Genomic DNA, 115,343 nt, shown 5'->3' with positions numbered 1-115,343 from the left:
ATGCTGCATTGCTCTGGAGTTTCTGGAACTCTTACTCTGCAGATGAACTGGTCGATGACTTAGTCATTCGCTGTGGACTGGAAACTACCGTTGAAATCGCTCTTCGTGCTCTTCAACTAAAATATAAACCAGTAAAAACCGACGTCACGACCATAATTCCTCCTGATCTCGAAGCAGAATCGCTACCGAGTTGGCATCAGCGTCTATGCCATTATCTTTCACTCGCTTCAGAAGATGAGTGGCAACGCTGTGTAGATAAAGTACTTACCGCCATTCCCTCACTCTCCCCAGCACGGCAACCTTTTGCGGCGCTACTGATCCCTGAACGACCGGATATCGCCAATGCTATGGCGCTACGTTATGTAGATCAAAACGTTCCGGCAATGACCTGGTTAAGTATGATAGCAAGCGATGACGTTGCCCTGGCTACGCTGGAAAAATATGGTTTCCCTCCACTGTATAATGATTTCCGCAATTATCTGGCTACGTTACTGGCAAATAATGGAGTGCACGGTGTAAGCCGAATTCTTCTCAAGCTACCTGTCGAGTATCCCGTAAAATACACAGACCTTTTCACTCACATACATGCCAACGCTGAAAATCTTGTCAAATGGTTATGGAAAACGAATCACCCGGATGCGATTCAAATTCTGATCCTTGGTGTAATTGGCAAGAAAAAGCACCTGGAATACTTAAGCAAAGCCTGCCAAAAACATCCCGCTGCGGCTATTGCCGCTTATGCAACTTTACTGGCAATACATGAAGATGCACAGTGGCGTAACGCACTTGTCAAACTGATTACCGCCACGCCAGAGTTGGTATGTGACGTTATTCCCTGGGTTAATGCTAAAGCGGCAGGCATATTATCTGAATGTCGTCCGCAACCTGTGACTGATGAATGTGAATATGCCACTGCGGATATGTTGCCGGAGCTGTTTGCCGTTCCACCGTGGGTAATAAATAAGAAAAAGAATGCAATACCCGTATTTGATTTACCGGTGCTTCCAGTTCCTGCCGTCACTGATATCACACCAGGAATTACAGAGTTAATCAGTCATACTGACATATCCAGATTCAGTGAAATCGCGAAATTTCAGGCATCACAGCAAACATTATTTACCGATCTGCCACTAATTGAAAAGGAAAGCTGGGAAACGTCTTTCATCCCTTTAACGCCAGAACAGCAAATCCTTTGGCGACTGGGGTTTAAGGAATGGCGCAGAACCGGAGAAGAACAATACGAAAAAAAATAATGCCACAAAGCGCAGTTGATGCCCTGTTACGTTTCGATTTCCCCGCGCTGAAAGCAGAGTTTGCGCAATACCATAACAAAGGAAGCAGACACTGGCAGTTGTACGCGCTCTGCTTCCTACCCACTCAGCATGCTATTTATTTTCTCAATCAAATAATTAATGAAGAGCAATTCTCCGGCGAGAGAGAAATTCTGGCGATTTTTGGTGACGCGGCCATTCCTGCGTTTATGAAATGTCTGCAACGTAAGCCACAACAGTTGTGGATATTCACCCTTTTCCTGGGCGTCAGCGAATTAGCATTACCGATGGCGCAGCGATTACAGAAAAAAATGTCTGCTGAAGATGCCCGAAAATGGCTGGTTAACTTCCCACGCCATGCCGCCGCCGGGCTACTTCCTGTGGCACTGGGCAAACAAGGAAAAGATCGTGATTGTGCCCGCCAGGCACTCCGCCTGCTGGTGAAATTAAACCAGCGAGAAACGATTGAGGAAATCGCCCAGGGGTATAATCAACCTGATGTTTTAGCTGCGCTGGCAACATTATTTGATAGCGACCCGCTGGAAGAATATCCCGCTAAAATCGCCCCACTGCCCGGCTTTTATCAGTTCAGCTTATGGCGCAGACCACGGCTTAAAAGTAACAACCTGCCTCTGCCAGATGACGCTATGCGCCACCTCGGCACAATGTTGAGCTTTCCTCGCGACATTACCCCCTACGCTGGGCTGGCGATCATCAAAGAAACCTTCACCCGCGAATCACTGGCTGACTTTGGCAGGGATCTCTACACGGCATGGACAGAAGCTGGCGCACCCGCAAAAGAAAACTGGGCATTTACCTCGCTGGGGATTTTAGGCAATGACGACACCGCGCGTAAACTAACCCCGCTCATCCGCGCCTGGCCGGGTGAATCCCAGCATAAAAGAGCTGTTTATGGTTTGGATGTGCTAGCCAATATCGGTAGCGATATTGCGCTGATGTTGCTTAATGGTATTGCGCAAAAGATTAAATTCGTTGCATTACAAGAACATGCCAGCGACAAAATCAACATGGTCGCTGAAAATCGCGGACTGACAATGGCCGAACTGGAAGACCGCCTGGCACCGGATTTAGGGCTTGATATCAACGGCTCGCTGACACTGGATTTCGGCTCACGCCAATTCACCGTTGGTTTTGATGAAACCTTAAAACCCGTCGTGCGCGACGAAAACGACAAAGTTCTGAAAGATTTACCTAAACCCAACCAGAGTGATGATAAAACACTGTCAACTGACGCAGTTATCCTCTTCAAACAGTTGAAAAAAGATGTTCGTGCTATCGCCAGCCAGCAAATTACCCGTCTGGAACAAGCCATGTGCCAGTGCAGACGCTGGACGGCAGAGCAGTTCCGTCTCTTTCTGGTGGAACATCCGCTGATGTGTCACTTAACCCGACGGCTATTATGGGGAGTATATAACGATGAAAACACCCTTATAGCCTGTTTCCGCGTGGCAGAAGACTGCACCTACAGCGATGCACAAGATGAGCTATTCACGCTGCCAGCAGGAAACATCGGTATTCCGCATGTGCTGGAAATTCCCGCTGAATCCGCCGCTGCATTCAGGCAAATTTACGCTGATTACGAACTACTTCCCCCCTTCCAACAGCTCGATCGTGGTAGTTATCGTCTTGCTGATAATGAACGTAGCGCCCACGAACTGACGCGCTGGCAAGGACGTCTTTGCCAGGCCGGTCGCATTGTCGGACTGGAGCGCCGAGGCTGGCAACGTCTGGAAGAAAGCGGCAGCGTTTATGCGATGCGCAAATCTACTCCTTATGGCGATCTCGAACTTGAAACAGAACCTTTTTCATTGATTTACGGCGAAACGGGATATGGCGACCTGCTACCTGTTGAAAGCGTAAAAATGACTTCACCAGGGGAACGCTACAGTACACAGCCCTCGCTCACGTTCTCCGCGCTTGATGCCATCACCGCCAGCGAACTGATTAACGATATTGAATCACTGTTTGATTAAAAGGACTTTGCAATGAAAACCTATATTTATCAGGACGAAAAATCACATAAATTCTGGGCGGTTGAGCAGCAAGGCAACGAGTTGCATATCAGTTGGGGTAAGGTCGGCACCAACGGGCAAAGCCAGGTCAAAAACTTTGCGGACGCGGCGGCGGCGGAAAAGGCAGAGCTGAAACTGATTGCGGAGAAAACAAAAAAGGGATATGTGGAACAAGCGGAGACAAATGCTAAATTGCGGTGTCAGTGAAAAAAGAATCTGTCGCAGCGAAAAAACAGGAAGACACCATAAATGATCATCAGGTAGCGGCGAACAATTTTCCCTGGTTAGCAGACAACGATCCCATTATTCTTCCCCCAAATATTGCTCGCTATGCTCTCAGCCACCGCCTTTGGCCGGGAGATCCGGTAAAAAAACCAACCCAACCTGAGAAACGAAATTTAATTTCTCGGCTGGCAAATCGAACCTACAACTATTATAAGAATCTGACTTTCGATTACAGCTCATGCTCCGATGAATGGAGTAATGCCATCAGTCAGGCAATCAGCTTAATTAATGCACGAAAGCCTGAGATGTCTGCACGTACTATGGCTGTACTTACCTTACTGGAAATTTGTTTTTGTCAAAGCTGGAATGATGAAACCTCATCCGAGTTGTTGGATGAAATTGTAAGCACCTTCGGTATTGAATACGCAACTGAAACTGTCATCTACTGGTGGCAAATTGATTTCGATTTTGATTATAAAAAGGAACATTTGACCTTCTTTATTAATAATTCAGATTACAGCCAGGATAACTATAGAAGGAATAGAGACAACTTTAGTTTACGTCTGCGTAAACATTTATCGCTGGCTGAAGAGGAAGTCTGGCAAAATTGCATTGCCAAATTACTCGTTGCGTTGCCGCATATATCACTCTATCGCCAGCCGTTAATTGCTATTTTAATACCAGAAATACCCGAAGTGGCCCATGATATCGCACGCCAGTTGCATCAAGTGATGAACATTCCACAACTGGAAATGTTAAAACTTGTAGCGACAGATCCACAAATACTGGAAATATTAGAGCCATATCAGGATACTAATGTATTTGGAAGAAGTTGGTCTGCCACTGTACCGCGAGAACAAGGCATCAAGGCTCTTACTCGCCTGCTTCCCTATGCTGGAGAAGATAATTGCGGTGACGTACTGAAATGTATCAATCATCCGCTGGCTGTTACGGGACTCATAGACGCCGCAGATTATAATAAACGTTGTTATGACCGACTGATAAAAAGTGCCGAAAGTTTTCCTTCTGCCACAATAGCGGCATTAGCCGAAGCATTAATAAAAAATGACGATCAACGTAAACATACTTTGCTGGTTTCACTACTTAATGCAAATCCTTTATTGGTCGAAAAATTAGGCCAATGGCTATCGTCACAAGCTGCGAAATTAGTACATCAACGCCAACAATTGCTGAATAGTCGCGATGAAGATTTCGCAAACTCAGAAATTCTGCCAACGGTGTTAGTCTCGCCGCCGTGGGTGGTTCGAAATAAAAATGACGACAACAGTCCTTTGGCTAAATACCCGGCGAAAATTCCCTCTTTACCGCTATTTTATCAACCTTCGTTATGGACACGCCCGGTACTAAAAAATAGTAGCAAGATATTACCAGATAACGCCCTCCTCCACCTCGGTGAAATGCTTCGCTTCCCTCAGGAAGAAGCACTGTATCCGGGATTATTACAGGTGAAAGATGCCTGTACCCCAGACTCACTGGCTGAATTTGCCTGGGATCTGTTTATCGCCTGGCAGACTGCTGGCGCGCCGTCGAAAGAGAGTTGGGCATTCAGTGCGTTAGGTGTTCTCGGTAACGATGACACCGCCCGCAAACTAACGCCGCTTATTCGCGTCTGGCCTGGCGAATCCCAGCATAAACGCGCCACCGTCGGGCTGGATATTCTCGCCGCTATCGGCAGTGACATTGCCCTGATGCAACTTAACGGTATCGCCCAGAAGCTGAAATTCAAAGCATTGCAGGAGCGGGCAAAAGAAAAAATTGCCAGCATTACCGAAAGCCGCGAACTGACGGTAGCAGAACTTGAAGACCGGTTAGCCCCGGATTTGGGGCTGGATGATAACGGCTCCCTGCTGCTGGATTTCGGCTCGCGTCAGTTCACCGTCAGCTTTGATGAAACCCTAAAACCGTTTGTGCGCGATGCGTCCGGCAGTCGCCTGAAAGACCTGCCCAAACCGAACAAAAGCGATGATAAAACGCTGGCTGCCGATGCCGTTAACCGCTTTAAACTGCTGAAAAAAGATGCCCGTACCGTCGCCGCTCAACAGGTAGCAAGGCTGGAATCAGCCATGTGCCTGCGCCGCCGCTGGGCAGCGGAAAACTTTCAACTCTTCCTGGTTGAGCATCCGCTGGTTCGCCACCTAACCCGTCGCCTGATTTGGGGCGCGTATAACACCGACAACCAGTTGCAGGCCTGTTTCCGCGTGGCGGAAGATAACAGCTACAGCACCGCTGACGATGATCTCTTCACTCTCCCAGAAGGTGATATAGCGATTGGTATCCCTCACGTTCTGGAAATATCACCGACGGATGTCGCCGCTTTTAGTCAGCTTTTTGCCGACTACGAACTGTTACCGCCATTCCGCCAGCTTGATCGTAACAGTTACACCCTGACAGAAGCCGAACGCAATGCCAGCGAACTGACCCGCTGGACAGGCAGAAAATGCCCGAGCGGTCGGGTGATGGGGCTGGCAAATAAAGGCTGGTTGCGTGGCGAACCGCAGGATGCAGGCTGGATCGGCTGGATGATCAAACCTCTGGGCCGCTGGTCGTTAATCATGGAAATCGATGAAGGTTTTGCTGTAGGCATGTCGCCAGTCGAACTCAGCGCTGAGCAACTCTTAAGCAAATTATGGTTATGGGATGGAAAAGCAGAGAGTTATGGCTGGGGAAGAAATTCTGCACAGGAAGCACTGTTCTCCGTGCTCGATGCCATCACCGCCAGCGAGTTGATTAACGACATCGAAGCACTGTTTGAATAAGGAAAGAACATGAACAAGGAATTACTGTGGCTGGCGGACGACGCGCAACTGGAACTGAAATTTAAAAAAGGCAAAACGCCGCTAAGCCATCGCCGCTGGCCGGGCGAACCGGTGCCCGCTGTCACTGAAAGTCTCATTCAGACATTAGGAGATGAATTACTACAACAAGCAGGCAAGAAGCAAAATATCACCTGGCATTACGATAAATGTTCACTGGAGTGGCAGTCCGCCATCCAGCAGGCGATCAATTTGATTGGTGAGCATAAACCGTCAATCCCAGCCCGCACAATGGCGGCTCTGATCTGTATCGAGAAAAATGATAGCCAGCAGTTACTTGATGAAATCGTGCAAAAATATGGGCTGGAATATGCGACGGATGTGGTGATAGCGCGTCAGTTCATTGTACAGAGTTATCATGCTGATCCATCAACAGTGTGTTTAATGACACCGAACGAGAATACGGGCTATGGCTATCGCTCAGAGACTTATAGCAATTTCGATTTTCGTCTGCGTAAACATCTTTCACTGGCAGAGGAAAATTGCTGGCAGCGTTGTGCCGACAAACTCATTGCCGCACTGCCAGAGATCCCCATAGTTCGCCGCCTTTTTATTGCGCTGCTGCTTCCGGAAAAACCAGATATAGCGAATGAGCTTGCCAGCCTTGAAAGCCCATCAACGAGTTTTCACTCAAAGGAGTGGTTAAAGGTCGTTGCTACTGATAATACGGCGGTAAAAAAACTCGAACGATACTGGCGCCAGGACGTATTTAGCGATCGTGAAGCCAGTTATATGTCACATGAAAACCACTTCGGTTACGCTGCCTGCGCGGCCCTTTTACGCGAACAGGGAATTGCAGCCGTTCCCCGCCTGGCGATGTATGCTCATAAAGAAGACTGTGGCAGCCTGCTGGTACAAATAAACCACCCGCTGGTCATCCGCATCTTGCTACTGGTGGCTGATAAAAATAAACCCAGCCTGCAGCGTGTTGCCAAATACAGTAAAAATTTCCCCCATGCAACGCTCACTGCACTGGCAGAACTTATCGCGCTGGAAGCACCACCTGCTCGCCCCGGTTATCCGATTATTGAAGACAAAAAACTGCCCGCACAGCAAAAAGCACGTGATCAATACTGGCGTAATCTGTTGCAAACATTGATTACATCGCAGCCACAACTGGCAGATGAAGTGAAGCCCAGGCTAAGTACAAAAGCACAAACCGTGCTGAATAGTTTTTTATCCGTGCCGCCAAAATCTGCCATTGATAGCCCTGATAGCAGTGCTCTGCCTGAAATTTTGGTTTCACCTCCGTGGCGTAGTAAGAAAAAATCGCCGCAACCACGTCTTGATTTGGTTCCGCTCGAATTAACGTCACAAGTCTACTGGCAACCGGGCGAGCAAGAGAGGCTTGCCACCACAGAGTCTGCCCGTTATTTCAGCACGGAATCACTTGCGGAACGCATGGAACGAAAAAGTAGTCGGGTTGTACTACAGGAGCTGGGTTTTGGGGATGATGTATGGCTGTTCCTGAATTATATACTGCCCGGCAAACTGGATGCAGCACGCGAATCATTAGTACTTCAGTGGCATTACTACCAGGGCAGAGTCGAGGAAATCAACAATGGCTGGCATTCTCCGGAAGCAAAATCAGCAGAACAGGCGCTTCGCAGCGGCGACGTTGAAACGTTAATTGACATCTGGGAAAAGGACAATCATTCGCCTTATCATCAGGAAAAGAGTGTCTGGAATCTGTATTTATTGGCACTGCTTCCGCGTGAGATGGCAGTGACTTTCTGGCTGCGTATCAATGAGAAAAAGCATCTGTTCGCGGGTGAAAACTATTTTCTCAGCATCCTCGGTTTGGATGCATTACCCGGCCTGTTGTTGGCTTTTTCACATCGTCCAAAAGAAACATTTCCGTTAATTTTAAATTTCGGCGCTACCGAACTGGCGCTACCCGTTGCTCACGTCTGGCACCGTTTTACCACTCAGCGTAATCTGGCACGCCAGTGGATTTTACAATGGCCAGAACATACGGCTACCGCACTTATTCCTCTCGTCTTCACCAAGCCCGGCGACAACCGCGAAGCCGCATTACTTGCCCTGCGTTTACTGTATGCACAGGGACATGGAGAATTACTGCAAACCGTGGCAAACCGCTGGCAGCGTGCTGATGTGTGGCCTGCCCTGGAGCAATTGCTTATACAGAAGCCACTGGAAATTTACCCACCACGCATTCCGAAAGCCCCTGATTTCTGGCATCCGACAATGTGGCGCAGGCCACGACTTATCAATAATAATCAGCTTGTTACCGATGATGCTCTGGAAATTATTGGCGAAATGCTGCGCTTTACTCAGGGTGGGCGTTTTTATAGCGGACTGAAACAATTGAAAACGTTCTGTCAACCGCAAACGTTGGCCGCTTTTGCCTGGGATCTGTTTACCGCCTGGCAACAGGCTGGAGCCCCCGCAAAAGACAACTGGGCATTTCTGGCGTTAAGTCTCTTTGGCGACGAAAGCACGGCACGGGATCTGGCGACGCAGATCCTCACCTGGCCACAGGAAGGAAAATCTGCCCGTGCTGTCAGTGGCCTGAACATACTTACCCTGATGAATAATGATATGGCGCTGATACAACTACACCATATTTCGCAACGAGCGAAATCGCGCCCTTTACGTGAAAATGCGGTGGAGTATCTCCAGTTGGTCGCGGAAAATCGCGGGTTAAGCGAGGAAGAGTTAGCGGACAGATTAGTCCCAACACTGGGCCTTGATGACCCGCAGGCGTTGATTTTTGATTTTGGTCCACGGTTGTTTACCGTTCGCTTCGATGAAAACCTCAACCCAGTTGTCTACGATCAGCAAAACGTTCGCCAGAAAAGTGTTCCCCGGTTGCGAGCCGATGACGATCAACTGAAAGCGCCCGAGGCACTGGCCCGATTAAAAGGGCTAAAAAAAGATGCCACTCAGGTGAGCAAAAACCTGCTCCCGCGTCTTGAAACTGCCCTGCGCACCACCCGACGCTGGCCGCTGGCAGATTTTCATTCTCTCTTTGTTAATCATCCATTTACTCGCCTGGTTACCCAGCGACTGATATGGGGCGTTTATCTGGCAAATGAACCGCGACATTTACTCAACGCCTTTCGTGTGGCCGCAGAGGGGGAATTCTGCAATGCACAAGATGAGCCAATTGACCTGCCTGCGGACGCTCTGATTGGCATTGCGCATCCGTTAGAAATGTCAGCAGAAATGCGTGGTGAATTTGAACAACTTTTTGCCGACTACGAAATTATGCCGCCTTTTCGCCAGTTGGCGCGGCGCACGGTACTGCTCACTCCTGACGAGTCAACCAGTAACAGCCTGACTCGCTGGGAAGGTAAATCCGCTACCGTTGGGCAACTTATGGGAATGCGCTACAAAGGCTGGGAGTCAGGCTATGAGGACGCATTTGTCTATGACCTGGGCGAGAACCGGCTGGTCCTTAAGTTTTCACCCGGTTTTAACCACTACAATGTTGATAGCAAAGCGCTAATGGGCTTCCGTTCTCTTCGAGTGTATCGTGACAATCAATCTGTCACTTTTGCTGAACTCGATGTGTTTGATTTGAGTGAGGCGTTAAGTACTCCAGACGTCATTTTCCACTAACACACAGCGGGTAGTAACAGAACTGCCCGCTGTCTGACAACTGAGAAAATCCATGATCGTGCAAAGTGAACTGGTCGCTATTTACGACTATCAGATTATTGATCCTGAAGAACCCTTTTCCTTCCGACTTGAAATCCATAAATACGCTAAATTATTTACTGGAACGGTCTATCGACTGGAACGATTCCGGCTACGTCCAATATTTAACCAACGTGAACAAGAAGATGCAGACCCGCTAATAAATGATGCGTTGATTTATATAAGAGATGAGTTTATTGATGAGCGAAAATTACGAGGTAAATCACCAGAAACTATAATGGAAATTTTTAATGGTGAACTATAGAATATATTCAACCAGTAAATAGAATAATAGTTTATTAAAGGAGGAAGCGGTATTCCCCCTTAGATGAGTTTCAATTTTCCCGTTACTTCAACAAATCAATCAACCGTAACAGAACCACTAATAACTCCAGTACGGCAATAAGCACGGTTAACTTTTGTGTCAGCGTGTCCATCCGCTCTCCTTATTAAGGAGCGCAACACCTTACCCTTACCCTTACACTGCCTGTCGATACTGGTTTACGTATGTTGGTACGAAACGTTGCTCTCCGGATCAGGGCACCGCCTGCGGCACCACCCGTTCGGCAGCCAGGACTTAAAATTGGTCCGATCCGGCACAACCTCCCAACGGGCAGGATTATAAATATCATTCACTGAATTGCAATGGAGTGTGATATGATTATAATTTATTCGTTGGTGCGAATATTGCATAATCAGTAACTTAGCGTCAAAGTAGTAAATAAAAGAACCTGCCTCACCAGCAGGTTCTTTTATTTACTGTGTTCTGCTTTCCTGATATTTTCCACTCAATCAATTAATGCATTAAACATTTATTGCGCGTAAAATACCGTTTATTTTATTAATACATTTCAGGGATGAATATATGTCAACGCAGAATAATCTTCTGCAGCGTCCGCCTGCTGCTGTGTTATACGCCGATGAACTGGCAAAATTAAAACAAAATGATAACGCACCTTGCCCGCCCGGTTGGCAGCTAAGTTTGCCTGCAGCGCGTGCTTTTATTCTTGGTGATGAGACGAAAAACATCAGCCGTAAAGTCGTAATAAGCCCTTCTGCTATTGAACGCATGTTAGTGACTCTCGCCACCGGGCGCGGTTTAATGCTGGTCGGGGAACCGGGTACGGCCAAATCTCTCCTTTCTGAATTGCTCGCAACGGCCATTAGCGGCGATGCCGGTTTAACCATTCAGGGCGGCGCATCAACCACCGAAGACCAAATCAAGTACGGCTGGAACTACGCTCTGCTTATCAACCACGGTCCGTCAACAGAAGCGCTTGTCCCGGCTCCGCTTTATCAAGGCATGCGCGATGGCAAAATCGTCCGTTTTGAAGAGATAACGCGTACACCGCTGGAAGTGCAGGACTGTCTGTTAGGCATGCTTTCTGATCGGGTGATGACGGTGCCGGAACTGGCCGGTGAAGAAAGCCAGCTTTATGCTCGCGAAGGCTTTAACATTATTGCCACCGCCAATACCCGCGATCGCGGCGTCAATGAAATGAGCGCCGCGCTCAAGCGTCGCTTCGATTTTGAAACCGTCTTTCCGATTATGGATTTCGCCCAGGAACTGGAACTGGTCGCCAGTGCGTCAGCGCGTTTACTGGCCCATAGTGGCATTCCGCATAGGGTGCCTGACGCAGTACTGGAGCTGCTGGTACGCACGTTCCGCGATCTGCGGGCCAACGGTGAGAAGAAAACGTCAATGGATACCCTGACGGCCATTATGTCCACCGCCGAAGCCGTTAACGTAGCGCACGCCGTGGGCGTCCGCGCCTGGTTTTTAGCAAATCGCGCGGGTGAACCTGCCGATCTGGTGGACTGTATTGCTGGCACCATCGTCAAAGACAACGAAGAAGATCGCGCTCGTCTGCGCCGTTACTTTGAACAGCGCGTTGCCACACACAAAGAAGCTCACTGGCAGGCTTATTACCAGGCTCGCCACCGCCTGCCGTGAGGAAAGATGCATGAGTGAGCCGTTAATTGTCGGCATCCGGCACCATAGTCCGGCCTGCGCCCGTCTGGTGAAATCGCTAATTGAAAGCAAGCAACCGCGATACGTGTTGATTGAAGGACCGGCCGATTTTAATGACCGGGTAGATGAACTGTTTTTAGTCCACCAGCTTCCGGTAGCCATATACAGTTATTGTCAGTATCAGGACGGTGTTGCCCCAGGGCGCGGTGCCTGGACCCCATTTGCCGAGTTTTCACCTGAGTGGCAGGCGCTACATGCTGCCCGCAGCATCCAGGCACAAACCTGGTTTATCGATTTACCTTGCTGGGCACAGAGTGAAGAAGATGAAGATGAACCTGTTGCGGCTAATGACCATCAGGCCTTACTGCTACTCGCTACCAGTATGGATAACAGCGATACCCTGTGGGATCACCTGTTCGAAGATGAAAGCCAGCAGTCCACACTTCAATCCGCTCTGGCGCAATACTTTGTGCAACTTCGTGGTAATGATGCGGGTGATTCGGTAAATCGCCAGCGCGAAGCCTTTATGGCCCGCTGGATTGCCTGGGCGATGCAGCAAAACAACGGCAATGTATTAGTCGTCTGCGGTGGCTGGCATGACCCTGCACTGGAAAAATTGTGGCGCAAATATTCTCAGGAAGAGAGAAAACCCAGGCTACCCTCATTACCGGATGCAGTGACCGGTTGTTATCTGACGCCATACAGTGAAAAGCGCCTTGATGTGCTGGCGGGATACCTTTCAGGAATGCCTGCTCCGGTCTGGCAAAACTGGTGCTGGAAATTTGGTTTGCAACGCGCAGGTGAGCTGTTACTTAAAACGATTCTTACCCGTTTGCGCCAGCACCACTTACCCGCATCTACCGCTGATATGGCTGCCGCGCATCTACATGCGATGGCACTGGCACAATTGCGCGGTCACAGATTGCCGCTACGCAGTGACTGGCTGGATGCATTAGCCGGATCGCTTATTAAAGAGGCATTAAACGCGCCGTTGCCGTGGAGCTATCGCGGGGTCATTCATCCCGATACCGATCCAATTCTGTTAACGTTGATAGACACATTAGCGGGTGCCAGATTCGGTAAACTAGCCCCCTCCACGCCACAACCGCCGCTGCCAAAAGATGTCACGTCTGAACTGGAACGTACCGAAATCACTCTTCCGTCCAACCTGGCGTTAAATCGCTTTACCCCCTGCGGGCTGGTACAAAGTCAGGTGTTGCATCGGCTGGCGATACTGGAGATCCCGGGGATAGTGCGCCAGCAGGGAAGTACACTGACGCTTGCGGGTAACGGTGAAGAACAATGGAAATTAACCCTGCCGCTTAGCCAACATGCGGCATTGATTGAGGCCGCCTGCTTTGGTGCCACACTCCTGGAAGCCGCACGCAATAAATTAGAAGCCGATATGCTGGACACAGGAGGAATCGGCAACATCACCACATGTCTTAGCCAGGCGGCGTTAGCTGGTCTGGAGTCCTTCAGTCAGCAATTACTGGATCAACTCACATTATTAATCGCCCAGGAAAATCAGTTTCCCGAAATGGGTCAGGCGCTGGAAGTGCTTTATGCCTTGTGGCGTCTGGATGAGACTGGCGGTATGCAAGGGGCGCTAATACTGCAAACCACACTGTGTGCGGCGATAGATCGAACGTTGTGGTTATGTGAATCCAACGGCAGGCCGGACGAAAAAGAATTTCACGCCCATTTGCATAGCTGGCAGGCGCTGTGCCATATCCTGCGCGATCTCCATTGTGGCATTCAACTGCCAGGTGTTTCGCTTTCCGCCGCCCTGGCCTTACTGGAGCGCCACAGTCAGGCGATTCATGCCCCGGCGCTGGATCGCGGCGCGGCTCTCGGTGCGCTGATGCGTCTGGAACATCCCAACGCCAGTGCCGAAAGCGCACTGGATATGCTGGCGCAATTATCCCCGACTGAGTCAGGCGAAGCCCTACATGGTTTGCTGGCGCTGGCTCGCCATCAACTGGCTTCTCAGCCTGCATTTATCGCCGGTTTCAGCACTCATTTGAATCAACTTAGCGACGCCGATTTTATTAACGCTCTGCCCGATTTACGTGCAGCGATGGCCTGGCTACCGCCTCGAGAACGCGGGGCGCTGGCGCATCAGGTGCTTGAGCATTACCAACTGCCGCAGCTCCCCGTCCCGGCACTGCAAATGCCGTTACATTGTCCACCGCAAACCATTGCTCATCATCAACAACTGGAACAGCAGGCACTGGCGTCACTGCAACACTGGGGAGTTTTCCATGTCTGAACTGAACGACCTTCTGACTACCCGTGAGCTACAGCGCTGGCGATTGATTCTTGGTGAAGCGGCTGAAACTACCCTTTGCGGTCTTGATGGCAACGCCCGACGGATAGACCACGCCCTGGAGTGGCTATACGGGCGCGATCCTGAGCGCATTCAACGCGGTGAACGGCACGGAGGGCTGGGCAGTTCAACTCTCACAACGCCCGAGTGGATCAATGATATTCACACGCTCTTCCCACAGCAGGTAATTGAGCGACTGGAAAGCGACGCCGTGCTGCGCTACGGCATAGAAGATGTGGTGACAAATATTGAAGTGCTGGAACGTATGCAACCTTCCGAAAGCCTGCTACGCGCCGTATTGCACACTAAACATCTGATGAATCCCGAGGTGCTGGCAGCCGCTCGCAAGATAGTGCACCAGGTTGTTGAAGAAATTATGGCGCGGCTGGCCAAAGAAGTTCGTCAGGCTTTTTCTGGTGTGCGTGACCGCCGTCGCCGCTCGCATATTCCCCTGGCGCGCAATTTCGATTTCAAAAGTACCCTGCGGGCCAACCTGCAGCACTGGGACCCCAAACTCGGCAAGTTGTATATCGAATCACCCCGCTTTAACAGTCGCATTAAGCGCCATAGTGAACAATGGCAACTGGTTTTACTGGTCGATCAAAGCGGATCGATGGTTGATTCAGTGATCCACTCAGCAGTGATGGCGGCCTGTTTATGGCAATTACCCGGCATTCGCACCCATCTGGTGGCATTTGATACCAGCGTCGTAGATCTCACTGCCGACGTTGCCGACCCGGTAGAGTTATTAATGAAAGTGCAACTGGGCGGTGGAACGCATATCGCCAGTGCAGTGGAGTACGCCCGTCAACTTATTGAACAACCAGGTAAAAGCGTGATTGTTCTGGTAAGCGATTTTTATGAAGGCGGAACATCGTCATCACTCATCCACCAGGTGAAGCAGTGTGTTCAAAGCGGCATCAAGGTGCTGGGGCTGGCGGCGCTCGACAGCACAGCAACCCCCTGTTATGACCGGGATATGGCCCAGGCATTGGTCAATGTCGGTGCACAAATAGCTGCCATGACGCCGGGTGAACTGGCTTCCTGGCTGGCGGAGAATCTTCAGTCATGAATTCACTACGCCCGGAATTATTAGAACTGACGCCACAGGCACTGACAGCGTTAAGTAATGCCGGTTTTGTTAAGCGCAGCCTTAAGGAACTGGAAAATGGCAATATCCCAGAAATTAGCCATGAGAGCGGCACACTGATCGCCACTTTCAGTGACGGTACACGCAGCCAACTGGCAAACGGTCAGGCTCTGAAAGAGGCCCAGTGTAGCTGCGGGGCCAGCGGCATGTGCCGCCATCGCGTGATGTTGGTGTTAAGTTATCAGCGACTTTGTGCTACCCCTCAGCCCACGGAAAAAGCAGAGGAATGGCCCCCGGCAATCTGGCTGGAAGAACTGACTACCCTGCCCACTGCCACGCACAAACGCGCACAATCCCTGGTCGCCAAAGGTATAACTATTGAACTGTTCTGCGCGCCAGGCGAAATTCCCTCTGCCCGCTTACCGATGAGCGATGTGCGTTTTTATTCCCGCAGCAGTATTCGTTTCGCCCGTTGTGATTGCATTGAAGGAACGCTGTGCGAACACGTGGTACTGGCAGTGCAGGCATTCGTCCAGGCCAAAGCACAGCAGGCAGAATTTTCTCATTTGCTCTGGCAGATGCGCAGCGAACAAATCGCATCAAATGACGATCCATTTGCCAGCGATGAGGGCAAAGCCTGTCGTAAATATGTCCAGCAATTAAGTTACGCGTTATGGCTGGGGGGGATCAGCCAGCCGTTAATTCATTACGAGGCAGCATTCAGCCGCGCCCGGCAAGCGGCAGAAGCCTGCAACTGGCGATGGGTAAGTGAATCGCTACGGCAACTGCGTGCCAGCGTTGATGCGTTCCACGCCCGCGCCAGCCACTATCACGCAGGAGAATGTTTGCGCCAGCTTGCAGCATTAAACAGTCGGTTAGCCAGTGCACAAGAGATGGTACGACGTGACTGTGTCGGTGAAGTACCGCCCATGCCGTGGCGCACGGTCGTTGGCGCAGGGATTGCCGGAGAAGCAAAACTGGATCATCTGCGGCTGGTGTCATTAGGTATGCGTAGCTGGCAAGACTTCCAACAGTATGGTTTACGGATCTGGTTCACCGACCCCGACACCGGTAGTATTTTACACCTTTCACGCAGTTGGCCGAGAAGTGAACAGGAAAACGCGCCTGCGGCAACGCGTCGGCTATTTACCTTTCAGGCAGGGGCGCTGGCGGGAGGGCAAATCGTCTCACAAGCAGCGAAACGCAGTGCCGAAGGTGAGCTGTTGTTAGGTACGCGCAACCGCTTAAGCAGCGTCGTTCCACTGTCTCCGGATGCGTGGCAAATGCTGAGTGCGCCGCTGCGCCAGCCGGGAATCGTAGCGTTACGGGAATACTTCCGCCAGCGCCCGCCAGTCTCCGTTCGCCCGCTTAATCAGGTGGATAATTTATTTATTCTGCCTGTGGCTGAGTGTATTTCACTTGGCTGGGACAGCAGCCGCCAGACACTGGATGCGCAGGTAATCAGTGGCGAAGGCGAAGATAATGTGCTGACGTTATCACTGCCAGCCTCTGCCAGCTCACCCTTTGCCGTTGAACGCATGGCGTCCCTGTTACGACAGCAAGATGATCCCGTGTGTCTGGTTTCTGGATTCGTCAGTTTTACCGAAGGACAGTTAACGCTGGAGCCACGGGTGATGATGACGCAATCTCGCGCCTGGGCGCTGGATGCAGAAACTGCGTCTGTGGCACCGCTACCTTCCGCCAGCGTTCTTCCTGTGCCGTCCACCGCTCATCAGTTGTTGATGCGCTGCCAGTCATTATTAATTCAGGTGCTACATAACGGCTGGCGCTATCAGGGGCAAGGTGTCATCAGTCAGGTCGGCTTGCTGGTAAATGAGTTGACCGGGGCGGGCTTTTACCGGCTGGCACATTTGTTGAATCAATTGCGTACTACAGAGGGAGAGGCTCTGGGTGAAACATTAAACAACTGCGTTTTACTCTGTGAACAGTTGTTACTGATGCTTGAGCAACAAGGGGGGAAAAATGCTTTTTATTAAGAGTTCTACTCCATTTCCGGACTGCTCAAGACGAGGTATAAAGAATATTCTATAGCGCCCTGGTGAGAGTCACCAGTTTTCTGATCTTGATAAAATGGAGTTTTACATGAAGGCTTTCAACAAGCTGTTTTCCCTCGTTGTTGCATCTGTTCTGGTTTTCTCTCTCGCTGGCTGTGGTGACAAAGAAGAATCAAAGAAATTTAGTGCCAATCTGAACGGTACTGAAATTGCCATTACCTATGTCTACAAAGGCGACAAGGTACTTAAGCAATCTTCAGAAACTAAAATTCAGTTCGCATCCATCGGTGCGGCTAACAAAGAAGATGCAGCTAAAACGCTTGAGCCGTTAAGCGCAAAATATAAAAACATTGCTGGCGTTGAAGAAAAATTAACTTTTACAGATACTTACGCACAGGAAAACGTAACTATCGATATGGAGAAAGTTGATTTTAAAGCCCTGCAGGGTATTTCTGGCATCAACATTTCTGCTGAAGATGCCAAAAAAGGCATCACTATGGCGCAAATGGAACTGGTGATGAAAGCCGCAGGCTTTAAAGAAGTGAAATAATCTGTCGGCGGCCATGTTCTTACATGGCCGCCATATCCGTCTTAGCTTTTCTTCACATGCTGGCGCGCTGCCAGCCCTCGCAGAAAATAACGCAAGAATTGATCACCGCATTCGCGGAAGTTTTTATGATCCGGTGCGCGCATCATTGCAGTAATTTCCGGCATGGAAACACGGAACTGCTGTTCGGTGAGGATCGCCAGAATGTCATCGGTTTTCAGCGAAAACGCGATGCGCAATTTTTTCAGCACAATGTTGTTATTAATACGACGTTCCGGCTCCAGTGCCGGTGCAGACTCATCCCTGCCGCGTTTTTCATAAATCAGGCCATTCAGGAATGAAGACAAAATAATGTCCGGGCAACGTTGAAATCCCTCTTCGTCTTCTTTACGCAGCCAGATAGCGATCTGATCGGCGGTAGCTTCAACATTGCTCAGCGCGAGAATACGCACCAGGTCGTTATTATTGGCTTTTAAAATGTAGCGCACGCTGCGCAGAATATCGTTACTTAGCATGAGGCCTTCAGGTGTTGATGAGGCAAAAAGCCATTTTAGCAGTCTTTTACAGGCCAATCGCCTCTTTTAAACTTTTCAGATAACGACGGCTGACCGGAACGGTTAAGCCATTACGCAAAATCAACTCCGCCTGGCCGTTATCCTCCAGACGAATCTCCTGCAAATGCGCGAGGTTAACCAGATACTGCCGATGACAACGCAGTAGCGGCGTACGACTCTCCAGAGTGCGTAAAGTCAGTTCAGTGAAGCCCTCTTTACCTTCGTGACTGGTGACGTAAACACCGCTCATCCGACTGCTGACAAATGCCACATCTTTCATTTGCAGCAAATAAATACGGCTGTGACCGGTACAAGGGATAAATTTCAGTCCTTGCTGATTCTCCGACAACAAGGAAACATCCTGCTTGCTGCGTTCCTGACGCAGGCGGGTCAGGGATTTCTCCAGCCGCGCTTCATCAATCGGCTTCAGTAGATAATCAAAAGCATGTTCTTCAAAGGCTTTAATGGCGTATTCATCAAACGCAGTCAGAAAAACGATATATGGACGATGTTCCGGGTCGAGCATCCCCACCATTTCCAGACCACTGATGCGCGGCATCTGGATATCGAGAAACAGCACATCCGGGCGCAGTTTATGCACCGCGCCAATCCCTTCCACGGCGTTTGAACACTCACCGACGATTTCAATATCGCTCTGCTCTTGCAAAAATACGCGCAGGTTTTCCCGTGCTAACGGTTCATCATCGACAATTAAGACTCTAATCATGCCTCATCCCTCCATGGCAGTCGTAACGTTATTCGGGTGTAACTATCAGGCTCACAGGCGACGCTGATCCCATAGTCATCGCCAAACCGTTCACGTAAACGCTTATCCACCAGATTCATCCCCAGCCCGCTGGCATTGGTTACCGGTTGATACAAACCGGCATTATCTTCGATCTCCAGCATTAAATGTTGCCCTTCACGGCGCGCGCTAATTGCCACTCTCCCGGTATCCAGTAGTTGCGATGTCCCATGTTTAATGGCGTTTTCGACTATCGGTTGTAGGGTAAACGCGGGCAACTGCTGCTGGGATAATTCCTCCGGAATAGAAATATTGACCTGCAAGCGCGACTGAAAACGCGCCTTTTCAATTTGCAGATAAGCGTTCACATGTTCAATCTCGTCAGCGAGAGTAACAAACTCCGAAGGCCGCTTTAAGTTTTTGCGGAAAAAAGTAGAAAGATACTGCACCAGTTGACTGGCCTGCTCACTGTCGCGGCGGATCACCGCTTTAATGGTATTAAGCGCATTGAACAGGAAATGGGGATTCACCTGGGCGTGTAACAGCTTGATTTCCGACTGCGTAAGCATCGCTTTTTGCCGCTCATACTGCCCGGCGAGGATCTGCGCCGAAAGGAGTTGTGCGATCCCCTCACCCAGCGTGCGGTTGATCGAACTGAACAGGCGGTTTTTCGCTTCATACAATTTGATGGTTCCCACCACCCGCTGATTTTCGCCACGCAATGGAATAACCAGCGTTGAACCTAACTTGCACTGCGGGTGCAGAGAACAACGGTAAGGCACTTCGTTGCCGTCGGCGTACACCACTTCGCCGGTTTCTATCGCTTTTAAGGTGTACGTAGAAGAGATTGGCTTACCGGGCAGATGGTGATCATCGCCAATTCCGGTAAACGCCAGCAGTTTCTCACGATCGGTAATCGCCACCGCCCCAATATCCAGCTCTTTATAGAGCACTTGCGCCACTTTCATGCTGTTCACTTCATTAAAGCCCTGGCGCAAAATCCCTTCTGTCGAGGCTGCCACTTTCAGCGCCGTGGCAGAAAAAGCCGAAGTGTATTTTTCAAACATCGCGCGCTTATCAAGCAAAATGCGCATAAACAGCGCCGCGCCCACGGTGTTGGTTACCATCATCGGCGCAGCGATATTACTCACCAGACGCACGGCGTCTTCATAAGGTCGGGCAATCGCCAGAATAATCAGCATCTGCACCATTTCCGCGACGAATGTAACAGCACCTGCGGTAATCGGATTAAAGACTTTATCGGTGCGCCCGCGACGGATCAGGATGCTGTGTACCAGCCCCCCGAGCAAACCTTCGACGATGGTCGAGATCATGCAACTCAGCGCGGTCATGCCTCCCATCGAGTAACGATGTAACCCGCCGGTCAGACCAACCAGCCCGCCCACCACCGGGCCGCCCAGTAAGCCGCCCATCACCGCGCCAATCGCCCGGGTGTTGGCAATAGAATCGTCAATGTGCAGCCCGAACCAGGTGCCCATGATGCAGAAGATGGAAAAGACGATATAGCAGAGAAATTTATGCGGCAGACGAACCGTGACCTGCATTAATGGTATGAATAATGGCGTTTTACTCATTAACCACGCGATAACCAGAAAAACGCACATCTGCTGAAGCAGCAGCAACACCAGATTAAAATCGTACATACCCGCAAACCACAGATCCCTTAAACATGCGTAACATACATTGCCTGCGTTTAACTTTCTTTGAACTCTTGCAGAAAAATGAGAATTCGTGATTACGATCACTCAAAACAATCTGGCAAAAACAAAATCACCCTGAAGATGAACAAAAAACGGGCAAAACTACCTGGTTCGCAAAACTACGTCTAAAGTTAAACCGGGACCTCGCGAGCAAGGGTGGTAGGATGGATGGCGCTTTACACAATTGGTGAAGTGGCGTTGCTTTGTGATATCAATCCTGTCACGTTACGCGCGTGGCAGAGACGTTACGGATTGCTGAAACCACAGCGGACCGACGGCGGTCATCGCCTGTTCAACGATGCGGATATCGACCGGATCCGGGAGATCAAACGCTGGATCGACAACGGCGTGCAGGTGAGCAAAGTCAAAATGCTACTCAGTAATGAAAATGTTGATGTGCAGAACGGCTGGCGCGATCAGCAAGAAACTCTGCTTAATTACCTGCAAAGCGGCAATCTGCAAAGTCTGCGAATGTGGATCAAAGAGCGCGGTCAGGATTATCCCGCTCAGACCCTCACCACACATCTGTTTATTCCTCTGCGCCGACGGCTTCAGTGTCAGCAGCCAACCCTCCAGACGTTGCTGGCGATCCTTGATGGCGTGTTGATCAACTACATCGCCATTTGTCTGGCCTCGGCACGTAAAAAACAGGGCAAAGATGCGCTGGTCGTCGGCTGGAATATTCAGGACACCACCCGCCTGTGGCTGGAAGGCTGGATCGCCAGCCAACAGGGATGGCGTATTGATGTTCTCGCTCACTCGCTCAATCAGCTACGCCCGGAACTGTTCGGAGGCCGAACATTATTGGTATGGTGCGGTGACAACCAGTCTCCCGCCCAGCAGCAGCAACTTACCCACTGGCAAGAGCAAGGACATGATATTTTCCCGCTTGGCATTTAATGATTCGTTAACAAATGCGCTTTACTGTACAATCCTTTCGTTAACATAAGGAGTGCATTATGCGCATAGCTAAAATTGGGGTTATCACCCTGTTCCTGTTGATGGCGTTAGGCGGTATCGGTGGCGTCATGCTCGCAGGTTATACCTTTATTTTGCGTGCTGGCTAAGTCGCTGCACCAGCCGTTCAAACAGGCGGTCTACGATGATCGCCGCCAGTGCCACCAGCAACGCCCCCTGAATGACATAAGCGGTATTAAATCCGCTAAGTCCGATGATGATCGGCGTTCCCAGCGTGCTGGCCCCGACCGTTGAGGCGATGGTCGCCGTGCCAATGTTGATAATCACCGAAGTCCGCACGCCAGCCAGAATCACTGGTGCGGCCAACGGTAACTCCACTTTACGCAATCGCTGACTCCGGCTCATTCCCATACCTTTGGCAACGTCTGTCACGCTATCATCAATCGCTCCCAGTCCTGCAAGTGTCGCCTGTAAGATGGGCAATACACCATAAAGGATCAGCGCAATAATCGCTGGCTGCAGACCAAACCCCATCACCGGAACGGCAATCGCCAGTACCGCTACGGGTGGAAAAGTCTGCCCAACGGCGGCTATGTTTTCCACCATCGGGCGAAACTCCGCGCCCCACGCGCGAGTGACCGCAATTCCTGCACCGACGCCAATAGCCACGGCAAACAAACTTGAGATCCCCACCAGCCAGAAATGGGCCAGCGCCAGGGAAGCAAAACTTTCTTGCTGATAAACAGGCCGCGGCAGTTGTGGGAATAAGGCACCGAACAGCGGCTGGCTGTATGGCAGCCAGAAAATCAGCGCCACAAACAGGGCAATCAACCAGAAAAGCGGATCGCGCACTATTTTCATGCGATTACGCCTCCATCAGCAGATCCTGAAAATGCAGTGTGCCGCAAGATTGGCCTTGAGCGTTAACCACCGGCAGCACTTCACAGCCACGGGCGACAAACAATGAGAGTGCATCACGTAGCGTCATCTCTTCTGCCAGCGCCTCACCTTCAGCACGTTCGTTGCGGCGCACATAATCGGTCACACTGCGTAACGATAACAGGCGCACGCCCAGCTCGCTGTGACCAAAAAACTGGCGCACAAAATCATTCGCCGGACGGGTAAGCATCGCCAGCGGATTGCCCTGCTGCACCACTTCACCATGATCCATCAGCACCAGATGTTCCGCCAGGCGCAGCGCCTCATCGATATCGTGAGTCACCAGCACAATGGTGCGCCCCAGCAAACGGTGAATGCGCGTCATCTCTTGTTGCAACGCGCCGCGCGTTACCGGATCCAGTGCGCCAAACGGTTCATCCATCAGCAAGACTTGTGGATCGGCAGCCAGTGCACGGGCAACCCCCACGCGCTGCTGCTGACCGCCGGAAAGCTGATGCGGATAACGCTCGCGTAAATTTGCCTCCAGCCCCAGTAGCGCCATTAATTCGTCGATACGATCGTCAATTCGCGCCCGCGACCATTTTTGTAATTGCGGTACGGTGGCGATATTTTGCGCCACGCTCCAGTGGGGAAATAAACCTATCGACTGAATGGCGTAGCCCATTCGGCGGCGCAGCTCCAGCACTGGCAGCGAACGAATCTCTTCTCCGGCAAAACGGATCACGCCACTGTCGTGCTCCACCAGGCGGTTGATCATCTTCAGAGTGGTTGATTTACCGGAGCCTGACGTGCCAATCAGCACCGAAAAGCTCCCCTCCTGAAAATTGAGATTGAGATCGTTAACGGCCTTTTGCGTGCCGAACTGTTTGCTGACATGGCTAAATTCAATCATGACTTTTCACCTTCAGCAGTGCGATAACCAAATCGAACAGCGCGTCGATCAGCACCGCCAGTACAATCACCGGGATCACCCCCAGCAACACTAAATCAATGGCACTGCTTAACAGTCCCTGAAAAACCAGCGCACCAAAACCGCCCGCGCCAATTAACGCCGCAATCACCGCCATACCGACGGTCTGCACCATTACCACCCGCAGACTGCGCAGAAATACCGGCAGCGCCAGAGGTAACTGGACATGAAGGAATCGCTGCCCCCCGCTCATGCCCATTGCTCTGGCGCTTTCCAGCACATCGCGCGGGATCTGGTTCAAGCCCACTACCACGCCGCGCACCAGCGGCAACAAGGCATAGAGCACCAGGGCAATCAATGCTGGCGTCATGCCTGTTCCTGCTATGCCGAGCGTCCCCAGCCACGGAAAGGTAGCGGCCAGCCCGGCAAGCGGTGCGATCAACAAACCAAACAGCGCCACCGAAGGCACGGTCTGAATGACATTGAGTAAAGAAAAAATCGCCCCCTGCCGCGCGGTGGAAAAGTAGCACCAGACGCCCAATGGTACGCCGATAACCAGCGCAGGCAGTACCGAACCAAACAGCAGTGCCAGATGTTGAGCCAGTGCATCATCGAATACATCCTGACGGTTGGCATACTCTTTCATTAACGAAAGATCGTTAAGCGTGCCAGAGAACAGTAACCACAACGGAATAATGGCGATCTGAATATGCAGCAACCAGCGCCATAGCGGATGCGTGGAAATTCGCCGGATAGCATCGCTACAGGCCAGCAGCGCCAACGCCGCAGCCAGCCAGAAGCCACTGCCGAGGCTGGTACGCGCCAGGGCGCTACCACTTTGCGCCAGTTGCGTCGCGGCTTTTCCTGCCCCCCATACCAGCAAAATAAACACCAGTTGCGCGAGGAGAAAAGCAAAAATGCTGCCTTTTCTTCCGGGAACGAAACAAGCAGTCAGCCATGCGCAACCAACGCCCACCAGCATCCAGATGGTTTGCGGCCACAACTGCCAGAGTTGTCGACCTTCACCAGAAACTAATCGGTTAGGTGCGTAACTGATAAACGGCAACGCCGCTGCTATTGCCATCAGTAACAGCAGCAACGCCAGAACAGAGTTAATACGAAGATGCGCCACGGGAAATTACTTCGTCCACCCTTTTTGTTTCAGGTAGTCGGCAGCCACTTTTTTCGCGTCCAGCCCTTCTACAGCAATACCGGCATTCAATTGCTGCAACGTCTTTTCATCGAGGCTGGCGAAGACAGGCTGTAGCCACTGCGTCATTTGCGGATACTCTTTCAACACCGACGCACGCACCACTGGCGCAGGCGCGTAAATTGGCTGGACACCTTTCGGATCGCTTAATGTTTGTAGCCCCAGCGCTGCTACCGGGCCGTCAGTACCGTAGGCCATCGCCGCATTAACGCCGGACGTTTGCTGGGCTGCGGCTTTAATCGTCACTGCCGTGTCGCCACCTGCCAGTGACAGCAACTGCTCCTGATCGAGTTTAAATTCATAGGCTTTTTCAAAAGCGGGCAACGCATCGGCGCGTTCAATAAACTCTGCCGAGGCCGCCAGTTTAAAGGTGCCACCGTCTTTCAGATAACGACTGAGATCGGCAAGCGAAGTGAGTTTGTTTTTTTCTGCCATATCCTGACGCACGGCGATGGTCCAGGTGTTATTCGCAGGTGCGGGCGTCAGCCAGATTAACTGGTTTTGCTCTGCATCGAGTTTTTTGACCTTCTCGTAGCCTTGTTGCGCGTTTTTCCATGCCGCATCGTTTTCATCTTTAAAGAAGAAAGCACCATTGCCGGTGTATTCCGGGTAAATATCCAGTTCGCCCGAAGTAATCGCCCCGCGCACCACTGGCGTGGTGCCAAGCTGGACTTTATTTACCGTGGGAACGCCGTGGTTTTCCAGCACCTGCAAAATGATGTTGCCGAGCAGTGCGCCTTCGGTATCGATTTTCGAACCGACTTTAACGGGGGAAGCCGCCTGTAGCGGCAGGCTCACGGCGGCTATCAAAACCAGTGAACCGGCCTGGAGCTTTGAGAGTGGCATGATGCTTTCCTCATTCTTTTACTGTTGTTTTCAGAGAATTAAGAAAAAAGGATAGTTGATAATGACGGGATTAGCCTGACAGGACGAATTCAGTGGCAGAATCAGATAAATACTGAAGAGGGAAATACTGCCCGCGTTTTTTTGCCGGATGCGGCGCGAGCGCCTTATCCAGTCTACGGGGTGTTTGCAACCTGTAGGCCTGATAAGCGCAGCGCATCAGGCAAAGGGCGCAAACGTCGCGCCCTTCATAAAGAGTTACAGCAACTCAAACTCGCCTTTCTTAACGCGTGCGGAATCAGTGCCGATAAAGACGTTGAACTTGCCGGGTTCGGCGTCATATTTCATCTGCTGATTCCAGAACTTCAACGCCTCAATATCGATCGGGAAGCTGACGGTTTGGGTTTCACCCGGTTTCAGGGTGATTTTCTCAAAGCCTTTCAGTTGTTTCACCGGACGGCTCATGGAAGCCGTCACATCCTGCAAGTACATCTGGACAACCGTCGCCCCTTCGCGTTTGCCGGTATTTGTCACCTGCACGCTGGCGGTCACTTTGCCGTCACGCTTCATGGTCGGCGCAGAAAGTTTCACATCAGAGACGGTGAAAGTAGTATAGCTCAGACCATAACCGAACGGATAAAGCGCCCCGTTTGCTTCATCGAAATAACGTGAAGTGTATTTGTTTGGCTTGTCGGCGTTATACGGACGCCCCGTGTTCAGATGGCTGTAATAAACCGGGATCTGCCCGACAGAACGCGGGAAGGACATCGGCAGCTTGCCAGACGGGTTGTAATCGCCAAACAGCACATCGGCAATCGCATTCCCGCCTTCAGTACCGGCAAACCAGGTTTCCAGAATCGCGTCGGCTTGCTGATCTTCTTTCACCAGCGCCAGCGGGCGACCGTTCATTAACACCAGCACCAGCGGTTTACCAGTGGCTTTCAGGGCAGCAATCAAATCGCGCTGGCTTTGCGGGATGGTGATATCGGTACGGCTGGAGGCTTCGTGCGCCATCCCCTGAGCTTCACCGACCACAGCCACCACCACATCAGCTTGTTTCGCGGTCTGCACCGCTTCATCAATCATCTCTTGCGGCGAGCGCGGATCGACTTTTACCGCTTCTTCATACTGATTCAGGAAGTCTATAATGCCTTTATCACTGGTAACGTTCGCCCCTTTGGCGTACAGCACTTTACCGTTTTCACCAACGGCATTTTTAATCCCGGTTAGCACAGTCACGGATTGATCGACGACACCTGCTGCCGACCAGCTTCCCATTACGTCACGTTTGCTGTCTGCCAGTGGGCTAACCACCGCAATGGTTGCCGATTTTTTCAGCGGTAACGTTTCGAGACGGTTTTTCAGCAACACCAGGCTTTCGCGCGCCACTTCACGTGCTTCTTTGCGGTGCAAACGGCTTTCGGCATTGGTATCCGCCGGGTCAGACTCTTTCGGCCCAAGATGGCTGTACGGATCGTTAAACAACCCCATATCGTATTTAACGTTCAACACGTGACGAGTGGCGTCATCCAGTTCTTCCATCGTCACTTTGCCGGATTTGATCAAACCAGGCAGATACTTCGAGTAATACTCGTCACTCATGCTCATATTGATACCGGACTTAAGCGCCACCCGCACCGCATCTTCCGGGTCTGCCGCCGTGCCGTGTTTGATCAGCTCTTTGATTGCACCATGATCGGAAACCGTGATGCCTTTAAAACCCCACTGATCGCGCAGAACATCTTTCAGCAACCAGGAATCGGAAGTTGCCGGTGTACCATTGAGCGAGTTCAGCGCCACCATCACCGCGCCGCTGCCTGCATCCAGCCCCGCTTTGTACGGCGGCATATAATCATTAAACAGACGCTGCGGACTCATATCGACGGTGTTGTACTCTTTACCGCCTTCTACCGCACCGTAAGCAGCGAAGTGTTTAACGCTGGTCATCACCGAGTAGCGATCTGCCGGACTTTTGCCCTGCATCGCTTCAACCATAGTTTTACCCATAATTGAGGTGAGATACGTATCTTCGCCAAAACCTTCGGAAGCTCGTCCCCAGCGCGGATCGCGCGAGACGTCGACCATCGGCGCCCAGGTCATGTTCAGGCCATCGTCTGCCGCTTCATAAGCTGAAACGCGCCCCACGGTTTTCACTGCATCGAGGTTAAAAGAGGACGCCAGACCAAGGCTAATCGGGAAAACGGTACGCTGACCGTGCAGCACGTCGTAGGCAAAGAAGAGAGGAATTTTCAGGCGGCTTAGTTCCATCACCTGATCCTGCATGGCGCGGATATCCTGGCGAGTCACGGTGTTAAAAATCGCCCCCACCTGCCCATCTTTGATCATCTCGCGGATCGCCTCTTTCGGGTTATCCGGGCCAACGCTGATTAAACGAAGCTGACCAATTTTCTCATCAACCGTCATTTTCTTGAGCAGATCGGTGACGAATGCATCCCGCGCTTCGGGCGTTAATGGATGGTTGCCGAACAAATCATCCGCCAGTGCTGGTTGTAGGGCCAGACTCACCGCGATACCTACTGAACATAGCCATTTCATATGGATTTTTCTTCCTCTGTTGCCCGACGTGGCAGCGAAAATGGTGCAAAAACCGTAGTTTGCCATAAGCATGATGGAGAGAGAAAAAGAATGCTCTGTTTATTGTCTGAATTTTCAAAATATTCACTCGCTGAATTGTCGTGCAAGGCGCTATTCTAGTTTGTGATGTTTTTTCGCCACCACAAGGAGTGGAAAATGTCTTCCATGACAACAACTGATAATAAAGCCTTTTTGAATGAACTTGCCCGCCTGGTGGGTCATTCACACCTGCTCACCGATCCCGCAAAAACGGCCCGCTATCGCAAGGGCTTCCGCTCCGGTCAGGGCGACGCGCTGGCCGTTGTTTTCCCAGGCTCGCTACTGGAGTTGTGGCGGGTACTGAAAGCCTGCGTCACCGCTGACAAAATTATTCTGATGCAAGCCGCCAATACCGGCCTGACCGAAGGCTCCACGCCAAACGGTAACGATTATGATCGCGATATCGTTATCATCAGCACCCTGCGACTCGACAAACTGCACGTTCTCGGCAAGGGTGAGCAAGTGCTGGCATATCCTGGCACCACGCTTTATTCGCTGGAAAAAGCCCTGAAACCATTGGGGCGCGAACCGCACTCGGTGATTGGTTCATCCTGCATTGGCGCATCAGTCATCGGGGGGATCTGTAACAACTCCGGCGGCTCGCTGGTACAGCGTGGTCCGGCGTATACCGAAATGTCGTTGTTCGCGCGCATTGATGAAAACGGCAAACTGACGCTGGTCAACCATCTGGGGATTGATCTGGGCGAAACGCCGGAGCAGATCCTCAGCAAACTGGATGACGATCGCATCAAAGATGACGATGTACGCCACGATGGCCGCCACGCCCACGATTATGATTATGTTCACCGCGTGCGTGACATCGAAGCCGACACCCCCGCACGTTATAACGCTGACCCGGATCGACTGTTTGAAGCCTCCGGCTGCGCCGGTAAGCTGGCGGTATTCGCGGTACGTCTCGACACTTTCGCAGCAGAGAAAAATCAGCAGGTGTTTTATATCGGCACCAATCAGCCGGAAGTCCTGACTGAAATCCGCCGCCATATTCTGGCCAATTTTGAAAATCTGCCGGTTGCCGGGGAATACATGCACCGGGATATCTACGATATCGCGGAAAAATACGGCAAAGACACCTTCCTGATGATCGATAAACTTGGCACCGACAAGATGCCACTCTTCTTTAATATCAAAGGGCGTACCGATGCGATGCTGGAAAAAGTAAAATTCTTCCGCCCGCATTTTACCGACCGTGCGATGCAGAAATTCGGCCATCTGTTCCCCAGCCATTTGCCCCCGCGTATGAAAAGCTGGCGCGATAAATATGAACATCATCTGCTGTTAAAAATGGCGGGCGATGGCATTGGCGAAGCCAAATCCTGGCTGGTGGATTATTTCAAACAGGCGGAAGGTGATTTCTTTGTCTGTACGCCGGAGGAAGGCAGCAAAGCATTTTTGCACCGTTTCGCAGCAGCAGGTGCGGCAATTCGTTATCAGGCGGTGCATTCTGATGAAGTCGAAGACATTCTGGCACTGGATATCGCTCTGCGTCGTAATGACACCGAGTGGTATGAGCATTTGCCGCCGGAGATCGATAGCCAGTTAGTGCATAAACTCTATTACGGCCATTTTATGTGTTACGTCTTCCACCAGGATTACATCGTTAAAAAAGGTGTGGATGTGCATACGTTGAAGGAGCAGATGCTGGAACTATTGCAGCAGCGCGGCGCACAATATCCCGCCGAACATAACGTTGGTCATTTGTATAAGGCACCGGAGACGCTGCAGAAGTTTTATCGCGAGAACGATCCGACCAACAGTATGAACCCGGGGATCGGTAAAACCAGCAAGCGAAAAAACTGGCAGGAAGTAGAGTAAATACGGCTGGATGCCTGATGCAGATGTAGGCCAGATAAGATGCACAGGCATCGCATCAGGCACGGGCACCTAATGCCGGATGCGCCGTGAACGCCTTATCCGGCCTACGGACGCGTCACGTTTGTAGGCCTGATAAGATGCGCAGGCATCGCATCAGGTACGGGCACCTAATGCCGGATGCGCCGTGAACGCCTTATCCTGCCTACGGACGCGTCACGTTTGTAGGCCAGATAAGATGCGCAGGCATCGCATCAGGTACGGGCACCTAATGCCGGATGCGCCGTGAACGCCTTATCCGGCCTACGGACGCGTCACGTTTGTAGGCCTGATAAGATGCGCAGGCATCGCATCAGGTACGGGCACCTAATGCCGGATGCGCCGTGAACGCCTTATCCTGCCTACGGACGCGTCACGTTTGTAGGCCAGATAAGATGCGCAGGCATCGCATCAGGTACGGGCACCTAATGCCGGATGCGCCGTGAACGCCTTATCCGGCCTACGGACGCGTCACGTTTGTAGGCCTGATAAGATGCACAGGCATCGCATCAGGTACGGGCACCTAATACCGGATGCGCCGTGAACGCCTTATCCTGCCTACGGACGCGTCACGTTTGTAGGCCTGATAAGATGCACAGGCATCGCATCAGGCACGGGCATCTAATGCCGGATGCGCCGTGAACGCCTGATCCGGCCTACGGACGCGTCACGCTTGTAGGCCAGATAAGATGCGCAGGCATCGCATCAGGCACGGGCATCTAATGCCGGATGCGCCGTGAACGCCTTATCCTGCCTACGGACGCGTCACGTTTGTAGGCCTGATAAGATGCACAGGCATCGCATCAGGCACGGGCATCTAATGCCGGATGCGCCGTGAACGCCTTATCCTGCCTACGGACGCGTCACGTTTGTAGGCCTGATAAGATGCACAGGCATCGCATCAGGTACGGGCACCTAATGCCGGATGCGCCGTGAACGCCTTATCCGGCCTACGGATGCGTCACGTTTGTAGGCCTGATAAGATGCGCAGGCATCGCATCAAGCACGGGCACCTAATGCCGGATGCGGCGTGAACGCCTTATCCGGCCTACCCTTAATCGTTCTGAGCCGTCTGCCCAGCCGCCATCTGGGCGGCTTTTTGTTTTTTATAGCTCAACGCCGCTGCCGGAACAGGCATCACTTTGCCGGTTTCAATCCACGTGCGTAAACGACTCGCATCGGCAAAATGGGTATATTTGCCAAATGCATCCATCACCACCAACGCCACCGGTTTATTATTGAAGACCGTACGCATTACCAGGCAATGCCCCGCCGCATTAGTAAAACCGGTTTTGGTTAACTGGATATTCCAGTTATCGCGATACACCAGGTGGTTAGTATTACGGAATGGCAAGGTATAAGCCGGGTTTGAGAAGGTCGCCATCTCTTCGCGAGTGGTACTTAACTGACCAATCAACGGATACTGTTTGGTGGCAATCAGCAGTTTGGTTAAATCACGGGCAGTTGAAACGTTATGCACCGACAATCCGGTCGGTTCAACGAAGCGCGTGTTGTTCATTCCGAGAGATTTCGCTTTCGCATTCATCGCATTAATAAATGCGTTATAGCCACCAGGATAATGGTGCGCCAGGCTTGCCGCTGCGCGGTTTTCTGAAGACATCAGCGCCAACAACAGCATCTCTTTGCGGCTGATTTCGCTGTTCAGTCGCACGCGCGAATAAACGCCTTTCATCTCTGGCGTCTGGCTGATATCCACTTTCAGTTTTTCATCCAGCGGCAATCGTGCGTCAAGCACCACCATCGCAGTCATTAATTTGGTAATTGAAGCAATCGGACGCACCAAATCCGGGTGGTTCGAATAGATCACTTTGTTGGTATTGAGATCAACAATCATCGCACTACCGGAGGCAATTTCCGGCTGCGAAGCTGTAGTCGCGGCTGCCGTTTTGGCAACGGCCTGAGGCGCAAAAGGCACAGCCAGCATCAGGGCCAGGCTAAATAAAGAAACTCGAAATTTCGGCATGATGAGCATTCAGATAGTGGTTCACGCGCATGGGTTGCGCACCGCCGGAGTAAGGATTTACTGAGGCTGGCGAGGCCATCATAACGAGCAAAAAGTGCGATCGTCAAAGGAGAATCGTGAGGAAATGCTGCATTGCTGATATTTACGCCAACAATGCAGCACAAAAGAACTTTCTAGAACAGGCGATAACCGTAACCCCACAGAATAACGGTAATGGCGAGCAGCACTTCCAGCACCAGCACGCCAATCGCCAGTGTCGAACTGGAGAAGCTAAGACCTTCCTCTTTGTTGATATTCAGGAAGCTTGGAATACCGAGATAAAGCAGATAGCCGGTGTAAAACAGCGCCACCGTTCCCACCAGCGCACACAGCCAGACCAACGGGTAAAGCGCCACCAGGCCGCTTAAAAACAGCGGTGTTGCAACGTAGCCCGCGAAAACCATACAGTGCGCAAGCGACGGGCGCTGTGGGTAATTGCGTGCCATCCACCAGATGACTCGTCCCATCACTGCCACCCCAGCCAGCATAACGCCATAAAACAAGACAGCCAGCGCCAGTCCGGTAAACCAGGATAACTTCAGGATAGTGCCATCGCCAAAATTCCAGCCGATTTGTGTAGTGCCAATAAAGGCGCAGATCACCGGGATCGCCGCCATCAGCAGAACGTGGTGGGTGTAGTGATGAGAAATCGTTTCGTTTTCACGATTAATCACCTGCATTTCACGATCGGGATGGGAAAACAGTCCCCAGACATGGCTCATACCGCCCCCTTGTTGTGAGTTCATGAACCTGACAGTTCAAGTATAAGTCAGTTTGTGGTTGTTTTTTGTTCTGACGCAAAATTTGCGTCGCGTGATAAAACGCCTTCTCCTGCGTAAACAATTCACAGGGTGTATGCTTACAGACAATCAAACGGAGACAGACCGACCTATGGATCTCAATACACTCATCTCACAATATGGTTATGCCGCGCTGGTGCTCGGTAGTCTGGCAGAGGGTGAAACCGTGACATTGCTGGGGGGCGTTGCGGCACATCAGGGATTATTAAAATTCCCACTGGTGGTTCTTTCTGTGGCGCTTGGCGGCATGATTGGCGACCAGGTGCTTTATCTGTGCGGACGGCGATTTGGCGGCAAACTGTTACGCCGTTTATCAAAACATCAGGACAAAATTGAGCGCGCACAAAAGCTGATCCAGCGCCATCCTTATCTATTTGTCATCGGCACGCGTTTTATGTACGGCTTTCGGGTGATTGGCCCAACGCTAATTGGTGCCAGCCAGCTCCCACCGAAAATCTTTCTGCCACTGAATATTCTCGGCGCGCTGGCCTGGGCGCTGATTTTTACCGCTATTGGTTACGCGGGAGGCCAGGTGATTGCGCCGTGGCTGCACAATCTCGATCAGCATTTGAAACACTGGATTTGGTTGATTCTGGTCGTGGTTCTGGTGGTTGGCGTGCGCTGGTGGCTGAAACGGCGTGGGAAGAAAAACGCTGGATAAACCTAACGCCCCCACAGGCATATTCATCAGCTACGTTTATAACCACCACCCAGCGCACCGGTGAGCTGAATGGACGCATCCAGCCATTGCCCTTGCAAAAGCAGACCGTTCGCCCGTTCACGGAGCGCCGGGATTCGGGCTTCGCTGATGCGAGAACCTGCGATGATACCTGCGTTAAAACGCGCCTGCGCCAGACTAACTACCCGCAGGGCATCGCGCTCAATTTGCGCCTGATGCTGATTTTTCTCCGCCAGTGTCTGAACCTGAGTTGCTGCCCGCGCCACGTCATTCACCGCTTCAACCACCGCTTTGTTGTAACTGGCGATCGACAAATTGCTTTCGGCTTTCACAATATCAAGGTTGGCGTTAAGACGACCACTATCGAAAATAGGTAGCGTCAGACCTGCCGTAACGCCCATTTGCTGCGCAGAATGACGGAACAAATCGCTTAAGTGCAGCGCATCTTGTTGCAGAAAGGCCATCAGGTTGATGTCGGGGTAAAAGGCAGCTTTTGCCGCATCGATGGTGCTTAAGGATGATGCAACGTACCAGTGTGCCGCCTGTAAGTCTGCCCGGCGAGCCAGCAAAGAATAGCCCAGGTCGTCAGGAAGTTTGCTTTCCACTTTGGGCAGCGCAACCGGATGCAGTTTTAAGGCGCTCGTCTGGCTGTTAGTCAGCGCAGTTAGCCGCGCCTCAATAATTTTCATTTTCCCCGCGACATCGTTGAGCTGTTGCCGGGTTTTGCTGGCATTGATATCGGTTTCGACACCTTCAACCGACGAGGTAATGCCGCGCAGATATAACTGGCGGTCGGTCGCGATAATCGTGTTCTGCTCTTTTTCGATTTGCTGCAAGACAGTGTTTAAAGCTGCCAGGGTTTGCCACTCCCAGTACAAACGAGCCACACTGCCTGCCAGCAATTGCCGGGTCTGCTCGCGTTCTGCCGCCTGCGCTTTTACCGTACCGAGGCGCGCAGTCACTTCCGCCCGATTCTTTCCCCAGATATCGAGATGCCAGCCCGCCATTAAACCAAAGGTGCCGTTGGTGTACCAGGGGCCGGTAGTGCCTGCGGCAGGATCGTCCAGGGCAAACGGCCCCATTAACCCTTCTGCCGACATTTTTTGCCGTTCCATATCCGCAGAAAAATCGAGCTGTGGACCATCCTGGGCGGCGACGGCCTTCGCCTGTGCTTCAGCCAGTTGAATGCGCTGTTCAGCAACCTGCATATCCGGCGCGTTCTGTATGGCATTATTAATTAAGGAAGTGAGTTGATTATCGTGATATTCCAGCCACCACTGACTGTCCGGCCAGCCGTTTTTCAGAGATACCGGTAATGCGGTGTCAACATGTGTGGCGGGCGTTTGCTGGCTTAAAGCCTGGCGTGTTTCATGCATAGGCGCACACCCGGCCAGAGTAAGTAACAACGGAAAACAGGCGATTGCCGGATAAAAGGAATCACGATTCATGGGGGAGTAATCAGGTAAGAAAAGGTGCGCGGAGATTACCGTGTGTTGCGATATATTTTTTAGTTTCGCGTGGCAATACATCAGTGGCAATAAAACGACATATTCAGAAAGATATAAAGTAAGTGAATGATATTCTCCGATTTATCTTAATTCTTTATGAATGGCGGCAAAGGGTTTTGTTTTTTCCTATACTTATTTAGCACTCACAAATAAAGGAACGCCAATGAAAATTATACTCTGGGCAGTATTGATTATTTTCCTGATTGGGCTACTGGTGGTGACTGGCGTATTTAAGATGATATTTTAAAATTAATTAATGTCATCAGCTCCGAAAATAACGAGGATATTTCAGTCTCTCATCCTGTTGCGCCCCTGTCATGTACATTGCTTCATATAATCACTGGCGCAAGGAGCACGCAGGGGGTGGATAATCACCTCCTCCCCCTGCCCCCCGGCTTATCCCTTATGGCTATCGGGTCGATGATTTTTAGAGTTTTTCTATATCAATCGCCTGAATAGCCCTTGCAATATCAGGGGAATTATTCAACACCCGAACATGATGAAATAAATCCGTTGCTTCATCATATTCTTTACGCAAATAACTCAACCACTGCTTAATCCGTGCGACGTGATATAACCCGGTATCGCCCTGTTTTTCCAGACGGGTATATTTTTGCAGCAATGCAACGACCTCCGGCCACGGCATCCGCGGTTCGTTATATTTCACCACTCGGCTCAGGTTAGGAATATTAAGCGCCCCACGCCCAATCATCACCGCGTCACAACCGCTGATAGCTATACATTGTTGCGCACTCTGCCAGTCCCAGATTTCTCCGTTGGCAATAACCGGAATGGCCAATCGCTGACGAATATCGCCTATCGCCTGCCAGTCGATATGCTCCGCACGGTAACCCTGCTCCTTTGTCCGCCCATGAACGACCAGTTCCGTAGCCCCAGCCTGCTGGACAGCATCGGCAATTTCAAACTTCTTATCACCGCTGTCCCAACCAAGCCGCACTTTCACACTGACGGGTAAATGCGCCGGTACAGCTTCGCGCATCGCTTTTACCCCCTGATAGATAAGTTCAGGATCTTTGAGTAACGTTGCCCCGCCGCCACTGCCGTTAACCGTTTTCGACGGGCAACCGCAGTTGAGATCCACGCCCCAGGAACCCAACTCCACCGCACGGGCGGCGTTCTCTGCTAACCATTGCGGGAACTGCCCCAGCAGTTGTACCCGCACCAGTGTCCCGGAAGGCGTTCGACTGGCGTTTTGCAGCTCAGGACAAATGCGATGAAAAACTTTTACCGGCAGCAGTTGATCCACCACGCGGACAAATTCGGTGATGCACAGATCGTAGTCATTAACTTCGGTCAGTAATTCACGCACCAGGGAGTCAAGCACACCCTCCATCGGTGCCAGTAACACACGCATATCATCACCCGCAAAAAAATGAGGCGCTATGGTAGCGCCTCCGGTCAACGGATTAAAGGTCTGCAGAGAGGGATTGCTGCAAACTACAATCCCTCTCTATGCTTGATGTATGGCTGGCGCGCTTTCTGATCTGCAAAAGTATGGTATGCCTGAGTTCGCTGCTCACATCGTCATGCCCTGGTGCGAAAAATAAGCGATGTTTTCTTAATGTGATCGGTAGCACATTTTACAGATTAATTGTATGATGAATCCATCTCATCTGGGGTGTTGATTATGAGTAAGACACTGAACATTATCTGGCAATATTTACGCGCTTTTGTCCTGATTTATGCCTGCCTGTATGCAGGCATTTTCATTGCTTCCCTGCTACCGGTAACCATTCCGGGCAGCATCATCGGGATGCTAATCCTGTTTGTCCTGCTGGCCTTGCAAATTCTTCCGGCGAAGTGGGTCAATCCGGGGTGTTACGTACTGATTCGCTATATGGCACTGTTGTTTGTGCCAATTGGCGTAGGCGTAATGCAATATTTTGATTTGCTACGCGCACAGTTTGGCCCGGTGGTGGTTTCCTGTGCCATTAGTACGCTGGTGGTTTTTCTGGTGGTGAGCTGGAGTTCGCACCTGGTACACGGTGAACGTAAAGTCATAGGTCAGAAAGGATCAGAAAAATGATGGCGAATATCTGGTGGTCATTACCGCTGACATTGATTGTCTTTTTTGCCGCCCGCAAACTGGCAACACGGTATAAGTTTCCGTTGCTTAACCCGTTGCTGGTGGCAATGGTGGTGATCATTCCTTTTTTAATGCTGACCGGCATCTCTTACGACAGCTACTTTAAAGGTAGCGAAGTGTTAAACGATCTGTTGCAACCGGCGGTGGTCGCACTGGCCTATCCTTTATATGAACAACTGCACCAGATCCGCGCGCGCTGGAAATCCATCATCACTATCTGTTTTATCGGTAGCGTGGTCGCGATGGTGACGGGGACTTGCGTAGCATTGTTGATGGGCGCTTCACCGGAAATCGCTGCATCAATATTACCGAAATCGGTTACCACACCAATTGCGATGGCCGTTGGTGGCAGTATTGGCGGTATTCCGGCAATCAGCGCGGTTTGTGTGATTTTTGTCGGTATTTTGGGTGCGGTGTTTGGTCATACGCTACTCAATGCGATGCGTATTCGTACCAAAGCAGCGCGTGGCCTGGCGATGGGGACGGCCTCTCACGCCCTCGGAACAGCGCGCTGTGCCGAGCTGGATTATCAGGAAGGCGCATTTAGTTCGCTGGCGTTGGTGTTATGCGGGATTATTACCTCGCTGGTTGCACCATTTCTTTTCCCGATTATTCTGGCAGTAATGGGCTAAAATTTGCGATGCGTCGCGCATTTTTGATGTAAGTTTCACGCGTTGTATAATTAATGAGATTCAGATCACATATAAAGCCATAATGGGTTCGTAAACTGTTATCCCATTACATGATTATGAGGCAACGCCATGCATCCACGTTTTCAAACTGCTTTTGCCCAACTTGCGGATAACTTGCAATCTGCACTGGAACCCATTCTGGCAGATAAGTATTTCCCCGCGTTGTTGACCAGAGAGCAGGTCTCTTCGCTGAAGAGCGCAACGGGGCTGGACGAAGACGCGCTGGCTTTCGCACTGCTACCACTGGCGGCGGCCTGTGCCCGCACGCCATTGTCGAATTTTAATGTTGGTGCCATTGCGCGCGGCGTGAGTGGAACCTGGTATTTTGGTGCCAATATGGAATTTATTGGCGCAACAATGCAGCAAACCGTTCATGCCGAACAAAGCGCAATCAGCCACGCCTGGCTGAGCGGTGAGAAAGCGCTCGCGGCCATCACCGTTAACTACACACCTTGTGGTCACTGCCGTCAGTTTATGAACGAACTGAACAGCGGGCTGGATCTACGCATTCATCTGCCGGGCCGCGAAGCGCATGCGCTGCGTGACTATTTGCCGGATGCCTTTGGGCCGAAAGATCTGGAGATTAAGACACTGCTGATGGACGAGCAGGATCACGGCTATGCGCTGACTGGCGATGCGCTTTCTCAGGCGGCAATTGCCGCGGCCAACCGTTCGCACATGCCTTACAGCAAGTCTCCAAGCGGCGTGGCGCTGGAATGCAAAGACGGTCGTATTTTCAGTGGTAGCTATGCTGAAAACGCCGCATTCAACCCAACTCTACCGCCGTTGCAGGGCGCATTAATTCTGTTAAATCTCAAAGGTTATGATTACCCGGATATTCAGCGGGCGATTCTGGCAGAAAAAGCCGATGCGCCGCTGGTTCAGTGGGATGCAACCTCGGCAACGCTGAAAGCTCTCGGTTGTCACAATATCGACCGCGTGCTTCTCGCTTAAGCCCGGTGCCGGATGCGGCGTGAACGCCTGATCCGGCCTACAGAGTGCAAAATTTCGTAGGCCGGATAAGCGTAGCGCATCCGGCATTTCTACTCACCCTGGTGTCGAAAATCCCGGCAAACAGTTTGCCGTTTCTTGCGCAAAGCCCACAGGTAAAGTAGCCTGATTGAAATTCCCCAAGATCGAGTTTTCAGCATGTTAAAGCGCGTGTTCTACAGCCTGTTAGTCCTGATCGGCTTGCTGCTGTTGACAGTGCTCGGCCTCGATCGCTGGATGAGCTGGAAAACTGCGCCTTATATCTACGATGAATTGCAGGATCTCCCCTACCGCCAGGTCGGCGTGGTACTTGGTACGGCAAAATATTATCGTACTGGGGTGATTAATCAGTATTACCGCTATCGTATTCAGGGTGCAATAAATGCCTATAACAGCGGTAAGGTGAATTATCTATTACTTAGCGGTGATAACGCATTACAGAGTTATAACGAACCGATGACCATGCGCAAAGATTTAATTGCCGCTGGCGTCGATCCGGCTGATATTGTTCTCGACTACGCCGGTTTTCGTACCCTGGATTCCATCGTGCGTACACGCAAGGTGTTCGATACCAACGACTTCATTATTATTACTCAGCGTTTCCACTGTGAGCGGGCATTATTTATCGCTCTGCATATGGGTATTCAGGCGCAGTGCTATGCCGTACCGTCACCAAAAGATATGTGGTCAGTACGTATTCGCGAATTTGCCGCCCGCTTCGGTGCGCTGGCTGACCTTTATATTTTTAAACGTGAACCGCGCTTTTTAGGACCACTGGTCCCTATTCCGGCAATGCACCAGGTGCCCGAAGATGCGCAGGGTTATCCCGCCGTCACGCCAGAACAGTTACTTGAATTACAAAAGAAACAAGGAAAGTAGTTATGGATGTTCAGCAGTTTTTTGTCATTGCCGTTTTTTTCCTTATCCCGGTATTTTGTTTTCGCGAAGCATGGAAAGGCTGGCGTGCTGGCGCAATTGATAAACGGGTTAAAAATGTGCCGGAACCGGTGTATGTCTGGCGTGAAAAAAATCCCGGTCTCTTCTTTGCTTATATAGTGGCGTATAGCGGCTTCGGTATTTTATCCATCGGTATGATTATTTATCTTATTTTTTACCGATAATATTATTTCTCGCCCACTGTTAACTATTGAGAATAATTATTATTTCCCCCGCACGCTTAGCCTTAATATCAGCACGTTATATTTACTATACGTTCGCCTTAATTACCCATAGCATTAAGGAAGATCACATGCCGCAACAAAATTATCTGGATGAACTCGCTCCGGCTTTTACGCCTTTACTGGCGATTAAAGAAGCCTCTCGTTGTTTATTATGCCACGACGCCCCTTGCAGCCAGGCGTGCCCGGCGCAAACCGATCCGGGAAAATTTATTCGCTCAATCTATTTTCGTAATTTTAAAGGCGCTGCCGAGACTATTCGCGAAAATAATGCCCTCGGTGCCGTTTGTGCCAGAGTGTGCCCCACAGAAAAATTATGCCAGAGCGGTTGTACCCGCGCAGGTGTCGATGATCCGATTGATATTGGCCGCTTACAGCGTTTTGTTACTGATTTCGAACAACAAACCGGAATGGAAATTTATCAACCGGGCAGTAAGACGCTTGGTAAAGTAGCGGTTATCGGTGCTGGCCCTGCTGGGCTGCAGGCCAGCGTGACGCTAACCAACCTGGGTTACGACGTCACGGTTTACGAAAAAGAAGTACAACCAGGCGGCTGGTTGCGTAACGGCATTCCACAATTCCGTTTGCCGCAGTCGGTGCTGGATGCGGAAATCACCCGTATCGAAAAAATGGGTGTAACTATTAAGTGCAACTGTGAAATTGGCAAAACGCTCTCGCTGGAGCAACTGAAAGCAGAAAACCGCGCGGTACTGGTAACCGTGGGGTTATCGCGTGGTTCCACCCTGCCGCTGTTTGAGCATAGCGACGTTGAGATTGCCGTCGATTTCCTGCAACGCGCACGCCTGGCACAAGGCGATATCAGCATTCCACAAAGCGCATTAATTATTGGCGGCGGCGATGTCGCGATGGACGTTGCCAGTACGCTGAAAGTTCTCGGTTGTCCGGCGGTGACCTGCGTGGCGCGTGAAGAATTAGATGTGTTTCCGGCAAGCAAGAAAGAGTTCACCGGTGCTCAGAAATTGGGGGTATCGATTATCGATGGCTTTACGCCTGTGGCGGTAGATGGCAATAAAGTGACGTTTAAACATGTTCGTTTACCGGGCGAGCTGACGATGGCGGCAGACAAAATTATTCTCGCCATCGGTCAACATGCCGAACTTACCGCTTTTGCTACACTGGAACCCCAACGTAACACTATCGAAACGAAAAATTACCAGACCCGTGACCCGCAACTGTTTGCCGCTGGCGATATTGTTGAGGGTGATAAAACCGTGGTCTATGCCGTGAAGACCGGGAAAGAAGCCGCCGAGGCGATCCATCACTATTTAGAGGGAGCTTGCTCATGTTAACGAAAGATCTTTCTATTACCTTTTGCGGCGTGAAGTTTCCCAACCCGTTCTGCCTCTCTTCTTCGCCAGTAGGCAATTGCTATGAGATGTGTGCCAAAGCCTACGACACCGGCTGGGGCGGCGTGGTATTCAAAACTATCGGCTTTTTTATCGCTAACGAGGTTTCGCCACGTTTTGATCATCTGGTGAAAGAAGATACCGGTTTTATTGGCTTCAAAAATATGGAGCAGATTGCCGAACATCCGCTGGAAGAGAATCTGACCGCTCTGCGTCGGCTGAAAGAGGATTACCCGGACAAAGTGCTGATCGCCTCGATCATGGGGGAAAATGAGCAACAATGGGAAGATCTGGCGCGTCTGGTGCAAGAAGCTGGCGCGGATATGATCGAATGTAATTTCTCCTGCCCGCAGATGACTTCTCATGCGATGGGTAGCGATGTCGGGCAAAGCCCGGAACTGGTAGAGAAATATTGTCGGGCGGTGAAACGTGGTTCAACGCTGCCGATGCTGGCGAAGATGACGCCGAATATCGGTGATATGTGCGAAGTGGCGCTGGCGGCTAAGCGTGGCGGTGCAGATGGCATTGCAGCGATTAACACCGTTAAATCCATCACCAATATCGATCTGAATCAGAAAATCGGTATGCCGATCGTTAACAGTAAATCGAGTATTTCCGGTTATTCCGGTAAAGCGGTGAAACCGATCGCCCTGCGCTTTATTCAGCAAATGCGCACGCATCCGGAGCTGCGCGATTTCCCGATCAGCGGTATTGGCGGCATTGAAACCTGGGAAGACGCGGCAGAGTTTTTATTGCTCGGCGCGGCTACACTGCAGGTGACCACCGGAATTATGCAGTACGGTTATCGGATTGTGGAAGATATGGCGAGCGGGTTATCGCATTATCTTGCCGATCAGGGATTTGACTCGTTACAGGAGATGGTGGGTCTGGCGAATCACAATATTGTCCCGGCGGAAGATTTAGACCGCAGTTATATCGTCTATCCCCATATCAATCTTGATAAGTGTGTCGGCTGCGGGCGCTGTTATATTTCCTGCTACGACGGTGGTCACCAGGCGATGGAATGGGATGAGAAAACACGCACGCCACATTGTAATACTGAGAAATGCGTCGGTTGTTTGCTTTGCGGTCATGTTTGCCCGGTTAGCTGTATTGATCTCGGGGAAGTGAAGTTTAAGAAGGGAGAGAAAGAACATCCGGTAACGTTGTAGGACGGATAGTAGGACGGATAGTAGGACGGATAAGACGCACCAGCGTCGCATCCGACATTTGACACCAACTGCCGGATGCGGCGTAAACGTCGCATCCGGTAATGCCCAAATTCACATCACTTCTTACGCGCGTACTTCAGGGAATCCAGCGCCACGGCGAAGATAATGATCGCCCCTTTGATGATGTACTGCCAGTACGGGTTGACGCCGATATAGGTCAGACCGTAGTTGATGACCGTAAAGATAATGACCCCGGTCACCACGCCAATGACCGTACCCACGCCGCCGCTAAACGATACACCGCCCACCACGCACGCCGCGATAGCATCCAGTTCATACATAAAGCCGAGGTTGTTGGTGGCGGAGCCGATACGTCCGGCTTCTAACATCCCACCAAAGGCATAGAACACGCCAGACAACGCATAAATCATCAGCAGATTCAGGCCGACGTTAACACCAGAAACTTTCGCCGCTTCCGGGTTGCCGCCAATAGCAAAAATATTCTTGCCGAAACGGGTTTTGTTCCACAGCACCCAGACAAACGCCACGGCAATCAGCGCGTAGAAGGTGATGTAAGATAGCCGGAAACTCCCCAGCGCAATAAACCCCTGGGCAAAGGTGGAGAAGCCGCTATCAAAACCGGAAATCGGTGACGCACCAACAAAGTCGTAATAGAGCGAGTTGATACCGTAGACGATAATCATCGTGCCGAGCGTGGTAATGAACGGCGTCACGTTGAGGTAAGCGATAATCAGACCGTTGATCAAACCGATAACCGCGCCAATGGCACAGACTATCAGAATAACCAGCGCAATCGGCATGGTCGCCATTTCGGGGAATACTTTGTTGGCGTTATCCATCGATTGTAACAAGGTAGCCGCCACCACCGCCGCCAGCCCTACCTGACGACCAGCAGAAAGGTCAGTTCCCTGGGTGACAATTAACCCTGCCACGCCGAGCGCGATAATAATACGCACCGATGATTGGGTAAGAATATTACTTAAGTTCAACAGACTTAAGAATGTTGGGTCCTGGAAAATAATAATAGCCAGCAAAACTAAAAGAACGACGTAAATACCACCTTCTTTCAGGTAAGTAAGAAAACTTTTCTTATTTAACGCACTCATGGGAAGCCCCTAATCTTAAAGGTGCAAAGACGCAAGACGCAGAATTTCGTTTTGCGTTGTTGTTTTTGTATCGACAATGCCGGAAACGAGACCATTGCTCATTACCAGAATACGGTCCGTTATCCCTAACAACTCTGGCATTTCAGAGGAGATAATAATTATCCCCTTGCCTTTTTTCGCCAGCTCGGCAATTAATTGATAAATTTCAAACTTCGCGCCAACATCAATGCCACGCGTCGGTTCGTCGAGCATTAATATTTCCGGTTGCGTTAGCAGCCAGCGCCCAATAATGACTTTTTGCTGATTACCGCCGGAGAGTGAACCAATTTGCGTACGATGACCCGGCGTTTTTACCCTCATCGAATCAATGACCCACTGGGTGTCGCTTTTCATCCGCGAATTATCCAGTAGCCCCACTTTGTTTTTGTAGTTGCGAATATTAGAAATTAACGAGTTAAAGCCAATATCCAGGTAAGCATAAATCCCCGTTGAGCGGCGCTCTTCGGTGACCAGCGCGAACCCATGGTTAATGGCTTCGTTGGCATTATGGTTATTAATCTTTTTGCCGTGCAGTGTAATGGTGCCGGAAGATTTCTCACGGATCCCAAACAAGGTTTCGACAATATCGGTACGTTTCGCACCTACCAGCCCGGCAATACCGAGGATCTCCCCTTTATGCAGATCAAACGAGACATCGCGAATTGACGGCTGACGCAGTGACGTCAGGTTACGCACTTCAAGGATCACTTCGCCAGGTTTGTTTTGCTTATCCGGGAAACGCTGATTAAGAGAACGGCCAACCATCATGGCGATGATCTTGTCCATCGTCAGCCCCGCCAGCGGCTCGGTAGCGATCCACTGTCCGTCGCGCAGTACGGTGACTTCATCACATAACTGGAATATCTCTTCCATTTTATGCGAGATATAGACAATACCGCAGCCGCGTTCTTTTAATTTACGAATAATGGTAAACAGATGATTGACTTCTTTTTCAGTTAATGAAGAAGTTGGTTCATCCATAATGACTATTTTCGCGTTATAGGAAAATGCTTTGGCGATTTCAATCATCTGCATTTGTGAAACGGACAACGTACCAACGCGCGCACGCGGATCGATATCAATATCCAGTTCGTCAAATATCGCTTTGGTTTCGCGGTACATTTTATCCTGGTCGACAAACATCCCTTTGGTGGGATATCGCCCCAACCACATGTTGTCCATGACCGAACGCTGTAATACCAGGTTTAACTCCTGGTGTACCATCGAAATACCATTTTCCAGGGCTTCTTTGGCTGAGTGAAAATCGATTTCCTTACCCTGGAATAAAATAGTGCCGGAGTCTTTTTGATAGATACCAAACAGGCATTTTAATAATGTCGATTTTCCTGCGCCATTCTCCCCCATTAACGCATGAATGGAGTGTGGTCGCACTTTTAAATTAACGTTATCAAGTGCCTTAACGCCGGGAAAAGACTTGTTGATACCGCTCATTTCCAACAAGTATTCTCCTGATGACGGAGTCCTTGAGCTGACCATATAATTTTACCTTGTTGGCCATACAATAAGGGCGCAGTGAATGACTGCGCCCAATCAGTCTTATTTCTTGCTGAATTCAGCCAGATTGTCTTTATCTACGCCAACATAAGGAACGCGGACAACTTTATTGTCGATTTTCCAGTTGGTGCCGTCAGCGGCTCCCTTGCCATCAGCCAGATTTTTCGCCAGATCAAAGGTCGCTTTCGCCTGGTTGTTAGCATCGTTCAGCACGGTGCCAGCCAGTGCACCAGATTTCACCAGTGCCAGAGCTTCTGGCAGCGCATCGACGCCAAACACCGGAATGCTGGACTTGTTGTGTGCTTTCAGAGCTTCAACCGCGCCCATTGCCATCGCATCGTTGTTTGCGATAACCACTTCGATTTTGTTGGCGTTCGGGCCAGACAGCCAGGCGTCCATCTTATCTTTCGCCTGAGCGGTATCCCACATTGCGGTATCTAACTGTAACTGTTCAGTTTTAATGCCTTTGTCGTTTAGCTCTTTGATGACATACGTAGTGCGCGCTTCTGCATCCGGATGACCCGGTTCGCCTTTCAGCAGTACGAACTGAATCTGACCGTCTTTGTTGAGATCCCAACCCTGATTCGCCGCCCAGTGTTTAGCAATCAAATCGCCCTGAATAATCCCGGATTCTTTCGAATCGGTGCCAACGTAGTAGGCTTTGTCGTAACTATCCAGCGCCTTACGGGAAGGTTCTTTATTGAAGAAAACGATTGGCACGTTTTGTCCGCGCGCTTTCTCAATCACCGTACCCGCAGCAGCCGGGTCAACCAGGTTGATTGCCAGCGCCTTCACCCCTTTCGCCAACAGCACGTCAATCTGATCGTTCTGCTTGGACTGATCATTCTGTGAATCATTCATCAGCAACTGGACGTCTGGCGCGGCTTTCGCATCTTGTTCGATAGCCTTACGCACTACAGACATAAAGTTATCGTCATATTTATAAATCGTCACACCAATACGGGTATCAGCAGCGTGTGCAGCGGCACCGAATAACATGCTGGCCATCACAGCAGACAGGGTTAACACCTTCTTATTCATGGTATCTCCGGTTTTTCTTATGCAGGGTAGTGCTTGAGATAAATGCTCGGCGGGGCAGTATGGTTAATGAAGTGTTACTGAACGCCGAAGCTCACGTTTTAAAATTCGTTCTTCCATGTCCGGTAACGCTCCAGAAAACAGCTTTAATTGTTGTTATGACGCTATACCTCGATAAAAGTGAATTTCCACTGTTACACATAGGTTACAACGTTAAAACGGTGCAATCATAACTACTGCATTGTTAACATACTGTGAAATCACTCACAGATTGAAAGCGGTTACATCGCGTGATTTGTTGAGTTAGTGATCGCCGCCGCATTCTGGCGCATAGCAACAGAATGACGACGCACTAACGTCGGCATAAAACAGTGACTGGCACGCAGATCAATGTTGCCTGCGGCCCCCTGTAATGCCAGTTCGGTGGCCATTTTCGCCATTGAAGCAATGGGATAACGTACGGTTGTTAACTGCGGGTCGGTGTAACGGGCGATGGGGATATCATCAAAACCGATGATCGAGAGATGTAACGGGATAGCAATACCATTGTCTTTTAACGCTGTCAGTGCGCCAGCGGCCATATTGTCGTTATAGGCGAACACCGCGGTGAGTTGCAGATTACGCCCCAGCAGTTCAACCATCGCAGCTTCGCCGCCGGGCATATCTGGCGTACCGGTGCCGATCCAACTCTCTGGCGGAACAATATCCTGCTCTTTCAGCGCGCTCATCCAACCGGCTTTGCGCATCGCGTCATCTTCAATACCGTGGCTGGAAGAAAGATAACCGATACGCTGATGACCGTTATTCAGTAACATGCGCGTCGCCATTCGGGCACCGCTGATATTATCCAGGCAGACGCAGCGATGGGCGTAACCCGGCACAACGCGATTGATTAACACCATGCCGGGAATGTTGTCCATAAACTGCACCAGTTCGTCGTCACTTAACGCTTTTGAGTGAACGATCAACGCATTACAACGCTGGCGGATTAGCACCTCAATGGCGTGCCGCTCTTTTTCCGCTTCATGATAGCTATTGCCGATTAGCACATATTTCTGGTGTTGCTGGGCGACAAGATCAACGGCTTTCACCAGCGCACCGAAAAAGGCGTCGGAGACATCCATTACCACCACGCCAATAGTCTCGCTCACCTGAGTTGCCAGCGCCTGGGCATTGGCGTTTGGTCTGTAGTCCAACTCGCTCACTGCTTTCATAACCGCTTCACGCGTGTCCGCACTTACCAGAGCGCTGTTATTTAGCACCCGGGAAACCGTTGCCACAGAGACGCCAGCCTGACGCGCTACATCACGAATGGTGATCATATTCACTACCTGTTGTGAGATTGCAGTAAGTTACTGCTTGCTGGCGGCTATTTTGTCAGCACTGAATACAGGACTTCGTGAATCGAGTCACAGCAATGGAAACGGTTACAACCATTTTGTTAATGAATGTGATCCAGATCGTTATCTGGATGTTTTGGATAATGCAGGTCCGGCAGCGCGCAAGGTTAACTGACGCCATAACCATTCTACCGGCCCCTGGCGGAAGTAACGCAACCAGATAACAGAGAAGAGAATATTCGCCAGCCATACTGGAATAACAAACACCAGCAGTTCCAGACGGTCAAACTGCATAAACAAACCGAGGTGGTAAAACAGTGTGGTACAAATCAGCGTTTGCAGCAGGTAGTTGGTCAGCGCCATCCGCCCAACGCAAGCAATCGCCAGCACCAGCTTAAAGCGGCTTAATTGCGGCCAAAAGCCGAACAGTAACGAGGCATAGCCAATCGCCTGAAATGGCGCACTCAGTTCTCGTGGCATCTGGAGTAAGAAGGCGCACCAGCGATATGCCCAGTCCAGCCGCCATTGTAGTGCGATAGCAGGAAGATTAATCATCACCCCAATTGCCACCAGCACAAAACCGGTACGGCGATAGTGGCGCAGGCTGTACTGCCCTTTCAGCCAACCACTACGCATCAATGCCGCGCCAATCAACATCATCCCCGCCAGTTGCCAGCCATACTGCGCTCCCAGGGCCAGCAAACTGTTCCCTACCCCGTCGGCGCGGTTACTGATAGCTTCAACGCCGCCGTGAAGTTTCCAGTATTTTTCATACAAAATGGCGGATGCATCCGGTGTCCAGGCACGGCTGGTCTGGCTATCGGAAATCACCCCCAACAACAGCAAAACACCAAGCCCTATCAGATAAAGCATGACGCCGGTGTTAAACAGGCTTTTTACCGATGGCGCATCGCGCACCAGTCGCCAACTGATTAAGCCCACCAACCCGTAAGCCAGCAGGATATCGCCGTCCCAGAATAATAAACCGTGAATAAAGCCCAGCAAGACCAGCAGTGTTAGACGTGACTGGATCCAACGTCTGCCACGCGGCAGCAACATTTGCAGACCGGCACCAAACAGCAACGCAAAAAGCGTGAGGAATTTCACCTGGCCGATAAGATCGAGAAAAGCCCAGCTCCAGGCATCCTGCGGTGTAATGGTGCCGTACCAGGCGGGATTGAGATAAGCCGCCTTTGGGAGTCCAAAGGCGCTGATGTTGAGAAGCAGGATCCCCAGAATGGCGACGCCGCGAACAAAATCGAGCGTGACGTTGCGCTCCATGGTTCCTGCCTTTTAATCAGTTGTGATGACGCACAGCGCGCAAAAATTCGTGGCGCGTATTCTGACTGGATTTGAACAAACCACCGAGGGAAGTCGTTGTCGTGGCGCTGGTCGCGTCGCGAATACCACGCGCTTTTACGCAGTAATGCACCGCGTCGATAGAGACCGCCACGTTATTGGTGCCCAGCAGCGTTTGTAGCGCAATGAGAATTTGCTGGGTCAGACGTTCCTGTACCTGCGGACGCTGGGCAAAGAACTGCACAATGCGGTTAATTTTCGACAGGCCGATGACCGAATCTTTCGGGATGTAGGCCACCGTCGCTTTGCCATCAATAGTGACAAAATGGTGTTCACAAGTGCTGGTCAGGGTGATATCGCGCACGGTGACCATTTCATCGACCTTCATTTTATTTTCAATGAGGGTGATTTTCGGGAAGTTGGCGTAATCCAGACCGGAGAAAATTTCATCGACATACATTTTGGCGATGCGATGCGGCGTTTCCATCAAACTGTCATCAGCCAGGTCGAGATTCAATAACTGCATGATTTCGGTCATATGACCGGCAATAAGGCTTTTGCGCGTTTCGTTATCCATTTCATGCACGGGCGGGCGTAGCGGTGTTTCAAGTCCTCGCGCAACCAACGCTTCATGAACCAGGGCCGCTTCTTTACTGAGTGATGGCATTTATGATTTCTCCTGCAGGTGTGACGCCTCCGCCCTGCGTGGGGGCAAAGTTATTAAGCTGATTCGCAGCCTGATTATTGTGCGTGAGGTGGCGCACATAATCCAGTATTCACAGCGATAATTATTGTAATTGCCGCTGCCTTTCAGCCGTAGATGTTAAAACATCGTTATGCATATGCGGAAGTGAAAGTTACTCACAACACACTGAATAAACGGTATGATGAAAAAATTGCAAACAACATAACAAGGAGCCACGCATGGAAATGCTCGAAGAGCATCGCTGTTTTGAAGGCTGGCAGCAACGCTGGCGACATGACTCCAGTACCTTAAACTGCCCGATGACGTTCAGTATCTTTCTCCCACCGCCCCGCGATAACGCCCCGCCGCCGGTGCTGTACTGGCTTTCAGGCTTAACCTGTAATGATGAAAACTTCGCCACCAAAGCAGGTGCCCAGCGCGTGGCGGCAGAACTGGGGATTGTACTGGTAATGCCAGACACCAGCCCGCGTGGCGAACATGTTGCCAATGACGACGGCTATGATTTAGGCCAGGGTGCCGGGTTTTATCTTAACGCCACGCAACCGCCGTGGGCGGCACATTACCGGATGTATGATTATCTGCGTGATGAATTACCAGCACTGATTCAGTCGCAATTTAACGTCAGCAATCGCTGCGCCATCAGCGGCCATTCGATGGGAGGTCATGGTGCTCTGATTATGGCGCTGAAAAATCCGGGCAAATATACCAGCGTTTCCGCCTTTGCGCCGATTGTGAATCCGTGCAGCGTTTCGTGGGGAATCAAAGCATTTAGCACCTATCTGGGTGAGGATAAAAATGACTGGGTGGCATGGGACAGTTGTGCGCTGATGTACGCCAGCAATGCGCAGGATGCGATCCCGACGCTGATTGATCAGGGTGATAACGATCAGTTTCTTGCCGACCAGTTACAACCCGCCGTGTTGGCAGAAGCCGCGCGCCAGAAAGCGTGGCCGATGACGCTGCGTATTCAGCCGGGTTATGATCACAGCTATTACTTCATTGCTTCTTTTATAGAGGATCATCTGCGCTTCCATGCGCAGTATTTACTGAAGTGACAGTCCGCCCGGTTCGCCGGGCATCTTCTCATCAGAAGCGATAATCCACCGCCATAAAGTAACGACGTCCGTCTTCGTTATAGCTGTAGTCATCACGGCTGAGATCTTTATCTGTCAGGTTCAGCACGCCCGCGCGCAGTTTGACGTCTTTGGTCACCTGCCATGCCGCACCGGTATTCCAGATCGTATAGCCACCCGGCGTTTTAGCCGTATCGCTATCGGCACGTTTCTGCCCGGTATAATGAGCAGAAACATAGAATGACCAGTCTTCCAGCACCAGTGGTTTCCAGTCCAGCGTACCGTTGGCGGTATGGAACGGCAGATCGGAAAGCGGTTTGTTTTCACCATTGCTGACATCACGACCATCGTTATAGGTGTAGTTGAGTGACAGTTTCCATTCGTCACTGAACGGGATTTTCAACTCGGTTTCCACGCCCTGAATGCGCGCTTTGTTAACGTTGTAGTAGCTGAATACCGGTACACGTCGACCATTAGCCCCGGTTTCAAAACCTACAAAGTTCTGGTAGCCCGGTGCAGCGTTGACGTCGGACGTGCGGCTGATACTGATGCGATCTTTCACATCGTTACGGAAAACAGTCACGCTGGATTCAACGCCTTCCAGCCAGCCTTCTTCCCCCATGTAGTAAAGCCCCAGCTCCCAACTTTCGCTGGTTTCTGGCTTCAGATCCGGGCTACCAACAATCTTACATGCGCCACGGCAGGAATTAGTCGTCCAGTCAGGGCTAAGTTGCAGTAAAGAAGGTGCTTTAAAAGCCGTCGCCCAGCCGCCTTTCACCGTTACGGTATCGGTGGCGTTATAGACCAGATAGGCACGCGGGCTCCAGTGATCGCCGTAGGTTTCGTGATCGTCCATACGCACGCCGGTCGTCAGCGCCAGCGGCTCGAAGATCCGCCATTCGTCTTCCACAAACAGTGCATACTGGCTGGCAGATGTTTTGGTGCTGGTGCCGCCGGTCAGGTTTACCGCATCGCTAAGTTTGTCGTGACGCCATTCACCGCCGACCGTGACAAACTGATTAATCGCCGTCAGCGGTAACGTGTATTTGCCATCAACAGTATTACTTTCTGAGGTAATCGGGCTGCTGTTACCAGGGTTTTTGTTTTCGACTTTCTCGCCATAGTATTTCAGCTCACTGGTGCCATAATCCCAGCGACCATTATGGCTGACAGAGTAGTTCTGGCGTTCCAGGCGGTTTTTGTCCAGCGAGTCGGAATCACGATCCTGACGGTCGAAACCGTAACCAGCGGTAAAATCGTGATTTTGATTCGGCGTCCAGGCAAATTCGACATTGCCATCGCGGCTGGAGAATCCTTCAATGCGCGGCGTTTCTCCGCTATCGGTGGTGGTTGAGTTCTGCGGGTCATCCTTTTCACGTTTCGCCAGGCTGCCGTAGGCTTTCATTCCCAGCACGCCGTCAATTAGTGGCCCACTGGTAAAAAACTGACCGTTGTAGGTGTCGCCGCGATCGCGATGTTCCTGAATGGTGGTATCGACCGTAACGGTTCCTGACCATTTCTGGCCAATTTTTTTGGTGATAATGTTGACCACGCCGCCGAGCGCATCAGAACCATATAACGAGGACATCGGGCCACGTACCACTTCAATACGTTCGATGGAATCAACCGGGATCCAATTCAGATCGAAGTCATTATGACGGAAGACAGCATTGCGGGAGTTCACGCGTTTACCATCGACAAGAATCAGGGTATAGCTGCTGTCCAGACCACGAATGCTGACGCCCTTGCGATTGTCCCCTTCGTTAGTCAGTTGTACGCCTGGCACTTCTTTGAGGACATCTTTCAGGTTCTGTACCGGTTTACGCTGCAAGTCTTCCTGGGTAATGACGCTGATACTGGCAGGTGCGTCTTTGAGGTTTTGTTCAACGGAAGAGGCGGTGACAACCATCGTTTCGCCATCATCATCAACCGCTAACACAGGCCATGCACAAGAAATCGCGGACAAACACAGCCCGACCCGTACGAAGGGGTTCAACCTAAACATTCCATATCTCCATGAGGTAACTACGAAAATAAAATGGGTTATCGCTCACATCTTCTTCACGTCCTCTTGCGCACGGCAGCATCGCAGTGGACTTTTTTTGTATGCAGGTGATCATCCCAGAGCGCCTGAACAGCCTCTGATTTGTCAGCCTTTTTCATTTCGCGTAACAATAATGCAAACGATAACAATTATCAATTCAATTGTTAAATTTTATATACGTATGATTTATATGGGAAATAGAATTGAAAAAGCCCTCTCAGGTGAGAGGGCTTAATAAGGAAGAGATAACGCTTATTTATTGTCGTTCTGTGGGAACTTCATTTCGCTGTAACGCACGAAGTGAGTTCCTTTAATCAACTTGTAACCAAACCAGATGGCCAGGAACAGCGGGATACCGATATACGTTGCCGCTACGCCGCCCCAGTCGATGGTATCTTTCAGGAACGCTTCGTAGTTCTGGCCCAGAGTGATAATCAGGCACAGCACAAAGGCGAAGATCGGTCCCAGCGGGAAGAAGCCCGAACGATACGGCAGGTCGTTAATATCGTGTCCCTGCAATACATAGCCGCGACGGAAACGATAGTGACTGATAGCAATCCCCAGCCAGGCGATAAAGCCGGTCATCCCGGAGGTATTCAGCAGCCACAGATACACCGTCTGGTTACCAAACATGGAGGTCAGGAAGCACAGACCGGCAATAACCGTCGTGGCATATAGCGCATTACGTGGTACACCGCCGCGCGACAGTTTAGAGAAAATACGCGGCGCTTTGCCATCGCACGCCAGGGTGTACAGCATACGGGTAGACGCGTACATACCGGAGTTACCCGCTGACAGTACTGCTGTCAGAATAACCGCGTTCATCACCGCCGCCGCAGAAAGCAGTCCTGCGTGCTGGAACACCAGCGTGAACGGGCTGACGCTGATGTCTTTCACATCATTGCGTAACAGACTTGGATCGGTGTACGGAATGATCAAGCTGATGATCAGGATCGCGAATACATAGAACAGCAGAATTCGCCAGAACACCTGACGTACCGCACGCGGAATATTTTTCCCCGGCTCTTCAGATTCACCCGCCGCAATACCAATCAGTTCGGTTCCCTGGAAGGAGAAGCCGACAATCATCGCCACACCGATCATCGCCGCAAAACCACCGGCAAACGGTGCCTCGCCTATCGTCCAGTTACTCCAGCCAGCAGGCTGTGCACCTTTGAAGATACCGAAAATCATCATCACGCCAACGGCGATAAAGATAATCACGGTCGTAACTTTGATCAGTGAGAACCAGTACTCCGCTTCACCAAAGCCTCTGACCGAAATGTAATTCAGCAGGAAGATAACGCCGAGGAACAGCGCACTCCAGATCCAACCAGGGACATCCGGGAACCACCAGCTCATTACCAACTGCGCGGCCACCAGATCAACAGCGATAGTTACCGCCCAGTTGTACCAGTAGTTCCAGCCCAGCGCGAAGCCAAAGCCCTCTTCTACATAGTTCTGACCGTAAGTCGCAAACGAACCAGAAACTGGCATATACGCCGCCAGTTCGCCAAGACTGGTCATCAGGAAGTAGACCATCAGGCCAATCAAAATATACGAGAGCAGCGCCCCGCCCGGACCTGCCTGAGAAATCGTTGCACCAGAGGCAACAAAAAGACCCGTACCGATGGAGCCACCAATGGCAATCATCGTCAGGTGACGCGCCTTTAATTCACGGCGTAAGCCCGGCGCTTCTGTGGTTTTAGTTTCGGAAACCATACGAAAATGCTATCCATCATTAAAAATGAGGCGCGATTGTAGCAGACGATTTGCAATCCTTCCGATAGAAATGCGCTTTTATAAGAGACCTTCATGATCGCCCAGGAATTATAAGTAAAGCAGCCAATCTCTTTTCTGGCGAATGCCTGACGCTGGCGCTGCGTCACGAAATCGACACAGCGCCAGCATGTTCCTGTACAGCAACTTAACGCGGTAAATTGGCAGGATTGCAGTAGTCCAGAAAGCGCATTAACGCGTTGGAAAGGTGTTTTTGCCGATGATGAATACGCCACAGCGTGCGCATCAGGCGCGGCAGCGGGACAGCAACTTCACGTAAAGAGCCAGCCTGTAATTGCTCTTCAATCACCCGTCGCGACAGGCAGCTAATCCCCAGTCCGTGACGCACAGCATGTTTGATGGCCTCGGAGTTTCCCAACTCCATCGCCATCTCAAACTTCGGCAGATGCGACAGTAACAGATAGTCGACAATCTCCCGCGTACCAGAACCGCGTTCACGCAGGATCCACGGTGCGGCAGCAAGCTGTTCTAAGGTGACCGGACCATGAGCAAGCGGCGAGGTTGGCGAGGCGAAAACCACCAGTTCGTCTTCCAGCCAAGGTTCAGAAATGATTTCAGTGCTGTGGCACGGCCCTTCAATAAAGCCAATATCAACGCGGAAATCCAGCACCGCCTGCATCACGTCCTGGCTGTTACCAACGCTAAGTTCAATCGGCAACTGCGGGTAATCATGGCGATAACGGGCGATAACAGCGGGTAAAATGTAATTGCCGATGGTGCTACTGGCATAGACACGAATCGCGCCGTTGTCTTCGCGAAACAGTTGTTCAATTTCAACAGCCTGTTCCAGCAGCGCCAGCGCGCGCGGATAAAGCAGCCGTCCGTGTTCATTAACAACCAGTCTTTTCCCCACGCGATCAAACAGTTGCACGCCAAGCTGCCCTTCCAGGTCGGTCAAGGCTGCGCTCACTGCTGATTGCGACAACGCCAGCATCACCGACGCCTGGGTGGTGGATCCACTTTTCAATACTTCTGCAAAAACTTCCAACTGTCGGAGGGTGATGTGCATAGTCGCTTACCACTTATAAAGATTAATTATAAATATATAATCAATTTTATTTTTAAACCAGTTAGACGTAACCTTATGCCCGGTTAAAGGAGAGGGTTATGACGAATATCACCTTACAGAAACAACATCGTACACTGCGGCATTTTATTCCGGGGTTAGCCCTGAGTGCAGTTATCACCGGGGTCGCCCTGTGGGGTGGTTCCATTCCCGCCGTTGCGGGTGCCGGGTTTAGTGCCCTCACCCTCGCAATCTTGTTGGGGATGGTTTTAGGCAACACCATCTATCCGCACATCTGGAAAAGCTGTGACGGTGGCGTGCTGTTTGCCAAGCAATATTTATTACGTCTGGGTATCATTCTTTATGGCTTCCGTCTGACGTTCTCGCAAATTGCCGATGTCGGTATCAGTGGGATCATCATTGACGTGCTGACGCTGTCCAGTACCTTCCTGCTGGCTTGCTTCCTGGGGCAGAAAGTGTTTGGCCTGGATAAGCACACCAGTTGGTTGATTGGTGCCGGTAGCAGTATTTGTGGTGCCGCTGCGGTACTGGCAACTGAGCCGGTAGTGAAAGCGGAAGCCAGTAAAGTAACCGTGGCTGTTGCAACCGTTGTTATCTTCGGGACCGTCGCGATTTTCCTCTACCCGGCGATATATCCGCTGATGTCTCAATGGTTTAGCCCGGAAACTTTCGGTATCTACATTGGTTCTACTGTGCACGAAGTGGCGCAGGTGGTGGCGGCAGGTCATGCTATCAGCCCGGATGCAGAAAACGCAGCAGTTATTTCCAAAATGCTGCGCGTGATGATGCTGGCTCCGTTCCTTATTCTGCTGGCTGCACGTGTTAAACAGCTATCTGGGGCGAACAGCGGCGAGAAAAGCAAAATCACCATTCCGTGGTTTGCCATCTTGTTCATCGTAGTTGCCATCTTTAACTCGTTCCACCTGTTACCGCAGAGCGTGGTGAACATGCTGGTAACGCTGGATACCTTCCTGCTGGCAATGGCGATGGCGGCGCTGGGTCTGACCACTCACGTCAGCGCGCTGAAAAAAGCCGGGGCGAAACCTCTGCTGATGGCACTGGTACTGTTTGCCTGGCTGATTGTTGGTGGTGGTGCAATTAACTATGTGATTCAAAGCGTCATCGCATAAACCACTACATCTTGCTCCTGTTAACCCGCTATGATTACCGTTTTCCTCCAGCGGGTTTAACAGGAGTCCTCGCATGAAATACATTGGAGCGCACGTTAGTGCTGCTGGCGGTCTGGCAAATGCCGCAATTCGCGCCGCCGAAATCGACGCAACCGCGTTTGCCTTGTTCACCAAAAATCAACGTCAGTGGCGTGCTGCACCGCTCACGACGCAAACCATCGATGAATTCAAAGCCGCCTGCGAAAAGTATCACTACACGTCGGCGCAAATTCTTCCCCACGACAGTTATCTGATTAACCTTGGCCATCCGGTCGCAGAAGCCCTGGAAAAGTCGTGCGATGCGTTTATAGATGAAATGCAGCGTTGCGAACAACTGGGTCTCTCTTTGCTCAACTTCCACCCCGGTAGTCACCTGATGCAAATTTCAGAAGAGGATTGCCTGGCGCGCATTGCCGAATCCATCAACATTGCGCTGGATAAAACACAAGGTGTGACGGCGGTGATTGAAAATACTGCCGGTCAGGGCAGCAACTTAGGATTTAAGTTCGAACATCTCGCGGCGATTATCGACGGCGTGGAAGATAAATCCCGCGTCGGCGTTTGCATTGATACCTGCCATGCTTTTGCTGCCGGATATGATTTGCGTACCCCTGCCGAATGCGAGAAAACGTTCGCAGATTTTGCCCGTATTGTCGGCTTTAAGTATCTGCGCGGGATGCACCTCAACGATGCGAAAAGCGCCTTTGGCAGCCGCGTTGACCGCCATCACAGTCTTGGTGAAGGTAATATTGGCCATGATGCTTTCCGCTGGATCATGCAGGATGATCGCTTCGACGGTATTCCGCTGATCCTCGAAACCATTAACCCGGATATCTGGGCGGAAGAAATCGCCTGGCTGAAAGCGCAACAAACTGAAAAAGCGGTAGCCTGAAAATGAATAACCGGGAGAAGGAGATCCTTGCAATTTTGCGGCGTAACCCGCTGATCCAGCAGAATGAAATTGCTGATATGCTGCAAATCAGCCGTTCGCGCGTAGCGGCGCATATTATGGATTTAATGCGCAAAGGCCTGATTAAAGGCAAAGGTTACATTCTCACCGAGCAGGAATACTGTGTGGTGGTGGGGACAATCAATATGGATATTCGCGGGATGGCGGATATCCGTTATCCGCAAGCGGCCTCTAATCCCGGTACAATTCATTGCTCGGCTGGCGGCGTCGGGCGCAATATCGCCCACAATCTGGCACTACTGGGCCGTGACGTGCATTTACTCTCGGTGATTGGCGATGACTTTTATGGCGAAATGCTCTTAGAAGAGACGCGCCGTGCCGGAGTGAATGTCTCAGGCTGCGTTCGTTTACACGGTCAAAGTACGTCAACGTATCTCGCGATTGCCAATCAAGACGATGAAACCGTGCTGGCGATAAACGATACCCATCTTCTGGAGCAATTGACGCCGCAATTACTGAACGGGTCGCGTGATTTACTTCGCCATGCGGGCGTGGTGCTGGCTGATTGTAACCTGACTGCTGAGGCGCTGGAGTGGGTCTTTACCCTTGCCGATGAAATTCCGGTGTTTGTCGATACCGTTTCGGAATTTAAAGCAGGAAAAATCAAACACTGGCTGGCACATATTCACACCCTGAAACCGACTTTGCAGGAACTGGAAATTTTATGGGGACAGGCGATCACCAGCGATGCTGACCGTAATGCCGCAGTGAATGCGTTGCATCAGCAAGGTGTTCAGCAACTGTTTGTTTATTTGCCCGATGAGTCAGTTTATTGCAGCGAAAAAGATGGCGAGCAATTTTTACTGACTGCACCAAAACATACAACGGTAGACAGTTTTGGCGCCGACGATGGTTTTATGGCGGGACTGGTGTATAGCTTTCTGGAAGGAAGCAGTTTTCGCGATAGCGCCCGTTTTGCGATGGCCTGCGCGGCAATTTCGCGCGCCAGCGGCAGCATAAACAACCCTACTCTGTCTGCCGATAACGCGCTTTCATTAGTGCCAATGGTGTAACAATGTTGCCGGATGCGACGCTTGACGCGTCTTATCCGGCCTACAAATCAGGCAATTTCAGCAAGTAAATGTAGGCCTGATAAGCTTGCACATCAGGCAATGACACTCAAGCTAAACCAATAAAGAACCCGGCAATGGTCGCACTCATCAGGTTGGAGAGCGTCGCCGCCGCCAGCGCCCGTAAACCAAGTTGGGCGATTTCCGGCGCACGGTGCGGCGCAACCGCAGAAAATGCCCCAACCACCACGCCGATAGAACCAAAGTTAGCGAAACCGCACAGCGCAAAAGAAATAATCGCTACGGTTTTAGCATCCAGAGAGCCTGCGGTTTGCAAATACGGTGAGAAACTCAGGTAAGCGACAAATTCGTTAATCGCCAGTTTCTGCCCAATCAAACTTCCCGCAAGGTTGGCATCACTCCAGTCAACCCCCATCACCCACGCCAGCGGAGCCAGCAGGTAACCTAAAATGGACTCCAGCGAGGCATTTTCAAAACCAAACCAACCGCTAACACCGCCGATAATACCGTTAATCAACGCAATGATGGCGACAAATGCCATCACCACAGTCGCTACACCTGCGGCGATTTTCAGCCCGGTCATTGCCCCTGTAGCAGCGGCTTCAATAATGCTTTTTGGCGGTGTTTCGGTGAAAGAGAGGTTATTAAAGGAAACTTGCGAAGATTCCGTAGCCGGGCTTAACAAGCGAGCAAACAAGATCCCGCCGGGGATCGCCATTAACGATGCCGCCAGCAGATATTCCACTGGCACGCCCAGTGCAGCGTACCCAATCATCGTCGAACCGGCAATTGAGGCCATGCCACTACAAATCGCCGTAAATAATTCATTGCGATTCAGACGATCAATAAATGGCTTCACGATCGCCGGAATTTCGTTTTGCCCGAGGAAAATGGTGGTGACAGCAACAAATGACTCAATCTTGCTGATATGTAAAGCTTTCTGGAATATACCGCCAAGAATACGAATTAAGATCCCCATCACGCCAATGTAGTAAAGAATACTCACCAGTGCAGTAACGAAGATAATTGCCGGTAATACCCTGAAACCAAAGATAAATCCTGCGCCATCAAACAGGGTGTCCATTTTCGGCCCAACCAGAGAACCGAAGATGAAGGCACTACCCGCATCGCTGTACGCCATCACTTTATGGACACCAAAAGCGACCTTTTCTGCAACCCAACGTCCAGGCGGAAGCCAAAGCATAATACCGCCAATCACGACCTGTAATACCAGCGCCGCGCCGACGGTTCTCAGGCTGATCTTCTTCTTATTCACCGACAGCAAAAACGCAATCGTCAGCAATACCACCATTCCCAGAACACTTCTCATGACATCCATAGTTATTATCTCTTCATGTCATTTTGGGCGACGGCTTTCTGCCCATTATAAATAGCCGGGCTTGCACCTTGCGATACAGGCCCGACTTGCTATCAACACTTAATGGGTTTTGATGTAGCCGCGAACGCATTCTTCGACTAATCCCCAGAACCAGTCGGTATCAATTGTGATGCCGACTTTGGTATTAGCGGGCTTGCCGAGAACACCCAGTTCGTCGCAGACGGTACGCCCGTAACAAGGGCCGCTGTTGACGTCTACTTCGACATACATTTCCTGGGTTTTAATGCCATCAGGGTTAATCAGATAGCCAATGCAGGTGGCGTCATGCACCGGGCCACCAGCCAGACCATAATTTTCGAACTGAGTTTTGAGGGTGAAATTCATGATGTCACTGAACAGTTCACCGGCAGGGCCACCTGCCCTTTCCATCCGCGCAATCACATCCGGGGTGCAAACAGTCTGGTTAGTGAGATCGAGGCCCATCATCACCAACGGAACGCCGGAGGTGAACACTACGCGTGCGGCTTCCGGATCAGCAAAGATGTTGAACTCGGCAGACGGCGTAAAGTTACCTGTACCGTAAGCGCCGCCCATTAGCACAATTTCACGGATTTTCGGCAGAATTGCAGGCTGCATCCGCATTGCCACCGCGATGTTTGAAAGTGGACCAACCGGCACCAGAGTGATATCGCCATCGCTTGCCATCAGGGTATCGATGATGTATTTCACCGCATGGGTGCTTTCAGCTTTACGGGTCAGCGGCTCGAATACCGGGCCATCCAGTCCGGTTTCACCGTGAATATTATCGGCAACGATTTGTTTGCGCATAATCGGCTGCGGCATCCCCGCATAAACCGGAACATTAATCTCCAGTTTCTGACAAACATTCAGACCATTAATTAATGTCTTATTGAGGGTTTGATTACCGGCCACAATGGTAATACCTAATAAATCAATCGCCGGATGTTTCGCTGCCATCATTATTGCAATAGCGTCATCATGACCCGGATCACAATCCAGGATAATTTTTCTTTTTTCCATTGTTTATTCCCTCTGTTTCAAGTTGCGTTATTTTTTCTACAGCAAAGAAAATTCAATCGGGCCGATAATTGAATCTTAACAACAGCGTACGTATGCTAAATATGAGAAATCTCATAGCGGGTAAACATCGTGAAAGAAATCCACAATAATGATCTTAAGCAGCAATTAATTGACGAATCCGCATTTAAGGTGTGCTTTGCAACGGATGTTTCAGTGGACACGCGGCTGTTTCATTTTTTAGCGCGTGACTACATTGTGCAGGAAGGACAACAACCGTCATGGCTGTTTTACCTGACGCGAGGCCGCGCCAGACTCTACGCCACGCTTGCTAATGGTCGGGTGTCGCTGATCGATTTCTTTGCCGCACCCTGTTTTATTGGCGAGATTGAGTTAATCGATAAAGACCATAAACCGCGCGCGGTGCAGGCTATTGAAGAGTGTTGGTGTATTGCGCTACCCATGAAAAATTACCGTCCGCTGTTATTAAACGACACACTATTTTTACGAAAACTCTGCGTCAGCTTAAGCCATAAAAATTATCGCAATATTGTTTCTTTAACGCAGAATCAATCATTTCCGTTAGTGAATCGCCTGGCCGCATTTATATTACTCTCGCAGGAAGGTGATCTTTATCACGAAAAGCATACCCAGGCGGCAGAGTATCTGGGTGTTTCTTATCGACACCTGTTATATGTTCTCGCACAATTCATTCACGATGGTTTATTAATTAAAAATAAGAAAGGATATTTAATTAAAAACAGAAAGCAGTTGTTAGAGCTGGCGCGGGAGATGGACCCGGAGAATAAACTCTCCGGGATGATGCAGTAAAAATTATTTGAATGCTGCGTGATTGCCGGATGCGACGCTTGATGCGTATTATCCGGCCTACGAATCGAGCATTACGCCAGACCAATAAAGAACCCGGCAATTGTCGCACTCATCAGGTTGGAGAGCGTCGCGGCTGCCAGCGCCCGTAAACCAAGCTGAGCGATTTCGGGCGCACGTTTTGGCGAAATAGCCGAGAACGCCCCAACGACAACACCGATAGAGCCGAAGTTAGCAAAACCACAAAGCGCAAAGGAGATAATCGCCACGGTCTTCACGTCCAGCGTGCCGCCCGTTTGCAGATAGGGCGAGAAACTCAGGTAAGCGACAAATTCATTAATCGCCAGTTTCTGCCCAATCAAACTCCCCGCAAGGTTGGCATCACTCCAGTCAACCCCCATGATCCACGCCAGCGGTGCCAGCACATAGCCAAAAATACTTTCCAGAGAGGCATTGGCAAAACCAAACCAGCCGCCAATATCGCCGATAATGCCATTGATCAGCGCAATAATTGCGACAAATGCCATTACTACCGTCGCCACACCTGCGGCGATTTTCAACCCGGTCATCGCACCGTTCGCCGCCGCTTCGATAAAGCTTTTTGGCGGCGTCTCGCTGAATGACAGGTTTTCAAATGTCACCTGCGAAGATTCCGTCGCCGGGCTAAGAATACGCGCAAACAAGATCCCGCCAGGGATAGCCATCAGCGATGCTGCTAACAGATAGTCAATCGGCACGCCCATTCCGGCATAACCAATCATCATCGAACCGGCAATAGATGCCATGCCGCTACAAATTGCGGTAAACAACTCGTTGCGATTCATGCGATCAATAAACGGTTTAACGATCGCCGGGATCTCATTTTGCCCGAGGAAAATAGTGGTAACCGCAACAAATGATTCGATTTTGCTGATGTTGAGGGCTTTCTGAAAAATACTACCAAGAATACGGATCAGCAGTCCCATCACACCAATGTAGTACAGCAAACTGATGAGTGCGGTAACGAAAATAATCGCCGGAAGTACGCGAAAGGCGAAAATAAAGCCTGCGCCATCAAACAGGACATCCATTTTCGGCCCCACCAGCGAGCCAAAAATGAAGGCGCTGCCGGCGTCACTGTAGGACATGACTTTATGTACGCCTAACGCCGCCTGCTCTACCGCCCATTTTCCCGGCGGAAAATAGAGCATAACGCCGCCAATGGCGATTTGCAGCAGCAGCGCGGCACCTACGGTGCGTAAACTGATGCTTTTTTTATTCACTGACAACAAAAACGCAATTGCCAGCAATACCACCATCCCCACAACACTTCTCATTATATCCATAATGATTTCCCTTCATGCCAGTAAACCCGGCGTCAACGCCAGGTTTCGGTATGTATGATAAGTACGGGCGACGGCTTTCTGCCCGTCAGAAATTAACCCACGAGACGTTGATATTCTTTGGCAATTTCGCTCGCCAGAATGGCATTGTTAAACACCAACTGGATGTTAGATTTCAGGCTATCGCCGCCGGTCAGTTCAGCAACTCGCGCCAGCAGGAACGGCGTACTCTCTTTACCGATTACACCTTGCTCTTCAGCTTCGGCAACGGCCTGATCAATTGCAGCGTTAATACTTTCTTCCGGCATCGCAAACTGTTCCGGGATCGGGTTCGCCACCACCAGGCCACCGTTCAGACCACTTTGCCATTTCACCGCCATCGCACGGGCAATTTCGCTGGCGCTATCGAGACGGATGCTGACCTCAAACGGACTGGTGCGGCAGAAAAATGCCGGTAATGCTTTGGTCTGATAACCAATTAACGGCACACCGAAGGTTTCTAAATATTCGGTGGTTAAACCTAAATCGAGAATAGATTTCGCTCCGGCACAAACCACGGTAACATTGGTATGCGCCAATTCCTGTAAATCGGCAGAAATATCGAATGTCTGTTCCGCGCCACGATGTACCCCACCAATACCGCCGGTGGCAAATACCTTAATTCCGGCAAGCGCCGCAATAATCATGGTTGAAGCAACAGTAGTAGCGCCATTTTTTCCGGCCGCAACAACAAAAGGTAAATCGCGACGGCTAACTTTGGTTACGTTATGTCCTTCACGCCCCAGTAATTCAATTTCTTCTTTGCTTAAGCCTACTTTCATCACACCGCCAATAATAGCGATAGTGGCTGGTACGGCTCCCTGTTGACGAATAGTTTCTTCTACTTCAATTGCAGTCTGGGCATTTTGTGGAAACGGCATACCGTGAGAAATAATGGTCGACTCCAGCGCCACAACCGGTTTTTTGTTTTTTAAAGCATCCTGCACTTCCGGGGAAATCTGTAATAACTCCGGGGAAATTTTTAATTCAGACATTCTGCGTTCTCCACTAACGATATAACGTTGGCAATCGATAAATCAGGGTTATTGGTGTATTCACAGGAGAGCGCCATTGACGAACAACCCTGTGCAAAACGAACGGATTCGGCAAACGGCATCCCGTCTACCCAGCACGAAGCAAGTCCCGCCATCATGGCATCGCCCGCGCCGGTAACATTGACGACATTGGTTTTAATCGGCGCAGACCAGCCGCTTTCACCGCGGATATCGCTGTAATAAACACCGTCACCGCCCATGCTCAGAACCAGTCGGTTCAGGCCATTTTGATGGAACCAGGCGGCAACTTTCGCCACATCTTCACGCCCCGAAAGGGCAATACCGCTCAGGGTTTCCGCTTCCAGACGGTTTGGCTTCAGTGTATGGATCTGCTTTAACCGTTCGCGTACTTTGACGCATTTCCATGCTGAAACAGGATCGACAAATACAGGTGCGTCGGCGGCGTTATCCAGGAGCCAGATCAGCGCCTCTTCACTGATATTACAGTCTGCGACAATGACCTTTGCCCCTTGAATAAAATCACGGTGCTGTGAGAGGAACTCCGCTGAAATACAGTTGCTAATATTCATATCATTTATAGCAACCAGCATTTCGCCGGTATTATCGAGTAGAGATAAATAACTTGAGGTATTTTCCCCTGGCACAATAAGGCATTTATCGACATAAACACCGGACTGATTAGTTTGTGTCAGGAGCGATTGACCATAAAAATCACTTCCTACGGCGCTCAGTAGCCAGGATTTTTTCCCCAGCAACGCCAGGTTTTGTGAAATATTGCACCCTACGCCACCGGGGGTAAATTTTATTTTCCCAGGATTTGAATCCGCATAATTTAATGATCCATGTGAATATCCGGCGACATCAATATTAGCCGAACCTATAATTACGACATATTCCTTTTCGCGCATAGCACGTCCTCTGGTAAAAAATTACCAACCCTGTCAATCCACAAGAATATAGGTACTGCAAAGACCGTTTAAACATATGTTCATATTTAAACATGTGCTCATAGTATGCTTGTTTTACTTAAAGTAAATTACTGCCAGAGGGGCAAAATGAGCAGATTTGAGCAGGCTCACAAAACTCTATTATTGGCGGTTTTAGAAAAAGCGAAGAAATTGTGAAGTAATGCACAGAACTGAAACAATAAAAAAGGGCAGAAATTAATCTGCCCTTGAGAAAATGACGTTGCTGTTTGATGAGAGGTTCAGGTTTCTATTTGAAGTAAAAACCATTTAAATTCATAGAATTAATTTCAAACACTTTTCACTTATCTTGCGGTCATCAACGGATACAGGGCAGAAAATTCCTGCCCTGCAGTTCACGTTTTATTATGCTGTTTTCGCTACAGCGTCCACTTCCGGACGTTTCAGGAAAGCATAGGCCAAACCTGCCACCAGCGTACCGGCAATGATTGCCACCAGGTATCCCAGAACCGGCGTAATTGCGCCAGGGATCAGCAGAACAAACAGACCACCGTGCGGTGCCATCAGTTTCGCACCAATCGCCATAGAGATTGCACCAGTCAGCGCCCCACCAACGATACAGCACGGCAGTACTCGCATCGGATCGCGGGCGGCAAACGGAATTGCACCTTCAGAAATAAAGCACAGTCCCAGAACCAGAGCCGCTTTACCGCCTTCCTGCTGCGCTTTGTCGAATTTGCGACGTGCCACCATCGTAGCCAGCCCCATTGCCAGCGGTGGCACCATACCTGCCGCCATAATCGCCGCCATCGGGCCATAGGTTTGAGTACTCAGCAGACCCACACCGAACGCGTACGCCGCTTTGTTTACCGGACCACCCATGTCAGTACACATCATTCCACCGAGGATCGCACCCAGCAGAACCGCATTCGCAGTCCCCATAGTTTGCAGCCAGTGGGTCAGGCCTTCGAGGATGCCAGCAACCGGTTTACCGATCAGGTAGATCATCGCCAGACCCACCACCAGACTGGAAACTAGCGGAATGATCAGAATCGGTTTTAGCGCCTCCATACTCTGTGGTAGTTTCAGTTGCGTACTGATTAACTTCGCAATGTAACCGGCCAGGAAACCCGCAATAATACCACCAATGAAGCCAGAACCGGTGCTGACCGCCAGCATACCGCCAATCAGACCCGGAGTAAGCCCCGGACGATCGGCAATAGAGAAGGCAATATAACCCGCCAGTACCGGAACCATCAGCGCAAAAGCTGAACCGCCGCCAATCTGCATCAGCGCCGCAGCAAGCGTCCCTTGCTCTTTAAATGCTTCAATACCAAAAGCAAAAGAAAGCGCGATACACAGACCGCCAGCAACCACCATCGGTAACATGTAAGAAACGCCCGTCAACAGGTGACGATACGCGCCTGCACTCTCTTTCTTAGCTTCAGAGCTTGCCGTTTGGGCTTTACCTGCTGGCTCGTAAGGCGTCGCTTCAGCAACCGCTTTATCCAGCTCCTGCGCCGTTTTCTTCAGCGCCAGACCGGTAGAAGTGCGGTACATGGGTTTACCGGCAAATTTTGCCAGATCGACTTCAATGTCTGCCGCCACAATCACCAAATCCGCTGCCGCCACTTCTTCAGGCGTGATGGCATTCCCCGCACCAACAGAGCCACGGGTTTCAACTTTCACCCACCAACCGCGTTTTTTCGCTTCAGTTTCAATAGCTTCAGCCGCCATAAAGGTGTGTGCCACGCCGGTTGGGCAAGCAGTAACCGCAACCACGCGTTTCGGGCCGCTGGCTGCAACCGGTGCTGTAGCAGCTACCGGCGCAGTGTAAGGTTTCGCATGACCTTTGGCTTCGCTCAGGAACAGCTCCGGATGCGCGACGGCCCGGGAAATATCGCCCAGCCAGACATTTTTACCGTTCAGCGCGCTATCGTTCGGGATGGAATCACCAAGAACAATCGCCATTTCAGCGTCGTTAGGATTATCGATGATTTCCAGTTTTGCTTTTCGCGCCGCCGCGCCCAGCAGGGTCTTCGCCATATAGGCGCGTGCCTGACCGAGATTAGCGTCAATAATCAGCAGCGTTTTCATTATGCCTCTCCTGCTGTCAGTTAAAAGGTTGTAAGTCGACGCGCGCCATCATTGCGGCCAACTGCGGACGATCGGTAATACCTACATTACTTTGACTTACCGCCAGGGCTGCAACAGCCGTCGCCAGACGCAGTGTGTGTTCACTGGATTCACGCATTAGCAAGCCATAAATCAGGCCACCAACCATAGAATCCCCTGCGCCAACGGTGCTTACGACATCGACTGACGGTGGTTTGGCGATCCATTCGCCGGAGGCATTAACCCAAAGCGCGCCTTCGGCACCCAGTGAAATTACAACATGCGCGATACCTTGTTCACGTAGCGCATGTGCAGCTTCAATGACATCTTTCATTTCAGGCAGTTTACGACCCGCCCAGATTTCCAGCTCACGGCGGTTAGGTTTCACCAGCCATGGTGCCGCTTTCAAACCAGCCACTAACGCTTCACGGCTACTATCAAAGATAATGCAAGGACACTGACTACGCAGGCGAGTCATCCAGTCGGTGAATGCTTCCGGGCTGACACCTGACGGTAAACTACCGCTGACACAGACCATATCGAACTGACCAAGCCAGCTTAAAGAATCCGTCACAAAGCGTTCCCAGTCGGCTGGAGTAACTTCGAAACCAGAGAAGTTGAGATCGGTGACTTCACCGTCTTTTTCTGTCAGCTTGACGTTAATGCGGGTACGCCCCTGGACAACCTGGAAACGGTTGGCAATGCCCAGCTCGCTGAACAGTTGCTGAAAACCGTCCTGATTGTCTTTGCCGAGGAAACCGCCAACGGTGACATCAATCCCCAGGTCTTTTAAAACTTTGGCCACGTTGATGCCTTTACCCGCTGCATGCAGACCGGTGGTTTTCACCAGGTTCACTTCGCCGCGTTCAATTTCCGGGCAGAAACCGACAAGGTCATAGGCCGGATTGAGGGTGATCGTAGCAACACGTCTGCTCATTACGCGCCCTCCCCAAGACCGGCGGCGATGGCGTCGCCAATGGCTTTCAGCGCCTGTTCAGCATCTGCTCCCTGGGCGGTAAAGCGTAGGCGATGACCTTTCTTAACGCCAAGTGCTACAACTTTCATTAGACTACGTCCATTTGCCGGTTTGCCGGTGCCATCAAGGTTTGTCACGGTAATATCACTGTTAAATTGTTTAATGGTATTGACCAGCATGGTGCCTGGGCGGGCATGCAGGCCGTGTTCATTGCGCACCACAAACTCTGCGCTTAACACGTCGTCGGTCGGCACATCATCGCTGGTCAGCAGCGCCAGCAACGTTGCTGCATCAGCTTTCAACAGACGTTCAGCCTTATTGTCGATCAGCAGGTCGCTCAGACGCTTAAGTACCGCGACTGGCTGATCGTCATTCATCGCCACACTCACCAGCATGGCTGCCGTTTCGCCTTCAACATCAAAAGCATTTGCCGCACGGCTTACCGCAATGGCGCTGCGCAGGTTGCCTTCGGCACTATCGTTCAGCCAGATCCCCTGCCCGAGGTTCAACGGCTGTTCATTGATGGCTTTGGTAACAAAAGCGGTATCAACCGCGCCCGCTTCTTTCAGACGAGCAGCATTCAGCGCCTGAAGAGTCAGCAAATCGCTGGCGACGATATCCAGCGTCAGCATTTCGTTATCAAGCTTCAACTGTTCACTCTGCTTTTCGCCCATCAGCAGTGCGCGCAGTTCTTCTGCAGTGGTGGCTGATTTCAGTTGTTCAGCAACGGAATCATCGCTCAGGACGTGCGTCAGTTGACGCAACAGCCCCAGATGTTCATCCGAGCTGGCGGCAATACCGATAGCAACATACGCCACCTGACCTTCACCCCATGTCACGCCTTCCGGGAACTGAAACACCTGAACGCCGGTTTTCAGTACCTGATCGCGGGTGTCGGTGGTGCCGTGTGGAATAGCAATACCATTGCCGAGGAACGTTGAGGTTTGCTGTTCGCGCGCCAGCATGCCATTGACGTAGCCTTCAGCGACATTACCGGCCTGCACCAGCGCCGCAGCGACCTGGCGAATCGCCTCTTCTTTGTCTCCGGCCTTTTCGCCCGGATGGATGTCCTGTACGGATAACTGGAACATAGTTCTCCTCTCTTGCTGAATTGAAACGATTCAGCTTCTATGAGAAAAAAAGCGCTAACCTGGCTTAGGGTTAAAGACAAGATCGCGCTGAAACGTTTCAAGAAAGCATAATACTTCTGTTTCAGCACGCAAGGGATGGCGCTAAATTATGTACAAAAGTTTGATGTGCTGCACATTTTTTTGCCGATAATCTGAATCGCTGATGGCGAAATTTGTTATCAACATGATCATTTCAGCAGCGTCAGCAAAGGTTCAACAAGAGTGAAATAGCATTTTGATTATTCATGGCGAGTTTGATTTCACTGACTGTTTATTTTCTGACAAGCGGCGTAAACTCCGCGTCTTCATCTTTCAGTGATCGACCAGCATGCATAATTCCCCCGCAGTCTCCAGCGCGAAATCGTTTGACCTGACATCAACGGCATTCTTAATTGTTGCCTTTCTCACCGGCATTGCAGGCGCTCTGCAAACCCCAACGCTCAGTATTTTTCTTACCGATGAGGTACACGCCCGCCCGGCAATGGTGGGATTCTTCTTTACCGGCAGCGCCGTCATCGGGATTCTGGTCAGCCAGTTTCTCGCCGGGCGCTCCGATAAGCGCGGCGATCGTAAATCACTGATTGTCTTTTGCTGCCTGTTAGGCGTGCTGGCCTGCACCCTTTTCGCCTGGAATCGCAACTACTTCATCCTGTTGTTTGTCGGCGTTTTTCTTAGCAGCTTTGGCTCTACCGCCAACCCGCAGATGTTTGCTCTTGCCCGTGAACATGCCGATAAAACCGGGCGTGAAGCAGTGATGTTCAGCTCTTTTTTGCGCGCCCAGGTTTCACTGGCATGGGTCATCGGCCCGCCGCTGGCTTATGCCTTAGCGATGGGTTTCAGCTTTACGGTGATGTATCTCAGCGCGGCGGTAGCGTTTATTGTTTGCGGCGTGATGGTGTGGCTGTTTTTACCGTCGATGCAAAAAGAGGTTCCGCTGGGCGACCGGCACGGTTGAAGCACCGCGGCGTAACCGTCGCGATACGCTATTGCTGTTTGTCATTTGTACGTTGATGTGGGGTTCAAATAGCCTGTACATCATCAACATGCCGCTATTTATTATTAACGAACTACATCTTCCAGAAAAACTGGCGGGTGTGATGATGGGGACCGCCGCCGGGCTGGAAATCCCGACGATGTTAATTGCCGGTTATTTTGCCAAACGTCTGGGTAAGCGGTTCTTGATGCGCGTAGCAGCCGTGGGTGGCATCTGTTTTTACGCAGGTATGCTGATGGCACATTCACCTGTTATTCTGTTGGGCTTACAGATGCTGAATGCTATTTTTATCGGTATTCTTGGCGGTATTGGGATGCTCTATTTTCAGGATCTGATGCCCGGCCAGGCGGGTTCAGCAACCACGCTCTATACCAATACATCACGTGTGGGCTGGATTATCGCCGGTTCAGTAGCCGGAATAGTCGCAGAGATCTGGAATTATCATGCAGTGTTCTGATTTGCGATGGTGATGATTATCGCCACCCTGTTCTGCTTACTGCGGATTAAAGATGTTTAAGGCGCGGTCAGTATTTCCAGATCGATAAGCCAGGTCATTGCCTGCTGACGCGTGTTGCCGCACATTTCTGCACTGGCTTGTAAGCCTGCGCAGACTCTCGGGCGCAGTGGCGAGGTAAAAATTTTACAGCGTTGCTGTTCATCGAGCTGAATGCAGGGTGTATTGGCGGGCTTGCCATCTGGCATACCCGGAATAGGGCTGGAGATTGAGGGGGCGGTACAACACGCCCCGCAATCCGGACGGCATTCCATACATTGTTCTCTTCAGGTTAACCACCGGATTGATGAGCGCGCACAGTACCACCTTTTTTGCACCAGCAAAAGTGCGAATACCTCTTGCCTGAAATGGCCGTCGCGAGTAGTTTGTCGCGATATTTTTGACATTTTCGACTACAGGAATTTTTCGATGCCAAGAGCGAACGAAATTAAAAAAGGTATGGTTCTGAATTACAACGGCAAATTGCTGCTGGTTAAGGATATTGATATTCAGTCCCCCACTGCCCGCGGTGCCGCTACGCTGTACAAAATGCGCTTTTCTGATGTCCGTACCGGGCTGAAAGTAGAAGAGCGTTTCAAAGGTGATGATATCGTTGACACCGTGACGCTGACCCGCCGCTATGTTGACTTCTCCTACGTTGATGGCAACGAATATGTCTTTATGGATAAAGAGGACTATACCCCGTATACCTTCACGAAAGATCAGATTGAAGAAGAACTGCTGTTTATGCCGGAAGGCGGTATGCCTGACATGCAGGTTTTGACCTGGGACGGCCAACTGCTGGCACTTGAACTGCCGCAGACCGTTGATCTGGAAATCGTTGAAACCGCACCAGGCATTAAAGGTGCTTCTGCCAGCGCACGTAACAAACCGGCAACATTAAGCACCGGTCTGGTGATTCAGGTGCCAGAATACTTAAGCCCGGGCGAAAAAATCCGTATCCATATCGAAGAACGCCGTTACATGGGGCGTGCTGACTAACTTCAGCCACATTCAAAAAGGGACTGCTCAGGCTGTAATGCCGATCAGTTAAGGATCAGTTGACCGATCCAGTGGCTGTGTAAGAATCCGGAAACGCTCACTCGTTTCCGGATTTTTTTATGCTCATTGGACAGGCACTTGATTTGGTATCCCGTTACGATTCTCTGCGTAACCCACTGACTTCTCTGGGGGATTACCTCGACCCCGAACTCATCTCTCGTTGCCTTGCCGAATCAGGTACTGTAACGCTACGCAAGCGCCGTCTTCCCCTCGAAATGATGGTCTGGTGTATTGTTGGCATGGCGCTTGAGCGTAAAGAACCTCTTCACCAGATTGTGAATCGCCTGGACATCATGCTACCGGGCAATCGCCCCTTCGTTGCCCCCAGTGCCGTTATTCAGGCTCGCCAGCGCCTGGGAAGTGAGGCTGTCCGCCGCGTGTTCACGAAAACAGCGCAGCTCTGGCATAACGCCACGCCGCATCCGCACTGGTGCGGCCTGACCCTGCTGGCCATCGATGGTGTGTTCTGGCGCACACCGGATACACCAGAGAACGATGCAGCCTTCCCCCGCCAGACACATGCCGGGAACCCGGCGCTCTACCCGCAGGTCAAAATGGTCTGCCAGATGGAACTGACCAGCCATCTGCTGACGGCTGCAGCCTTCGGCACGATGAAGAACAGCGAAAATGAGCTTGCTGAGCAACTTATAGAACAAACCGGCGATAACACCCTGACGTTAATGGATAAAGGTTATTACTCACTGGGACTGTTAAATGCCTGGAGCCAGGCGGGAGAACACCGCCACTGGATGATCCCTCTCAGAAAGGGAGCGCAATATGAAGAGATCAGAAAACTGGGTAAAGGCGATCATCTGGTGAAGCTGAAAACCAGCCCGCAGGCACGAAAAAAGTGGCCGGGGCTGGGAAATGAGGTGACAGCCCGCCTGCTGACCGTGACGCGCAAAGGAAAAGTCTGCCATCTGCTGACGTCGATGACGGACGCCATGCGCTTCCCCGGAGGAGAAATGGCGGATCTGTACAGTCATCGCTGGGAAATCGAACTGGGATACAGGGAGATAAAACAGACGATGCAACTGAGCAGGCTGACGCTGAGAAGTAAAAAGCCGGAGCTTGTGGAGCAAGAGCTGTGGGGTGTCTTACTGGCTTATAATCTGGTGAGATATCAGATGATTAAAATGGCAGAACATCTGAAAGGTTACTGGCCGAATCAACTGAGTTTCTCAGAATCATGCGGAATGGTGATGAGAATGCTGATGACATTGCAGGGCGCTTCACCGGGACGTATACCGGAGCTGATGCGCGATCTTGCAAGTATGGGACAACTTGTGAAATTACCGACAAGAAGGGAAAGAGCCTTCCCGAGAGTGGTAAAGGAGAGGCCCTGGAAATCCCCCACAGCCCCGAAAAAGAGCCAGTCAGTTGCTTAACTGACTGGCATTACAGCTGAGGTCTATTTATATACTTTTGGTGCCGAAGGCCGGACTCGAACCGGCACGTATTTCTACGGTTGATTTTGAATCAACTGCGTCTACCGATTTCGCCACTTCGGCACTGAAGAGGTATGCGGAAAACGTTGTGGATTATACCTGTCACGCGCCGCCATGCAAGCGTCAGCTTGCACCCACCTTGCTAAGTGCTGAAAATTTCAGCACTATTCTCAGTAATGTGTAACCTTTGTCACACTCCAGGCCTCCCGCCCGACCATACTCTACACTTCCCGGGAAATATCAGAGAAGGGCAAAAGCATGTCGATGATAAAAAGCTATGCTGCAAAAGAGGCTGGCGGGGAACTGGAGCTCTATGAGTACGATCCCGGTGAACTGAAGCCACAAGACGGCGAAGTACAGGTGGATTACTGCGGGATTTGCCATTCTGGCCTGTCGATGCTCGACAACAAGTGGGGATTCTCACAGTACCCACTGGTTGCCTGTCATGAAGTGATTGGTCGCGTGGTTGCGCTGGGTAGCGCCGCGTAAGATAAAGGTTTGCAAATCAGTCAGCGTGTCGACCTCTGATCGCTCTGCCGGGTCACTTCTACCGGCCTTTAAGATATCTCGCAATTGGCTGAATTTAGTGGTGAAAAGCGCTCAACCGTGTCTATACTCCAGGCAGGGAACTGGAGGAAATCTCATGAGCGAACCGCGTTTAATTGCCCGCACGCCGGACACAGAACTGTTTTTACTACCCGCTATGGCTAACCGTCACGGACTGATTACTGGCGCAACAGGGACAGGTAAAACTGTCACGCTGCAAAAACTGGCGGAATCTCTGTCAGAAATCGGCGTTCCGGTATTTATGGCCGATGTAAAAGGTGATTTGACCGGGGTTGCGGCAGAAGGTACTACCTCGGAAAAACTGCTCGCTCGGTTGAAAAATATCGGCGTCAACGACTGGCAGCCACATGCGAATCCAGTAGTTGTGTGGGATATTTTTGGTGAGAAAGGTCATCCAGTACGGGCAACGGTCTCGGATCTGGGACCGCTGTTGCTTGCACGGCTGTTAAATCTCAACGACGTGCAATCCGGCGTGCTGAATATCATCTTCCGTATTGCCGACGATCAGGGACTATTGTTACTCGACTTTAAAGATCTCCGGGCGATTACCCAATATATCGGTGATAACGCCAAATCATTCCAGAATCAGTACGGTAATATCAGTAGCGCATCGGTTGGCGCCATCCAGCGCGGATTACTGACGCTGGAACAGCAAGGGGCGACGCATTTCTTTGGTGAGCCGATGCTGGATATCAAAGACTGGATGCGTACCGATGCCAACGGTAAAGGTGTTATCAATATTCTTAGCGCCGAAAAGCTCTACCAGATGCCAAAACTGTACGCCGCCAGCCTGCTGTGGATGCTTTCTGAGTTGTATGAGCAACTGCCAGAAGCAGGCGATTTGGATAAACCGAAACTGGTATTTTTCTTCGACGAAGCGCATCTGCTGTTCAACGATGCACCGCAGGTGTTGCTGGATAAGATTGAACAGGTAATAAGACTTATCCGCTCGAAAGGTGTGGGCGTCTGGTTTGTTTCGCAAAACCCGTCTGATATCCCTGACAACGTGCTTGGGCAGTTGGGAAATCGCGTTCAGCACGCTCTGCGCGCCTTCACGCCGAAAGACCAGAAAGCGGTGAAGACGGCGGCGCAAACCATGCGTCCCAATCCGGCATTTGATACGGAAAAGGCGATTCAGGAACTAGGAACCGGCGAAGCGTTGATCTCTTTTCTGGATGCGAAAGGAAGTCCTTCTGTGGTAGAGCGTGCGATGGTGATCGCGCCTTGTTCACGGATGGGGCCGGTAACGGAAGATGAGCGTAACGGCCTGATTAATCACTCTCCGGTGTATGGCAAGTATGAAGATGACGTAGACCGGGAATCCGCCTATGAGATGCTGCAAAAAGGTGTGCAGGCCAGTACCGAACAGCAAAATAACCCTCCTGCCAAAGGGAAAGAGATAAGTGAAGATGACGGTATTCTGGGTGGGTTGAAGGATATTTTGTTTGGCACTACCGGACCGCGCGGCGGGAAGAAAGATGGCGTGGTACAGACTATGGCGAAAAGCGCCGCCCGTCAGGTGACGAACCAGATTATACGCGGGGTGCTGGGGAGTTTGCTGGGGGGAAGAAGAAGGTAAGTCAGGTGCGATTTATCTTCGCCTGATGCGGCGCTGGCGGGTCTTATCAGGCCTACGCCACTGCAATATATTGATTTTTCAGGCATGAACGAAACACACTTTGCTGACAATAATAAAGGGAGCTTATGCTCTAATGCCAGTGAGCCTGTACATAGATTTGTGTAATTGCCTGATTTTGATATGTTCAATTCAACATCAAATGAAGGTTAAATTATGGACGACAAACAATTGCAGGCTCTGGCTAACGAACTGGCCAAAAATCTCAAAACCCCTGAAGATCTCAGTCAGTTCGATCGCCTGCTCAAGAAAATCAGTGTTGAGGCTGCTCTCAACGCTGAACTGACTCACCATCTGGGACATGAAAAAAATCAGCCCAAATCGGGAACCAACTCCCGTAATGGCTATTCCACGAAAACCGTCACCACTACCGACGGGCCGATGGAATTACGTACTCCACGTGATCGTGATGGTTCCTTCGAACCACAACTGGTGAAGAAAAATCAGACCCGCATTACCGGCATGGACAACCAGATCCTGGCGCTGTATGCCAGAGGGATGACTACCCGCGAAATTACCTCAGTCTTCAAAGAAATGTACGATGCAGACGTCTCTCCGGCGCTGATATCGAAAGTCACCGATGCCGTAATCGACCTGGTTGTTGAATGGCAAAACCGTCCTCTGGATGCGATTTATCCCATTGTTTATCTTGACTGTATTGTCCTGAAAGTACGGCAGGACAGCCGGGTTATCAACAAAGCGGTGTTCCTGGCTCTGGGTATTAACCTTGATGGTCAGAAAGAGCTGCTGGGTATGTGGCTGGCCGAAAATGAAGGTGCAAAGTTCTGGCTGAATGTACTGACGGAACTGAAAAATCGCGGCCTGAACGATATCCTTATCGCCTGCGTGGACGGCCTGAAAGGCTTCCCGGAAGCGATTAATGCCGTCTACCCGGAGACGCAGATCCAGTTGTGCATAGTACACATGGTACGCAACAGCCTGCGGTTCGTGGCGTGGAAAGACTATAAAGCGGTAACCCGTGATCTGAAACAGGTTTACCGCGCAGCCACGGAAGAAGGCGCGTTGCAGGCGCTGGATGCGTTCGGGAAGGAATGGGATGCACGGTACCCGCAGATAAGTCGCAACTGGCGGGCAAACTGGCCGAATATTGCCACCTTCTTCGTGTACCCGGAGGCGATCCGCAAGGTTATCTACACCACTAACGCAATCGAATCGCTGAATAGCGTCATCAGACATGCGATAAAGAAACGGAAAGTGTTCCCGACAGATGAATCGGTGAAAAAAGTGGTGTGGCTGGCTATCCAGTCAGCCTCACAGAAATGGACGATGCCACTTCAGGACTGGCGGATAGCCATGAGTCGCTTTATTATCGAATTCGGTGACCGCCTTGACGGTCACTTCTGAGAAAGGCATTTACACAGAATGATGGACAGGCTCGAGGCCCTGGAAATACCCCACAGCCCCGAAAAAGAGCCAGTCAGTTGCTTAACTGACTGGCATTACTGCTCAGGCTGTCCCTTTTTTAATTTATTATACCAATCTGCTATTTTGTGCTTACTGAACGCCTTCCGCCCGTAAAATTTACTCGTTGATTGATCGCCCTCACACTTCATTGCATTAACAATCCAGACCAATTTCAATTGCTGTCATATAACTTTACACTGCCATTGTTAATTAATCGTTACTGAGACGTGACCTCTATGAATACTATTGCCTCCGTTACGCTCCCCCATCACGTACACACTCCATGCTACGATCGCCAGCAATTGAAATCCCGTATCGTTCATTTTGGCTTTGGAGCCTTTCACCGCGCACATCAGGCATTATTAACCGATCGTGTGCTGAATGCGCAGGGTGGCGACTGGGGAATTTGTGAAATCAGCCTGTTCAGCGGTGAGCAATTGATGAGCCAGCTTCGCGCACAAGACCATTTATACACTGTGTTAGAGAAAGGTGCAGACGGCAATCAGGCGATTATTGTCGGTGCCGTTCACGAATGCCTGAATGCAAAACTGGATTCATTAGCAGCGATTATTGAGAAATTTTGCGAACCGCAGGTGGCGATAGTTTCCCTGACGATTACCGAAAAGGGGTATTGCATCGACCCGGCCACCGGCACGCTCGACACCAGCAATTCGCGCATTATTCACGATCTACAAACGCCGGAAGAACCTCATTCCGCACCAGGCATTCTTGTCGAAGCACTGAAACGCCGCCGTGAACGCGGCCTTGCGCCATTTACCGTGCTCTCCTGCGACAATATTCCCGACAATGGCCATGTGGTGAAAAATGCGGTGTTGGGAATGGCAGAAAAACGCTCACCAGAACTCACCGAATGGATAAAAGAACACGTCAGCTTTCCGGGAACGATGGTTGATCGCATTGTTCCGGCAGCAACCGACGAATCGCTGGCGGAAATTAGCCAGCATCTGGCCGTGAATGATCCCTGTGCGATTAGCTGCGAACCGTTTATCCAGTGGGTAGTGGAAGATCACTTCGTTGCAGGACGTCCAGCCTGGGAAGTCGCAGGTGTACAACTGGTGGATGATGTTTTGCCCTGGGAGGAGATGAAACTGCGCATGCTTAATGGCAGCCACTCTTTTCTCGCTTATCTGGGTTATCTCGCAGGGTTTGCCCATATCAGTGATTGCATGCATGACCGCGCATTTCGCCATGCCGCCAGAACGTTAATGCTGGATGAGCAAGCGCCGACGCTACGGATTAAAAATGTCGATTTGACGCAATATGCGGATAAGTTAATTGAACGTTTTGCCAATCCCGCACTGAAACATAAAACCTGGCAAATCGCGATGGATGGCAGTCAGAAATTACCGCAACGCATGCTGGCGAGCATTCGCATTCATCTGGCGCGCGAAACAAACTGGCCGTTACTGGCGTTAGGAGTCGCAGGCTGGATGCGCTATGTGAGCGGCGTTGATGATGCCGGAAATGCCATTGATGTTCGCGATCCGCTCAGCGATAAAATTCGCGATCTGGTTGCGGAAAGTAGCAGTGAACAACGCGTTAGCGCCCTGCTTTCTCTGCGTGAAGTTTTCGGTGATGACCTGCCCAATAACCCGCATTTTGTGCAGACAATCAAAAATGCCTGGCAACAAATAGCGCAGTTTGGAGCGCATCAGGCACTGTTAAATACCCTCAAAATTTAACGATTTCTGCGGTTAAGGTGGACGGAGGCATGCTTCGTCCGCTCCTTCTCTTTTCCAGCTTTTTTAGCCAGGATTAACGCACAGTTAACTAATCTGATTATTGCGGAGCCGTTGTGACCAGGACCAACCTCATCACCGGTTTTCTCGGCAGCGGGAAAACGACGTCAATTCTTCATCTATTAGCCCACAAAGATCCGCAAGAAAAATGGGCGGTGCTGGTTAATGAATTTGGTGAAGTCGGGATAGATGGTGCTTTGCTCGCTGACAGCGGTGCATTACTAAAAGAGATCCCCGGCGGCTGCATGTGCTGCGTTAATGGCTTACCGATGCAGGTGGGGCTGAATACCTTACTGCGCCAGGGAAAACCAGACCGCTTGCTGATAGAGCCTACAGGGCTGGGCCATCCAAAACAGATCCTCGATCTGTTAACCGCTCCGGTTTATGAACCGTGGATCGATCTGCGCGCCACGTTATGTATTCTCGATCCTCGCCTGCTGCTGGATGAAAAAAGCGTCAATAATGAAAATTTCCGTGACCAGTTGGCTGCCGCAGACATTATTGTCGCCAATAAATCCGACCGAGCGACGTCCGAAAGCGAGCAAGCGTTGCAACGCTGGTGGCAACAAAATGGTGGCGATCGGCAATTAATTCACAGCGAACATGGGCAAATTGATGGTCATCTTCTGGATTTACCCCGTCGCAATTTAATCAAATTACCCGCCAGCGCCGCCCATTCACATCAGCACACCGTGAAAAAAGGGTTAGCCGCGTTAAGCCTGCCAGAGCATCAACGCTGGCGTCGCAGTCTCAACAGCGGACAAGGGCATCAGGCCTGCGGTTGGATATTCGATGCTGATACGGTGTTCGACACCGTTGGCATTCTGGAATGGGCGCGGCTTGCACCAGTGGAACGCGTGAAAGGCGTGATGCGTATTCCTGAAGGACTGGTGCGAATCAACCGTCAGGGCGATGACTTGCACATTGAAACGCAAAACGTGGCACCACCGGACAGTCGCGTTGAGCTGATTTCCAGCAGCGAAACTGACTGGAATGCCTTACAGAGCGCGCTGTTGAAGCTTCGTTTAGTGACCAACGCGTAAGGTTGCTTGCGTTTTTCAGTAAGATGATTAGAGAAAATATGATTAAAAATTTGCCGCAAATAGCGTTGTTAAACGTTGTCGGCCTCGCGCTGTTTCTTTCCTGGTACATTCCCGTCAATCATGGATTCTGGTTGCCGATTGACGCGGATATTTTCTATTTTTTTAATCAGAAACTGGTCGAAAGCAAGGCTTTTTTATGGCTGGTCGCATTGACCAATAATCGCGCTTTTGACGGCTGTTCACTGCTGGCAATGGGACTGCTGATGCTGAGTTTCTGGCTGAAAGAAAGCGCCTCCGGCAGACGCCATATCATGATTATCGGTCTCGTCATGCTGTTAACCGCAGTGGTATTAAACCAGTTGGGCCAGGCATTAATTCCGGTAAAGCGAGCCAGCCCGACATTAACATTTGCGAATATTAACCGCGTCAGCGAACTGTTATCTGTGCCAACAAAAGATGCCTCGCGAGATAGTTTTCCTGGCGATCATGGCATGATGTTGCTTATTTTTTCTGCATTCATGTGGCGTTATTTCGGAAAAGTCGCAGGCGTCATCGCCCTTATTATTTTTGTGGTATTTGCATTTCCCAGAGTGATGATTGGCGCACACTGTTTTACCGATATCATTGTCGGTTCCCTGACTGTGATATTGATTGGTTTGCCCTGGTGGTTGATGACGCCATTAAGTGATCGATTAATCACCTTCTTTGACAAATCATTGCCAGGAAAAAGAAAACATTCCTAAAACAAATAACTCACAGTAATTAACATCATCAGGTTTATTTTCATAGACCGGATAATCCTGATGATGCACTGCGTTGCTTTCGTTCATCGAGTAAAATAGTCATTCTCTAACTAAATGAATGGATTGCATGCTTTTTGCTCAATCGTTCTTTAATTGACCAATCCCAGTTATTAACTTTCTGTATCACTTTTTCTTATAAAAAATCATGTAAAACCCCTCGCCAAGACCACGCCAATCGGGTAATCTCGAACTCGTTTTGCCTCGGCGGTAAATTATCCTCACAGCATATAATTTTGTGCGTTAGTCCACAGATTTGGCCTTAGGGAATTGTTTCAACATGCCCAGGTAATTAGTCTCGTCTCGCTTGGCATTTTTTTATAACGATATTTGTCGTTAAGGACTTCAAGGGAAAACAAACAACATGGTCAAATCTCAACCGATTTTGAGATATATCTTGCGCGGCATTCCCGCGATTGCAGTAGCGGTTCTGCTTTCTGCATGTAGTGCAAACAACACCGCAAAGAATATGCATCCTGAGACACGTGCAGTGGGTAGTGAAACATCATCACTGCAAGCTTCTCAGGATGAATTTGAAAACCTGGTTCGTAATGTCGACGTAAAATCGCGAATTATGGATCAGTATGCTGACTGGAAAGGCGTGCGTTATCGTCTGGGCGGCAGCACCAAAAAAGGTATCGATTGTTCTGGTTTCGTACAGCGTACATTCCGCGAACAATTTGGCTTAGAACTCCCTCGTTCAACTTATGAACAACAGGAAATGGGCAAGTCAGTTTCCCGCAGTAATTTGCGTACAGGTGACTTAGTTCTGTTCCGTGCCGGTTCAACGGGACGCCATGTCGGTATTTATATCGGCAATAATCAGTTCGTTCATGCTTCCACCAGCAGTGGTGTTATTATTTCCAGCATGAATGAGCCGTACTGGAAAAAGCGTTACAACGAAGCACGTCGGGTTCTTAGTCGCAGCTAATAAACCGTTTGGATGCAATCCCTTGGCTATCCTGACGAGTTAACTGAAGGCACTGCTTAAGCAGTGCTTTTTTATTTTCATCCATTATAGAAAATGATGTTTCCATGCCTTGATCCAGGCTATAGTCCCGTCATTCTCTTCTACTTCAGCGTTATCGTAATCTCAGGAATATTAACGGAACTATGTTCATACGCGCTCCCTCTTCCGGACGTAAGATCCTACTTACCTGCATTATTGCGGGCGTGATGATCGCGATACTTGTCAGTTGCCTTCAGTTTTTAGTGGCCTGGCATAAACATGAAGTCAAATATGACACCTTGATTACCGACGTACAAAAATATCTCGACACCTATTTCACCGAGCTGAAGTCCACTACTGATCACCTCCAGCCACTCACCTTAGATACCTGTCAGCAAGCCAACCCTGAACTGACTGCACGTGCGGCATTCAGTATGAATGTACGAACGTTTGTGCTGGTAAAGGATAAAAAGAGTTTCTGTTCTTCTGCGACTGGTGAGATGGACATTCCGCTCAATGAACTGATTCCGGCGCTCGACATTAGTAAAAATATTGATATGGCAATGTTGCCTGGCACACCGATGGTGCCCAACAAACCCACGATCGTCATCTGGTATCGCAATCCTTTATTAAAAAATAGCGGCGTTTTTGCAGCATTGAACCTGAACCTGACGCCGTATCTTCTCTATAGCTCTCACCAGCAAGATTTCGATGGTATCGCACTCATTATTGGTAATACTGCGATATCGACCTTTACGCCGCATTTGATGAACGTCCGCGAGTTAACCGGCACGCCGGTACGTGAAACCAAAATCGCAGGCATTCCGCTGACTGTTCGACTTTATGCTAACGACTGGACATGGAGTGATGTGTGGTACGCGTTTTTACTGGGTGGAATGAGTGGAACTGTCGTTGGCCTGCTCTGCTATTACCTGATGAGCGTGCGTATGCGCCCTGGCAGAGAGATTATGATGGCCATCAAGCGTGAGCAGTTTTACGTGGTGTATCAACCGGTGGTTGATGCACAAACACTGCGGGTAACGGGTCTGGAAGTGTTACTGCGCTGGCGTCATCCGGTAGTGGGTGAAATCCCCCCGGATGCCTTCATTCATTATGCCGAATCGCAAAAGATGATTGTGCCACTGACCCAGCACCTGTTTGAGCTGATTGCTCGTGACGCGGCAGAATTACACAACGTACTGCCGGTGGGCGTAAAGTTTGGTATTAACATTGCGCCGGACCATTTGCACAACGAGAGCTTTAAAGCCGATATACATCGACTGCTTGCCTCCCTGCCCGCTCACCATTTCCAGATTGTGCTGGAAATTACCGAGCGCGATATGCTGAAAGAACATGAAGCGTCACAACTCTTCGCATGGCTGCATTCTGTCGGCGTGGAAATTGCCATTGATGACTTCGGCACCGGACACAGCGCGCTTATCTATTTGGAACGTTTCACGCTCGATTACCTGAAAATTGACCGCGGTTTCATCAATGCCATAGGTACGGAAACGGTCACCTCACCAGTGCTTGACGCGGTGCTGACGCTGGCGAAGCGTCTCAATATGCTGACAGTTGCTGAAGGGGTTGAAACGCCGGAACAGGCACGCTGGTTACGCGAACGTGGTGTTAATTTCCTGCAAGGTTACTGGATTAGTCGCCCTCTGCCGTTGGATGATTTTATCCGCTGGTTGGAGAAACCGCATACGCCGCAGTGGTAAGGAGTGCTTGTGTCCCTTATTATTCATAGAGAAAGCATGCCGGATTGCGGCTAATGATGAGTAAAAGGAAATCCATTGCAGATGATTGTGCGCATACTGCTGGTGTTTATCACCCTGTTCACCTTCGGTGTGCAGGCGCAGGCTATTAAGGAAAGCTATGCCTTTGCAGTACTGGGAGAACCCAGATATGCCTTTAATTTCAACAATTTTGATTATGTTAATCCTGCCGCGCCAAAAGGCGGGCAGATAACGTTATCCTCCATTGGCACCTTCGATAATTTCAACCGCTATGCACTACGCGGAAACCCCGGTGCACGTACCGAGCAGTTGTACGACACACTATTTACCACCTCCGATGACGAGCCGGGCAGTTATTACCCGCTAATTGCCGAAAGCGCGCGCTATGCCGACGATTATTCCTGGGTTGAAGTTGCTATTAATCCGCGCGCCCGTTTTCATGATGGTTCGCCCATTACTGCCCGCGATGTTGAGTTCACTTTTCAAAAGTTTATGACTGAAGGCGTGCCGCAATTTCGCCTGGTATACAAAGGCACCACAGTTAAAGCCATTGCGCCGTTAACCGTGCGCATCGAATTAGCTAAACCCGGCAAAGAAGATATGCTTAGCCTGTTTTCACTGCCGGTATTTCCAGAAAAATACTGGAAGGGTCACAAACTGAGCGACCCGCTCGCTACGCCTCCACTTGCCAGTGGTCCGTATCGCATTACGGCCTGGAAAATGGGGCAAAATATTGTCTATTCCCGCGTGAAAGATTACTGGGCGGCAAACTTACCGGTAAACCGTGGACGCTGGAATTTCGACACCATTCGCTACGATTATTACCTTGACGATAACGTCGCTTTTGAAGCATTTAAAGCTGGTGCCTTTGATTTGCGCATGGAAAACGACGCCAAAAACTGGGCCACGCGCTATACCGGTAAAAATTTCGACAAAAAATACATTATCAAAGATGAGCAAAAGAACGAATCAGCCCAGGATACACGCTGGCTGGCGTTTAATATTCAGCGCCCGGTATTCAACGATCGCCGGGTTAGGGAAGCCATCACCCTCGCCTTCGACTTTGAATGGATGAACAAGGCCTTGTTTTACAATGCCTGGAGTCGCACTAACAGCTATTTTCAGAATACCGAATACGCTGCCAGAAATTACCCCGACGCTGCGGAACTGGTGCTGTTGGCACCAATGAAAAAAGATCTACCGCCAGAGGTGTTCACACAAATCTACCAGCCGCCAGAATCCAAAGGCGATGGCTACGACCGTGATAATCTGTTAAAAGCCGACAAACTTCTCAACGAAGCAGGCTGGGTACTGAAGGGTCAGCAACGCGTTAACGCTACGACGGGTCAGCTTCTCAGCTTTGAATTATTGCTTCCAGCCAGCAGTAATAGCCAGTGGGTATTGCCGTTCCAGCACAGCCTGCAACGGCTTGGTATCAACATGGACATTCGCAAGGTGGATAACTCACAAATCACCAACCGAATGCGCAGCCGCGACTATGACATGATGCCACGCGTGTGGCGGGCGATGCCGTGGCCCAGCTCCGATTTACAGATTTCCTGGTCATCGGAATATATCAACTCTACTTATAATGCTCCCGGCGTACAAAGTCCGGTCATCGACTCGCTGATCAACCAAATTATTGCCGCCCAAGGAAATAAAGAAAAATTACTGCCGTTGGGGCGCGCCCTGGATCGCGTATTAACGTGGAATTATTACATGCTGCCGATGTGGTACATGGCGGAAGACCGTCTCGCCTGGTGGGATAAATTCTCCCGCCCGGCAGTGCGTCCCGTTTATAGTCTCGGTATTGATACCTGGTGGTATGACGTCAATAAAGCGGCCAAACTGCCGTCAGCCAGACAACAGGGAGAGTAGATGGGCGCTTACCTGATTCGCCGTCTGTTGCTGGTGATCCCAACGTTATGGGCGATTATCACCATCAACTTTTTTATCGTGCAAATTGCGCCTGGCGGTCCGGTCGACCAGGCCATCGCCGCCATTGAGTTTGGTAATGCCGGAGTATTACCAGGTGCAGGCGGCGAAGGCGTGCGTGCCAGCCATGCACAAACGGGCGTCGGCAACATCAGCGACAGCAACTACCGCGGTGGACGCGGATTGGATCCAGAAGTGATCGCAGAGATCACCCATCGCTACGGTTTCGATAAACCGATCCACGAACGTTACTTCAAAATGCTCCGGGACTACATTTGTTTTGATTTTGGCGACAGCCTGTTTCGTAGCGCCTCAGTGCTGACATTGATTAAAGACAGTCTGCCGGTTTCCATCACCCTCGGATTGTGGAGCACGCTGATTATCTATCTGGTGTCAATTCCGCTGGGTATTCGCAAAGCCGTTTATAACGGTAGTCGCTTTGATGTCTGGAGTAGCGCATTTATTATCATCGGCTACGCTATTCCGGCCTTTTTGTTTGCAATCCTGCTGATTGTCTTCTTCGCGGGCGGCAGTTATTTCGACCTGTTCCCTCTGCGCGGCCTGGTTTCCGCTAATTTTGATTCACTACCGTGGTATCAGAAAATCACCGATTATCTGTGGCACATCACGCTACCCGTGCTGGCGACGGTGATTGGCGGCTTTGCGGCGCTCACCATGCTGACAAAAAACGCCTTTCTTGATGAAGTGCGCAAGCAATATGTGGTTACCGCGCGCGCGAAAGGAGTGAGTGAGAAAAACATTCTCTGGAAACATGTGTTCCGCAACGCCATGCTGCTGGTGATTGCCGGTTTTCCAGCGACTTTCATCAGCATGTTTTTCACCGGTTCGCTGTTGATTGAGGTGATGTTTTCACTCAATGGCCTCGGTTTGCTGGGCTATGAAGCGACCGTCTCGCGCGATTATCCGGTGATGTTTGGCACCTTGTATATTTTCACCCTGATTGGCCTGCTCCTGAATATCGTCAGTGATATCAGCTATACACTGGTCGATCCTCGTATTGATTTTGAGGGACGCTAATGCCGCAACTCAGCCCCGTCAATCAGGCCCGTTGGGCGCGTTTTCGTCATAATCGTCGCGGCTACTGGTCGTTATGGATTTTCCTCTTCTTATTCAGTTTGAGTTTGTGTTCTGAACTGATCGCCAACGATAAACCGTTGCTGGTACGTTATGACGGTAGCTGGTATTTCCCGTTGCTGAAAAACTACAGTGAAAGTGATTTTGGCGGCCCGCTGGCAAGCCAGGCGGATTATCAGGATCCGTGGCTAAAACAACGACTGGAGGATAAAGGCTGGGTACTGTGGGCACCGATTCGCTTTGGTGCTACCAGTATCAATTTTGCGACCGATAAGCCCTTCCCCTCCCCACCCTCACCGCAAAACTGGCTGGGGACGGATGCCAACGGCGGCGATGTGCTGGCGCGTATTCTGTATGGCACACGGATCTCGGTTCTGTTTGGTCTGATGCTGACACTCTGTTCCAGTGTGATGGGCGTGCTGGCGGGGGCGCTGCAAGGTTATTACGGCGGAAAAGTGGATCTCTGGGGGCAGCGCTTCATTGAAGTGTGGTCGGGGATGCCGACGCTGTTTCTGATAATTCTGCTTTCCAGTGTCGTTCAACCTAACTTCTGGTGGCTGCTGGCGATTACCGTCTTGTTTGGCTGGATGAGTCTGGTGGGCGTAGTGCGTGCGGAATTTTTGCGTACCCGTAATTTCGACTACATCCGCGCAGCGCAGGCGCTTGGCGTCAACGATCGCAGTATTATCCTGCGTCATATGTTGCCAAATGCAATGGTCGCTACCCTCACCTTTTTACCGTTTATTTTATGTAGCTCGATCACCACCCTGACCTCGCTCGATTTCCTCGGCTTCGGCTTGCCACTCGGTTCACCATCGCTCGGAGAACTGCTGTTACAAGGGAAAAATAACCTTCAGGCACCGTGGCTTGGGATCACCGCCTTCTTGTCGGTGGCGATATTATTGTCATTGCTGATCTTTATTGGTGAAGCAGTCCGCGACGCATTTGATCCTAATAAGGCAGTGTAGCATGACGCAAACTCTGTTAGCGATTGAAAATTTGTCGGTGGGTTTTCGCCATCAGCAAACCGTTCGCACCGTAGTGAATGATGTTTCGCTACGCATTGAAGCTGGCGAAACGCTGGCGCTGGTGGGTGAGTCTGGCTCCGGCAAGAGCGTTACTGCGCTGTCGATTTTACGTCTTCTCCCTTCCCCGCCTGTTGAATATCTCTCTGGCGATATTCGTTTTCATGGCGAATCGCTGCTTCATGCCAGCGAGCAAACGTTGCGTGGTGTGCGGGGAAATAAGATTGCCATGATTTTCCAGGAGCCGATGGTATCGTTAAACCCATTGCATACTCTGGAAAAACAGCTTTATGAAGTGCTTTCACTGCATCGCGGGATGCGTCGGGAAGCGGCGCGTGGTGAAATCCTTAATTGCCTCGATCGCGTCGGTATCCGCCAGGCAGCAAAACGGCTGACAGACTACCCGCATCAGCTCTCCGGCGGCGAACGTCAGCGGGTGATGATTGCAATGGCGCTACTCACTCGACCGGAATTATTGATTGCTGATGAACCGACTACCGCGCTGGACGTCTCTGTCCAGGCGCAGATTTTGCAATTATTACGCGAACTGCAACATGAACTGAATATGGGCATGTTATTTATTACTCATAACCTCAGCATTGTCAGAAAACTGGCCCACCGCGTGGCAGTGATGCAAAACGGTCGCTGTGTGGAGGAAAATCGCGCCACTGCGCTCTTTGTCTCCCCCGTTCATCCTTACACGCAAAAACTACTCAACAGCGAACCGTCAGGCAATCCAGTGCCGTTGCCAGAGCCAGCCTCAACGTTGCTTGATGTTGAACAGCTTCAGGTCGCTTTCCCCATTCGTAAGGGACTCCTGAAACGCGTCGTCGATCATAACGTGGTGGTGAAAAGCGTCAGTTTTACGCTTCGGGCGGGTGAAACGCTGGGTTTAGTGGGCGAGTCCGGCTCCGGCAAAAGCACCACGGGACTGGCGTTGCTACGATTAATTGACTCTCAGGGCAGCATCGTTTTTGACGGTCAGCCATTGCAAAATCTAACTCGTCGCCAGCTATTGACCATTCGCCATCGCATTCAGGTGGTATTTCAGGATCCAAACTCCTCACTCAACCCACGACTCAACGTGTTGCAGATTATTGAGGAGGGGTTACGTGTGCATCAACCCACCCTTTCAGCCACGCAACGCGAAGAGCAAGTGAAAGCCGTAATGCAGGAAGTGGGGTTAGATCCTGAAACGCGCCACCGTTATCCGGCGGAGTTCTCGGGAGGTCAACGACAACGTATTGCGATTGCCCGAGCATTGATTCTGAAACCTTCGCTGATCATTCTTGATGAACCAACATCATCGCTCGACAAAACGGTACAGGCGCAAATATTGGCGCTATTGAAATCATTGCAACAAAAGCACCAACTAGCCTATTTGTTTATCAGCCATGATTTGCATGTTGTTCGCGCATTATGTCATCAGGTTATCGTGCTGCGACAGGGAGAAGTAGTGGAACAAGGACCGTGCGCGCGCGTGTTTGCCGCACCGCAACAGGAGTATACGCGTCAGCTACTGGCGTTGAGCTGATGCTTAAAAAGGATTGTAGTTTGAGAAAGGTTCGGCAATTGCCACACCAAAATTTTTCAGTCGACAGGTGGCGGCGAACTCATCCTGCCGATTAACAAACAGACATGGCTCACCTTCACACTCCAGTACCGAGCACGGAACTTCAATATCGCTTAATGCCTGGCTGAGTTTGTACATCACCGACCATGCGTTATCGCCATCCGGGCTAAGCAATTTAAGCGCCACCAGGCTGTTGTCACCGCACGGTCCATTTTGCGGAATCGGTTCAACTTTTGAACCTGCGAAACCAGCAGACCAACGATAGTTCTGCGGCAGTCGATGGACGATTGAGAGTTGTAATGAAGTCACTTATTTTCCCCGGAAGCACATTTAATTCACAATTTATTTACATTAATTTTAACACATCATCAACAACCCGTCTTTAAACAGATCGTAAAGATTGATGCCTCGCCTGCGTGGCCTCTATGGCTCTGATTTAAATAATATCTGCGGGCGTGGTCACGTTTGCGGGGCTATATGTACCCGTTTCTGAGATCTAACTCAACCTTTTTAACTACAATGATGTGACTTTTTACATAAATTGATTTTACATAAAACAAACAAATGACGGGGGATTGATAGATTTGTGGTTAATATGCATCAACAAAGGAAGCCTTTTAGCTTCCCTGTTGAGCAATAGTTCACCGTTTTTTGGGTCTGCTGGCGTACAAACAGAAGAGAATTGAACTGGTTGCACAGAATGCGATTGACCAAATCATCGGCCATGCGGAATTAAAGGTCGCCAGCGAAAGCAGCGCGCCAACAATTGCGCCAATGCCAAAACGAAAAGTTCCTGCAAGCGACGACGCGGTTCCCGCCATATGAGGGAACTCATCCAGAATTACCGCCATCGCGTTAGAAGACACCATCGATACGCAGCCAACAAACGCCGCCACACCCACTACCAGCGACCAGAATCCTAGCCCCAGTAATGCGCTGATGACCATCCACGCCGCCATAATAAATTGAATCCACAGCCCCGAGCGGAACATATTCAGCGCGCCAATGCGGCGAACAAAGCGACTGTTAAAAATGGTCATCACAAACAGGAAAACAATGTTTAACGCAAAGTAATAACCGAAGTTTTCCGGTGCGACATGGTTAATTTCAATGTAGACAAACGGTCCGGCGCTTAAGAACGAGAACATCCCGGCAAAGCTAAAACCGCTGGCCAACATATAACTCAGGACACGCTTATGGCGGAACAACGCGGCAAAGTTACCAATGGTGGTACGGATGTGAAACGGCTGGCGACGCTCCGGCGGCAAGGTTTCTTTGATCAGGAAGAAGATCATTGCCGAAGCCAGAATCGCCGCTACAGCGAGGATCCAGAAAATATAATGCCAGCTCAACCACACCAGCACCCAGCCGCCAACAATCGGTGCCATCAGCGGCGCGATGGTGGTCACCAGCATAACGAACGACATCATCCGCGAGAACTCTTCTTTCGGGTAAATATCGCGCATCAGGGCATTGATAACCACGCTGGCCGCTGCCACCGCCGCCGCCGCAAACACCAATGTACCACCGAGGACAACCGGCTTGCGCCCGAAGCTATCCGCCATCGGCCCGTAGATTAACTGCCCCAACGCAAACCCCAGAATATAAGTACTCAGAGTCATCTGCGTACTGCCCGCAGGCACACCAAACTGGGCAGAAATCACCGGCAGCGCAGGCAGATACATATCAATCGACAGCGGCATCAACATGGCCAGCAGGCCAAGGATAAAGACAATAGCAAACGACGAATGCTGTCGGGTGGTCACAACTGGCTCCTGAAAGTCATTAAAGTGTTAAACGACGCTGGCAATTTCTTCTTCAGTTAACGGACGATATTCACCGGGTGCTAAATCTGCATCCAGCGTAATGCCGCCAATACGTTCACGGTGCAGTTCAACCACGTGGTTACCCACAGCGGCAAACATACGTTTCACCTGATGATAACGCCCTTCACTAATGGTCAAACGAACCTGCGTTGGGGTAATCACTTCCAGCACCGCAGGCTTAGTGAGATCTTTTTCGTTATGCAGTTGTACACCTTTAGCAAATTGCTCTGCCGTGTCGTCCGCTACGGGTGATTCCAGCGTCACCAGGTACGTTTTCTCGCAATGATGACGTGGAGAAGTAATGCGGTGCGACCACTGACCATCGTCGGTCATCAGCACCAGACCGGTAGTATCGATATCCAGCCGCCCTGCCGCATGCAGTTTCCATGCTACAGGTTCATCAAGAAAATAGAGCACCGTTGGGTGATCCGGGTCATCCGTGGAACAAACATAGCCCTGAGGCTTATTGAGCATGAAGTAACGTGGGCCATGTTGCTGTACCAACGGGTTACCATCGTAAGCCACACTGTGTTCAGGAAGCAGTTTAAACGCTGCATTGCGGACGATTTCGCCATCGACGGTGACACGAGTGCCGCGGATTTCACGCCCGGCAATAGCACGGCTAACGCCGAGTTGCTGTGCGATAAATTTATCAAGTCGCATGTGTGTGATTTTGCCTGTAAAAACGGAGGTCGGGCATTGACCCGAAAATCTGAACTGTTGTCTGCCCAGTATAGCGGTCTAATAACTTCCCTCAAGGGAAAAAGATCCGTGGCATACTATTAGCAGAATAATCTACCTACGCGAGACCATGATTTTTACACTCCGTCCATATCAGCAAGAAGCCGTGGATGCCACGCTCAACCATTTTCGTCGTCATAAAACTCCTGCCGTTATCGTACTCCCTACCGGTGCGGGTAAAAGTCTGGTGATAGCGGAACTGGCACGGCTGGCGCGTGGTCGCGTGCTGGTGCTGGCACACGTCAAAGAACTGGTAGCGCAAAACCATGCAAAATATCAGGCGCTGGGGCTGGAAGCGGATATTTTTGCTGCCGGACTAAAGCGCAAAGAGAGCCACGGTAAAGTAGTATTTGGCAGCGTACAGTCGGTCGCCCGCAATCTCGACGCCTTTCAGAGTGAATTTTCACTGTTGATTGTCGATGAATGCCATCGTATTGGCGACGACGAAGAGAGCCAGTATCAGCAAATCCTTACTCACCTGACAAAAGTGAATCCCCACTTACGCCTGCTGGGGCTGACTGCCACGCCCTTTCGGCTGGGGAAAGGCTGGATCTATCAGTTTCATTATCACGGCATGGTACGCGGCGACGAGAAAGCCCTTTTCCGGGACTGCATTTATGAGTTACCGCTGCGCTATATGATTAAACACGGTTATCTGACACCACCGGAACGGCTGGATATGCCGGTAGTGCAATATGATTTCAGCCGCTTACAGGCACAGAGCAACGGGCTGTTCAGCGAAGCTGATCTCAACCGCGAGCTGAAAAAACAGCAACGCATTACGCCACACATTATTAGCCAGATTATGGAGTTCGCCGCAACGCGCAAAGGGGTGATGATTTTCGCCGCGACGGTCGAACACGCAAAAGAGATCGTTGGTCTACTGCCCGCCGAAGATGCCGCGCTTATTACCGGCGACACGCCCGGCGCTGAACGTGATGTATTAATTGAAGATTTTAAAGCCCAGCGTTTTCGCTACCTGGTCAACGTTGCGGTACTGACCACCGGATTTGACGCGCCACATGTCGATCTTATCGCCATTCTGCGCCCTACCGAATCGGTAAGTCTTTACCAACAAATTGTCGGGCGTGGTCTGCGTCTGGCTCCGGGTAAGACAGATTGCTTAATTCTTGATTATGCAGGTAACCCTCACGATCTCTACGCCCCGGAAGTAGGTACGCCGAAAGGCAAAAGTGACAACGTCCCGGTGCAGGTTTTCTGCCCTGCCTGCGGCTTTGCCAACACGTTTTGGGGCAAAACAACCGCCGACGGCACATTGATTGAACACTTTGGTCGCCGTTGTCAGGGATGGTTCGAAGATGACGACGGGCATCGCGAACAGTGTGATTTTCGCTTCCGCTTTAAAAACTGCCCCCAGTGCAATGCAGAAAATGACATTGCCGCGCGCCGCTGCCGCGAGTGCGACACCATTCTGGTTGATCCGGATGATATGTTAAAAGCGGCGCTACGGTTGAAAGATGCTCTGGTGCTACGCTGTAGCGGCATGTCTTTACAGCATGGGCACGATGAAAAAGGCGAATGGCTGAAAATCACCTATTACGATGAAGATGGTGCTGATGTGAGTGAGCGCTTCCGTCTGCAAACACCCGCCCAGCGAACCGCCTTCGAGCAGCTTTTTATCCGCCCGCATACGCGCACACCGGGCATCCCTCTGCGCTGGATAACCGCCGCCGATATCCTCGCCCAGCAAGCGTTGCTGCGCCACCCGGATTTTGTCGTTGCACGAATGAAAGGCCAGTACTGGCAGGTTCGTGAAAAAGTGTTCGATTACGAAGGCCGTTTTCGTCGGGCGCACGAATTACGCGGTTAATGGTAGTTTTGATTGATGTGAAAGGCGTTTGAGTATAGAATCTCGCCCGCTTTTGCATACGCAAAGCAGATCACTTACCTGTTGCTGGGTCGCCTGTAGCAGGAATCAATTAAGAGAGAAAGAAATGTTTACTATCAACGCAGAAGTACGTAAAGAGCAGGGTAAGGGTGCGAGCCGCCGCCTGCGTGCCGCTAACAAATTCCCGGCAATCATCTACGGTGGCAACGAAGCGCCGCTGGCAATTGAGCTGGATCACGACAAAGTCATGAACATGCAAGTTAAAGCTGAATTTTACAGCGAAGTTCTGACCATCGTTGTTGACGGTAAAGAAATCAAAGTTAAAGCTCAGGATGTACAGCGTCACCCGTACAAACCGAAGCTGCAGCACATCGACTTCGTTCGCGCTTAATTGCTGAATAAGTTGTAAGAAACCCCGCTCCGGCGGGGTTTTTTGTATCTGCAGATTATGCCTGATGCGACGCTGCTCGTCTTATAAGGCCTACGGTATGGTTGTTTTTTGTCGGCCAGATAAAGCGTTCACACCGTATCTGGCATTCATAACACCAAACCGATTAATTGCTGCCAGAAGTCCGGCGCTGCAATTGATCGCGCAGATTCGGCGGTGTGCCCTTAATGGTCAGTGTATCGGTCGCCGGATCCCAAAAAATCCGTTCACCTAACAGCATCGCATCAAAGTTAATGGTCAAGCCACCGCCGCTACCGGCAAACTTCGTCAACTGACGCAGTGTGCTGCGGTCTGCCGGGAAGCTCTCTTCCAGTTCATACCCTTTTTCAGCCGCAAATTCCGTGAAGCTCACTTCGCTGACGCCCGCCAGCTCTTTTGACAGCGATTCCAGCTCGATTTCTTCGCCCGCCTGCAATTGCTCATTACAGTAGCTATAAACCTGCTGGCGAACATTTTGCCGTTCTGCTTTATCCAGTTGCGCTTCGGCAGTGAAATCATCAACCGCCTGCAACAAACCGCGGTTTTGCGCTTTCGCATTCAACCCTTCGCTGGCACCGAGGAAGTCCATAAAGAAATCAGCCACTTTGCGCCCTACTCGTCCTTTCAGGAAAGTCAGATAACGGGTCGATTCTGGGTTAGTTTCCCACTCGGTCAAATCGATACGCGCCACAATATCCGCATGATTGATATCAAGATAATGGGTCGGGTTGATGTCGAGGTTTTCGTTAACGCGCATACTGCTTAAATTGTTCAGCACGCAAATCAGCAGATACTCCACAGCCAGATAACGGTAGTGGCAAAACAGCACAAAACCGCCGTCAGCAAAGGGGTATTTCGCCAGCTCGTCACGCAGGCGACCTGTTGCCGCGCGGCTAAATGCCAGAAAATCTTCTTCGCCCTGGCGCTGCAAACGTAACGCCTGCGCCAGTTCACTCTCTTCGTTGAACAAGCCGTAGGCTTTATTTTTAGCGCTATAGACCCGATGCAGTTCTGCCACCATCTCAACGACGGTTTCCGTCGGCTCCAGCAATGAATCGCGCAACACCAGCTCAAGGTTCTGCTCATCACGCTTGATAAGCTGGTGCAGAGCAATCTGGTTGATATCCAGACTCATGATAAACTCTCCTTTAAGACCGGGCGGTATTCAATCACCGCCGGTAAAGCGACGCAATAAAAGATGGCAGCCATTTTACAGAAGGCAGCGTAACGCGAATGATTTAAAGTATAAAAAAGCAGAAAAAAAACCGTTGCTACGGTAATATGTTGCCCTTTCATCAACTAACTGATTTCGATTTATGCCACAAATTTCCCGCTACAGTGATGAACAGGTTGAACAATTGCTCGCAGAGCTGCTCAACGTACTGGAAAAACATAAGGCTCCGACCGACCTTTCCCTGATGGTGTTAGGCAACATGGTCACTAACCTTATCAATACCAGCATTGCCCCGGCTCAACGCCAGGCGATTGCCAACTCTTTTGCCCGCGCCTTGCAGTCCTCGATCAACGAAGACAAAGCGCACTAAGGGAAACAGATAACAGGTTATGGTAACTCATCATCAGCGCTACCGTGAAAAAGTCTCCCAAATGGTCAGTTGGGGGCACTGGTTTGCACTGTTCAATATTCTGCTTTCACTCGTCATAGGCAGCCGTTACCTGTTTATCGCTGACTGGCCGACAACACTTGCTGGTCGTATTTATTCCTACGTAAGCATTATCGGCCATTTCAGCTTCCTGGTGTTCGCCACCTACTTGCTGATCCTCTTCCCGCTGACCTTTATCATCGGCTCCCAGAGGCTGATGAGGTTTTTATCCGTCATTCTGGCAACGGCGGGAATGACGCTGTTACTGATCGACAGCGAAGTCTTTACTCGTTTCCATCTCCATCTTAATCCCATCGTCTGGCAGTTGGTTATCAACCCGGACGAGAATGAGATGGCGCGCGACTGGCAACTGATGTTCATCAGCGTGCCGGTTATTTTATTGCTTGAACTGGTGTTTGCGACGTGGAGTTGGCAAAAGCTGCGCAGCCTGACACGTCGTCGGCGCTTCGCCCGTCCGCTGGCCGCATTCTTATTTATCGCCTTTATCGCCTCGCACGTGGTGTATATCTGGGCCGATGCCAATTTCTATCGCCCAATCACCATGCAGCGCGCCAATCTGCCGCTTTCGTATCCGATGACGGCACGACGTTTTCTTGAGAAGCATGGCCTGCTTGATGCACAGGAGTATCAACGCCGTCTTATTGAGCAAGGCAATCCGGACGCCGTTTCCGTACAGTATCCGTTAAGCGAACTGCGCTACCGCGATATGGGCACCGGACAGAACGTCTTGCTGATTACTGTCGATGGCCTGAACTATTCACGCTATGAGAAACAGATGCCTGCACTGGCGGGTTTTGCCGAGCAAAATATTTCATTCACACGCCATATGAGTTCGGGCAACACCACCGACAACGGCATCTTTGGCCTGTTCTATGGCATCTCGCCAAGTTATATGGATGGCATTCTGTCGACCCGCACGCCTGCGGCGTTAATTACCGCGCTTAACCAGCAAGGCTATCAGCTTGGGTTATTCTCATCCGATGGCTTTACCAGCCCGTTGTATCGCCAGGCATTGTTGTCAGACTTCTCAATGCCAAGCGTTCGCACGCAATCCGATGCTCAGACCGCCACGCAGTGGATCAACTGGCTGAGCCGCTACGCGCAAGAAGATAATCGCTGGTTCTCATGGGTATCTTTCAATGGCACCAACATTGACGATAGCAACCAGCAAGCATTTACCCATAAATATAGCCGGGCAGCAGGCAATGTTGATGAGCAGATCAACCGCGTGTTAAATGCGCTGCGTGATTCTGGCAAGCTGGACAATACGGTGGTGATTATTACTGCCGGTCGGGGTATTCCACTGAGCGAAGAGGAAGAAACCTTTGACTGGTCCCACGGTCATCTTCAGGTGCCGTTAGTGATCCACTGGCCGGGCACACCGGCGCAGCGTATTAATACCCTGACCGATCATACCGATCTAATGACCACGTTGATGCAACGCCTGCTGCACGTCAGTACGCCTGCCAGCGAATATTCGCAAGGTCAGGATTTGTTCAATCCTGAACGCCGTCATTATTGGGTTACCGCAGCGGATAACGATACGCTGGCAATCACCACGCCAAAAATGACGCTGGTGCTGAACAATAATGGTAAATACCGCACTTACAACTTACATGGTGAAAGAGTGAAAGACGAAAAACCACAGTTAAGTTTGTTATTGCAGGTGCTGACAGACGAGAAGCGTTTCATCGCTAACTGATTAATTATAAATCAGTTAGCAAAATATCTTACTTGCAATCGGTGTGGAAAACGGTAGTATTAGCAGCCACGAGTCGGCACGTAGCGCAGCCTGGTAGCGCACCGTCATGGGGTGTCGGGGGTCGGAGGTTCAAATCCTCTCGTGCCGACCAAAATTCCCTTAAGAACCAGCCTGTTATGGCTGGTTTTTTTATATCTACACGTTGTCCCGCAACCCACACTTGCAGTTTTACTACATGCCCATACATAAAATGGGGTAACATTCACGCGCCTGGTAGCGTTTCCAACGCTACGCTCAAACATAATGATTCTAATAAAACCTCAGGAGACTACTATGCCTGAAGCAACGCCTTTTCAGGTGCTGATTGTGGATGATCATCCACTTATGCGACGCGGTGTTCGTCAGTTACTGGAACTTGATCCTGGCTTTGAAGTGGTCGCTGAAGCGGGCGACGGCGCAAGTGCTATCGATCTGGCGAATCGACTGGATATCGACGTGATCTTGTTGGATCTGAATATGAAAGGCATGAGTGGCCTGGATACCCTCAATGCCTTGCGCAGGGATGGCGTTACCGCGCAAATTATTATTCTGACCGTTTCAGATGCCTCCAGTGATGTGTTTGCGTTGATAGACGCAGGCGCTGACGGAACTGTTGTTCCTGAGCTTCATCCTTAAACTTCAACACGTCGATGGTCGCCAGTGCCGAGCTGGAGATCATCAGCATCAGCACGCCCAATAAAAACCTCATTGTGCGGCCTCCTTACTGTATTTCTCCCATAGCGGCTTGATTTCTTCTTGCCAGACGCGGGGATTGAGATCGCCCGCATGGCGATAGCGAATGATGCCGTTGCCGTCGATGAGGAACGTTTCTGGCGCGCCATAGACGCCCAGATCCAGCCCTAACATGCCGTCGCCGTCAAACAGACTTAACGCGTAAGGATTGCCCAGCTCTTTCAGCCAGCTAATCGCTTTCTGCCTGTCGTCTTTATAGTTCATACCGACCACGCGGATACCCTGCGCAGAAAGCTGATTCAGGTATTGATGTTCCGCACGGCAGGTCGGGCACCAGGTCGCCCAGACGTTCAGCAGCACCGGCTTGCCCTGAGTCAGCACGTCCGCCTGATAAAACTGACCTGGATTATCCAGTGATTCAAGGCGAAACTTCGGCACTGGCTTGCCAATAAGCGCCGATTCCAGATTGGTCGGATCATCTCCTTCAGCATTACGTGCCAATTGCCACAGCAACGCTGCAGCAATCGCCAGGAAGATAATCAAAGGAATTAACAATACTTTGCGCTTCATACAGCCTCCGGCGCAGTTTTTTGCGGGTTCACGCGCTTGCGATAACGAGGATCAAACAGGCACAGTAGCCCCCCCAACGCCATCATCAGTCCGCCCGCCCAGATCCAGCGAACAAACGGTTTGTAGTAAAGACGTACAGCCCACGCACCGTTTTCCAGCTCTTCACCGAGCGCCGCGTACAGGTCACGGGTGATGCCGCCATCAATTGCCGCTTCGGTCATCATCGAACCAGCGGTGTTGTAATAACGTTTTTCTGCATACAACACCGTTTCCGGTTTGCCGTCACGCGTCACGCCGATTGTCGCCACACCGCCACGCCAGTTCGGACCGCTAACGTCTTTTACGTCGCGGAATGTGAAACGATACTCATGAATATCGACGCTATCGCCAGACTTCATGCGTACGTCACGCTCAACGCTATAGTTCTGACTGAAGGCGATACCAACAATTGTCACTGCAAGCCCCAGGTGAGCCGCCACCATTCCCCAGTAGCTGAAGGTTGTTTTGGTGCCACGCGAAATACGCTGCACCGCTTCGGCAATCGCCAGCACACCAATCCAGCAGGCCATTGCCAGACCGAGTACCGTCATCGCCACGACTTTGCTTTCGAACAGCCACGGTAACAGCAACGACAACGCCAGCGTGCTAATAAAGGCGATAATCAACAAATTGCGGATTTTACGCGGACGATCGCGCCCCCAGCGCACCAGCGGGCCAACGCCAAGCAACAACGCAAACGGCACCATCAGCCAGGTAAACATGGTGTTGAAGAACGGTTCGCCAATCGAAATGCTGCCCAGCCCGAGTTGCTTATGTACCAGCGGCAGCAGCGTCCCCAGCAGTACCACCAGCATCGCGGCGACCAGCAAAACGTTGTTCGCTAACAACAGAGATTCCCGCGACCACAGCGCATTGTTTACGCGTGAGCGAACTTTGTGTCCACGCGCGGCAAACAGCAGCAGCGAACCGCCAATCACCAGCACCATAAAGGCGAGGATAAACATGCCGCGCGCCGGGTCAGACGCAAATGCATGTACCGATACCAGCACGCCGGAGCGCACAAGGAAAGTTCCCAGCAGACACAACGAGAAGGCACTGATTGCCAGCAATAATGTCCACGCTTTGAAGCTGGCACGTTGTTCAGTCACCGCCAGCGAGTGCATCAGCGCAGTACCCACCAGCCACGGCATAAACGAGGCGTTTTCTACTGGATCCCAGAACCACCAGCCGCCCCAACCAAGTTCGTAATAAGCCCACGCAGAACCAAGTACGATGCCAAGCGTCAGGAAGATCCACGCCGCCAGCGTCCAGGGACGGGTAAAACGTGCGTAGGTGCTGTCCAGACGTCCGCTCAATAAAGATGCAATGGCAAAAGCAAACGCCACCGAGAAACCGACGTAACCCATATAGAGCAGAGGCGGATGGAAGATCAGCCCTAGATCCTGCAACAGCGGGTTAAGATCACGCCCTTCAATCGGGAAGTTCGGCAGCGTGCGGGAGAACGGGTTAGAGGTAAAGAGAATGAACAGCAAAAAGCCGACGCAGACCATTCCCATTATCGCCAGTACGCGGGCAACGATATCCAGCGGAATACGCTGGCTAAAAATCGCTACCGCAAAGGTCCAGCCGCTCATCAGCAGCACCCACAGCAGCAGCGAGCCTTCATGCGCGCCCCAGGTGGCCGCCACGCGATACCACACCGGAAGCTGGGTATTAGAGTTGCTGGCCACGTAGGTGACGGTGAAGTCGTTCACCACGAACGCATTGACCAGCACCAGAAATGCGCCAGCCACAGACATAAACAGCAACCAGGCAAACAAGCGAGAAGAGGCCATCATGCGCGCATCTCCACGCGCCACGCCCCACAAAGGATAGACGGACAGCAGCAGCGCAATCCCTAATGCCAGGCACAGCAGTCCGTTACCAATTTCCGGCATCATGATGCTGGATCCTTATAAACACTGGCCGGGCGACGGTGATTAGCTTCCATCGCTTTCTCGACTTCTGGCGGTGTGTAGTTTTCATCGTGTTTCGCCAGTACTTCTTTCGCGAGGATATGATTGCCTTTTTCCAGTTCGCCCTGCACCACAACGCCCTGCCCTTCACGGAACAGGTCCGGCAGAATGCCTTCGTAAGAGACATCCACTGAGCCTTCAGCATCGTAAATGGTGAAGGTCACTTTCAGCGAGTCAGGATCGCGCTGCACGCTACCCGGCATCACCATCCCGCCGACGCGCAGACGCTGACCGACTTCCGGCATCTGCTGGGTTTCACGCTTGCCGTAGAGAATTTCCCCCGGCGTATAGAAAAGATCGATATTCGAGCGCAGCGCATACAGCCCCAGACCGATAGTCAGCGCCAGCCCCGCCAGCACGGCACAGGCAATCCACAAGCGGTTTTTACGGCGAATATTCATGCAGCCTCCTGCTGTTGCGCAGCACGTAAACGCGCCTCACGCGCCCGTTGTTGCGCCACGCCACGCAGAATTGCGCGATGCTGCATCACCGAGTGCACGACCAACACCACCAGCGGAATAACAGTCATCACTACCGCCAGCCAGACAAAAAAGGCGTAACCGCCCATTGCGAAAAATTCATTCCAGGAAGCAAATGCAGGGGTCATTTACGGCCTCTTTTCAGTATCAGTTCACTCACCCACGGACGGCGTTTTTCCATCAGCAAAATCAAATTACGCATCCGCATCAGCGTCAGCGTGGCAGACAGCAGCAGGAAACCAAAAATCGACCAGCGCAGCGGCGAACGCATCGCCGGATCGATACTTTGCTGCATCCGCGTTGATCCCTGATGCAGGGTGTTCCACCACTCCACGGAGTAATGAATAATCGGCAGGTTTACTACACCAATCAGCACCAGGATCCCCGCCGCACGCCCCGCCAGACGGCGATCGTCGAAAGCGTGCCACAGCGCAATCACACCAACATACAGAAACAGCAACACCAGTTCAGAGGTCAGACGTGCGTCCCATACCCACCAGGTCCCCCACATCGGTTTTCCCCATGCGGAACCGGTAACCAGGGCAATAAAGGTAAACACGGCACCAATGGGAGCCATCGCCGCCACCGCCAGATTGGCCATTTTCATCTGCCAGACAAGGCCGATAAACGCCGCCACCGCCATTGAGGCATAAATGCCCATCGACCAGATCGCCGCAGGCACATGTAGATAGATAATGCGGTAGCTATTTCCCTGCTGATAATCAGCCGGAGCGAAGCCGAATCCCCAGATCCAGCCAACGATAAGCACGACCACACTGGCGATTGCCAGCCACGGTATAAACCAGCCACAGATTTGGTACAGCCGTGGTGGGATCGCCAGTTGATGCAGTGTTTTCCACATAGTTTCGATACCAGACTCGAACAAAAATCAGTAATCCAGCGTTATTGAATGCTGATTCGTAACGCTGCCGCCGTCGCAAAAGGACTTAATGTCGCGGTGCCTGCCAGCAACGCGCCTAAAATTGCCAGATACCCGTCAACGGGCAAATGCATCGAAGCCGCGTCCATCGCGGCGGTAGCAAAGATGAGTAATGGGATGGTCAGCGGTAACACCAGTATGCTGAGCAGCACGCCACCGCGCTTAAGTCCCACTGTCAGCGCCACGCCCGGAGCACCGAGAAATCCCAGCGTTGGAGTTCCCAACAGCAGCGTCAGCGCCATCACTTGCCAGCCATAAACGTCCATTCCCAGTAGCAATGCCACCAGTGGCGAGAGGATAAGTAACGGTAAACCGGTTACCATCCAGTGCGCCATCACCTTCGCCAGCACAACGGCGGGCAAGGGTAACGGCAACAACATCAGTTGTTCAAGACTGCCGTCCTGCAAATCGTCACGGAACAGTCGCTCCAGCGCCAGTAAGGAAGAAAGCAGCGCTGCCACCCAAATAATGCCCGGTGCAATACGTGCCAGCAGTTGCGGCTCCGGACCGATACTGAGCGGAAAAAGGGTAATAACAATCAGGAAAAACCACAGCGGGTTGGCGATTTCGGCGCTATGGCGAAACGCTACGCGCAGCTCAAGACGGAAAATGCGCCAGAACATCATACGCCCCTCGTTTTCGTCAGAGATATGCGGCGGATTTTACTTTCGGCAACGTTGAGCGGTTGGTGAGTAGTAAGAATCACAATCCCCCCCTGCTCCGTATGCTGTGCCATACGCTGGGTCAGACGATCGACGCCGTTAACGTCAATCGCGGTAAACGGTTCGTCGAGGATCCACAAGGTGGCACGGGTCAGCCACAGACGCGCCAGCGCAACGCGGCGTTGTTGCCCGGCAGAGAGTTGATTCACGGGAATATCTTCGAATCCGGCAAGCCCGGCCTGCGCCAGAGCGTCCAGACAGTGTGCGGTATCACCATCGCGATGATAAAAGTGCAAATTTTCTAACGCCGTCAGCCGGGTTTTGATCCCCGGCTGATGGCCTATCCATAACAGGTTTTGATGGTAGCTATCGCGTACCTGATGCAAGGGCTGCCCTTGCCAGAGAACTTCACCCGCATCAGGGCGAGACAACCCCGTCAGCAAACGGAGAAGCGTTGTCTTCCCCGCGCCGTTGCTGCCGGTGATTTGTACCCACTCTCCTGCATTCAGCGTAAATGACAAACCACTAAATAAAGTGCGTTCATCCCGCTCGCAGAGTAATTCTCTGGCTTCAAGCATACCCACGCAATAACCCTGTTAAAAACCTGGTTCGACTTCACGCATATCAGGCAGCTTGTGCGCTATCCCTTTATGGCAGTCAATACAGGTTTGCCCGTCTTTCACCGCCTGAGCGTGCATCTTCGCGGCAACACCTTTCTGGGCGGTTGTATCCATATACTCGAAGTTGTGACAGTTACGACACTCCTGCGAGTTATTGTCCTTCATCCGCCGCCACTCATTCTGTGCCATAGTCAGGCGATGAGCTTCAAACTTTTGCGGCGTGTCAATAACGCCAAAAATTTTACCATACAGCTCTTTACTTGCTTTGAGCTTGCGTATCATTTTCGGCACAAACTCGTGCGGAACGTGACAATCCGGACAGGTCGCACGCACGCCACTACGGTTGTTGTAATGCACGGAATCCATGTATTCCTGATACACCGTATTGCGCATTTCGTGGCAGCTAATGCAGAACTCTTCGGTATTGGCTTTTTCCATTCCGGTGTTAAAGCCGCCCCAGAAGACAATACCGCCAACAAAACCGATCAACAGCAGCGTACCCAGCGCCAGACGACTGGGAGTACGCCACCATTTCCACAGGCGCTTAATCAGGCCAGGCTTACGGTCAGAATTTCCCATAATAACCTCTTATTTCCCGTAACCTTTTGATGGGGTGAAGGTATTCCCCACGATTGGCGCGGTATCGGCCTGCGGCACGTGACATTGCAGACAGAAGTAACGACGCGGAGCCACTTCCGCACCTACCTTGCCATCGCTGTCCATAAAGTGAGTTGGACTGATGCGCGGCGCGCCAGTGGTGCGATAGCTCTCGACACCATGGCACTGTAAGCAGCGGTTGGTATTGGTCGTTACCTGATAACCTTCAACGCTATGCGGGATCATCGGCGGCTGATTCACATAGTTCAGCGGCATCCGATCCTGCTCTTTTGGCATCCGAATGGCCCCTTCCTGCGTCCCGGATACTTCCGGCGACTGGCTAAAATCGACGCCATTAGCCGCCCAAACCGCGCCGCTCACCACCAGGGCCAGCATCGCCGTCCATTGACACAGCGCTTTCTTCAGGTCATGGCTTTTCATGATTTCGCTCCCGAACTCCAGCGTGTAGTTATTGTAAATACATCCTCAGAACAGACATCCACGCAGCGACCGCACATCATGCAATCGCGGCTGGTGACCTGCACCGGGCTTTGTTCATCCAGCACCGGGGCACGTAGTACATGCGGTTCCGGGCAAACATGAAAACAATCCATACAGCGGTTACATTTCTGCCGATCGGTAGCCGCAACGGTAACAATACCTTTGCTACCCAACACGCCATACAGCGCACCGACCGGGCAAATGTGACCGCACCAGCCGTGTTCAACGACCAGTAGATCAAATAAAAACAGCGCGAGAATAAGCAGCGCGCCGCTGCCGAATCCCATTACCAGGCTGCGCCCCATCAGGGAAACAGGGTTAATCCATTCCCAGATGAGTGTGCCGGTTAAGGCCGATCCCACCAGTATGACGACCAGCAGCACGTAGCGAATGTGCCGCGGGATCGTCGCAGACTGATTGAGGTCAAATCGCCTGCGTAACCAGTTTGCTAAATCGGTAATCGGGTTCAGCGGACAGACCCAACTGCAAAATAATCGCTTTCCTGCCAGGGCGTAGAGCACAGTGATAATCACTGCGCCGGTCAACGCCACTGTGGCAGGTAGATGACCGCTGGCAAGGCTTTGCAGCGTCATCAGCGGATCGGTCAGCGGAATGGTGTCGAGTAACAAGCTACTGCTATAGTTGCCGTGCAAGATCCACACACCAAACCACGGGCCGCTCAAAAACATTCCCAGTACGAAGAACTGACAAAGGCGACGCAACACCAGCCAACGGTGACTACGCCACCAGCCTTTTTTCGCCAGCGCCTCGCGCCCGGCGTCACGTTTACGATTTGCCATCGTTCCCCTCCAGCCAGCCGAAGCGGTAATGGTGACCTAACTCCCCTTTCGCCAGTGACAGCGGTAACACCTTGATTGCCGGTTGCTCCAGTACGCACACTTTTTCGCACTTACCGCAGCCGGTGCAGGCATCGCTGTGAACCGTTGGCAGAAAACGGGCGTGTTTACCGGTACGCGTGTTGCGCTCCAGTTCCAGGGTAATCGCCTCATCAATTTTCGGGCATTCGCGATAACAGACATCGCAGCGCAGCCCCTGAAAGTTGAGGCAGTTCTCCTGATCCACCAGCACTGCCAGTCCCATCCGCGCGTCGTCGATCGATTCGATTTCACGATCCAGCGCACCACTCGGGCACACTTTGGCACACGGTACGTCCTCACACATTTCGCAAGGAATATCGCGCGCCACAAAGTACGGCGTGCCCGCCGACAGGCCAGAGGCCAACGTCGCCAGCTTTAAGGTGTCGTAAGGGCAAGCCTGAACACACTGCCCGCAACGCACACAGGCACTGGCAAAGGCGTTCTCGTTTATGGCTCCGGGCGGGCGCAACCGCACGCCAGATGCACGTGCGGTTTGCTGTTGTAACCCCAGCGCCACACCCACGGCAGCCAGCCCGCCTGCTGTGCGAACGACATCGCGCAGAAAGCGGCGGCGACCATTTTGAGGTTTCGCTGACCGGGACATAATGGCTTACACCTTCTCCAGTTTGACCGCGCACTTCTTAAAGTCCGTCTCTTTCGAGAGCGGATCGGTCGCGTCCAGCGTCAGTTTGTTAACCAACTGTGCGGCGTCGAAGAACGGCATATACACCAGGCCCTGCGGCGGACGGTTACGACCGCGCGTTTCGACAATCGAGATCACTTCGCCACGACGAGAAACCACTTTCACTTTGTCACCACGACGCAGGTCACGCGCTTTCGCATCCAGCGGGTGAATAAACAGGACCGCTTCCGGGAAGGCACGGTGCAGTTCTGGTACACGGCGAGTCATACTGCCGGTATGCCAGTGCTCCAGTACGCGCCCGGTAGAGAGCCACAGATCGTATTCTTCATCCGGAGCTTCCGCCGCCGGTTCAAACGGCAGTGCGAAGATCACCGCTTTGCCATCCGGTTTACCGTAGAACTTGTAGCCTTCGCCCGCTTTCACATACGGGTCGTTGCCTTCACTGTAACGCCACTGCGTTTCTTTACCGTTAACTACCGGCCAGCGCAGGCCGCGTGCTTTGTGGTAGTCATCGAACGGTGCCAGATCGTGACCGTGACCGCGGCCAAACCATGCGTACTCTTCGAACAGCCCTTTTTGCAGATAGAAGCCCAGCTCGCGGGATTCATCATTAAGTTGATCTTCTGCCAGTTCGGATACCGGGAATTTGCTCACTTCCGGGGTGGCATACAGTACCTCGTACAGCGTTTTGCCACGCAGCTCCGGTTTCTTCGCCAGCAGCTCTTCCGGCCACACATCTTCAGTTTTGAAGCGGCGGGAGAACTGGACTAACTGCCAGAGATCCGATTTTGCTTCGCCCGGTGCCTGTACCTGTTGACGCCAGAACTGAGTACGGCGTTCTGCGTTACCGTAAGCCCCCTCTTTCTCTACCCACATTGCTGTCGGCAGAATCAAGTCCGCGGCCAGCGCACTGACTGTCGGATATGGATCGGAAACGATGATAAAGTTGCGCGGATCGCGCCAGCCCGGCATACGCTCTTCATTAATGTTCGGCCCGGCCTGCATGTTATTGGTACACATGGTCCAGTAAACATTCAGCGTGCCGTCTTTCAGCGCACGGTCTTGTGCTACCGCGTGCAGACCGATTTTTGCCGGAATGGTGCCGCTCGGGATATTCCACTTCTTCTCGCAGATATCACGGTGTTTCTCGTTGGTCACCACCATGTCCGCTGGCAGACGGTGAGCAAAGGTGCCCACTTCACGCGCAGTACCACACGCGGAAGGCTGACCCGTGAGGGAGAACGGACCGCAACCCGGCTGGGAAATTTTGCCGGTCAGCAGATGCAGGTTGTAGACCAGGTTGTTGGCCCACACGCCGCGGGTATGCTGGTTGAAACCCATCGTCCAGTAGGAGATGACTTTCTTGTTCGGATCGGCATACAGTTGCGCCAGTTGTTCCAACTGATCTTTTGGCACGCCGGTCATTTCAGCGGTTTTTTCCAGCGTATATTCGGCAACAAAGGCTTTGTAATCTTCAAAGCTCATCGGCTCGGAAGCATCAGAACCCGGATTTTTAGCCGCTTTTTCCAGCGGATGGGTTGGACGTAAACCGTAGCCGATGTCCGTCGCCCCTTTACGCAGGTTGACGTGTTTGCTGAAGAAGTCCTGATTTATCGCATTGTTTTGAATGATATAGTTGGCGATATAGTTCAGGATCACCAGGTCAGATTGCGGCGTAAAGATGATGCCGTTATCCGCCAGTTCAAAGCTACGATGCTGGTAAGTAGAAAGCACCGCCACGGTGACGTTCTGGTTAGAGAGACGACGGTTGGTAATGCGCGACCAGAGGATCGGGTGCATCTCCGCCATGTTCGCGCCCCACAGCACAAACGCATCAGCCTGTTCGATGTCGTCATAGCAGCCCATCGGCTCATCCATACCAAAGGTACGCATAAAGCCAACGACCGCCGACGCCATACAGTGGCGTGCGTTCGGGTCGATGTTGTTAGAACGGAAGCCCGCTTTGAACAACTTGGACGCGGCATAACCTTCCCAGATAGTCCACTGACCAGAACCGAACATACCGATCGACTCTGGCCCTTTTTCTTTCAGGGCGGTTTTGAATTTCTCTTCCATCACATCAAAGGCTTGATCCCAGGTGATTGGGGTGAACTCGCCTTCTTTGTCATATTTACCGTTTTTCATACGCAGAAGCGGCTGCGTCAAACGGTCTTTACCGTACATAATTTTGGGCAGGAAATAGCCCTTAATGCAGTTCAGACCACGGTTAACCGGTGCGTCCGGGTCGCCCTGACAGGCCACCACACGCCCCTGTTGCGTTCCGACCAGAACGCCACAACCAGTACCGCAAAAACGGCATGGCGCTTTATCCCATTTAATGGCTTCCTGCTGACCAACAACGGCGCGGGCAACGCCCGGCACGCTGAGACCGGCAGCCGCCGCAGCGGCCGCAACGGCGTTAGCTTTCATAAAGCTACGACGACTGAGTTTCATGGTGTTTCCTCACCTTGCTCTTCCTGCTGGTGATAAACCAGCGACACCGCCAGCACGCCTTCTACGTTGCGTACTGACTCAATGGTTTGAATTAGCGTTTCGCTGTCTTCTGCTTCCACCACCACTATCAACTGACCACTCGGCGCGTCGCTGACAGCGACTTCACAGCCATCAAAGGCGTTCAGTTGGGTGCTGATGTCTGAAATTCGTTCGCTTTTGGCCTGAACGACCAGGCTGCAAACTTGCCAGTTAGTGTGCATGGAGATACTCCGCAGTAATGGCTGATACCGGACAACTAGCTGCACATGCTCCACATCCGTTGCAAAGTTGGCTATTAAGTTGCGGCTGGTAGATCCCGGAAAGCGTCGGGCGAAAGATAATGGCCATTGGTTCACAGCTATCCTGACAGCGACGGCATTCGACTGCCTGATACGCTAGGCACGTCTCCCCGATGGTGAACAGCAAATCCCAGGCCCTGGTGTGGCGCGGAGAAAATAGTGATTCGGGGCAAGCCTGCGCACAGGCATAACAGAAACTGCACTCGTTGTTTTTGAAATTAACGCTCGGATAGCCGCCCGCACCACGTTGCAGAATGTTGTTTTCACAAGCATTAATACAGGCGTCGCAGCGGGTACAATGAGTCAGAAAATGAGATTCATCACCAGACCAGGGCGGACGGATACCGTTACTGGCTTTGCGCCAGCGACCAGTGAGTATGCCCCGACGGGATACATCAATCTTCACATTGACCTTCCATCATTAACGCGCTCTGAAAACGGAGAGCGACCAAATAAACCGCATAATTAATAAGCCATTTTTATAGCCGCTAAGATATTAAAGGATGTGTCAAAGATGCATACCCCGATCGGGGTAAAACCTGTAGTAGGATCAAAAGAGTGGTGGGAAGGCTGGCAAAAACGGTCTTTTGCTCACATTTCAAATGGTTATAAATAAATTTATATAGCGATAAATTCACCAAATATATTTCTTCAGGCTTAACCATTCATCAGCATATAACACCAAAAGAGAAGGTAAAGTTGTCTGAATATTCCTTAAGTTATTCATAAAGCAAATTAATAAATTTGATGAATATGTTAACCTTCAGCGACATCATCGGTGAAAAACCTATAAATGAAGAAAGGAAAACAAAATGAAGACCATTCTACCTGCAGTGTTGTTTGCCGCTTTTGCCACGACCTCTGCCTGGGCGGCAGAAAGCATCCAGCCGCTGGAAAAAATTGCCCCTTATCCGCAAGCCGAAAAAGGGATGAAGCGTCAGGTGATTCAGTTAACCCCGCAAGAAGATGAATCTACCCTGAAAGTAGAACTGTTGATCGGTCAGACGCTGGAGGTCGATTGCAATCTGCATCGTCTTGGCGGAAAACTGGAAAGCAAAACGCTGGAAGGCTGGGGCTATGATTATTATGTCTTTGATAAAGTTAGCTCCCCGGTTTCGACGATGATGGCCTGTCCGGATGGCAAGAAAGAGAAGAAATTTGTTACCGCGTATCTGGGTGATGCCGGAATGCTGCGTTACAACAGCAAGCTGCCGATCGTGGTGTATACACCAGACAATGTGGATGTGAAATACCGCGTCTGGAAGGCGGAAGAGAAGATTGAGAACGCGGTAGTTCGCTAAACGAATGTGAAGTGCTGCACTCCGCAGGTCGGATAAGGCGGTTACGCCGCATTCGACATCTAACGCCCTGGCCGGTTGCCTGATGCGACGCTGCGCGTCTTATCAGGCCTACGCCGCTGTGAAGTGCTGCACTCCGCTGGTCGGATAAGGCGGTTACGCCGCATCCGACATCTAACGCCCTGGCCGGTTGCCTGATGCGACGCTGCGCGTCTTATCAGGCCTACGCCGCTGTGAAGTGCTGCCCCCCGCAGGTCGGATAAGGCGGTTACGCCGCATCCGACATCTAACGCCCGAGCCAGTTGCCTGATGCGACGCTGCGCGTCTTATCAGGCCTACGCCGCTGTGAAGTGCTGCACTCCGCAGGTCGGATAAGGCGGTTACGCCGCATCCGACATCTAACGCCCGAGCCGGTTGCCTGATGCGACGCTACGCGTCTTATCAGGCCTACGCCGCTGTGAAGTGCTGCCCCCCGTAGGTCGGATAAGGCGATTACGCCGCATCCGACATCTAACGCCCGAGCCAGTTGCCGGATGCGGCGCACCATTACAACGCAATATCCGCCACTTCTTTTTGTACTGGTTGCGGTTTCAACTGCGCTTTCGGCGTGCTATCTGCCGCCTGCGGCTTATCATATTTCAGGCTCAGAACTTCGCTGGTGTACTGCAATTCACGTTCTGTTGCCGCCGCATCACCGTTCAGCTTGCTGCCATAAGACGGAACAATTGCTTTCAGCGTGGCCTGCCATTGTGGGCTGGAAACACGATCACCAAACACTTTTTCCAACAGACTCAACATAATCGGCGCAGCGGTAGATGCCCCCGGCGATGCGCCGAGCAGCGCAGCAATGGTTCCTTGCTGGTCGCTGACCACTTCTGTACCCAGACGCAGCACGCCGCCTTTATCGGCATCACGTTTGATAATCTGCACGCGCTGTCCCGCTTGCCACAAACGCCAGTCCTCTTTTTTCGCTTGTGGGTAGTACTCTTTCAACGCTTCAAAACGATCCTCTTCACTCAACATCACCTGACTCACCAGATATTTCACCAGATCGAAATTATCCAGCCCGACGTGTATCATCGGCATCACGTTAGAGGTGGTGGTGGAACTCATCAGATCCCACAGCGAACCGTTTTTGAGGAATTTGGTTGAGAAGGTAGCAAATGGCCCGAACAGCACCACGCGTTTACCGTCCAGTACACGGGTATCGATATGCGGAACTGACATCGGCGGCGCGCCAACGGATGCTTTACCATAGACCTTCGCCAGATGGTGATTAACCACATCCGGGTTTTCCGAAACGAGGAACTGACCGCCCACCGGGAAACCGGCGTATTCTTTCGCTTCCGGAATACCGGACTCCTGCAACAGTTTCAGTGCCGCGCCACCCGCGCCGATAAAGACAAATTTCGCACGGATGTTCTGTGCGGTGCCGTTTTTCAGATCGGCAACAGTGACAGTCCAGGTGTTATCGTCATTACGTTTGATAGCGCGGACTTCGCTGCTGAGTTGCAGCGAGAAGTTAGATTTCTTCTGTAATGAGGCAATCAACTGACGGGTGATCTCACCGTAGTTCACATCGGTGCCAATTTCTGTACGCGTAGCCGCCACTTTCTGTTGTGGATCACGCCCTTCCATCACTAACGGTGCCCACTCCTTGATTTGCGCGTGATCTTCAGAGTAACGCATACCGCGAAACAGCGAACTTTGTTGCAATGCCGCGTAACGGGCACGCAGGAAATTGACGTTATCTTCGCCCCAGACAAAGCTCATATGCGGAATGGTATTGATAAATGAACGCGGGGTACGCAGCACGCCGCGCTCGACCTGGTGCGCCCAGAACTGGCGGGAAATCTGGAATGCTTCGTTAATGGCGACTGCTTTTTCAATACTGATGCTGCCATCGGCGTTTTGCGGGGTGTAATTGAGTTCCATCAGCGCAGAATGCCCGGTTCCGGCGTTGTTCCAGCCGTTCGAACTCTCCTGCGCGACACCCTCCAGGCGCTCTACCATGGTCATCGACCATTCAGGCTCCAGCTCCCGTAAATAGGTCCCCAACGTGGCGCTCATAATGCCGCCGCCAATCAACAGTACATCAGTTTCCTGCTCCTCGGACGCTTTCGCTTTTGCCGTCATTGAAACGGCATTAAGCCCCACGGCCATCGAGAAGAGCATGGCAGTCACTTTTTTCATCTTGTTAATGCCTTACTTTTAGTCGCTTTATTGCAGGTGAGATTTGCGCGGCATCAACGTTAACACTTAAGTAACAACATTTAAATAATGTTTATAAATTATCTTCTAATTTTATAAACATTATGATTTCATTGATTAATTATAGGGTTATTAGAAACGAAGGGAACGCTTACCTGGCAGCAGAAGTCCGTCAGGTAAGCGTCAAAATATCATGCCGTCCGGGCAACGGCATCACGCGAAGCGGCATCACGCTCTTCGCCGGTTAGTTCGCTAAGCAGCCCACTGCGCATTTCCAGCAGGCGGTCGGCGTGAATAAAATAGTGGTCATCATGACTGATGGCGAAAATCGTTTTGCCCATCTCCTGCATCAGCGGCAGTAATACCTGATAAAACTCACGGCGGAAGTGTGGATCCTGATCCGCTGCCCATTCATCCAACAGGATTATGTCGCGTTCTTCTGCCAGTGCCAGCAACAACGCCACGCGTTTCTTCTGCCCTTTCGATAACTTCAGGTTAAGAATACGCCCGTTACTTAACTCAAGCTTATGACCCATTTTCAACTGATCTAACCACTTCTCAACCAGTTGTGGATTTGCGGTTTTACCCTCCGGCCCCAGCAGTTGATCAAACAACCAGACATCGGTAAACACGGCGGAAAACAGCTTGCGATAATCTTCTGGTTTTTCAGCGCTGATGGGGTTGCCATCCAGCAAAATTTCACCGCTTTGCGGCTGATACAACCCCGTCAGCAACATCGCCAGCGTCGATTTACCGCTACCGTTGCCACCAATCAGGAACAGCAGTTCGCCACGTTTAATAGTGAGGTTAATCGGGCCAACGGAAAAAGCATTATCCTGATAACTAAACGTCACGTTACGCAGCTCCAGGGTTTGCCAGTTGGGAAACGCCTGCGGGCGCGGAAACTCCGCTTTAAAAGGCGCGAGCGCGAATTTGTTCAGCTTGTTGAACGCCACCTGTGCCGTCAGCAGCGTCGGCAACGCACCAACCGCCGAAAGCAGCGGTGTACGCAGGAACAACAGCGTCAGCGAATAAGTCGCCGCAACGTTGGTATCAGCCCAACCGAGACTGTTTGCCATCCAGAACACCAGGCCTATTGCGCCCAGCATCATAATGTTCGACCAGTTCACGGCACTAAGATGGAATGTATCAGCACGAATAATATGATGGCGATATTCTTGCACATCGGGGATGTAGAGATTGTTAAAAACGTACTCGGCGCGCTCGCGGTTCAGGGTCAGCTCTTTGCGCCCTTCCAGTACAGTTTGAAAATCCGTGTACAGCTTGTCTTCGGTTTCTCGCAGGGTCGCCATATGTTTGTACACCCGCGCCACCAACAAAAAACCACCCCAGATGGTGATTGCCATCCAGATCGCCGTTACCAGCAACATTTTACCCGACAGCATCCACAGATACGCCGCCGAACCCACAGTGAGAATGATCCCCTGCACCAGTTCAGGTAAGCGCACAAAAGCGATGGTGATATTGCGCACATCGCTGGTTAACCCCGCCAGCAATGAGGCACTGCCCAGTTGTTCAATGCGCTCGACGTGGGTATCCAGAATCCGCTTGATAAATTCGCTACGCAGTCGGTAAACGAAATGATGGCCCAGCGTGGTGAGCGCCAGTTGCGATCCCAGTGTTACCGCCATCAACAGCAGCAATAAACCCAGAAACTCCGGCAACACCAGCAAACTGGTATCTGCCGTTTCGATAAGACGCTGATTGATAAAAGCAATTAAGCCAATGCCTAACGCCGCACTGGCGAGGCTGAGCGCCATCACACTGATAAATGGCCAGCGATACTGCCGCCAGACAAGTACAAGAAGTTCCATGCAGAAAACCCGGACAATGAATTACAGCCCGCAGTTTAAACATCTCCGCGCACACAGCAATAATAATTCTTATTTTTATTCTTCTTTGCCTGCCTAGCGAAAGGTCAGGTTGTAGCGACAGTCGGCGGTCAGTGGATGAAATCCCGCTTTTAGCGGTTGAATACCGTGATAAAACAGCCGTGACTCACCGCCCCACACCACCACATCGCCATGTTCCAGCAACAGACGTTTTAGCGGATCATTACGTTTCAAGCCGCCAAACTGGAAAATTGCAGGCAGTCCCAGAGAAACAGAAACAATTGGCGCGCGCAGATCCGGCTCGTCTTTATCCTGATGCAATGACAGTTTCGCGCCAGGGACGTAGCGGTTGATAAGGCAAGCGTCAGGCTGGAAATCGGGATACCCCGCCGCCGTTGCTGCCCGTTGGCACAAATCACGAAAGCCTTGCGGCATGGCGGGCCACGGCTTATTTGTTTGTGGATCAATAGGCGAATAGAGATAGCCTTGCTGGTTAGTCGTCCAGCCAAGACGTCCACAGTTGCTCATTGCCACCGACATGGTATACCCACCCGGTGTAACCATCTGGCGAAACGGCGACTGGTTGGCGACACCGTTAATTTCCTGCATCAGATCTTCTGCGATATCAAAAGCAAAACGGCGCAGGATCACTGCGCCGGAAGCCAGCGGTTCTTGCCAGGGTTCAGCATCAGTGAACAGATCCAGCATTACCTCTCCTCATTTTCAGCTTCGCGACGTAGCAATTGCGCTTTACGCGAAACACCCCAGCGGTAACCGGAAAGTGCGCCATCGCCACGTACCACCCGATGACAAGGTATAACGATCGCTAACTTATTGGCGGCGCAAGCACTTGCCACTGCACGCACCGCTGTTGGTTTGCCGATGGAATTTGCCAGTCGCTGGTAACTCACTGTTTCACCACAAGGAATGGAACGCAATGCTTGCCAGACTTGTTGTTGGAAAGCAGTGCCGCGAATATCCAACGGTAACGTCAGCGGCGTATTACGGTTATTAAGGCTGGCGATGACCTCGCGCACATGTTGCTGAAATGTCGGATCAGCAGGGGCGTTGTCGGCGGCAGGAAACATCTGCTGTAGCTCGCCAATTAATGTCGCATCGTCATCGCCCAGTAAAA

Annotated in this window: 96 protein-coding genes, 2 tRNA genes and 6 pseudogenes (2 of these 104 only partly in view); 50 read left to right on the top strand and 54 right to left on the bottom strand. The window is 51.2% G+C overall.

Annotated elements, in window-relative coordinates:
- The 10 genes and pseudogenes from C1192_RS25860 to C1192_RS01345 form a co-directional block, all read left to right on the top strand.
- Window positions 1-3,265 (top strand): annotated as a pseudogene (locus tag C1192_RS25860) (DUF4132 domain-containing protein); it begins 541 nt to the left of the window's first position.
- Window positions 3,266-3,277: 12 nt separating this feature from the next.
- Entirely contained in the window at window positions 3,278-3,511 is a 234-nt protein-coding gene (locus C1192_RS26005) for a WGR domain-containing protein (RefSeq protein WP_370567088.1), read from the top strand.
- A complete protein-coding gene (locus C1192_RS26265) occupies window positions 3,502-6,306 on the top strand; it encodes a DUF4132 domain-containing protein (RefSeq protein WP_502328757.1) in 2,805 nt (934 codons plus the stop codon). The genes C1192_RS26005 and C1192_RS26265 overlap by 10 nt, the downstream gene beginning before the upstream one ends.
- 9 nt (window positions 6,307-6,315) lie before the next feature.
- Complete coding sequence (gene yehI / locus C1192_RS01375) at window positions 6,316-9,948, top strand: DUF4132 domain-containing protein YehI (RefSeq protein WP_038355311.1); 3,633 nt, start codon at window positions 6,316-6,318, stop codon at window positions 9,946-9,948.
- A gap of 52 nt (window positions 9,949-10,000) precedes the next feature.
- Complete coding sequence (locus tag C1192_RS01370; protein ID WP_038355312.1) at window positions 10,001-10,291, top strand: hypothetical protein; 291 nt, start codon at window positions 10,001-10,003, stop codon at window positions 10,289-10,291.
- Window positions 10,292-10,891: 600 nt separating this feature from the next.
- The gene (locus C1192_RS01365; RefSeq protein ID WP_000107245.1) at window positions 10,892-11,980 is read left to right on the top strand and encodes an ATP-binding protein; all 1,089 of its coding nucleotides are present in this window, start codon (window positions 10,892-10,894) and stop codon (window positions 11,978-11,980) included.
- A 10-nt stretch (window positions 11,981-11,990) separates the two neighbouring features.
- Window positions 11,991-14,270 (top strand): DUF5682 family protein, encoded by a 2,280-nt coding sequence (locus C1192_RS01360; RefSeq protein ID WP_038355313.1) that lies wholly within the window; start codon window positions 11,991-11,993, stop codon window positions 14,268-14,270.
- On the top strand, window positions 14,263-15,399 hold the full coding sequence (locus C1192_RS01355) for a vWA domain-containing protein (RefSeq protein ID WP_038355314.1): 1,137 nt from the start codon (window positions 14,263-14,265) through the stop codon (window positions 15,397-15,399). The genes C1192_RS01360 and C1192_RS01355 overlap by 8 nt, the downstream gene beginning before the upstream one ends.
- Window positions 15,396-17,414, top strand: coding sequence for a zinc finger protein YehQ (gene yehQ, locus C1192_RS01350; RefSeq protein ID WP_103194763.1), 2,019 nt, complete (start codon window positions 15,396-15,398; stop codon window positions 17,412-17,414). Before C1192_RS01355 ends, yehQ begins: the two co-directional genes overlap by 4 nt.
- Window positions 17,415-17,520: 106 nt before the next feature.
- A complete protein-coding gene (locus C1192_RS01345; RefSeq protein ID WP_001516693.1) occupies window positions 17,521-17,982 on the top strand; it encodes a YehR family lipoprotein in 462 nt (153 codons plus the stop codon).
- 41 nt (window positions 17,983-18,023) lie between these two features.
- Here the strand turns inward: C1192_RS01345 and C1192_RS01340 are convergent, their stop codons facing one another.
- Genes C1192_RS01340 through btsS form a run of 3 tightly spaced genes read right to left on the bottom strand, consistent with a single transcriptional unit; the run spans window position 18,024 to window position 20,942 of the window.
- Window positions 18,024-18,494 carry a YehS family protein gene (locus C1192_RS01340; RefSeq protein ID WP_001516694.1) on the bottom strand — a complete coding sequence of 157 codons (471 nt, stop codon included), beginning with the start codon at window positions 18,492-18,494 and terminating at the stop codon, window positions 18,024-18,026.
- A 46-nt stretch (window positions 18,495-18,540) separates the two neighbouring features.
- Window positions 18,541-19,260, bottom strand: a complete 720-nt coding sequence (gene btsR, locus C1192_RS01335) for a two-component system response regulator BtsR (RefSeq protein ID WP_001516696.1) — start codon at window positions 19,258-19,260, stop codon at window positions 18,541-18,543.
- Window positions 19,257-20,942, bottom strand: coding sequence for a two-component regulatory system sensor histidine kinase BtsS (gene btsS / locus C1192_RS01330; protein ID WP_001516697.1), 1,686 nt, complete (start codon window positions 20,940-20,942; stop codon window positions 19,257-19,259). The genes btsR and btsS overlap by 4 nt, the downstream gene beginning before the upstream one ends.
- A gap of 225 nt (window positions 20,943-21,167) precedes the next feature.
- Here btsS and mlrA point away from each other — a divergent pair, with 225 nt between their 5' ends.
- Window positions 21,168-21,899, top strand: a complete 732-nt coding sequence (gene mlrA / locus C1192_RS01325; RefSeq protein WP_038355316.1) for an HTH-type transcriptional regulator MlrA — start codon at window positions 21,168-21,170, stop codon at window positions 21,897-21,899.
- Window positions 21,900-21,958: 59 nt separating this feature from the next.
- Complete coding sequence (locus C1192_RS01320; RefSeq protein WP_001216965.1) at window positions 21,959-22,066, top strand: protein YohO; 108 nt, start codon at window positions 21,959-21,961, stop codon at window positions 22,064-22,066.
- Here the strand turns inward: C1192_RS01320 and C1192_RS01315 are convergent.
- The 5 genes from C1192_RS01315 to bglX all read right to left on the bottom strand — a co-directional run bounded on the left by C1192_RS01315 (window position 22,047) and on the right by bglX (window position 28,336).
- Window positions 22,047-22,778 carry an ABC transporter permease gene (locus C1192_RS01315; protein WP_001516698.1) on the bottom strand — a complete coding sequence of 244 codons (732 nt, stop codon included), beginning with the start codon at window positions 22,776-22,778 and terminating at the stop codon, window positions 22,047-22,049. The genes C1192_RS01320 and C1192_RS01315 overlap by 20 nt on opposite strands.
- A gap of 4 nt (window positions 22,779-22,782) precedes the next feature.
- The gene (gene yehX, locus C1192_RS01310) at window positions 22,783-23,709 is read right to left on the bottom strand and encodes a glycine betaine ABC transporter ATP binding protein YehX (protein WP_038355317.1); all 927 of its coding nucleotides are present in this window, start codon (window positions 23,707-23,709) and stop codon (window positions 22,783-22,785) included.
- The gene (locus tag C1192_RS01305; protein ID WP_016248960.1) at window positions 23,702-24,859 is read right to left on the bottom strand and encodes an ABC transporter permease; all 1,158 of its coding nucleotides are present in this window, start codon (window positions 24,857-24,859) and stop codon (window positions 23,702-23,704) included. Before C1192_RS01305 ends, yehX begins: the two co-directional genes overlap by 8 nt.
- A 6-nt stretch (window positions 24,860-24,865) precedes the next feature.
- Window positions 24,866-25,783: a glycine betaine ABC transporter substrate-binding protein OsmF gene (gene osmF / locus C1192_RS01300; protein ID WP_038355318.1), complete on the bottom strand. Its 918-nt coding sequence runs from the start codon at window positions 25,781-25,783 to the stop codon at window positions 24,866-24,868.
- A 255-nt stretch (window positions 25,784-26,038) separates the two neighbouring features.
- Window positions 26,039-28,336, bottom strand: coding sequence for a beta-glucosidase BglX (gene bglX / locus C1192_RS01295; protein ID WP_052463046.1), 2,298 nt, complete (start codon window positions 28,334-28,336; stop codon window positions 26,039-26,041).
- Between the two features lie 195 nt (window positions 28,337-28,531).
- On the opposite strand from bglX, the gene dld reads away from it, so the two are divergent.
- On the top strand, window positions 28,532-30,247 hold the full coding sequence (gene dld, locus C1192_RS01290; protein WP_038355319.1) for a D-lactate dehydrogenase: 1,716 nt from the start codon (window positions 28,532-28,534) through the stop codon (window positions 30,245-30,247).
- A gap of 1,090 nt (window positions 30,248-31,337) precedes the next feature.
- Here the strand turns inward: dld and pbpG are convergent.
- Both pbpG and C1192_RS01280 read right to left on the bottom strand, forming a co-directional pair.
- Entirely contained in the window at window positions 31,338-32,267 is a 930-nt protein-coding gene (gene pbpG / locus C1192_RS01285; RefSeq protein ID WP_038355335.1) for a D-alanyl-D-alanine endopeptidase, read from the bottom strand.
- 173 nt (window positions 32,268-32,440) lie between these two features.
- A complete protein-coding gene (locus C1192_RS01280; RefSeq protein WP_010379386.1) occupies window positions 32,441-33,028 on the bottom strand; it encodes a Yip1 family protein in 588 nt (195 codons plus the stop codon).
- A gap of 169 nt (window positions 33,029-33,197) precedes the next feature.
- On the opposite strand from C1192_RS01280, the gene C1192_RS01275 reads away from it, so the two are divergent.
- Window positions 33,198-33,767 carry a DedA family protein gene (locus tag C1192_RS01275; RefSeq protein WP_038355320.1) on the top strand — a complete coding sequence of 190 codons (570 nt, stop codon included), beginning with the start codon at window positions 33,198-33,200 and terminating at the stop codon, window positions 33,765-33,767.
- A 26-nt stretch (window positions 33,768-33,793) separates the two neighbouring features.
- On the opposite strand, the gene mdtQ is transcribed toward C1192_RS01275, so the two are convergent.
- Complete coding sequence (mdtQ, locus tag C1192_RS01270; protein WP_038355321.1) at window positions 33,794-35,233, bottom strand: multidrug resistance outer membrane protein MdtQ; 1,440 nt, start codon at window positions 35,231-35,233, stop codon at window positions 33,794-33,796.
- 223 nt (window positions 35,234-35,456) lie between these two features.
- Between mdtQ and yohP the strand changes: the two genes are divergently transcribed.
- Window positions 35,457-35,540, top strand: a complete 84-nt coding sequence (gene yohP / locus C1192_RS26260; RefSeq protein WP_000691708.1) for a small membrane protein YohP — start codon at window positions 35,457-35,459, stop codon at window positions 35,538-35,540.
- A gap of 180 nt (window positions 35,541-35,720) precedes the next feature.
- Here the strand turns inward: yohP and dusC are convergent, their stop codons facing one another.
- Window positions 35,721-36,668: a tRNA dihydrouridine(16) synthase DusC gene (gene dusC, locus C1192_RS01255; RefSeq protein ID WP_038355322.1), complete on the bottom strand. Its 948-nt coding sequence runs from the start codon at window positions 36,666-36,668 to the stop codon at window positions 35,721-35,723.
- Window positions 36,669-36,941: 273 nt separating this feature from the next.
- On the opposite strand from dusC, the gene C1192_RS01250 reads away from it, so the two are divergent.
- From C1192_RS01250 to preA, 7 genes are all read left to right on the top strand, one after another.
- Complete coding sequence (locus C1192_RS01250; RefSeq protein WP_001516704.1) at window positions 36,942-37,340, top strand: CidA/LrgA family protein; 399 nt, start codon at window positions 36,942-36,944, stop codon at window positions 37,338-37,340.
- On the top strand, window positions 37,337-38,032 hold the full coding sequence (locus C1192_RS01245) for a CidB/LrgB family autolysis modulator (RefSeq protein ID WP_000968214.1): 696 nt from the start codon (window positions 37,337-37,339) through the stop codon (window positions 38,030-38,032). Before C1192_RS01250 ends, C1192_RS01245 begins: the two co-directional genes overlap by 4 nt.
- Before the next feature lie 129 nt (window positions 38,033-38,161).
- A complete protein-coding gene (gene cdd, locus C1192_RS01240; protein ID WP_000553575.1) occupies window positions 38,162-39,046 on the top strand; it encodes a cytidine deaminase in 885 nt (294 codons plus the stop codon).
- Between the two features lie 195 nt (window positions 39,047-39,241).
- Window positions 39,242-39,961, top strand: coding sequence for an outer membrane permeability protein SanA (gene sanA / locus C1192_RS01235; protein WP_000920076.1), 720 nt, complete (start codon window positions 39,242-39,244; stop codon window positions 39,959-39,961).
- A 2-nt stretch (window positions 39,962-39,963) separates the two neighbouring features.
- Window positions 39,964-40,203 carry a DUF2542 family protein gene (locus tag C1192_RS01230; RefSeq protein WP_000383084.1) on the top strand — a complete coding sequence of 80 codons (240 nt, stop codon included), beginning with the start codon at window positions 39,964-39,966 and terminating at the stop codon, window positions 40,201-40,203.
- Between the two features lie 128 nt (window positions 40,204-40,331).
- Window positions 40,332-41,570: an NAD(P)-dependent oxidoreductase gene (locus C1192_RS01225; protein WP_038355323.1), complete on the top strand. Its 1,239-nt coding sequence runs from the start codon at window positions 40,332-40,334 to the stop codon at window positions 41,568-41,570.
- Window positions 41,564-42,799, top strand: a complete 1,236-nt coding sequence (gene preA / locus C1192_RS01220) for an NAD-dependent dihydropyrimidine dehydrogenase subunit PreA (RefSeq protein ID WP_038355324.1) — start codon at window positions 41,564-41,566, stop codon at window positions 42,797-42,799. Before C1192_RS01225 ends, preA begins: the two co-directional genes overlap by 7 nt.
- Before the next feature lie 116 nt (window positions 42,800-42,915).
- On the opposite strand, the gene mglC is transcribed toward preA, so the two are convergent.
- The 6 genes from mglC to folE all read right to left on the bottom strand — a co-directional run bounded on the left by mglC (window position 42,916) and on the right by folE (window position 49,824).
- Window positions 42,916-43,926 carry a galactose/methyl galactoside ABC transporter permease MglC gene (gene mglC, locus C1192_RS01215; RefSeq protein WP_001275110.1) on the bottom strand — a complete coding sequence of 337 codons (1,011 nt, stop codon included), beginning with the start codon at window positions 43,924-43,926 and terminating at the stop codon, window positions 42,916-42,918.
- Window positions 43,927-43,941: 15 nt separating this feature from the next.
- Window positions 43,942-45,462 (bottom strand): galactose/methyl galactoside ABC transporter ATP-binding protein MglA, encoded by a 1,521-nt coding sequence (gene mglA / locus C1192_RS01210; protein WP_038355325.1) that lies wholly within the window; start codon window positions 45,460-45,462, stop codon window positions 43,942-43,944.
- Window positions 45,463-45,522: 60 nt separating this feature from the next.
- Entirely contained in the window at window positions 45,523-46,521 is a 999-nt protein-coding gene (gene mglB, locus C1192_RS01205; RefSeq protein ID WP_001036961.1) for a galactose/glucose ABC transporter substrate-binding protein MglB, read from the bottom strand.
- A 278-nt stretch (window positions 46,522-46,799) separates the two neighbouring features.
- Complete coding sequence (gene galS / locus C1192_RS01200) at window positions 46,800-47,840, bottom strand: HTH-type transcriptional regulator GalS (protein ID WP_038355326.1); 1,041 nt, start codon at window positions 47,838-47,840, stop codon at window positions 46,800-46,802.
- Between the two features lie 141 nt (window positions 47,841-47,981).
- On the bottom strand, window positions 47,982-49,139 hold the full coding sequence (gene yeiB, locus C1192_RS01190; protein WP_000440941.1) for a DUF418 domain-containing protein YeiB: 1,158 nt from the start codon (window positions 49,137-49,139) through the stop codon (window positions 47,982-47,984).
- A gap of 16 nt (window positions 49,140-49,155) precedes the next feature.
- The gene (gene folE, locus C1192_RS01185) at window positions 49,156-49,824 is read right to left on the bottom strand and encodes a GTP cyclohydrolase I FolE (RefSeq protein ID WP_001139613.1); all 669 of its coding nucleotides are present in this window, start codon (window positions 49,822-49,824) and stop codon (window positions 49,156-49,158) included.
- Window positions 49,825-50,081: 257 nt separating this feature from the next.
- On the opposite strand from folE, the gene yeiG reads away from it, so the two are divergent.
- The gene (gene yeiG, locus C1192_RS01170; RefSeq protein WP_038355327.1) at window positions 50,082-50,918 is read left to right on the top strand and encodes an S-formylglutathione hydrolase; all 837 of its coding nucleotides are present in this window, start codon (window positions 50,082-50,084) and stop codon (window positions 50,916-50,918) included.
- Between the two features lie 31 nt (window positions 50,919-50,949).
- Here yeiG and cirA read toward each other — a convergent pair whose 3' ends face one another.
- The 3 genes from cirA to yieE all read right to left on the bottom strand — a co-directional run bounded on the left by cirA (window position 50,950) and on the right by yieE (window position 55,789).
- Window positions 50,950-52,941: a catecholate siderophore receptor CirA gene (cirA, locus tag C1192_RS01165; protein WP_000489220.1), complete on the bottom strand. Its 1,992-nt coding sequence runs from the start codon at window positions 52,939-52,941 to the stop codon at window positions 50,950-50,952.
- A 291-nt stretch (window positions 52,942-53,232) separates the two neighbouring features.
- Complete coding sequence (gene lysP, locus C1192_RS01155) at window positions 53,233-54,702, bottom strand: lysine-specific permease (RefSeq protein ID WP_000253267.1); 1,470 nt, start codon at window positions 54,700-54,702, stop codon at window positions 53,233-53,235.
- Between the two features lie 205 nt (window positions 54,703-54,907).
- Window positions 54,908-55,789 carry a DNA-binding transcriptional regulator YeiE gene (gene yieE / locus C1192_RS01145; RefSeq protein WP_000548304.1) on the bottom strand — a complete coding sequence of 294 codons (882 nt, stop codon included), beginning with the start codon at window positions 55,787-55,789 and terminating at the stop codon, window positions 54,908-54,910.
- A gap of 98 nt (window positions 55,790-55,887) precedes the next feature.
- Here yieE and C1192_RS01140 point away from each other — a divergent pair, with 98 nt between their 5' ends.
- From C1192_RS01140 to C1192_RS01130, 3 genes are all read left to right on the top strand, one after another.
- On the top strand, window positions 55,888-56,937 hold the full coding sequence (locus C1192_RS01140; protein WP_038355328.1) for a YeiH family protein: 1,050 nt from the start codon (window positions 55,888-55,890) through the stop codon (window positions 56,935-56,937).
- Between the two features lie 73 nt (window positions 56,938-57,010).
- Entirely contained in the window at window positions 57,011-57,868 is an 858-nt protein-coding gene (nfo, locus tag C1192_RS01135; RefSeq protein WP_038355329.1) for a deoxyribonuclease IV, read from the top strand.
- A 2-nt stretch (window positions 57,869-57,870) separates the two neighbouring features.
- Entirely contained in the window at window positions 57,871-58,959 is a 1,089-nt protein-coding gene (locus C1192_RS01130) for a sugar kinase (RefSeq protein WP_038355330.1), read from the top strand.
- Between the two features lie 106 nt (window positions 58,960-59,065).
- Here the strand turns inward: C1192_RS01130 and C1192_RS01125 are convergent, their stop codons facing one another.
- Window positions 59,066-60,316 (bottom strand): NupC/NupG family nucleoside CNT transporter, encoded by a 1,251-nt coding sequence (locus C1192_RS01125; protein ID WP_038355331.1) that lies wholly within the window; start codon window positions 60,314-60,316, stop codon window positions 59,066-59,068.
- Window positions 60,317-60,415: 99 nt separating this feature from the next.
- On the bottom strand, window positions 60,416-61,357 hold the full coding sequence (gene rihB / locus C1192_RS01120; RefSeq protein ID WP_000415437.1) for a ribosylpyrimidine nucleosidase: 942 nt from the start codon (window positions 61,355-61,357) through the stop codon (window positions 60,416-60,418).
- Between the two features lie 129 nt (window positions 61,358-61,486).
- Between rihB and C1192_RS01115 the strand changes: the two genes are divergently transcribed.
- Window positions 61,487-62,185, top strand: coding sequence for a transcriptional regulator YeiL (locus C1192_RS01115; RefSeq protein ID WP_001516714.1), 699 nt, complete (start codon window positions 61,487-61,489; stop codon window positions 62,183-62,185).
- 71 nt (window positions 62,186-62,256) lie between these two features.
- Here the strand turns inward: C1192_RS01115 and C1192_RS01110 are convergent, their stop codons facing one another.
- The 6 genes from C1192_RS01110 to fruB form a co-directional block, all read right to left on the bottom strand.
- Window positions 62,257-63,507, bottom strand: coding sequence for a NupC/NupG family nucleoside CNT transporter (locus C1192_RS01110; protein ID WP_038355332.1), 1,251 nt, complete (start codon window positions 63,505-63,507; stop codon window positions 62,257-62,259).
- A gap of 92 nt (window positions 63,508-63,599) precedes the next feature.
- Window positions 63,600-64,538, bottom strand: a complete 939-nt coding sequence (psuG, locus tag C1192_RS01105; protein WP_001516716.1) for a pseudouridine-5'-phosphate glycosidase — start codon at window positions 64,536-64,538, stop codon at window positions 63,600-63,602.
- On the bottom strand, window positions 64,526-65,467 hold the full coding sequence (locus C1192_RS01100; protein ID WP_038355333.1) for a pseudouridine kinase: 942 nt from the start codon (window positions 65,465-65,467) through the stop codon (window positions 64,526-64,528). Before C1192_RS01100 ends, psuG begins: the two co-directional genes overlap by 13 nt.
- A gap of 423 nt (window positions 65,468-65,890) precedes the next feature.
- Window positions 65,891-67,582, bottom strand: a complete 1,692-nt coding sequence (gene fruA / locus C1192_RS01095) for a PTS fructose transporter subunit IIBC (protein ID WP_001516718.1) — start codon at window positions 67,580-67,582, stop codon at window positions 65,891-65,893.
- A gap of 16 nt (window positions 67,583-67,598) precedes the next feature.
- Complete coding sequence (fruK, locus tag C1192_RS01090) at window positions 67,599-68,537, bottom strand: 1-phosphofructokinase (protein ID WP_000091270.1); 939 nt, start codon at window positions 68,535-68,537, stop codon at window positions 67,599-67,601.
- Window positions 68,537-69,667 carry a fused PTS fructose transporter subunit IIA/HPr protein gene (gene fruB / locus C1192_RS01085; protein WP_000487268.1) on the bottom strand — a complete coding sequence of 377 codons (1,131 nt, stop codon included), beginning with the start codon at window positions 69,665-69,667 and terminating at the stop codon, window positions 68,537-68,539. The genes fruK and fruB overlap by 1 nt, the downstream gene beginning before the upstream one ends.
- A gap of 367 nt (window positions 69,668-70,034) precedes the next feature.
- On the opposite strand from fruB, the pseudogene setB reads away from it, so the two are divergent.
- Window positions 70,035-71,157, top strand: a pseudogene (gene setB, locus C1192_RS25280) (sugar efflux transporter SetB).
- 56 nt (window positions 71,158-71,213) lie between these two features.
- Here setB and C1192_RS01070 read toward each other — a convergent pair.
- Window positions 71,214-71,468: a YkgJ family cysteine cluster protein gene (locus C1192_RS01070; protein ID WP_001516722.1), complete on the bottom strand. Its 255-nt coding sequence runs from the start codon at window positions 71,466-71,468 to the stop codon at window positions 71,214-71,216.
- A gap of 154 nt (window positions 71,469-71,622) precedes the next feature.
- Here C1192_RS01070 and yeiP point away from each other — a divergent pair, with 154 nt between their 5' ends.
- The gene (gene yeiP / locus C1192_RS01065; protein WP_001136827.1) at window positions 71,623-72,195 is read left to right on the top strand and encodes an elongation factor P-like protein YeiP; all 573 of its coding nucleotides are present in this window, start codon (window positions 71,623-71,625) and stop codon (window positions 72,193-72,195) included.
- Window positions 72,196-72,314: 119 nt separating this feature from the next.
- Complete coding sequence (locus C1192_RS01060; protein ID WP_103194762.1) at window positions 72,315-73,643, top strand: IS4-like element IS4 family transposase; 1,329 nt, start codon at window positions 72,315-72,317, stop codon at window positions 73,641-73,643.
- A gap of 38 nt (window positions 73,644-73,681) precedes the next feature.
- Here C1192_RS01060 and C1192_RS01055 read toward each other — a convergent pair.
- Window positions 73,682-73,766: transfer RNA gene (locus C1192_RS01055), tRNA-Leu, on the bottom strand.
- A gap of 195 nt (window positions 73,767-73,961) precedes the next feature.
- On the opposite strand from C1192_RS01055, the pseudogene C1192_RS01050 reads away from it, so the two are divergent.
- The 12 genes and pseudogenes from C1192_RS01050 to yejF all read left to right on the top strand — a co-directional run.
- Window positions 73,962-74,189: pseudogene (locus C1192_RS01050) on the top strand (alcohol dehydrogenase catalytic domain-containing protein); the annotation flags it as partial.
- Between the two features lie 157 nt (window positions 74,190-74,346).
- The gene (locus C1192_RS01045; RefSeq protein ID WP_001294846.1) at window positions 74,347-75,849 is read left to right on the top strand and encodes a helicase HerA-like C-terminal domain-containing protein; all 1,503 of its coding nucleotides are present in this window, start codon (window positions 74,347-74,349) and stop codon (window positions 75,847-75,849) included.
- A 213-nt stretch (window positions 75,850-76,062) separates the two neighbouring features.
- Window positions 76,063-77,271 carry an IS256 family transposase gene (locus tag C1192_RS01040; protein ID WP_103194761.1) on the top strand — a complete coding sequence of 403 codons (1,209 nt, stop codon included), beginning with the start codon at window positions 76,063-76,065 and terminating at the stop codon, window positions 77,269-77,271.
- A gap of 296 nt (window positions 77,272-77,567) precedes the next feature.
- Window positions 77,568-79,034 carry a mannitol dehydrogenase family protein gene (locus tag C1192_RS01035; protein WP_010379413.1) on the top strand — a complete coding sequence of 489 codons (1,467 nt, stop codon included), beginning with the start codon at window positions 77,568-77,570 and terminating at the stop codon, window positions 79,032-79,034.
- Between the two features lie 113 nt (window positions 79,035-79,147).
- Window positions 79,148-80,134, top strand: coding sequence for a zinc-binding GTPase YeiR (yeiR, locus tag C1192_RS01030; protein WP_000198840.1), 987 nt, complete (start codon window positions 79,148-79,150; stop codon window positions 80,132-80,134).
- A 38-nt stretch (window positions 80,135-80,172) separates the two neighbouring features.
- Window positions 80,173-80,877, top strand: coding sequence for a phosphatase PAP2 family protein (locus C1192_RS01025; RefSeq protein ID WP_038355074.1), 705 nt, complete (start codon window positions 80,173-80,175; stop codon window positions 80,875-80,877).
- A 421-nt stretch (window positions 80,878-81,298) separates the two neighbouring features.
- Window positions 81,299-81,865, top strand: coding sequence for a bifunctional murein DD-endopeptidase/murein LD-carboxypeptidase (gene mepS, locus C1192_RS01020; protein WP_000241011.1), 567 nt, complete (start codon window positions 81,299-81,301; stop codon window positions 81,863-81,865).
- A 182-nt stretch (window positions 81,866-82,047) separates the two neighbouring features.
- Complete coding sequence (locus C1192_RS01015) at window positions 82,048-83,604, top strand: cyclic di-GMP phosphodiesterase (protein ID WP_038355073.1); 1,557 nt, start codon at window positions 82,048-82,050, stop codon at window positions 83,602-83,604.
- A gap of 81 nt (window positions 83,605-83,685) precedes the next feature.
- Window positions 83,686-85,500 carry an extracellular solute-binding protein gene (locus C1192_RS01010; protein WP_016262154.1) on the top strand — a complete coding sequence of 605 codons (1,815 nt, stop codon included), beginning with the start codon at window positions 83,686-83,688 and terminating at the stop codon, window positions 85,498-85,500.
- Window positions 85,501-86,595 carry a microcin C ABC transporter permease YejB gene (locus tag C1192_RS01005; RefSeq protein WP_000501591.1) on the top strand — a complete coding sequence of 365 codons (1,095 nt, stop codon included), beginning with the start codon at window positions 85,501-85,503 and terminating at the stop codon, window positions 86,593-86,595.
- Window positions 86,595-87,620, top strand: a complete 1,026-nt coding sequence (locus tag C1192_RS01000; RefSeq protein ID WP_001135897.1) for an ABC transporter permease — start codon at window positions 86,595-86,597, stop codon at window positions 87,618-87,620. Before C1192_RS01005 ends, C1192_RS01000 begins: the two co-directional genes overlap by 1 nt.
- A gap of 1 nt (window position 87,621) precedes the next feature.
- Entirely contained in the window at window positions 87,622-89,211 is a 1,590-nt protein-coding gene (gene yejF / locus C1192_RS00995) for a microcin C ABC transporter ATP-binding protein YejF (RefSeq protein WP_038355072.1), read from the top strand.
- A 3-nt stretch (window positions 89,212-89,214) separates the two neighbouring features.
- Here yejF and C1192_RS00990 read toward each other — a convergent pair whose 3' ends face one another.
- The 3 genes from C1192_RS00990 to rsuA form a co-directional block, all read right to left on the bottom strand.
- Window positions 89,215-89,559 carry a YejG family protein gene (locus tag C1192_RS00990; RefSeq protein ID WP_000202798.1) on the bottom strand — a complete coding sequence of 115 codons (345 nt, stop codon included), beginning with the start codon at window positions 89,557-89,559 and terminating at the stop codon, window positions 89,215-89,217.
- 332 nt (window positions 89,560-89,891) lie between these two features.
- Window positions 89,892-91,016, bottom strand: a complete 1,125-nt coding sequence (gene bcr, locus C1192_RS00980) for a multidrug efflux MFS transporter Bcr (RefSeq protein ID WP_038355071.1) — start codon at window positions 91,014-91,016, stop codon at window positions 89,892-89,894.
- 27 nt (window positions 91,017-91,043) lie between these two features.
- On the bottom strand, window positions 91,044-91,739 hold the full coding sequence (gene rsuA, locus C1192_RS00975) for a 16S rRNA pseudouridine(516) synthase RsuA (RefSeq protein ID WP_001234858.1): 696 nt from the start codon (window positions 91,737-91,739) through the stop codon (window positions 91,044-91,046).
- 148 nt (window positions 91,740-91,887) lie between these two features.
- On the opposite strand from rsuA, the gene radD reads away from it, so the two are divergent.
- Window positions 91,888-93,648, top strand: a complete 1,761-nt coding sequence (radD, locus tag C1192_RS00965; RefSeq protein ID WP_000578097.1) for a DNA repair helicase RadD — start codon at window positions 91,888-91,890, stop codon at window positions 93,646-93,648.
- Window positions 93,649-93,772: 124 nt separating this feature from the next.
- On the top strand, window positions 93,773-94,057 hold the full coding sequence (rplY, locus tag C1192_RS00960) for a 50S ribosomal protein L25 (RefSeq protein WP_000494188.1): 285 nt from the start codon (window positions 93,773-93,775) through the stop codon (window positions 94,055-94,057).
- A gap of 163 nt (window positions 94,058-94,220) precedes the next feature.
- Here the strand turns inward: rplY and yejK are convergent, their stop codons facing one another.
- A complete protein-coding gene (gene yejK, locus C1192_RS00955) occupies window positions 94,221-95,228 on the bottom strand; it encodes a nucleoid-associated protein YejK (protein ID WP_000050774.1) in 1,008 nt (335 codons plus the stop codon).
- 181 nt (window positions 95,229-95,409) lie between these two features.
- Between yejK and C1192_RS00950 the strand changes: the two genes are divergently transcribed.
- From C1192_RS00950 to C1192_RS00935, 4 genes and pseudogenes are all read left to right on the top strand, one after another.
- Window positions 95,410-95,637: a YejL family protein gene (locus C1192_RS00950; protein WP_001135667.1), complete on the top strand. Its 228-nt coding sequence runs from the start codon at window positions 95,410-95,412 to the stop codon at window positions 95,635-95,637.
- Between the two features lie 19 nt (window positions 95,638-95,656).
- Window positions 95,657-97,417 carry an LPS biosynthesis-modulating metalloenzyme YejM gene (yejM, locus tag C1192_RS00945; protein WP_000256124.1) on the top strand — a complete coding sequence of 587 codons (1,761 nt, stop codon included), beginning with the start codon at window positions 95,657-95,659 and terminating at the stop codon, window positions 97,415-97,417.
- A 74-nt stretch (window positions 97,418-97,491) separates the two neighbouring features.
- A tRNA-Pro gene (locus C1192_RS00940) sits at window positions 97,492-97,568 on the top strand.
- A 182-nt stretch (window positions 97,569-97,750) separates the two neighbouring features.
- Window positions 97,751-98,089: pseudogene (locus C1192_RS00935) on the top strand (response regulator); the annotation flags it as partial.
- On the opposite strand, the pseudogene C1192_RS00930 reads toward C1192_RS00935, so the two are convergent.
- From C1192_RS00930 to napF, 15 genes and pseudogenes are all read right to left on the bottom strand, one after another.
- Window positions 98,058-98,165 (bottom strand): annotated as a pseudogene (locus C1192_RS00930) (cytochrome c biogenesis protein CcmH); the annotation flags it as partial. The pseudogenes C1192_RS00935 and C1192_RS00930 sit on opposite strands and share 32 nt — an antisense overlap.
- Entirely contained in the window at window positions 98,162-98,719 is a 558-nt protein-coding gene (gene dsbE / locus C1192_RS00925) for a thiol:disulfide interchange protein DsbE (RefSeq protein ID WP_000824445.1), read from the bottom strand. The gene dsbE and the pseudogene C1192_RS00930, both read right to left, overlap by 4 nt.
- On the bottom strand, window positions 98,716-100,659 hold the full coding sequence (ccmF, locus tag C1192_RS00920; protein WP_038355070.1) for a cytochrome c-type biogenesis heme lyase CcmF: 1,944 nt from the start codon (window positions 100,657-100,659) through the stop codon (window positions 98,716-98,718). Before ccmF ends, dsbE begins: the two co-directional genes overlap by 4 nt.
- On the bottom strand, window positions 100,656-101,135 hold the full coding sequence (ccmE, locus tag C1192_RS00915) for a cytochrome c maturation protein CcmE (RefSeq protein ID WP_038355069.1): 480 nt from the start codon (window positions 101,133-101,135) through the stop codon (window positions 100,656-100,658). The genes ccmF and ccmE overlap by 4 nt, the downstream gene beginning before the upstream one ends.
- Complete coding sequence (gene ccmD, locus C1192_RS00910; protein WP_000186540.1) at window positions 101,132-101,341, bottom strand: heme exporter protein CcmD; 210 nt, start codon at window positions 101,339-101,341, stop codon at window positions 101,132-101,134. Before ccmD ends, ccmE begins: the two co-directional genes overlap by 4 nt.
- Window positions 101,338-102,075 (bottom strand): heme exporter protein CcmC, encoded by a 738-nt coding sequence (ccmC, locus tag C1192_RS00905; RefSeq protein ID WP_010379429.1) that lies wholly within the window; start codon window positions 102,073-102,075, stop codon window positions 101,338-101,340. The genes ccmD and ccmC overlap by 4 nt, the downstream gene beginning before the upstream one ends.
- Before the next feature lie 41 nt (window positions 102,076-102,116).
- Window positions 102,117-102,779, bottom strand: a complete 663-nt coding sequence (gene ccmB, locus C1192_RS00900) for a heme exporter protein CcmB (protein ID WP_000971724.1) — start codon at window positions 102,777-102,779, stop codon at window positions 102,117-102,119.
- Window positions 102,776-103,399 carry a cytochrome c biogenesis heme-transporting ATPase CcmA gene (gene ccmA, locus C1192_RS00895; protein ID WP_000525579.1) on the bottom strand — a complete coding sequence of 208 codons (624 nt, stop codon included), beginning with the start codon at window positions 103,397-103,399 and terminating at the stop codon, window positions 102,776-102,778. The genes ccmB and ccmA overlap by 4 nt, the downstream gene beginning before the upstream one ends.
- Before the next feature lie 12 nt (window positions 103,400-103,411).
- Window positions 103,412-104,014: a cytochrome c-type protein NapC gene (napC, locus tag C1192_RS00890; RefSeq protein WP_000528371.1), complete on the bottom strand. Its 603-nt coding sequence runs from the start codon at window positions 104,012-104,014 to the stop codon at window positions 103,412-103,414.
- A 9-nt stretch (window positions 104,015-104,023) separates the two neighbouring features.
- Window positions 104,024-104,473 (bottom strand): nitrate reductase cytochrome c-type subunit, encoded by a 450-nt coding sequence (gene napB, locus C1192_RS00885; RefSeq protein WP_000835174.1) that lies wholly within the window; start codon window positions 104,471-104,473, stop codon window positions 104,024-104,026.
- Complete coding sequence (gene napH, locus C1192_RS00880) at window positions 104,470-105,333, bottom strand: quinol dehydrogenase ferredoxin subunit NapH (RefSeq protein WP_038355068.1); 864 nt, start codon at window positions 105,331-105,333, stop codon at window positions 104,470-104,472. The genes napB and napH overlap by 4 nt, the downstream gene beginning before the upstream one ends.
- Window positions 105,320-106,015 carry a ferredoxin-type protein NapG gene (gene napG, locus C1192_RS00875; protein ID WP_000091299.1) on the bottom strand — a complete coding sequence of 232 codons (696 nt, stop codon included), beginning with the start codon at window positions 106,013-106,015 and terminating at the stop codon, window positions 105,320-105,322. The genes napH and napG overlap by 14 nt, the downstream gene beginning before the upstream one ends.
- A 6-nt stretch (window positions 106,016-106,021) precedes the next feature.
- Window positions 106,022-108,508 carry a periplasmic nitrate reductase subunit alpha gene (napA, locus tag C1192_RS00870; RefSeq protein WP_038355067.1) on the bottom strand — a complete coding sequence of 829 codons (2,487 nt, stop codon included), beginning with the start codon at window positions 108,506-108,508 and terminating at the stop codon, window positions 106,022-106,024.
- Entirely contained in the window at window positions 108,505-108,768 is a 264-nt protein-coding gene (gene napD, locus C1192_RS00865) for a chaperone NapD (RefSeq protein WP_000557372.1), read from the bottom strand. Before napD ends, napA begins: the two co-directional genes overlap by 4 nt.
- Window positions 108,758-109,252, bottom strand: coding sequence for a ferredoxin-type protein NapF (gene napF / locus C1192_RS00860; RefSeq protein WP_000687310.1), 495 nt, complete (start codon window positions 109,250-109,252; stop codon window positions 108,758-108,760). The genes napD and napF overlap by 11 nt, the downstream gene beginning before the upstream one ends.
- A gap of 108 nt (window positions 109,253-109,360) precedes the next feature.
- On the opposite strand from napF, the pseudogene yojO reads away from it, so the two are divergent.
- Together yojO and eco are read left to right on the top strand one after the other, a co-directional pair.
- Window positions 109,361-109,459 (top strand): annotated as a pseudogene (gene yojO, locus C1192_RS25855) (protein YojO); the annotation flags it as partial.
- Window positions 109,460-109,658: 199 nt separating this feature from the next.
- Window positions 109,659-110,147 (top strand): serine protease inhibitor ecotin, encoded by a 489-nt coding sequence (gene eco, locus C1192_RS00855; protein WP_016248975.1) that lies wholly within the window; start codon window positions 109,659-109,661, stop codon window positions 110,145-110,147.
- Between the two features lie 543 nt (window positions 110,148-110,690).
- On the opposite strand, the gene mqo is transcribed toward eco, so the two are convergent.
- The 4 genes from mqo to ada form a co-directional block, all read right to left on the bottom strand.
- Window positions 110,691-112,337 (bottom strand): malate dehydrogenase (quinone), encoded by a 1,647-nt coding sequence (gene mqo, locus C1192_RS00850; RefSeq protein WP_038355066.1) that lies wholly within the window; start codon window positions 112,335-112,337, stop codon window positions 110,691-110,693.
- Window positions 112,338-112,546: 209 nt separating this feature from the next.
- Window positions 112,547-114,190 carry a microcin J25 efflux ABC transporter YojI gene (yojI, locus tag C1192_RS00845; RefSeq protein WP_038355065.1) on the bottom strand — a complete coding sequence of 548 codons (1,644 nt, stop codon included), beginning with the start codon at window positions 114,188-114,190 and terminating at the stop codon, window positions 112,547-112,549.
- 93 nt (window positions 114,191-114,283) lie between these two features.
- A complete protein-coding gene (gene alkB, locus C1192_RS00840) occupies window positions 114,284-114,916 on the bottom strand; it encodes a DNA oxidative demethylase AlkB (protein ID WP_038355064.1) in 633 nt (210 codons plus the stop codon).
- A protein-coding gene (gene ada, locus C1192_RS00835; RefSeq protein ID WP_016248976.1) for a bifunctional DNA-binding transcriptional regulator/O6-methylguanine-DNA methyltransferase Ada crosses the window boundary here: on the bottom strand, window positions 114,916-115,343 show its end. It continues 637 nt past the right edge of the window; only the last 428 of its 1,065 coding nucleotides appear in the window; its start codon lies off the right edge, out of view; it ends in the stop codon at window positions 114,916-114,918. Before ada ends, alkB begins: the two co-directional genes overlap by 1 nt.

It is taken from the genome of Escherichia marmotae (assembly GCF_002900365.1).
Taxonomy (GTDB): domain Bacteria; phylum Pseudomonadota; class Gammaproteobacteria; order Enterobacterales; family Enterobacteriaceae; genus Escherichia; species Escherichia marmotae.
This window is presented reverse-complemented; position numbering and strand designations above follow the sequence as displayed.

Bases quoted from the DNA above. Each gene is read 5' to 3' on its own strand.
- C1192_RS26005 (WP_370567088.1), top strand. From the start codon at position 3,278: ATGAAAACCTATATTTATCAGGACGAAAAATCACATAAATTCTGGGCG.
- yehI (WP_038355311.1), top strand. From the start codon at position 6,316: ATGAACAAGGAATTACTGTGGCTGGCGGACGACGCGCAACTGGAACTG.
- C1192_RS01370 (WP_038355312.1), top strand. From the start codon at position 10,001: ATGATCGTGCAAAGTGAACTGGTCGCTATTTACGACTATCAGATTATT.
- C1192_RS01365 (WP_000107245.1), top strand. From the start codon at position 10,892: ATGTCAACGCAGAATAATCTTCTGCAGCGTCCGCCTGCTGCTGTGTTA.
- C1192_RS01360 (WP_038355313.1), top strand. From the start codon at position 11,991: ATGAGTGAGCCGTTAATTGTCGGCATCCGGCACCATAGTCCGGCCTGC.
- C1192_RS01355 (WP_038355314.1), top strand. From the start codon at position 14,263: ATGTCTGAACTGAACGACCTTCTGACTACCCGTGAGCTACAGCGCTGG.
- yehQ (WP_103194763.1), top strand. From the start codon at position 15,396: ATGAATTCACTACGCCCGGAATTATTAGAACTGACGCCACAGGCACTG.
- C1192_RS01345 (WP_001516693.1), top strand. From the start codon at position 17,521: ATGAAGGCTTTCAACAAGCTGTTTTCCCTCGTTGTTGCATCTGTTCTG.
- C1192_RS01340 (WP_001516694.1), bottom strand. From the start codon at position 18,494: ATGCTAAGTAACGATATTCTGCGCAGCGTGCGCTACATTTTAAAAGCC.
- btsR (WP_001516696.1), bottom strand. From the start codon at position 19,260: ATGATTAGAGTCTTAATTGTCGATGATGAACCGTTAGCACGGGAAAAC.
- btsS (WP_001516697.1), bottom strand. From the start codon at position 20,942: ATGTACGATTTTAATCTGGTGTTGCTGCTGCTTCAGCAGATGTGCGTT.
- mlrA (WP_038355316.1), top strand. From the start codon at position 21,168: ATGGCGCTTTACACAATTGGTGAAGTGGCGTTGCTTTGTGATATCAAT.
- C1192_RS01320 (WP_001216965.1), top strand. From the start codon at position 21,959: ATGCGCATAGCTAAAATTGGGGTTATCACCCTGTTCCTGTTGATGGCG.
- C1192_RS01315 (WP_001516698.1), bottom strand. From the start codon at position 22,778: ATGAAAATAGTGCGCGATCCGCTTTTCTGGTTGATTGCCCTGTTTGTG.
- yehX (WP_038355317.1), bottom strand. From the start codon at position 23,709: ATGATTGAATTTAGCCATGTCAGCAAACAGTTCGGCACGCAAAAGGCC.
- osmF (WP_038355318.1), bottom strand. From the start codon at position 25,783: ATGCCACTCTCAAAGCTCCAGGCCGGTTCACTGGTTTTGATAGCCGCC.
- bglX (WP_052463046.1), bottom strand. From the start codon at position 28,336: ATGAAATGGCTATGTTCAGTAGGTATCGCGGTGAGTCTGGCCCTACAA.
- dld (WP_038355319.1), top strand. From the start codon at position 28,532: ATGTCTTCCATGACAACAACTGATAATAAAGCCTTTTTGAATGAACTT.
- pbpG (WP_038355335.1), bottom strand. From the start codon at position 32,267: ATGCCGAAATTTCGAGTTTCTTTATTTAGCCTGGCCCTGATGCTGGCT.
- C1192_RS01280 (WP_010379386.1), bottom strand. From the start codon at position 33,028: ATGAGCCATGTCTGGGGACTGTTTTCCCATCCCGATCGTGAAATGCAG.
- C1192_RS01275 (WP_038355320.1), top strand. From the start codon at position 33,198: ATGGATCTCAATACACTCATCTCACAATATGGTTATGCCGCGCTGGTG.
- mdtQ (WP_038355321.1), bottom strand. From the start codon at position 35,233: ATGAATCGTGATTCCTTTTATCCGGCAATCGCCTGTTTTCCGTTGTTA.
- yohP (WP_000691708.1), top strand. From the start codon at position 35,457: ATGAAAATTATACTCTGGGCAGTATTGATTATTTTCCTGATTGGGCTA.
- dusC (WP_038355322.1), bottom strand. From the start codon at position 36,668: ATGCGTGTGTTACTGGCACCGATGGAGGGTGTGCTTGACTCCCTGGTG.
- C1192_RS01250 (WP_001516704.1), top strand. From the start codon at position 36,942: ATGAGTAAGACACTGAACATTATCTGGCAATATTTACGCGCTTTTGTC.
- C1192_RS01245 (WP_000968214.1), top strand. From the start codon at position 37,337: ATGATGGCGAATATCTGGTGGTCATTACCGCTGACATTGATTGTCTTT.
- cdd (WP_000553575.1), top strand. From the start codon at position 38,162: ATGCATCCACGTTTTCAAACTGCTTTTGCCCAACTTGCGGATAACTTG.
- sanA (WP_000920076.1), top strand. From the start codon at position 39,242: ATGTTAAAGCGCGTGTTCTACAGCCTGTTAGTCCTGATCGGCTTGCTG.
- C1192_RS01230 (WP_000383084.1), top strand. From the start codon at position 39,964: ATGGATGTTCAGCAGTTTTTTGTCATTGCCGTTTTTTTCCTTATCCCG.
- C1192_RS01225 (WP_038355323.1), top strand. From the start codon at position 40,332: ATGCCGCAACAAAATTATCTGGATGAACTCGCTCCGGCTTTTACGCCT.
- preA (WP_038355324.1), top strand. From the start codon at position 41,564: ATGTTAACGAAAGATCTTTCTATTACCTTTTGCGGCGTGAAGTTTCCC.
- mglC (WP_001275110.1), bottom strand. From the start codon at position 43,926: ATGAGTGCGTTAAATAAGAAAAGTTTTCTTACTTACCTGAAAGAAGGT.
- mglA (WP_038355325.1), bottom strand. From the start codon at position 45,462: ATGGTCAGCTCAAGGACTCCGTCATCAGGAGAATACTTGTTGGAAATG.
- mglB (WP_001036961.1), bottom strand. From the start codon at position 46,521: ATGAATAAGAAGGTGTTAACCCTGTCTGCTGTGATGGCCAGCATGTTA.
- galS (WP_038355326.1), bottom strand. From the start codon at position 47,840: ATGATCACCATTCGTGATGTAGCGCGTCAGGCTGGCGTCTCTGTGGCA.
- yeiB (WP_000440941.1), bottom strand. From the start codon at position 49,139: ATGGAGCGCAACGTCACGCTCGATTTTGTTCGCGGCGTCGCCATTCTG.
- folE (WP_001139613.1), bottom strand. From the start codon at position 49,824: ATGCCATCACTCAGTAAAGAAGCGGCCCTGGTTCATGAAGCGTTGGTT.
- yeiG (WP_038355327.1), top strand. From the start codon at position 50,082: ATGGAAATGCTCGAAGAGCATCGCTGTTTTGAAGGCTGGCAGCAACGC.
- cirA (WP_000489220.1), bottom strand. From the start codon at position 52,941: ATGTTTAGGTTGAACCCCTTCGTACGGGTCGGGCTGTGTTTGTCCGCG.
- lysP (WP_000253267.1), bottom strand. From the start codon at position 54,702: ATGGTTTCCGAAACTAAAACCACAGAAGCGCCGGGCTTACGCCGTGAA.
- yieE (WP_000548304.1), bottom strand. From the start codon at position 55,789: ATGCACATCACCCTCCGACAGTTGGAAGTTTTTGCAGAAGTATTGAAA.
- C1192_RS01140 (WP_038355328.1), top strand. From the start codon at position 55,888: ATGACGAATATCACCTTACAGAAACAACATCGTACACTGCGGCATTTT.
- nfo (WP_038355329.1), top strand. From the start codon at position 57,011: ATGAAATACATTGGAGCGCACGTTAGTGCTGCTGGCGGTCTGGCAAAT.
- C1192_RS01130 (WP_038355330.1), top strand. From the start codon at position 57,871: ATGAATAACCGGGAGAAGGAGATCCTTGCAATTTTGCGGCGTAACCCG.
- C1192_RS01125 (WP_038355331.1), bottom strand. From the start codon at position 60,316: ATGGATGTCATGAGAAGTGTTCTGGGAATGGTGGTATTGCTGACGATT.
- rihB (WP_000415437.1), bottom strand. From the start codon at position 61,357: ATGGAAAAAAGAAAAATTATCCTGGATTGTGATCCGGGTCATGATGAC.
- C1192_RS01110 (WP_038355332.1), bottom strand. From the start codon at position 63,507: ATGGATATAATGAGAAGTGTTGTGGGGATGGTGGTATTGCTGGCAATT.
- psuG (WP_001516716.1), bottom strand. From the start codon at position 64,538: ATGTCTGAATTAAAAATTTCCCCGGAGTTATTACAGATTTCCCCGGAA.
- C1192_RS01100 (WP_038355333.1), bottom strand. From the start codon at position 65,467: ATGCGCGAAAAGGAATATGTCGTAATTATAGGTTCGGCTAATATTGAT.
- fruA (WP_001516718.1), bottom strand. From the start codon at position 67,582: ATGAAAACGCTGCTGATTATTGACGCTAATCTCGGTCAGGCACGCGCC.
- fruK (WP_000091270.1), bottom strand. From the start codon at position 68,537: ATGAGCAGACGTGTTGCTACGATCACCCTCAATCCGGCCTATGACCTT.
- fruB (WP_000487268.1), bottom strand. From the start codon at position 69,667: ATGTTCCAGTTATCCGTACAGGACATCCATCCGGGCGAAAAGGCCGGA.
- C1192_RS01070 (WP_001516722.1), bottom strand. From the start codon at position 71,468: ATGGAATGCCGTCCGGATTGCGGGGCGTGTTGTACCGCCCCCTCAATC.
- yeiP (WP_001136827.1), top strand. From the start codon at position 71,623: ATGCCAAGAGCGAACGAAATTAAAAAAGGTATGGTTCTGAATTACAAC.
- C1192_RS01060 (WP_103194762.1), top strand. From the start codon at position 72,315: ATGCTCATTGGACAGGCACTTGATTTGGTATCCCGTTACGATTCTCTG.
- C1192_RS01045 (WP_001294846.1), top strand. From the start codon at position 74,347: ATGAGCGAACCGCGTTTAATTGCCCGCACGCCGGACACAGAACTGTTT.
- C1192_RS01040 (WP_103194761.1), top strand. From the start codon at position 76,063: ATGGACGACAAACAATTGCAGGCTCTGGCTAACGAACTGGCCAAAAAT.
- C1192_RS01035 (WP_010379413.1), top strand. From the start codon at position 77,568: ATGAATACTATTGCCTCCGTTACGCTCCCCCATCACGTACACACTCCA.
- C1192_RS01025 (WP_038355074.1), top strand. From the start codon at position 80,173: ATGATTAAAAATTTGCCGCAAATAGCGTTGTTAAACGTTGTCGGCCTC.
- mepS (WP_000241011.1), top strand. From the start codon at position 81,299: ATGGTCAAATCTCAACCGATTTTGAGATATATCTTGCGCGGCATTCCC.
- C1192_RS01015 (WP_038355073.1), top strand. From the start codon at position 82,048: ATGTTCATACGCGCTCCCTCTTCCGGACGTAAGATCCTACTTACCTGC.
- C1192_RS01010 (WP_016262154.1), top strand. From the start codon at position 83,686: ATGATTGTGCGCATACTGCTGGTGTTTATCACCCTGTTCACCTTCGGT.
- C1192_RS01005 (WP_000501591.1), top strand. From the start codon at position 85,501: ATGGGCGCTTACCTGATTCGCCGTCTGTTGCTGGTGATCCCAACGTTA.
- C1192_RS01000 (WP_001135897.1), top strand. From the start codon at position 86,595: ATGCCGCAACTCAGCCCCGTCAATCAGGCCCGTTGGGCGCGTTTTCGT.
- yejF (WP_038355072.1), top strand. From the start codon at position 87,622: ATGACGCAAACTCTGTTAGCGATTGAAAATTTGTCGGTGGGTTTTCGC.
- rsuA (WP_001234858.1), bottom strand. From the start codon at position 91,739: ATGCGACTTGATAAATTTATCGCACAGCAACTCGGCGTTAGCCGTGCT.
- radD (WP_000578097.1), top strand. From the start codon at position 91,888: ATGATTTTTACACTCCGTCCATATCAGCAAGAAGCCGTGGATGCCACG.
- rplY (WP_000494188.1), top strand. From the start codon at position 93,773: ATGTTTACTATCAACGCAGAAGTACGTAAAGAGCAGGGTAAGGGTGCG.
- yejK (WP_000050774.1), bottom strand. From the start codon at position 95,228: ATGAGTCTGGATATCAACCAGATTGCTCTGCACCAGCTTATCAAGCGT.
- C1192_RS00950 (WP_001135667.1), top strand. From the start codon at position 95,410: ATGCCACAAATTTCCCGCTACAGTGATGAACAGGTTGAACAATTGCTC.
- yejM (WP_000256124.1), top strand. From the start codon at position 95,657: ATGGTAACTCATCATCAGCGCTACCGTGAAAAAGTCTCCCAAATGGTC.
- dsbE (WP_000824445.1), bottom strand. From the start codon at position 98,719: ATGAAGCGCAAAGTATTGTTAATTCCTTTGATTATCTTCCTGGCGATT.
- ccmF (WP_038355070.1), bottom strand. From the start codon at position 100,659: ATGATGCCGGAAATTGGTAACGGACTGCTGTGCCTGGCATTAGGGATT.
- ccmE (WP_038355069.1), bottom strand. From the start codon at position 101,135: ATGAATATTCGCCGTAAAAACCGCTTGTGGATTGCCTGTGCCGTGCTG.
- ccmD (WP_000186540.1), bottom strand. From the start codon at position 101,341: ATGACCCCTGCATTTGCTTCCTGGAATGAATTTTTCGCAATGGGCGGT.
- ccmC (WP_010379429.1), bottom strand. From the start codon at position 102,075: ATGTGGAAAACACTGCATCAACTGGCGATCCCACCACGGCTGTACCAA.
- ccmB (WP_000971724.1), bottom strand. From the start codon at position 102,779: ATGATGTTCTGGCGCATTTTCCGTCTTGAGCTGCGCGTAGCGTTTCGC.
- napC (WP_000528371.1), bottom strand. From the start codon at position 104,014: ATGGGAAATTCTGACCGTAAGCCTGGCCTGATTAAGCGCCTGTGGAAA.
- napB (WP_000835174.1), bottom strand. From the start codon at position 104,473: ATGAAAAGCCATGACCTGAAGAAAGCGCTGTGTCAATGGACGGCGATG.
- napH (WP_038355068.1), bottom strand. From the start codon at position 105,333: ATGGCAAATCGTAAACGTGACGCCGGGCGCGAGGCGCTGGCGAAAAAA.
- napG (WP_000091299.1), bottom strand. From the start codon at position 106,015: ATGTCCCGGTCAGCGAAACCTCAAAATGGTCGCCGCCGCTTTCTGCGC.
- napA (WP_038355067.1), bottom strand. From the start codon at position 108,508: ATGAAACTCAGTCGTCGTAGCTTTATGAAAGCTAACGCCGTTGCGGCC.
- napD (WP_000557372.1), bottom strand. From the start codon at position 108,768: ATGCACACTAACTGGCAAGTTTGCAGCCTGGTCGTTCAGGCCAAAAGC.
- eco (WP_016248975.1), top strand. From the start codon at position 109,659: ATGAAGACCATTCTACCTGCAGTGTTGTTTGCCGCTTTTGCCACGACC.
- mqo (WP_038355066.1), bottom strand. From the start codon at position 112,337: ATGAAAAAAGTGACTGCCATGCTCTTCTCGATGGCCGTGGGGCTTAAT.
- yojI (WP_038355065.1), bottom strand. From the start codon at position 114,190: ATGGAACTTCTTGTACTTGTCTGGCGGCAGTATCGCTGGCCATTTATC.
- alkB (WP_038355064.1), bottom strand. From the start codon at position 114,916: ATGCTGGATCTGTTCACTGATGCTGAACCCTGGCAAGAACCGCTGGCT.